A 94,183-nucleotide genomic window follows, 5' to 3' on the forward strand; every position below is an offset into this window, starting at 1 on the left:
ATTTCTTTACAATCCAGTCCTCTTTAACTTCCTGATTGAATGTAATATGTCGCAAGTCAATATGAGGATAAATTTCGTTGTATTGTACTTTATTTTCCTCGAAAGTTGTCTTACTTAAAAGATTTGGTTTGATATTTTCTCCATTTTGAATAGCATTTGTTAATTCGAATACTACTTCATGATTATCTTTCTTATAAGTAATATTTTGATCATTTTTGATTTTCTCAGGAAAATCTACTTGTAAATCCGTATTTTCTGTTGAAAATGTGGATTCAGCATCTAACGATAATGTATCGTCGATTTCTTCATATGTCTTTCCTTGTTTAGAATGGACCGGCTCTGCATAAATTTCTTTGTAATAATCACCCTCCGTTCCTTTAAATGTTTTTGTGTACTTTGTTCGCTTACTTTTTATCTCTTCTAAGTTCTCTGTTGATACATTAGAAGAATCTTCTGTTTGTTTTACAAGAGACTCTTTTTTCTGTTCTGAATATGCAAGTGCCACATACTCAGGAATAGAGCTAATAATTAAGATAATTACTAAAAAAAGACTCAAATACTTACGGAAATACATTGCTACTCCTCTTTCTATTATAAAGTATGTAACATTTTTAATAAAAATGAAGTTTTTTTGTTAAAAATGTTACATAAATTAAGATACCATATTATTTAATTGCTTTAAATAAATTTTTTATTTACAAAAAAACAAAATTATATTAAAAATTATAAATCCCATGAATTTCACGACTATACTATTCAGTGTTTATTCATTGACAAAACAGCCATCAACACGTACTATTACACGTATAAAAAATTAATAAGGGAGTGTATATGTTGAAATCCTTTTCTTCTAGAGAGCTCATCAAAATTTTAAAAGCTGATGGGTGGTATTTAGTACATAGTGTTGGGAGCCATCATCAATACAAACACCCAATAAAAGTGGGAAAAGTCACTATTCCTCACCCTAAAGGTGACATAACCATTAAAACGGTACAATGTATTGCTAGGCAAGCAGGGATTATAATTAAGTAATCTCTGCGCTCCTTGCGCTATATAAATATAGATAGAAGAAGAGATATTACTAATGATTCTTATGAAAAGATGGAGAATTTATAGAAGAAAGGAGAATTTAATAGAATGTCACGTAAAATAGGTGAAAAAAGTTTTCAAGAACAACCTAATAAATATTTAAAACGTTCATATTCATTTCCAGCAATCTTTGATTACGATGAAGATGGGATTTCAGTCTCTTTTCCAGATTTACCTGGGATATTCACTTGTGGAAAAGATGAAGAAGAGGCATATGATTATGCTAAAGAAGCTTTGGGTTTACACTTATTTGGAATGGAAATAGATGGCGATATAATACCTAGCCCATCTAAAATTAATCAATTAGATTTAGATTCTGATAAAGCTGTAGTAATTGTTAATATATTTATGCCTTTAGTTCGTGATCGCGTTCAAAGAGCTACTTTAAAAAAAACATTAACAATTCCCAAATGGATTAATGATTTAGCAGAAGAAAATCATATAAATTTCTCTCAAGTTTTACAGGAAGCCCTGAAAGAACGTTTAGATATAAAAGACCCAAACGAAAAAAATAACCTATACTAACGTTTATAGAATTAATACATTATGATTGAGTGAGTTATTTCTTTATAGAAAGGACTTTAAACTTCTTTAACTTTATAAGAAATCAGCAAAAGTAGTTAATTTAAAAATTCTTATATGAAAATCTAATTAAAAGAACTAAAAGCTTCGACATTTTTAAATGTCGAAGCTTTTTATTAATGCTGACTTAAAATAAAGTATTTATAAGAATGGTCTAATTAAATTTAAAAACACACTCATTTTTTCATTAATTCTTTCTAATTCTTTTCCTGAAGCATATACATAATCTAGCCCTGCTACTAGATAATCATTTTTCCAATGTAAAATTTGCAGTTTTGTTTGTACATAAGATTCAAAACTGCGTGCTAGTAATTCTACATCTGAAGACCAATACTTACCGATACGCCCCTTGTCTGTTTTAACCGAATTCAAATAAACTTTCGTATATTGTGTTGGATAAGCTAACGTATCTATAATTTCTCCAGTCATTGCAAAATGATAGCTTTGTAATAGTTCAGCTTCTACAGCTAACTTTTTCTTTCGATCTAATATATGTTTTTTTCGTAGCTTTTCTCTAGCTGGCTCATATGTGATGTTGGATAAACGTCTTGTAAACGTTTTATCAAATAATTCACACCATAATGTCATGTATATTGTAAGATCTCCTTTAGCCTGTTCATATAGATTTTTAACCCTCTCAGGATATATTTTTCTACTTATTGGTTCTGGCTTTAAAATAATATGATCTATACTTGAACCTACTTTAATGGCATTTAATAAATCTACTAAAGCCTCTTTAATAACTTCATCTGTTATTAAATCAATGTTCTCACTTAGCATACTATCAGAATTTTTTTTCTCACTTAATAAAAAGCGACCTAAAAAGTTGTCGTAGCTATGGAACCACTCATGCGCTAAAACACCAAGCCCACCTTTTTTCTTCGTAAGATTTATAATATGATAACCACGTTCATAATGAGCAAGTGCGTTTCCACTACCTCGCGAACCAAATCCTAAAGATAGTGAGCCTTTTTGACTCAAATCCACGTTTTCAACTTCTAAAATATAAGCTAAATCTTGTAGAGCAGCAGCAGCATTAACTAAATGTAGTTTCGCGTCAATATCATTGACATAATTGCCAAATTCAATTGACTTAAAATTAAACAATGATTGTACATCTTCAGGCTTTTCAATATTAACCAAATCAAAAGTCGAAATTCTTTGAGGATTCTCAGGTAATATTCTTCGCCAAGTAGTTGTGCTACTCCGTCTAATCGCTTTTTTCTCTAATAAATCTTTCCATTCTACTTCTTCACAATCTTTAAAGAATTTAGAAACTTTATTTAAACCAAAGAATTTCTTTTGGAAATTAATTAATATACCGAAGTGTAGTTTTTCAGCAACATCGATACATAAATATAAAGTTTTTATTTTAGCTTTTTCATTTTGAAACCTTACAGGATTCTGTTTCATGCCAAATTCTATTCTCTTGTGATCAAATTCAATTCTTTGTTTATGCATTTCAACTCTGACTAATAATTCTGTGCGTATAATAAAATGTTTTAATTCCTGTACAGTATTTATTTTTTGCAATTCATTACTCAAATGATTCATCAGCTTAAAATATGTTATTACATCTGTATCCATGCTATCTTTGGGAAAAGTCCTAATAACTAACTTTAACAATCGGGCCATTTTGGCATCATAACCTAACTGTTGCATATTTTCATATGTTGCCCATGAAAATAATGTATTTTTAGTTAATAGCTTTTTCGCAAGTATAGGATCTAATTCATTTATACGTTCTATTGTAGAAAGTGTTGGTTCTAAGAGATACTGTTTTCTTAAAGCAGCTAACTCTTTTTTTGAACCACCGACAGTTTCTCCAACATCATATGAAAATGAATTCTTTTTTTGTTTCTGATCTTGTAATAAATGCATAGGAATGATTTCTTCTATCGACTTCTCTAAGATATTTACTTTCTCATCTTTTAAAACGTTTATAATACTTTCTTGTTCAATCTCTTGTAATTTGATTTCAAATAAATTAAATAAATTCATAGTTATTCCTCCAAATAAAAAACTTCGATTACAAATAGTAATCAAAGTTTTATTTTTCATTGTAATTTCCTAACAAATTCTGATGTGATAATTTTCACAGACACTTCACGTTTAGTACGCTCGACTGTTTTTATCGACTCATCTTCTAGCCTTTCTTTTGTAACATGCTTACTGACAATTTCTAAGCCTTGAACGATATGATGATTCTTACCATCTTTCTCCTCTAATACACCATTAATAGCTCCAGAAGCCAATAATAAACCCATTTGACCTTGAGATACATTAATAATAGGTTGAGAGTCCAAAGTAAGTACCCGCGGCGCTAAAGCTTGTTTAATTGATTCAAAAGCAGAATGCTGTTTTATCAATTTAATATTTTCTTCTTTAGATCCAATTCGAGAAGTAAATAACTTGATATTCGGATTTGTTCCAGGAATATCATAGGTCACTTCTCCAACAATACTCGATAACGTTTTTATTTTTTCAAATACAAAATTTTCATTTTTAAAAAGCTCAAAAACTTCCATAAAATTAGAATTCGTACTTTTTTTAGAAGCAGTTTTTTTTCTACCAATAAAAATACACTGCTTGTAATCTTCAAATAGATCGTTATCAAATCTTACAATTTGAACTTCACTAAAATAAGTAGCTAAAATTTTTGCAGCTGCTGCCACAATATGATAAGGAACTACATAACAGAGTACACCGTTTGGAGCTAAATATTTTAGACTCCGTTCTAATTCTATAACCTCTTTTCTATCGCTACTCTTACCGGCATCGCTAATTTCATAGTCATACGGTGGATTTAAATAAATGAATGAGAAACTCTCATTTGATATTCTCATTGATTCAATCGGGGCATTGATAACATGATTTAAAACTTGTTTAGCTTCGTCAGCTCGCCCTTTTTCTATTTCAACACCATACGTTTCGATAAAATCATAATCACCGCATAAGGTATTTAATATACTTCCTTTGCCACATGTTGGGTCAAATACTGCACCTGGATTCGTAAATTGAAAAATTTGCTTTAATTGTGCTCCTACTTGATTAGGTGTAGCGTAAAACCCTGCCATTAGTTCCGATAGGTAAGTCTTTGAAGTAATCTCCAACTTTTCCCCCGGTTAACACCGTACGTGAGACTTTCACCTCATACGGCGCCCACTCTAACTTAATTCACAGTTTACTAGTTCTTAATAGGTAGAAGTTTACACGCTTTACGGAGCTTGTTTAACTTCTTTAGTTGATGTTCATTTATATTCAACAACCTCATATATTTATTTATGGTTTCTTCTTTAGTAGCATGAACCAAGATATGAGCAAGTTTATGAAGTACAGCTAAGTTGTCGTATTCGTCCGTACCACCTAGATATATAGGTTTGATATGGTGACAATGATAATTATGAATTTCCTTAGTTAAATCTATGCCAGTAACAAAGCATTTTCCTTTGTTGGCACTAAATTTTGAAATTCGGTTGTCATTGTATTGAATACTTCTTTTCTCGATATACGTTTTTGCGAGACGTTGTACGGCTTTTTGAATGTTGTATATGAGATTGCTCTTGCTGTTCAATGCTCTACCTTCTTCAGTATAATCGTTAATTTCCTGTGCGAATTGTTTAACAATGATAGATTTCACCGCTGGAACAGGAATTAATGGAACATCTCTTATGGAGAAGGTAGTGTAATTGTAATTTTCATATCCTTTAACTTCATATTTATTTGGTTCGCTAATTTTTGAAAGATGAATCCATAAAGTACGGTAAGTTTTGTAGGCAATTTCTTTCATGTCCACTGCAACGTGAGAGGCAGCCGAAAAGTAATTGTGTACACCTCTAATGTAAGAGTTATATTCATATGCTGCTTTTCTCGTATTAGAACGATATACTGTTCTAGCCTTATCACGTAAAGTTTGAATGATTTCCTCTTTCTTTTTATCGATGATGAAACTATGTGCAACGATTCTTTTTCCTTTCTTAACACCTCTGATTTTGAAACCAAGAAATTCCGAATATCTCTTACGGATATTGCTTATCTTTGATTTCTCATCCGAGACATCTAAACCTAATCGCTTTTTAAGAAAGTTTTTGACTGCATGATACCATCTTTGAGCTTCATTGAATGAAGTTGTCATGATTTTAAAATCATCTGCATACCTAACTATAAATCCTTGTTTCATAGTAGTTTTGGTTTGCAGAAAGCGATATTTACGCGTATCTTTACTTCCTACTTTGCTAATATCGAAAGTTTCAAATTGGTCGCTTACCCATTGGTCAAGTTCGTTTAAAACGACATTTGAGAGCAATGGAGAAAGTATGCCGCCTTGTGGGACACCTTTAGCTGGTATTCCTTCACCTTCAATATTGGCTTTTAACATCTTTTTAATAATTGCCAAGAGTTTTTTATCTTTTATGCCTAGTGAGAATAAATGTTTAATCAATTTGTTATGATTGACATTATCGAAGAATCCTTTAATGTCAATATCCACAATATAATGATTCTTTCCCACATTGATAAGGTTTAGAACTCTTGCAATAGCATGATGTGTTGAGCGATTGGGTCTGAATCCATAAGAATGTTTAAAGAATTTAGCTTCACATATTGGTTCAAGTATCTGTTTTATAGCTTGTTGGATAAGCCTATCTTCCATCGTTGGTATCCCAAGTGGTCTTTCCTTTCCATTAGTCTTGGGAATGAATACTCGACGTATACTATTTGGGTGGAAGTTGACTAATCTCTCTCGGATTTTACTGACGAAAGTTTCTTCATCTAGTATTTTGTAATCCTTAATACTTAAACCATCTGTTCCAACAGTTTTACTACCCGTATTGGATTTGATGTTTCTATATGCTAATAGAAGATTATCTCTACAAATAATCAAATCATAGAGATTAGAAAATGAATCATTTTCTTTCGATTTAGCATATAGGCTATCGAAAATTGGTTGCATTAAATAGTATTCTGAATATCTGACACTATCACTCATTGGTAAGTTCGCTACTCTCCTTTTGTAAGGATTTTGCCTACTTGTCTTAACCGATTGCTTACCCTAGTAATATTTTCTGTTTATATCGTTAGACTAGTGGCCTTCCCTCGACAGTTTATTATCACTGCTTCATCGGTACCATGCCACCACCTTCACGAGTATTAACATACGTTATAGAATACTCTTTTCCGTATGAACGCTTCATAGGTCTCCGAACCTCCACGTTACTCGCTTTCCACGTTCCAATCATTCCTATCTGCACATATATACTTAGGTGCTTTCTTTACAACTACTTGCTTGAGCAACCCTTATTTGTTGCTAAGGACTTTCATAACAAACATTCTTACTCATCCTCACAAGTACCGCTTTATACGGTGATGGTCATTCCTAACCACCTCGGATATAGTCGTGTACATTCGAAAGTTCGTCAGTCACAAGGACATTCTCACCATATATATTTTATAGACACCCGGTTTATCGTTGCTCCATTACTTGTTATAGTATTGGGACCAACTTCAACCGACTTCACCTAGCTTCGCACCTCAATTTCTTCGGAGGAAATTGACGCACGTAGGAGTATCAGTGACTATGCTTCAGGGTGGTTAATTCCCTCATTTCATAGCTTGGAATGACAGTTAGATAAGAAAATTTGTACTCTTTCTTATCCGAGCCTTTCATGACATTGAGACGTCATTTATAGCTCAACATGTCGCACGTCTGTATCCCATGTGCAGCGATCTTCTAGCATTTGTTCACGTACTGTACGTGTCGTTGTTAATGGGCCTGGTGTTACCTTCTGTTGGATCAATATATTAAATTGGTTTTCCTTCTGCTTAACTTTGATCAATTAACGATTCATAAAGCCTTCATCTGTGCGAGTGGCGTCTCACTAGAAAAAGGTGTTTCCGATTATAGTTTAGAAGAAGCAACTACGCGTAAAAAGATGATTGAGATTGCGACGCACACGTATTTAATGGTTGATCATTCCAAATTTGAGCGTGATGTATTCGTTCATATCGCACCGCTTAGTGCTTTTGATACGATTATTACAGACGAGCAATTAGAAGATGCTACTTACGAAACATATGTAGATGCAGGAGTTTCTTTACATCGTGCAACCTAAACAAAAAGAAGTCATCACAATGAAGCGATGCCTTCTTTTATTTGTATAAATGAATTATTCTTTTAGCGGTACTTGTACTTCTCCTTTTAAATAAGCAGGGTACATGACGAAATTGCCTGTTAGTGGTTGTTTATATTCTTTTGGATTCACAGGAATAATATTCACCCCATTTTCTCGGTAAGAAGTATCATCTACTTCTTTTCCATTTGCATCATATAACTGAATTTGCGGTGTATGTTGCTCGTTTTTTGGGATGATGCGTAACTCATCTTCTTTCAATACATACGTAACAAGTGTATTATTTGGCTTTTTAATGACTTGTTTTTTCTTTAAATTCACGATGAGTTTTTCTTCGCCCTTTTCAAGCGCTTGAATAGATGAAAGGACCAGTCGCGGTTCTTTCAGCGATTTGAAGTAATCACCTTGTAAATAGTACGTGCTGCCTTCTTTGTCTTGTAAACTGCCTGTCGAACGCAATCCTTCATGTAATGTTGCGACTTTTTTCTTCCCGTCATATAGCACCATTTCTTCAATCATTAGAATGTTTTTCGTATTGGAAGCAGCTGCTCTTATAGTTACGAGTGTTGTGAGTGGATAACGACTCACTTGAAGCAACTCCATCTTCTGTCCATCCAGTTCAATCATTTGTTGTTTTGCGAGTATTTTCGGCTCCAATAGCTTTTTTGTTAGATGAATAGGAAAACGGAACTTTTCGTCTTTTCCGTCAATCTCCACTGTTAAATCAAGTGTAAAATCTCGTTTTAATTTTGCACCGTATAGTTGAATGACACCATCTAATCTTTTGACAGGAGATGGTTTTTCTACTGTTGGTGACATAGAAGATTCACTTGTATATTCTTCTTCGTCAATTGCAGTATCGACCCACTGATTAATGAGATGTTTGTTAGGGTTTGTCAGTCGATAGCTAATGACCATTTTCGCACCATCAAAACTAATTTGCTGAATCGTCATCTTTACATCTTTTTTAGTGATGGTATGATCAATCTTTTCGACATATTCATGTTCGAGTGCTGTGCGCAAACTTTCGTCGTGTTTAATCAATTCAACAAAACCTGCGAATACAGGGATTTTCGATAGTGCATCTGCCACACTGGGATTAAAACGAATGAGGGCTAGAAAAAGGAGGACTACAACGGCTACGCCGCCACTCCACTTCATTCGCTTTCTTCGTTTTTGCTGTTTTTGATATTGTTTTTTTCCTTGTTCAATCTGTTTATTCACTTGGTCTTTTGGGACAGCAATCTCATCTAATTTTTTAAAGATATATCGTTTTTTCAATTTCTAGACACCTCCTAATCGCTTGCGCATCTTTTTTAAAATTGTATGTAACCTCGATTTAACTGTACCTTCTGGTAATTGCAGTTGTTCTGCAATTTGTTTATTTTGATAGTCCTCAAAATATTTTAAATAAATCAGTTCACGCTGCTCCACTTCTAATTCATCTAATGCACGATATAAATCAATATGCAGTTCTTCCTCATATCCTTTTTCTTGTAAAACAGGCAATGTTCTCTGTTTTTTTCTGTTTAAATCAGCACACACATTGAGCAAGATTCGAATAAGCCACGTTTTAAAATAGGTCGGTTCTTTCAATGTATGTATGCGGGTTAAACAACGAATCGTCACTTCTTGTATGGCATCGAGTGTATCGGGTTCATTTCGTAAATAACTATAGGCAATACGATAAAGTACATCCTGATGGTGTTGTAATAATAAAACACAAGCATCTTGATTTCCTTTGATTGCTTGTTGAATGAGTTTAACGTCCATTTCACCCCTCCTTTTCTATTAGACTGTTCACGTTCGTATTTCGTTCAACTTTTTTTCCTTTTATTAAAAGGGACTATTCAGGGTATAGGTAATTAGATATTACTACGATTGAATTTTCAGATAATAAAAATAATCTTGATGATGACAATATTCCTTCTATGTTTAAACAAGTTGGTGTAAGTAAAAAGCGTACCATTTCTGATTAACATAAAAAATCCCTAACGCTCATCATGCGCTACGGATTTTTTATTATTTTGATACTGTATTTTTCTCTGCGGCTTCAACCATTGCTTCTTTCATATACTTTAGTCCGAATAGTGCGCCTAAAAATAATACGACACTTGCATAGAATGTCCACGGACCAAATGTATGCGTATAAAATGAAATTAAAATGACAATCCCAATTAAATAACTGAAAATGGGTGTAATCATTGACTTTAATCCACTTAACCCCTTTTGTTTACGCTTCGCAATTAATGCCAGTAAAGATAATACCAATACCACAATCATCACTAAATACATGGAATCATTACTCATATAGAAAACCCCTTTTCCACATCCCTCTTGGAAAAGTATAACATATGAAAACGTATTTTTACATAAAATACATTATTTTTTCTCTATATCACTTCTTTTTTCTCTTTCAAACCTTTTTTTAATAAGGTTTTTGCATCGCTAATGTCTTGATAGCATGTAAGAAAGATACATTGTGATAACTGATTCGCTCGATTTCTCTCGCATCAAATGTCGATAATAATTGTCGACTCAATTGTTGCACTTCCATACTGTAGTCTGCTGTTCCTAACATTAAAAAAGGAATGGTCCAATCATATAGTGCATCCATTTTTTGTAACTGTCTTAGCGCATCAATTCGCACTTTCCATTGAAAATGACGACTAAACAGACAATAGTATTGCTGCTTTTCAATATGCCCACACATCTCAATATACTTTTGTGGTAATCGTTCATTATAAATGATTTCTGGTACATGAATCGTTGCATAACCAAGCGATACTTCATGCCAAATCGCAGCTTCAACCGATGCATTCATTTTCAATAAGAGTTGTTCTGCTTGGCGTTGAACAACGGGTGGGAAAAATGTGATGTGATCTAATGTAATGGATTGTAGATTATTCACACGAGTAGCCTCCTTCTTTTCTAAACTAAGTATAGAAAAGAAGCTTTAAGCTACTATGAATACTTTGTAAATTTTTACATGCGAATAATGGTGCGTCCAAGATGTCGTCCTTCTTGCAGTGCTTGTAAAGTTTCCTTTGCTTCATGTAGCGTAATTTCTTCTACATGCGCTTGTGACATAATTGACCATTCATTTGAAAAGCGATGCCAAATCGGTAAACGCGCATCATGTGGCATTTGTACAGAATCAATGCCGAGTAAACGAACACCGCGTAAGATGAATGGTAGAACCGTTGTTGTCAGTCCGATACCGCCCGCATTGCCACACATTGTCATACTGCCACCATAGCAGAGTTTTGCGATACACTGTGCGGCAATTTCGCCACCTACTGTATCAATCACATAATCATACGTCTCTTTTTCGAGAACTTTTCCCTTTGTTGCTTCGAATTCTTCTAGTGTCACAACATGATCTGCACCAAGTGCTGTCACAACATCACGTTGGTAGTCTTTGCGAATAAGTGCAGAGACATTGTCATAGCCTGTTGCTTTTAATAATTGAATGGCAATACTTCCTACACCACCTGAAGCACCTGTTACGAGAATGGAGGGTTGATGTTCTGCTTTCATGCCATCTTTTTCAAGTGCATCTACTGATAGTCCAGCTGTGAAACCTGCTGTACCAATCACCATGGCATCACGTAAAGATACGTTTTGTGGGAGTGGTACAATCCATTCAGCTGGCACTTGCGCATATTCTGCAAAGCCACCTGTATGCGACATACCCATTGTGTAACCTGTTACGAGCACTTCTTGTCCTACTTGAAGATGTGGTGCAGTTGTTTCGACAATCACACCACTCAAATCAATCCCAGGAATCATCGGGTAATTTCGAATGACCCCACCTCTTGTTTTTACAGCCAAACTATCTTTATAATTAATAGATGAGTACGCAACTTGAATTAGTACTTCACCGTCTGATAACATATCGTTTGTAACGTGTTCAATTTCATAGTTCACTTCTCCATCGACTTCACGTACAACCATCGCTTGAAATTGTTCCATCTTCACACACACCTTCCTATTTTCAAATAGTTCTATTATAGAAGTATTCTATAATAGAAAAGTAACATATTTTAGTTATTTATTCAATAATTTCGAATACATAGAAGAAATGAGGTTTTCCAATTGGAATTACATCAATGTTTAAATTTTTTATTAAGTGTCTCACAACATCAAGTCCATCAACATTTAGCAGACGAATTAACACCTTATGAATTAACACCGACACAGTATGGTATTTTAAATACGTTATGGACACATGGTGAGCTAACACCAAAAGAAATTGGAAGTTTTCTTCATTTAAAAGCTTCCTCTATCTCAACAGTTTTAGATAAAATGCAAAAGCAACAGTTAATTGAAAGACAAGTTGACCCTAGTAACCGTCGAACGATTTTAGTGACAGCTACAGAGAAAGCAAAAGCATTACAATCGGATGTAGAACAAGTTATTCAGAAGATGAATCACCACTTCCTTAATAAATTAGAAGCAGATGAAGCAGAAAAGCTGATTGCGACATTACAAAAATTGATTCAATAAATAGAAATAGAAACCACGTTGCTGTGTGGTTTCTATTTTTTATGGCCAATTAGACTTCTAACTGTAGCCAGCCTTCTGGTTGTTCGATTCTCTCCCAGTCACTTATCATTTCGTCTTCAGTTAATAAGCATGTATCCAGCGCTTGTATAATCTCCTCTTTTTCTAATTGGATACCGATGAGTACGAGTTGTGTTTGGCGATCTCCATATTGGTCATCCCATTCATCACGCAGCTCAGGTTCTTCTTGTAAATAAGCTTCTTGTTCTTCCTTAGATAAAGAACCAATCCAATAACTAAGTGGCGATAGTTGAACAGATGCACCTGCTTGTGAAAATAGTAAGGCGATATGGTTCGGTTTAGCACACCATACAAAACCTTTGGCACGTACAATAGATAACGGCATATCTTCTACAAATTGCTGGAAACGAACAGGGTGAAACGGTCTTTTACGTCGATAGACGAAGGAGCCTATACCATATTCCTCCGTTTCAGGTGTATGATGTGGCGTATTCAACTCCTGTAGCCAACCTGCCGAAGCCGCTGCTTTTTCAAAGTCAAATCGTTCTGTATGCAAAATATCAGCTGGTGCAACGCGCCCATATGAACTATGAATGATTTTAGCTTCGGGTTGAATGACACGTAATACACGCTCTAGTTGTTCTAATTGCTCAGCTGTAATTAAGTCCGTTTTGTTTAAAATGAGCACATCACAAAACTCAACTTGATCAATCAGTAAGTCAGCTACATCGCGGTCGTCTTGCTCATCATTTCCTTCATGACGTTCACGCAATGTTTCACCTGATTGAAAATCGGTCCAAAAGCGATAGACATCGACAACAGTCACCATCGTATCTAATGTACAATATTTGGCTAAATCAATCCCCAATTCCTCATCAATATATGTAAAAGTTTGTGCTACAGGTATAGGCTCACTAATTCCTGTTGATTCAATCAATATATAATCAATATTGCCTTTTTGAACAAGTCGTTCTACCTCAATTAACAAGTCCTCTCTTAATGTGCAGCAAATACAACCATTCGATAACTCAACAAACTTTTCATCTGTTCGAGATAGACCACTCTCATGTGATACAAGTGAAGCATCAATATTAATTTCACTCATATCGTTCACGATGACTGCAATACGCATACCTTGTTCATTTTGTAATACATGATTTAATAGTGTTGTTTTGCCAGCACCTAAATAGCCACTTAATACTGTAACGGGAATCTTTTTCATCTTAATAGCTCCTTTTCTTAAAACGTAATGATTACGCTTTATAAAACCGTAAAATTTTTTCATCACAAATAGTAATGATTACGATTTAAAATATTACACTGCTTCTTTTTACATGTCAAACCATTTTTAAGTACCTCTATAAAAAAAGAGGAATCTCATCGTAATGAAATACCTCTTTTTCTCTATTTCGGACGTTGTTCAAGCGCATGCACAAATTGTTGTAAGATTGTATGAAGTGATTGAGCCTGTGTCACGTCCATACCAGAAGCAGCAAATACATCTTCAGATACGCATTGTAGTTGCTCTCTCAATTGAAGTCCTGCAGCAGTAAGTGTCACGCATAGTACACGCTCGTCTTCTTGTGAGCGCTCACGATTTACATAGCCTTGTGTTTCAAGTTTTTTCGTGAGTGGCGTTAATGTACCTGAATCTAAAAATAACTTTTTTCCTAAATCTTTGATTGAGATGGACTCATCTAAGGGTATAGCAAGTAATGTGATGTAACCTGTATAGGTTAGGTCGTATGCTTTTAATCGTGATGTATATTCTTTAATGACTTCTTTTGAAGAAACATAGAGTAGAAAACACAATTGATCATCTAATGTTGTCATGGTCAATCCTCCGTTCATATCTTCTCTATTTTAAAAAGAATCATTATACTTGTCAAACGCAATTTAATTGTGTACAATTAAATTGTTCAAAACTTAATTGAAAGGTGTGTTTTATAATGAAAGAAATTTACACAACAAAAATGGTGAATACAGGCGGACGTAATGGAGAATCTGTAGCAGATGACCGTTCATTCCAAGTGAAAATCGCGCCTCCAGGTTCAAATGTAGCAGACGCAACAAATCCAGAGCAGTTATTTGCGGCAGGTTATAGCGCTTGCTTCAATAGCGCACTTGACTTAGTGAAGCGTCAAAAAGGCATTAAAGGTAAATCAACGATTAGCGTAACGGTTCGTCTATTTGAAAAAGCAGCTGCTGATTTTATTTTAGCAGTGGAAATTGTTGGTCATATTGATGACGTATCACGTGAGGAAGCACTTGAACTACTGCATATAACACATCAAGTATGCCCTTACTCAAAAGCAACAGCTGGCAATATTGATGTTGAAATTAAAGCAGTATAAAAATACTAAACAAAAGGCTTCGACATCATTTATCATGTCGAAGCCTTTTGGCTGTTTAACTTACTTTTCGTAATGGTTCTACGCTAGGTTTTCCAAATAGGTAGCCTTGAAACAATTCATAACCACATGCTTTTAACCATTCAAAATCTGCTTCACTCTCTATTCCTTCAGCAAGTGGGGTAGCACCAATCTCAATAGCTTTTTCTAAAAAGGCGCGCGCGATTTGTTGTTTCTCTTCATTTTCGCTAACGCCTTGTACATATTTAATGTCTAGTTTCATATAATGTGGTTGAATTTGATCAAGCATCTCCATCGTACTAAAACCTTCCCCTACATCATCTAGTGCGTATTTAAAACCACGCTCATTATAATAAGTTAAAATATTCTTCAAATGTTTCGTCCACTTGTTCTGTTTCAACTACTTCAAAAACGAATTGACTTGGATTAATATTTAGTTGATTTGCTCGATGAATCGTTGATTTTAAACAAAATTCAGGTGAATAAATAGATGTTGGAATAAAGTTGATAAACGTTTTCTTTTGAAGAATTGCTGAATAACTAACTGCTGTCATACGACATAGACGATCTAATGCATAAAGACGACCTCGTGCACGTGCAGCTGAAAAGATTTCATTCGGATAAATCATCGAGCCATCTTCACGTGTAAAACGTGATAACACCTCATATGCATAAATTTCTTTATCGCGCGTAACAATCGGTTGGGAATAACTGATTATACGTTTTTCACGAATGACCTCATCTAACCATTTTGTTTCTAAAATACTTTCTAACTCCATCATCGGTTTCCAATCTTGATTTTCTACTCGGAATTGCATCTCTGCTAAATCCATATGTCCTGTACTGAAGTCTAAAAACTCTTTTGCTCCTTGCTCATTCATATAGAGACTATTTTTTTCTACTGTTAGTTCTAATTGACGACGTTTAAAAAACTGTTGAATGGATGGTATGACTGTTTAGTTTTCTTTACTCATTAATTGAATTTCAAATTCTAACTCTAAAACTAAACAACTTCTGCAAGGCATATCATATTCCCCTTTTTCCTTTTATTTTACGAATAACTTCTTGTTTGATTACGACCGTCTTCCTTTGCTTTATATAACGCACGATCCGCTCGTTCAAGTAATACCCCAATCGTTAGTTGTTGTTCGTGTTGCATGAGTGTATAAATACCTAAACTAACTGTGATATAGGGTGATACTTGTGATAAGGTATGTGGAATATTTAGACTTTCAACTGTTTGGCGAATGCGATTAGCAATCACTGCTGCTTCTTGCTCCGTTGTATTTGGTAGTAACACACAAAATTCCTCACCACCAACTCGAAAAATAAAATCTTGATGACCTAAATCATTTTTGATACTCATTGCTACACGTCTTAAACAGCGATCACCTGCAACATGCCCATATGTATCATTAAACTGTTTAAAATAGTCGATATCTAGCATAAGAAGTGAAAATGGTTGGTGATGTAAATGAAATTCTTGTATATGTTTTTCAACAATTAAATTAAGTAAGCGACGATTATAGACACCTGTTAATTCATCCGTATATATCTTTTGTTTAAGTGCTTTTGTTTCAGCTTGGAGTTCCAACATCTTATTTTTTTGTTCTGTAATATCACGTGAAATAAAGATAAATTTATCTCGTTGATATTCTGTTGTGAATAGACACTTTAACTTTGTTTCAAACCAAACATATGAACCATCCTTACGATAAATACGGTATGTGATTGTTTGGATTTCAGTTTGAAACTGTGCTACTTTTAAAAAGCCTTGTAATTTTGCTTGGTCTTCTGGATGCAAAAAAATATAAATTGAATGATCTAGTAGTTCTTCTACTTCATACCCCAATATATTCTTACAGATTGGTGATGCAAATGTAAAACGCCCATCACGTGTATGTAGCGAAATAAAATCAGTTGAATGTTCTGTTATGAGTCGATAATGTTCTTCTTTACGTGTAAGTGATAATTCCGCTAATTTACGATCCGTTATATTAATGTGCGAGATTACCGCACCACATAATTCTTCCCCCTCTACTACTAGTGGTGTTACTCTTAATAAAAACCATCTCAAATGTTTCTGACTATGACATGGATACTCAAACGTATAAATAGAACATTTACCTTCGAGTACGCTCACAATACTTGCTTTTACGTTCTCTTGACACACGTGTAAATAATTCAGTCCTATATAATTACTGCATACATCTTGAAAGTTCTCATCTGAAAAACGAATCCATGCTTTATTCACAAAAAGTATAGTTCCTTTATGATCAATAAGTGCTACTTGATCCGTTAGTGAATCTAAAATAGCTTGACTCATATCTACCATGATATACTTCCTTCCGATTGAATTCTAAGCCTTTCTAATTATCTAGTAGAAAAACAATACAATGAAAATCTTTTTTGTATTTCTTTCTTCATTTTACAATTTTTTCAATAAAAATGAAAAGTAGAACGATTCGACTACATTCGGAATATTCTTATTGTACTGAAAGTCACAAGAAATAAATTAAAAACAATTTTTACTATAGAATTCGTTGTAGTTGCATTACATAATTTGAGAAAAAGAAAAAAATCGCGCAATTGCACGATTTTTTCTTTGAAGTTAAGAACCTTTATGGAACATCCCCACAACTTCTGTTGTTTCTGTAATATTTACAAATGCATGTTGATCCGTTTGTTGGATTAAATCTTTTAACTCGGCTAATTGATATTTTGTAATAACCGTCATTAAAACTTTACGGTGTTCTCCAGAATATGCCCCTACACCATCTGAAATAGTTACACCGCGATATAAGTTTTGAAGCAACATTTGCTTCATCTCTTCGCCTTTTGCTGTAATAATTGTTAATGTTAATTTCACATGGTTTGTATGAATTGTGTCGATGACTTTACCTGTTGCATAAATCGTTACTAATGTCATTAGTGCTGCGTCCCATCCAAAAATAAAGCCTGAAGCAATAACAATCACAGCGTTCATAGCCGATAGTAAAGCGCCGATTGGAAAATCCGTCTTTTTCGCAAGCAACATCGCTAAAATATCGAAACCACCAGATGAACCTGATGCGCGGAACACAATGCCGATTCCGACACCCGTTATAATCCCGCCGAATAAAGCAGCGAGTAATGGTTCATGTGTTAATTCCATTTGTGGAATAATATATAGACTAGCGGATACAACGACCACCGAAAGAATCGTATAACCAATAAATCGTTTACCTAATTTCCATACACCAAGTACGAGTAATGGTAAATTTAAAATTAAGTTCAATACCCCTGTATCAATTGGATATAATAATCCAAGCATAATGGCGATACCACTTAGACCACTACTTAAAATATGATGTGGAATAAGTAGCCAGTTGTACGCAAAACCGACAAGTGATGAACCAATGATAATCATACATATGTTTTTCATATTTTTCATGTTTCTTTTCCCCTTACATCCCTTTATGTTGATTCCCTTTCCATCTATTATAAACAACAAAACTCGTTTTATTATTTAATAGTTTTTTCTGAAAATCACATAAATTAAGTCTTGGTAAGGGTCTAAATTAATCCATGTATTTATAAGATTGCTTAAATTCTAATGTATAGTGGCCATTCGCTGCTTGATTCAATTGTTTTGCCAATTCTTGTCCTCTCTGATGATACTGTTTTTCGAGATGTTCTCCTCCATGTATCATGGTTCCTGTTTTAGAATCAAGCCAATTTTCATGATCTCTTTTCCAAAAGAGCCATTTTTGTTGTAATTCAGGTGTAAGTTGCAATGTTTCAATTGGCATACTCTCATTACACTTTGCGCAGAGTAAAAATGCTGGTTTTCCATTTGGCTGTATATAAAATGATGTCGTATTGTGACACATAAAATATCCATCCTTTCTTTTTTGTACTCGTTTTTTTATCCCCTTTTTATAAAAAAAGCACGAACCTTTAAAAGATTCATGCCCGATTGACATTCGTAGTCTATGTATAAGCAAATGTTATTGATTTTTATTTGTACGCTTCATCACGACTAAGATTACAATTGCTAATACAATAAGTCCCATAGCAGCTACTGAAAAAAGCCATATATCTTGTTGCTTGATTTGAAGTAAATTCAAAAAAGATGAAGTTGTTTCTTCATTGTCTGTAAGTGATGCAACATGGTCTACAGATGAACCGACAATTGTATTGATTTTTAAAAAGCTCATAAACAACCTCCTTACTCTATTGTATTAACAATTACAACGCAAATCAAACATAAATTTTACATTTTTTTCATATTAACTTCAAAATCATTCGATACAATCAAAATATAAAAAGGAGGCTAAATTATGTATGCCTATATTTTTGATGACGAACAAACTTTTGAATCTGTAACTTCTCAAACGATTGAATTTATTGAATCGTTTTTCTCAATTGAATTACCAAATAGTTATAAAAAACTGATGATGATGCACAATGGGGGCTCGTTAGCCTATTCTACCTTTTCTTCTCGTAAATTACGTGAAGATTCGATTGAAATCGATGTATTTCTGCCTCTTTCTATAGACGAAGGAGTTATTGAATCAAAACAGATTACCACACAGCTTGACATCGATGAACGCTATATCGTATTTGCATGCAGTCATCATATTTTTATTGCTTTTGATTATACAGTGCATAGAAAAGGTAACCCACCTATTGTTTTCATTCACCGTCATACGAAAGAAGTCATAAAAGCCGCACGCCACTTTAAATCATTTATAAAGAAGTTAGATACAGCGTACATGGAAGAGATAAGTGATTTCATTTATACATCTCTTCAATTTGAACGCTATGTAAAAAAAGGAAAATCAGCAACACATATTGCTGCTTGTTTCGAACAATTCTCCTATGAAGCAAATGACTTTGAATGGTATAGTCAATTGGCTATTTATACATTAAAGAGAAAGCAGGATACACAGCTTGCATGGTATATTGGTGCTGGTCTTCTTCAACAAATAAAACTTCATCCACATGAGCGCTGGCCTTTAACTTCACTTCAAGAAGCAATCAACTTGTTACAGGCGTTCCATGATCCCTATGCAAGGAAGCTTGGAAAGCAGTTACAAGCTAAATTGACGAAACCTGAGATGCTAGTATATTAAATATATAAAATCCTGTATATTTGGAATTATATGGGGTTTTTAATTTTTTAAGTGCATATTTATTTTTATAATGGGCTTTTTACTATTTTATATATAGACTAGAGAGGTATATTTATAATTAATTTAAAATGATTATCAAATTTATTTATTACAAATATTATAAAATTATTTCAAAATATGGTATGATGTCCATGTATTTTATTATAAAGGAGTGGTTATTTGAAAAAGCATTTACGTCCGATTGCCGCACTAAGTTTAGGTGCACTATTACTCGCAACACCTATTAGCTCTACACAAGCTGTACAAAAACAACAGAATCTAACACACATGGTTCAAACAACATCTGATGATTCAGCATACGAAAAAAATAAATTGATTATTCGCTCGACAAAAGAATTTACAGCACGCGAATTAAAACAGTTAAATGCAACGAAACAAGAACGTATTTCAGCAATTCAGTATACGGTACTGTCGTTCAAGTCTGAAAAAGCATGGAAAGCTGCAATCCCAAAATTAGCAAAAATGAAACAAGTTGAACGTATATCACTAAGTCCAATTTATAAAAAATTAGGTAATGTCGATCCAAAAGCAACAAAACAAGCTTTACATAAGCTACTGCAATCTCCTGCAGCTCAAAAGTTACAAGGGAAAAATAAAATCAAAGTTGCAGTCATTGATGAAGGTGTCGATGCTACACATCCTGATTTACAAAAAAATATTGTGGCAACAAAGAATACAGTTAATCCTTTACATGTAGCAGAAAAAGGTTCACACGGTACACATGTCGCGGGCATTATTGGCGCAGTAAAAAATAATGGTATTGGCGGATATGGTCTGAATCCGAACGCACAAATTTTAGGATATGATGTGTTCAATGGTTCAGATGGTGCGTACGATTACATCATCTCAAAAGCGATAATTCAAGCGACAAAAGATGGTGCAAAAGTTATCAATATGAGTCTTGGTTCTGCTTCCCCTTCTCCTGTAATGGATGAAGCGATTGCGTATGCACACGAAAAAGGAGTTACAGTCATCGCAGCAGCAGGTAATACAGGCACAGATCAAAAGCAATACCCCGCTAGTTATAAAAATGTCATTAGTGTTGGCTCTGTTGGTAATACGAAAAAGTTAAGTGACTTCTCTTCTTACGGTGTATCGACAGATATTGTAGCACCTGGTGAAGATATTTATTCGACAAGTTATCAAAAACGTGGTGCTTCATTTGAAAAAATGAGCGGTACGTCGATGGCTTCTCCTGTTGTAGCAGGCATTGCATCACTGATTTTATCGAAAAATCCAAACTTAACACCTGATCAAGTAGAATATATTTTAGAACATACAGCGACTGACTTAGGTGAAAAGGGTTTTGATGCAAAGTATGGATTTGGGCTTGTAAATCCCGTAAAAGCGATGCAGTTCAATCCGAAAAATATTCCTGTTCAAACAACAAAACAGTGGAATGATGAGGAAATTAAACATAGTGCGGAAGATGCAACATTGAACAAACCCGTTACAAAATCACTAAAACAACGCTACGAGCAGCAATGGGTTCGTGTCAACGTTACGAAAGGCCAACCTATTCAACTAACAGTAAAAGGTGATAAGTTAGCTGATTTACAACTAGACGTTCGTTTTTATGGTGATGAATCTTCTCAAAAAGCAGTTTATAACAGCGCCCGTGAAAACGAAGTAGAATCTAAATATATCGAAGCACCATTTGACGGGGTTATGACTGTAGGTGTGAGCGACGTGAATGGTCGCATTAGTCAATCACCATATGCACTTGATATACAAACAGGCATGTTCCCTGAAGATGAATCAAGTCGCGAGCAAGTGGCTGAATTAACAGACTTAAACACAACAATTGATAATCAATATTTCCAACCACTTGGTGAGGTAGATGAAGATGTCTTCCATTTTAAAGCTACAAAAGATGAACTTGTATCGCTTACACTGTCAAATATTCCAAATGTAACGACGAGCGTGATTGTATATGACAAACAAGGCTTTAATCCTCCTGAGGATGCAACAGAAGAAGTATCACCGATTGTACAAGGCAATAGTTTAAAAGCAAATACGGAGAATACACTATCATTTGCGACAAAAGCTGGAGAGGATTACTATATTGTTCTTAAAAATACAGCTGATGCTGAGATTAATTTTGAACAACTGCTTCAAATGATGATGTCTGGTCAGGAACCAAATTTTGAAATGAAGCCAGAGAGTGCTCTATTCCCTTATGAAGTAACATTTGCGACAAAAGCGATGCCAGCAGATGAAGATCAACTTCCGTATGTTGGAGAAGAAGAACTGAATTTTGAAAATGAAGTAGAACAGATCAAGGCATTAGGTCGTCCGTTTGATTTATCAAAAGAAGTAACGGGTCATTTACAAGGTTCGAGCGACTACGATGCGTATCATTTTAAAACGAATGCGGACGGTATTTATAAACTACACATTCAAACGAAAAATATGCGTAATTTACCGAACGTAGTATTAGCTGAAGCGATGACGGAAACAGTAGATGGTCAAGAAATGGTGGATTTAGAAGACATTTATGATAATACGAGTGACCATACTGCGGATGGTTCTTTCATGATGATGGGATTAAAAGCGAATACAGAATATGTCCTACGTGTTAATGCAAATTATGACCAAACCATTCCTTTTGATGGCTATACATTAAACGTGGAAACAATTAAAACGAAAGTGGCTGATTCATTTGAAGCAAATAATCAGCCTGAACAAGCTGCATCATTCCCGAAATCAGGTAAATTAATTGCCAATGTTTCAACATTTAATGATGTAGATTTCTACTACTATGAAGCACCAAAAACAGGTATTTATAGTGTGGATTATCAGTTGAAAAATTTAACAAAGAATGATTTACAAACATTGCCTACTTTATTGCGCAATCGTTATATTTCAACAGTTCAATTAGTACTAGACAAAAATCATAATAAACGTTTAGATGCCAATGAAATGGAATCTTCTATTTATTTAGAAGATATGCAAAATGATTTATCCTTACATTCTGGTGTCGAAATGAAAAAAGGTGAACATTACTTTGTCGCAGTTCAACCAACGGCATTTGAAGCATTTATGTTCTCTGCTCGTCCATATGAATTAGCGATTCAAGCAGCTCCTTCAGTCGATGAAGATGCAAAAAGTGTCGTTAAAAATAACAAACCTTCGAAACCAATTGCTTTCAAGAAAAAATCAGCTTCTACGGTTTCAGCTTCTGCTTACATGAATGCGGGCTTTACAAACGGTGATGCCGATTGGTTCGTCTATAAAGCAACGAAAAAAGGCAAATTAACGGTAACGCTTGATGTGCCAACAAGCCTAGACGGTGTACTAGAAGTCTATAAAGATGGTAAACGCCTATCCAAAACGGATCTTTACGGTGACGGCGATGCCGAAAAACTGACATTGAACGCATCAAAAGGAACATACTATTTCAAAGTAACAGACCGTTTAAAACGCGCGTCGATTCAACCTTATACACTAACGGTTAAAAAATAAGAAGTAAAAGAGGGACTTAGACAATTCATATTGTCAAAGCCCCTCTTTTTTTATACGATTTAATTGCTTGATTACTTCTGCTTCTTTTAAAAATCGTCCATGTTTCTTCTCTTTAGGAAAGGCGCTTGCATCAAATAACTCAAAATGACGATTTATCCATTTTTCTCGCCAAATATGATGTGACTTTTCTACAATTTGTCGCTCTGTTAAACCGTCATGTTCAAATGCATCACAATCAAAATCATCTACTCCAAACTCAAAACCACAACAGGCACATATTTCATTACTTCCAGCGAAGTCATCGTAATACGGGGGTTCTGCTAATCCCTCATACCCACAAATGGGGCATGTATATCGCGCACACATATTTTATTCCTCCCTAATTTTTAATTCTTTCACCTTTCAAGCATCCTTTATATCATAACATTCTATAGAAATTGGCTATTTTAGGCATCTTTTTAATACAAATTCACGTCATATAAATCACTGCATAGACAAAAGCTTTGTGTTATGATACAAAAGCAATTTATTTACGGGAGTGATTCTTTGAAACCAACAATTTATAAATGGGTATCGACAGTGGCAGCTTCTGCCCTACTATTAACAGCTGCATTGCCAGCACCAGTTGCACAGGCAACTAATTCTTCAATTCAAAAAAATCTTACAAAAAAATCCTATGCAAAACGTACACTTGTTATTCAGTCTTCAAATGACTATACATACCAAGAGATTCAGCAACTGAAAGGTACGATTATACAACAAATTCCAGATCTGCACACAATGGTTGTTCAGTTTAAAACAGATGAAGCGATGAAAAAAGCGATTGATTGGTTTTCACAAGACGCTCGATTTGAACGCCTCTCTCTAAGTCCATTGTATGAAACTTCTGGACAAACGGATGAAAAAGCATCTTTACAATATACGCATCAATTATTTCAAACAAAAAAGCTAATGCAACAAACGAAAAAGAAAAAAATCAAAGTTGCTGTCATTGATACTGGTGTCGATGCGAATCATGTTGAATTAAAAGGCCAAGTAAAAAAGGCACTAAATATCGCGAATCCAATGAAAGCACAAGTCAAAAAATCACATGGTACACATGTTGCAGGAATTATAGCAGCGAAAATGAATAATGGTATTGGTGGATATGGTGTTAATCCAAATGCTGAAATTCTATCTTACGATGTTTTCGATGGCTCTGAATATGCTGCTGACTATGATGTAGCAAAAGCGATTCTACAGGCAATAAAAGATGGCGCAAAAGTGATTAATTTGAGTTTAGGTAATGAATTATATTCACCTCTTGTCGACCAAGCTGTGCAAAAAGCACATGCAAAAGGAGTCGCAGTATTTGCAGCTTCTGGTAATGACGATACAGATCGCCCGGATTATCCTGCTTCTTTAGAGAATGTCATCAGTATTGGCTCAGTGAATGCGGAGAAAAAACGCAGTGATTTTTCAAATTATGGAGCTTCACTCGATTTAATGGCTCCTGGTGAGGATATTTATTCCACTTCTTATGACGCAACACGTGGCTCAACTTTTGAAACGATGAGTGGCACATCGATGGCTTCACCTGCTGCTGCAGGTATCGCTTCTTCCCTACTTATCAATCACGCTTATTCACCAGAGCAACTTGCCTATGTACTTGAAAAAACAGCAAAAGACCTTGGAACAAAAGGTTATGACTTAAAATATGGTTATGGTTTCATTCAACCACTGGCAGCTCAAAATTTTAAAGGGAACATCCCGACATTTACATCAAAAAAATGGACGAACGCAACCATTTTAAAAGATGCTACGGTTATAAAGGGAACACAAACGAAAAAAGGGACACTTAAACAACCGAATGAAACAAAATGGTATCAAATACCTGTAAAAAAAGGTGAACTAATCCAAGCTACTGCCTCATCTAACAACGTAACGGATTTAAAACTTACTTTAAAAACATTCGGTACAAAAGTTCAAACAAAAACGATTCAAGATACGGGCGTTAGTGAAAAAGAAGCCGGGTTTGTACAGGCAAAAGAAGACGGCAAAGTCGCAATTGGTATTAAAAATGTCTATGGACACGCTAATACACCTTATACACTAGATATTTTAAAACAGTCTAGTAAACCAAAAGATGAAGCTTCGATTAAAAAACCGATGGTATTAAAAAGTACAAATACAAAAGTATATGGACTATATATGAACGAAACAGCTGATGGGGTGGACCAAGACGTCTTTCATGTAAAAGCAACAAAAGATGAATTAGTTCAAGTTCAAACATCTGCTCTCCCTGGTGTTGACCTTTCGATTGAAGTCTACAAAAAACAAGATTTATTAAATAAAGAAAGCAGTGCACCACTTGTTTCGATTAATAAAAATGGTATTGGAAAAGCTGAATATGCTTCGTTCCCTGCCACAACAGGTGAAGAATATGAAGTTATCGTATCGAACAGTAGCAATAGTGAAGCAATGCCTGAAGAAGATGTCCTTAATCAATTAAAAGAAGGTGTTGTCTCACCAAAAGCATCTTTACTGCCTTATCAACTGACATTATCAAGTCGTACGATGCCAGCCGATGAAGACTCAATCATATTTAATCCAGAAACAAGTCAAAAAATAGATCGTACAAACCCGACTAAAGTGTACACACTCGAACAATTATTTAAGAAAAAAGGCCGACCATTTGATGTAGTGAATGGTGTAGAAGGCTTTTTACAAGGTTCAACTGACTTAGATGGTTATTACTTCAAAACCACTACTTCTGGTTTTTATGAATTTAATACTGCTGTCGCACACGCTGCTGAACAACCTTCTGTCACAATTTATGAAGTACAAAATGATCCAAAAACAGGTATGCGTTCAGAAGAATTTTTAGCTTCCAATAGTACAGAAGACGGTATTATGAAGAAAAAAGCCATTGCGAGTTTACAAGCAAATACGACGTATCTAGTAGAAGTTGGTGTTGGCTCAGTTGGCTCGATTCCGAAAAATGGCTATCGTGTCACAGCGAAAAAATTACAATCAAATATAGTAGACAAATACGAGCAAAACAATGTACCTGAACAAGCAAAAACGATTCGTGTAAATCAAAAAGTAACAGCGAATTTTGCACGTCCAAACGATGTAGACTTCTATTACTTTAAAGCACCAAAAGATGGTATCTATCAAATGAAGATGGATTTAAGTCCATTTGATGATACGAAATATTCACAAGAATGGCATAACCTGTACACGAAGTCTATTACAGTTTATGAAGATATCAACCATAATCGTAAAATGGATGGACATGATCTATCTACATTTAAGCCTGTTAGAAATGACTTAAATGATGAGCCAATTAGCGGTTCAATTGAAGCGAAAAAAGGCGATACATTCTTCGTATTAGCTCAACCCACTGCTTTTTTAACAACGGATTTATTCTCGATTTATCCTTATGAGTTAAAAATTCAACAAGTTGTAACAAAAGATGAAGATGCAAAAAATAAAGTAAAAAATAATCGCCCTTCTCACCCTATTTCATTAACGAAGAAAAGTGCCTCGGTTTATGAAAAAACAGGTTATCTAAATCCTGGCCATCTACAAGGTGATGAAGACTGGTATGCATTCAAAAATAAAACAACGAAAAAAGTGCGTTTAGTGTTAAGCGGCGCGGCAGATTTTGACCCTGTCATTACGTTATATGCAAATGGTAAAAAACTTAAAACATTCGATGCATACGGTGTAGGTGATGAAGAAATCGGCTCTTACACGTTCAAGAAAAATACGACCTATGCGATTAAAGTAAAAGACCGTCAAGGAAATGCATTTGTAGATCCTTATAAATTGCGTCTAACATTACAAAAATAACTATTAAAACAGGGGAAACGAATACCGTTTCCCCTGTTTTTTTAATGGGATGGTCTACTAGTTAAAAATACGGGAACGGTTATATGAATGAAGTGACTAGGAGGCGAAGTATATGGAAAATCGTTCAAAACTATTTTTATTAATTGGGATGATTGCATTTATTATCATTGGTGCTACCTTTTATATTGCGATTAAACCAAAGGATAAAGACGATGTTCTCTCTGCCTATAATAAAAACTATACACTAAAGTGAGGCTAGTACTATTTTAAAGCCTCTCTTTTTTATGAAGCTGTTTTTTGTTTTTTTATTTTTTATATAGACTAGAGAGGTTTATTTTAAAAAATAACTTGCAGGTCTTTTACGACCTACAAGTTATTTTTAATTATACGAGTTGTTCAAGTGCTTGCATCGCTTCTAGTACGCGTTCACTCGTTATTTCACCAATTGGCATTAAATGAATTGACTCTGTTGGAATCGTTGTTTTTTTAGCTACTTCTTGCAATCGTTGAGCTGTTACTTCGGTTAAACCTAGCTCTTTTAATGTTTGAGGAAGATGTAATTCCTCATAAAATGTGCGCAACGCTTGTACTTCTTCTGGACGATTTTCAAGCATGAGTTGAACACAGATGCCATAAGCCACTTTTACACCATGTAACAACGCATGACTCTCCTCTAAAGCCGTTAATCCATTATGAACTGCATGTGCACCTGCTGTACGCCCATAATGATCACCATAACCTCCAACCATACCTGCATACATGAACATCACTTCTACCACTTGAATAAAGGCATCATTTAGTACTCTATCATCCATCGCACGTAAAGCCTCTTTTGAATCGCGTAATAATAACTCTTTACACTGTTTCGCTGCTTCATACGAAATCATGAGCGGTACAGGTAAATGCTCGATTGTACGTAATTGTACATCGGCTTCATACCACTTCGCTAACGTATCACCAATACCCGCAACGAATAAATCACGCGGCGCATGAAGTAGTAACTTCGGCTCAATCAATAATAAACTCGTCGCAATTGGATAGATGTCGTAATGATGGAATGCCCCTTCATTATCATAAATAACACTTAGCGGTGTCCACGGTGCGCAGTTAGATGCTAGTGTCGGTAAAACAATTACTTGCTTATGTAATTCATTCGCTGCTGCTTTCGCTAAATCAATTACCTTTCCCCCGCCTAAAGCAACAATCGCATCGACTTTTTTCGCTTTTGTTACCACTTTATCAATCTCAGCGAAAGAACATTCACCTTGATATGTATAAAAAGTTTCTGTCATACTCGGCATCTCTGGCCAATACGCTTTTGCAGCTTCATATGACTTCGTGCCTGTCACAACAAGGATACTTTGGATGCCACGTTGTTGTAATTTTTCTTCTAATAATTCAAAAGCACCTTCTTTTAAAATATATTCACTTGGCGCTGCATGTACTTCAATTGTCTTCATGATGATTACCTTCTTTCTTTATATGCTATTTACTATGATAAACGATTTTCAGAATATTTTATACTTTAAAAATAACATGAATTCACAAAAAAGATGCTTTTTTCACTTTAATTGACAAGTACATGCTTTTCTTCTATCGTTAGTTTATTCATGTTGGAATATCTAAACGATTCCAACAAAGTAAATGACTTGGAGTGAATTGAACATGAATTGGGCTTTATTAAAAAAGACAGTTTTGGCGAGTGTACTTGGCATCTCGTTAGTTGGCGGATCGATGTTAAACCCAATCGACGCAACACCGAAAACCGTTACAGCGGCTTCTCTTAAAACCGTATCACTTGTGCGTGCGACAGATGGTGATACAGCAACATTTAAGTATAAGGGAAAGAATATGAAAGTGCGCTTCCTACTTGTTGATACACCTGAAACGGTCCACCCTTCTAAGGGAGTTCAACCTTATGGTAAAGAAGCTAGTAACTATACGAAGAATCGCTTAAAAAAAGCAAAAAAAATTCAACTGGATTTTGACCGTACAGGCTATAAAGGTGATAAATACGGACGTAAATTAGCGTATGTGTATGTTGACGGTAAAGACTTGAATTTAGAGCTTGTACGTAAAGGCTATGCTCGCGTTGCATATGTTTACGCACCGAACACGAAATATAAAACGAAATATTTCGTTGCACAGTCTAAAGCAAAAAAAGAAAAGTTACGTATTTGGTCTAAGAAAGGTTATGTAACGAACAGCGGTTTCGCTTCTAAAAAACCTTCTTCTACTGTGACGGTCAACACATCAAAAACATTTAAAAACTGCACTGAATTACGCAAAGTCTATCCAAATGGTGTACCGAAAAGTCACCCTGCTTACCAAGCAAAGATGGACCGCGACCACGATAACTGGGCGTGTGAACGCTAATGAATAAAGGAAGTAAGACATCTATGAAAACACTGATTAAATTAGGTTTACTAGCATCCATTAGTTTTGCACTTGTTGGATGCTCGGAAGAAAAAACTGCACCGGTTGAACAACAAACAACCGAGTCAACACAACAAGCAAATGACAATCAAAGTAACACACAAGAAAAACAACCTACTCAAAAAGAAGAAAACACAACATCTTCAAAAGATGAATTCAAAGGCTACAAATTAATCAAAGCGAATGCTTGTAATTTATCTGGGAGTCGTGAAGCAAATGTTGTAGTAGACATCGGCTTTGGAAATCGTGAGTATTGGGCATTTACAAACGAATATGGCCAATTAATTCGCGTCACTGCTAAAAAGATCACCTTACAAAATGATCGTACTGAACAAGTTACATCATCAGGAAGATACTGTAGAGACGAAGCGAAAGTTCCAGGTGTCGAACGTAAAGATTTAGACGAAGGACATGTCATTGCCGATTCACTTGGTGGTGTATCAAATGCTTATAACATTACACCACAAGATAGTACGCTAAACCGTCATGGTGACCAAGCCTATATGGAAGACGCGATTCGTAAAGCAGGTGGCGCAACAGATTTTGAAGCGATTATCACGTATCCAAATACGAAAACACAAATTCCTTCCCGTTATAAATACACATACACAATTAAAGGTAATCGCGTTGTAGATGAATATGCAAACGGTAATCCAGATCAGCGAAATGAAGAACTCGGTTTAACTAAAAAGCAACCGACAACTTCTTCAAAACCACAAACAAAAGGTGACGTATCAGCTGTAGATACAGATGGTAACGGACAAGTCACCATTAAAGAAGCAAAAGCAGCTGGATTCAAAATGCCAATTACAAAAGATCACTGGTTATATCCTTATATGGATGACCGCGACGGTGACGGACTTGTAGGCGAATAAACTTCACAATAAATAAAATACGCTAGGTAATCAATCGATTATCCAGCGTATTTTTTATGCTTGGTTCACATTTGTATAACCAATCATTTATTTTAGTTATCTTCTATTAAGCAAATCCTAAAACATTATTTGGAACTTCTTCCTTCTATTTTCGTTCTTAATCAAAATAGAAAGGAGTGAGAACATATGGGGTTTTGGTATTTTCTGATTTTATTGATGGGTATTGTATTACTGATTACGGCTTTTCGAAAACAATGGATGCCTTCAAAGAAGTGGTTCGCTTCTTTAACAGGTGTCTGTATGATTGCTTTTTCCATTTTTATGTTTCAAGATGGTAGCGCTGAAATCATGCAACAACTACTGAACCGCATGAACATTTCTTTCTAACTATAAAAAACTTCTACAAATGATGTGGAAGTTTTTTATTTTACAAATTATGTTACAATCGAAGCAATCTATGAAAAAGGAGCGAATGAATATGACAGTCATTACTTGCATTGCATCACCTAAAACGGAGGGTATGCACATTTAAGGAATGACGTATTCTCCGTATTGAAATGAATTTCATTCGGAGGTTACACATGACAACACCATCTATTTATTATGCTTTTACAAGTTCACGCGCATTTTGTTTACAAATTGTTTTCACTTTAAATATCATTTACTACGTTTCAGATGCACAACTGAATCCATTAGAGCTTGTTTTAATCGGGACAATTATGGAATTAGCCGTTTTACTATGTGAGATTCCTACGGGGTTAGTCGCTGATTTGTTTGGTCGTAAAAAATCCATTATTATCGGGACAATCATTATTGGAGGTGCGCATCTTTTAGAAGGCAGCATCCCCTCTTTTACAGCGATTGCGATTGCGGCTGCATTATGGGGAATTGGTTGGACATTTATTAGCGGTGCTGAAACTGCATGGATTGCAGATGAAATCACACCAGAACAGCTGGATCACACACTTTTAAATGGTGCAAAATTTAGTTCGATTGGTAGTTTTATCGGTATTCTAACAAGTGTAGCGATTGGCAGTCTATTTACAGTACAAATCGCCATCCTATTCGCTGGTGCTGCATTATTACTCATCGCTTTGCTCTCTATTTTTTGGATTCCTGAAACAAAGTTTGTCCCTATCACACAAGGAAAGCCATCACACCTACATCACATGAAAATAGCACTACAATCGAGTTGGAATGTGATTCAATCTGACCGAACGCTCCTCTCTTTAGCAAGCATTACATTATTTATGGGTCTCGCTAGTGAAGGATTTGATCGTTTATGGGGCGCTCACTTTATTGAAAACTTCCAATTGAATGAGCATTACACCGTCTATTGGTTCGGCTTATTCTATGCGCTCACATTCTTGCTCAATATTGGTTTACTCAAGTGGATGGAACAAATAGCTACTTCGCATTTTGCGCGTCTACTCATGTGGTTGAATACTGTGCTCATACTATTCATGATTTATTTCGCTTTTACAACACATTTTATAGTAGCTGTTGTACTTTATTTATGTGTTGCTTCACTACGAAATGTGAACCACCCTCTCATGAATAAACAACTAGAATCAAAAGGGCGCGCAACAACACTCTCCTTCTATGGACAAGTTGATGCTTTTGGTCAAGTAGCAGGTGGACCACTTGTTGGACTTATCGCACTTTATACGTCTATTGAAGGTGGACTGTTCGCATCTGCACTACTCATCTTACCTACCATTTATTTTTTACGAATCATGCGAAAAAGCGCATAATATGTAAGAGAGCTTCAGCGTATTTCCGCTGAAGCTCTTTTTAAATTATTTAGATTGTTTATTTGAAAAGCCTCTATTTTGTACTAACCAAATCATACATAAGAAAAAGCAAGCAAATAACATTCTCAAAAGAAGATTGAAAATATATGAAATTGCTTAAAAAATGAATCTTGCAATAAAAAAGTCAACGAAAAACCAATCATCAAAATAAGTCTATATCGGATCATCTTACACAACCTTATACATTTTCACTGTTTTCAGTAAGTGACCATCAAAGTCTTCTTCATATATTTCACGTACTTGAAAACCCTTCGCTTCGTAAAAACGCATGCCAATTTGATTGTCTTGTTCTACTTCTACCTCAATCATTTCTACACCAGCTACATCTTCATGAAGCTTTTGTAAAAAAGCTGTCCCTACTCCTTTTCCTTGTAGCGCCGGATGAATGTAAATTGCGTATAGCGTAACCATACCATTTACTACAGGTGAGAAATGGGCAAAACCTCTTACTGCTTCCTCTGTTTCAACTACATAGAAAAAGCCATGCTGTAAACGTTGGAATAAGCGAGATTCTTCATAGGCTTGTTGTAAAAAAGCATCTTGAATAGGACGTGGAATGATGCCCTCATATGTTGTGTGCCATGTCTCCGTCGCCACTTGTTGCACAGCTAAAACATCTTGTTCTGTCATATTTCGAATACTATACATTGTTTACGCCCCTATCTCACTACAAATCTCAATATAATGTCCGTCTGGGTCTGCTATATAGGCAACTGTTTGTCCCCATGGTTTCGTTACAGGTTCTTTTATAATCTGTACGCCTTTTGAACGTAAGACATCGATTGTCTGTGCAACATCTTCCACTGTAAATGCAACTTCAAATGTTGCTGTTTTTTCCGTTTTGTATGGAACGATTAAGCCGATTTCTTCTCTTACAGCGTCTCGTGTATTGATCGCGAATGTCGTCTGTCCTGTATCAAACTCCACATATGTACCCTGCTGCATCTTAACAGATAATTGCAGCACATCTTTGTAAAACGTATAGGCTTGGTCAAAATCAGAGACGTATAAAATAATATAGCGTAATGTACAATTCAACATCATCATTCCTTTCTATTCATTTTATGGAATTATACGGATTTTTAAGTGGGATGTAAAGAGAAAAGAGGATGGGACATAAGTGTAAAAACACCATCCTACATCATGAGCATAAGAAAAACTGGAATCGCGCTATTGTGCGGTTCCAGTTTTTCGTTGTGAACTCTAAAAAAGGAAAATGAGATGTTCTGTCCCATCCTCACTTTTACTTTATTTGATTTTGCCACCGAAAACAGGATAGATGCTATCTTTTCCGTAGCTTTCGATTTTTTCGATTTATTTTAAAGCTTCCATATCAGCTTCATTAATTTCAAAATCGAGTGCTGTATTTCCTTCTATATGTGTACGATCAGTTGATTTTGGAATAACCGATAAACCTAGTTGTAAATCATAGCATAAACAAAGCTGTGCTACAGATACACCGTAATGTTCTGCCATTACTTGAAGACGAGGGTGTTGTAACACTTCCCCATGTCCAATTGGCGAATATGCTTCCACGAGAATAGCGTGTTTTTGGCAAAACTCGATTAATTCGAATGGTGTATTGGAAATATGCGCTAAAATTTGATTGACCATCGGCTTAATTTCACAACTCTCTAGCAAGTTTTCAATATCATCTTGCAGGAAGTTACATAAGCCAATCGCTTTCACTTTTCCTTCTTTATAAGCATCTTCCATCGCACGCCATACTTCTTTATTTTCTTCAAAATAGCGATTTTCTTCGCGGAACTCTTTCCATGGTTGTGGGCTATGAACCAGTAGTAAATCGATATAATCGAGATTCATCTTTTTCAGCGAGCGATCAATCGAACGGACAACACCGTCATATTTGAAGGTAATACCTATAGCTTATTATACGATAAGTCTTTATTTTCTGAAAATATAATGGCTTTTACAAAAAATCTTTATTTATGTGAAATATAACGCTCTCACATCTGTATTTCCAAGTGACTGCCACTTAATTTGTTGGAAGGCATATTGGAAGCCAGCAGGCAAGTAATTCTTCTGTTCGACTTGTTGCATACTTTCAGGTGTTTGATTGTATTGTTCATATAGTGCATGCTCTGAACCATCGCCTAATACACGCGCAGCATATAACTTGGCAATCGGCTGTAGCTCTGGCTTCTCCTGCCATGTAGCAGGACGATCTAGTAAACTATGTGCGATATGATTGATTGCATTTAGATGTACATAAAGCATACCTGCAACATCATGTGGCAACGTTTTACGAACTTCACTTGGTAAACGTTTTAATACTTGTAGCGCTTGTTCATTTTCATTTTGTAATAAGATTTGATCCATATGTAGCGTTAAGTGTGTCGCTGCAAGATGAAAACGAAGTGCAATCTCTCCGTCACCTTTTAAATAATAAATTTTCGCAATCGAATGTAATAGCCCTGCACTAATGCCCTGTTCTCGCTGATGGAGTTGATAATACTGTAATGCCTCATCAAATTGCTTTTTCTTTTTCGCTTGCATCGCTTGCTCTATTCTATTCATAAACTCCACTCCTCTATTTGTTCAGTATACTACGCTTTTAAATGAACGACTTACTTCTTCACATAATCGACAAAAAGGAACCGTAATTTATTCTACGGTTCCTTTTGATTTCTATTCTGCTTCTTCAGGTGGTTGTACTGTAATACGCACAATCGCACCGTCTGTTGCGGTATTCACTGCGGGTGAACCGTTTGATAGACGATCCGCATGGCGATATTGATCGGTTGAGATGACTTCGACAATCTCTTTTTCTGTCGCAATTTCTACCGTTGTACCACGTGCGACACGTAGCACGGCTTCAATACGATGTGGATTTGTTTTTAGTTCTCGTAGTGTTTGAAGACCGCGTTTTGCACGTCCTGTCGGTTCGTATTCCTTAATCGACATCTTCTTCACTGAACCACGTGTTGTAATGATGAGAACATCACCTGCATCTTCTGGCGATACAATCGTTGTTGCGGCAATATAATCATCGTCTTTTAGATTAATTGCTTTAATACCTGCTGTTCGTACACTTGTTGGTGGTACTTCCTCCAGTGGGAAGCGTACGGCAAAACTCATATACGTTGTTAAGATGACATCTTGGTCCTCTGCTACGATATCTGCAAATTGTAATTCATCATCTTTTTTCAGATTTACTGCTTTGAATGGCTTATTATAACGTGTGACAAAGTACTCTTTTAAAAGTGTTCGCTTAATTTGACCATATTTTGAAACCGTCACAACATATAATGGTGCTTCGAAATCTTCGACACCCACTACTCGGATAATACGTTCTTCTGCATCTGTCACATTGACCAAGCTTGAAATATGTTGCCCTAAGTCTTTCCAACGAATATCTGGTAACTCGTGAATCGGTTGGAAAATATAATGTCCTTTGTTTGTGAAAAGAAGCACATGTTGTTGCGTATTCAATTGTTGTTTAAAGACAATTTCATCCGATTCCTTCATCGCAAAACCTTCGCCATTTGAAGATTTATATGAACGTAGACTCGTACGCTTCACATAGCCATCTTTCGTCACCGAAACGATGACATCTTCTGATGGAATTAATACATCCATGTTCAGTTTAATCTCTGCAATTTCTTCTTGAATAAGTGAACGACGATCTTCTTTAAAACGTTTACGAATATCAAGTAATTCTTTTTTCAAGACAGCCACAAGTATTTTTTCATCTTGTAAAATGCCTTCTAATTCCGCAATGGTCGCATTCAATGTCGCTTCTTCTTCACGTAATTCCGTAATATCGGTATTCGTTAAACGATACAGTTGCAGCGATACAATCGCTTCTGCTTGTACTTCTGTAAAGTCGAATTTCGTCTCTAAATTATTTTTTGCATCTTTTTTATCTTTTGATGCACGAATCGCTTGAATAACTTCGTCTAAAATCGATAGTGCCTTCATCAGACCTTCTACGATATGTAGACGCGCATGTGCTTTTCGTAAATCAAATTGGCTACGTTTCGTAATAATCTCTTTTTGGTGCTTGATATACGCATCTAACATCATCGGTAATGTCATCATCGTTGGACGACGGTCATGAATTGCAATCATGTTAAAGTTATAGGCTACTTGTAAATCCGTATTTTTAAAGAGATATTGTAAAATCGGTTCTGCTGGAATGTCACGACGCATCTCGATAACGATTCGCAAACCTTGACGATCCGATTCATCACGTACTTCTGCAATACCTTCTAAGCGCTTATCGACACGTAACTCATCTATTTTTTTCACAAGATTGGCTTTATTTACGTCGTATGGAATTTCATCAACGACAATTTGCTCTTTTGAACCTTTTAATGTTTCAATGCGTGTTTTGGCACGTACAACAATTTTACCGCGACCCGTTTCATACGCTTTTTTAATTCCTGCCACACCTTGAATAATCCCACCTGTTGGGAAGTCAGGACCTGAAATGACTTTCATCAGTTCATCCACTGTGGCATTTTGATTTTTCAATCGCATGAGTACTGCATCGATGACTTCATGCAGTGCGTGCGGTGGAATATCTGTCGCATAACCTGCAGAAATTCCTGTCGAACCGTTTACTAATAAGTTTGGGAAGCGTGCAGGTAATACAGTTGGCTCCATATCCTGGTCATCAAAGTTTGGAATGAAATCAACCGTCTCTTTTTGAAGATCGCGTAACATTTCACCTGCAATACTTGATAAACGTGCTTCTGTATAACGCATCGCAGCAGGTGAGTCACCGTCTAACGAACCGTTATTCCCGTGCATCTCAACGAGTGGATGACGTGATTTCCAATCTTGTGATAGACGAACCATCGCTTCATACACTGAACTATCGCCATGTGGGTGATAATTCGCAATTACATTCCCTACTGTTTTAGCAGATTTACGGAATGGCTTATCATGCGTATTATGATCCATAAACATCGCATATAAAATACGACGTTGTACAGGCTTCAATCCGTCACGAGCATCTGGTAATGCACGATCTTGAATAATATATTTACTATAACGACCAAATCGGTCACCAATAACCTCTTCTAAAGGCAGATCTTGAAATTGCTCTTTCTCTGTCATTTACAGATCCCCCTGCTCTTCATTTTTCTCGATAAATTCACTTTCTAAAATGTTGTCATCTTCTTCTAATCCGAAGTCAACATGTGTTTCAATCCAATTACGACGTGGCTCTACTTTATCGCCCATTAATGTCGCAACACCGCGCTCTGCACGTTCTAAATCGTTAATTTTCACACGAATTAATGTACGTGTTTCAGGATTCATCGTCGTATCCCATAACTGGTCAGCATTCATCTCACCAAGACCTTTATAGCGTTGTAAAACATAGCCTTTTCCGACTTTTTGAATTGCCTGATTTAATTCACGTTCTGTCCATGCATATTCAATGACTTCTTTACGTCCTGTACCTTTAGATACTTTATAAAGCGGTGGTAGAGCAATATAGACCTTCCCTGCTTCCACAAGTGGTCGCATGTAACGGAAGAAGAATGTTAATAATAATACTTGAATGTGCGCACCATCTGTATCGGCATCGGTCATAATGATCACTTTATCATACGCTGCATCTTCTACATTAAAGTCTGCACCGACACCCGCACCAACAGCATGAATGATTGTCGCAATTTCTTCGTTTTTCATAATGTCTTGTAATTTTGCTTTTTCAGTATTAATGACTTTACCGCGAAGTGGCAAAATCGCTTGGAATGAACGGTCACGACCTTGTTTTGCTGAGCCACCTGCTGAATCTCCTTCGACTAAATACAGTTCATTTTTCGCCGCATTTTTTGATTGTGCTGGCGTTAACTTACCTGATAATAGCGTCGATTGCTTTTTATTCTTTTTACCATTACGTGCATCTTCTCTCGCCTTACGTGCTGCTTCACGTACTTGTTGTGCGCGAATCGCTTTACGCACAAGCGATGTACTAAGCTCTGCATTTTCTTCTAGCATGTACATTAATTGTGTCGAGACGACTTGGTCAACTGCACTACGCGCTTCGCTTGTACCTAGTTTTCCTTTTGTTTGTCCTTCAAACTGTAGTAAGCCTTCTGGGATTCGAACCGAAACAATCGCAGCCAATCCTTCACGAATATCTGAGCCCTCTAAGTTTTTATCTTTTTCTTTTAATAAGCCTACTTTACGTGCATATTCGTTAAAAGCGCGCGTTAAAGCAGCTTTCGCACCTGTTTCGTGTGTACCACCATCACGTGTACGCACATTATTTACGAAAGATAGAATGGTTTCTGAATAACCGTCATTGTATTGGAACGCAAACTCCACTTCAATTTGGTCTTGTGTACCTTCTACATATTTGACTGGGTGTAGCACATCTTTTTCATCATTTAAATAGGCTACGAATGCTTCAATCCCGTTCTCATAATGATACACCTCATGTTTTTCTGTATTTTCATCAATTAACTCGATTTTTAACCCTTTTAATAAGAAAGCCGATTCACGTAATCGTTCTGCTAATGTATCGAAATTATATTTTGTAACGGAGAAAATCGTTGGATCTGGTTTAAAATGAACCAGTGTTCCTGTCTCTTTCGTTTTACCTAGCTGTTCTAGCGTCGTTACAGGCGTTCCACCGTTTTCAAAACGCATTTGATACTTAGTACCTTCTCGGTAAATTGTTACTTCTAAAAACGACGACAGCGCGTTTACAACGGATGAACCTACACCATGTAGTCCTCCTGAAGTTTTGTAGCCACCTTGACCGAATTTACCACCTGCATGAAGTACAGTAAAGATAACCTCTGGTGTAGGCTTCCCTGTTTTGTGCATACCTGTAGGCATACCTCGACCGAAGTCGCGTACGCTAATGGATTGATCTTCATGTAATGTGACGATAATGTGGTTACCGAAGCCTGCTAGCGCTTCATCAACTGCGTTATCGACGATTTCGTAAACGAGATGATGTAAACCTCTACTATCCGTCGACCCTATGTACATCCCTGGTCTTTTTCTTACTGCTTCAAGACCTTCAAGTACTTGAATATCATCTTCATTATAAGACGATAGTGTATTATTTTTCGTCAAAAAAATCCTCTCCTAACACGAACATCTGTTTCGCTTTATTTAAGTCTAGTATGAACTTAGCGTTTCTGTCAACAGCATACAGGCTATATATAAGGCTTGATTATACACTAAATCATTGAATTTACAAATATAGCTAGCTACTGTTCAACGTTTTTTACATAGCCTTCTTATTATAAGAGTAAATTTTACTTTGTGGCAAACAGTTACTGTATTTTTATTGCGAAATAGACGATTTCAGCATAAACTGAAAACACCTACATTGTCTTATTGTTCCAAAAGCGTAAGCATGATAAAATATTATGACAATATATTAGTACCTGTAACTAAGAGAAAAAGAAGGAGCATTCATATATGAATACCGCAATCGTCATTATTCTAGCCTATTTAATTGGCTCCATCCCATCTGGTCTATGGATTGGTCAACTGTTCTATAAAACAGACATTCGAAAGCATGGTAGTGGGAATCTAGGTGCTACAAACACATTTCGCGTACTTGGTAAAAAAGCCGGTGCTGTTGTCACAGTGATGGATATCTTAAAAGGAACGCTCGCTACGTTATTACCCACGTTTGCGATTCTTTCAAACAGTCATGTTCATCCGCTTGTAGCTGGTGTCATCGCTGTTGTCGGGCATATGTTCCCAATCTTCGCGAAATTCCGTGGAGGTAAAGCTGTCGCAACATCTGCGGGTGTGCTATTTGGTTATCACTGGCCCATCTTCGTCATTTTATTAATTGCTTTCTTACTTTGTTTAAAAGCATTTAAAATGGTGAGTCTTGCTTCGATGTTCGCCGCAGTCGTTGCATTCATTTATGGATTAACGTATGCTGTACTTGACCAAGAATATTTACTATTCGCTGTTGTCACAGCTCTTGCAACATTCGTTATTTATCGCCACCGCGCAAACATAAAACGAATCAAAGAGGGTACAGAACCTAAAGTAACGTGGATTTAAAATCAAAAGGAGTGTGCATGTATATGGAAATTTTGATTACAGATGAAGCAATCAAGTGGTTTCAAAAAGAGATGGACTTAGAGCCTGGCGCACATATTCGCTTCTTTGCTCGCTATGGTGGCTCAAATCCCTTCCACGAAGGTTATTCCATCGGCATGAATACAGATACACCGATTGACGCTGCTGTTGTCACTGAACAAGGCGGTTACCGCTTCTTCATCGAAACAGACGATCTCTGGTTCTTTGACGGACATGATTTTAAAGTAAAAGTCGACAATGACTTAGACGAACTTTTATACGAATATGTTGACTAGAAGAATGGGTGCATGCCCATTCTTTTTTATTTGGAGTGGGATGTGTGGAAGGTGGGTTTGGGACATTCGACCGTCCAAACGAGACATTCGAGGGCGAAAATGGGGCACTCGGGCGGTGGATTGGGACATTCGGGGGTTGATTTGGGGCACTCGAGGACGAAAATGGGACATTCACTCGTCTAAACGGGGCATTCGAGAGCGAAAATGGGTCACTCGCCCAAACAACCTAAATTGCCCCCTTTTTGTGTTGAACGAGCAAAGCGATGGATCATCGAACAGCAAGCAAACAACCTAAATTGCCCCCTTTTTGTACTTTCTTCAAGGCTTTTGAGTAATTCAAAAAGACTTCAGTTGACTAGAATGGTGTGAATTCGAACATTCGACCCGCGTTTTGGGACATTCGTCGAAGTGTTTGGGGCACTCGCAACTTGATTCGGGACATTCGAGGGCGAAAATGGGTCATTCACACCTAAAATCGGGTCACTCGCCTACTACACGTACTTCATAAAAAAAACCAGAATGCGCTCATTCTGGTTTTTCTTCTGCAATTTCTAAATAGCGTTCGTACCATGCTGGGTCGATTTTCATCATAGAAACTGGGCGGAAAGAGTCTTTTTTAACAACGATATGTTCAGTTGTTGCTGTTGCAGCAACTGTTCCGTCTTCATGGAGTATCTCGTAACCGTAGACTGTACGTAAACGGTCCTGTGTTTTTACCCATGTGCGAATTTTAGCAGGCTTACCATAGCGCAGTGCAGCCTTGTAGGAAATGTTTACGTTCATAACAGGTGAAACATAGCCCGCATCCTCTAACTCTGTTACAGAGAAGCCTAGGTCTTTAATCAGCTGTGTTCTACCTATCTCTAGCCAAATGACATAGTTTGCGTGGTAGACAACACCCATTTGATCCGTTTCTGCGTAACGAATTTCAATCTCTTTTTCACTTATATACATGCTTTCTTCACCTCATGTAATAGTATATCAAAAAAATGGTTACGTTGTCGGCATAAAAAAAGACCTACCGGTTAAGGTAGGTCTTTTCTCGGTTACGCAACATTATTTTGCAAGTTTGTTACGTAATACCATTTGTAGGATACCACCGTTACGGTAGTAATCTACTTCAACTTCTGAATCGAAGCGAGCTAGAGCTTGGAATTCTTTCACAGTACCGTCAGCTGCAGTAGCAGTTACAGTTAACATATCTTTTGGTTTTACACCTTCAGCGATGTTTACTGAGAAGATTTCTTCACCAGTTAAGCCAAGTGTTTCAGCTGATTCGCCTGGAGCGAATTGAAGCGGAAGAACACCCATCATAACTAGGTTAGAACGGTGAATACGTTCATATGATTCAGCGATAACTGTTTTAACACCTAAAAGGTTTGTACCTTTAGCTGCCCAGTCACGTGAAGAACCCATACCGTAATCTTTACCAGCTAATACTACTAAGCCAGTGTTGTTTTCAGCATATTTCATTGCTGCATCGTAAATGTACTCAACTTCACCTGTTGGCCAGTAAGTAGTGAAACCACCTTCTGTACCTGGAGCGATTTGGTTACGGATACGGATGTTAGCGAATGTACCACGCATCATTACTTCGTGGTTACCACGACGAGAACCGTAAGAGTTGAAGTTACGAGGTTCTACACCATTTGCACGTAAGTATTGACCTGCTGGTGTTTCTTTACCAATTGCACCTGCTGGTGAAATGTGGTCAGTTGTAATTGAGTCACCAAACTTAGCTAAAACGCGTAAGCCTTCAAGAGCAGAGATATCCTCTGGAGAAGCTGATAAGTTTTGGAAGAATGGTGGGTTTTGGATGTAAGTTGATTTCTCATCAAATGTGTAAAGAGTTGATGTAGAAGTTTCAATTGCATTCCAAGTTTCGTTTGCATTGAATACAGTTTCATATTCTTTTTGGAATAATTCACGTGTAACAACTTTAGATAATACATCGTTGATTTCATCAGTTGATGGCCAGATGTCATCGAAGAATACGTCGTTGCCATCTTTATCTTTACCGAATGAATCTTTACGAAGGTCAACATCTACAGTACCTGCTAATGCGTAAGCAACAACAAGTGGTGGTGATGCTAAGTAGTTCGCTTTTACAAGCGGGTGAACACGGCCTTCGAAGTTACGGTTACCAGAAAGTACAGAAGTTACGAATAAATCGTTTGATTGGATTGCTTCTTCGATTTCTGGAAGTAAAGGACCTGAGTTACCGATACATGTTGTACAACCGTAACCTACAGTGTTGAAACCGATTTGGTCAAGATATGATTGTAAACCTGAATCTTCTAAGTAACCAGTTACAACTTTTGAACCTGGTGCTAAAGAAGTTTTAACCCATTTAGGAACAGTTAAGCCTTTTTCAACCGCTTTTTTCGCAACAAGACCTGCAGCGATTAAAACGTATGGGTTAGATGTATTTGTACATGAAGTGATTGCAGCGATTCCTACAGCGCCTGCTGGAATTTCTACATCGCCTTCAGCAAATTTAGCTGTTGCTGTTTTAGAGAACTCATCTTCAGTTAAACCGAAGCCTTGTACGCCAGATGGAGCAACTACTGCTTCACGGTAACGAGATTTCATTTCAGTTAATGGAATTAAATCTTGTGGACGTTTTGGACCAGCAAGGTTTGGTTCAATTTGTGCAAGATCGATTTCCACTACGTCAGTGTAATCTGGCTCTAAGTTTGCATCGAAGAACATATCGTTCGCTTTTAAGTAAGCTTCAACTACTGAAATGTGCTCTTCTTCACGGCCTGTTAAGCGCATGTAGTTAAGAGATTCTTCATCAATTGCGAAGAAACCACAAGTAGCACCGTATTCAGGAGCCATGTTTGAAATTGTAGCACGGTCAGCTAATGGAAGTGCTGGTACGCCAGGTCCGAAGAACTCAACGAATTTACCAACAACGCCTTTTTTACGTAACTCTTGCGTTACTTTAAGCGCTAAGTCTGTAGCTGTTGTACCCGATGGAAGTGTACCAGTAAGTTTTACACCGATAACTTCAGGAATTGGGAAGTAAGAAGGTTGTCCAAGCATACCTGCTTCTGCTTCGATACCACCAACGCCCCACCCAAGTACGCCGATACCGTTGATCATTGTAGTATGAGAGTCAGTACCTACTACTGAATCTGGGAATGCTTCGAATGTACCGTCTTCGTTCTTGTTCACGTGTACAATTGGTGCTAAGTACTCTAAGTTAACTTGGTGTACGATACCTGTTGCTGGTGGTACAGCACGGAAGTTATCGTATGCAGTTTGAGCCCATTTTAGGAAGTTGTAACGTTCTGCGTTACGTTCGAATTCTAGTTCCATGTTCGCTTGTAATGCTTGCGCATTACCGTATTTGTCTACTTGTACTGAGTGGTCAATTACAAGGTCAACTGGGATTTCTGGGTTGATTTCGTTACCGTCGCCACCCATGTCGTTCATTGCTGTACGTAAAGAAGTTAAGTCAACTACTACTGGTACACCAGTGAAATCTTGTAATACTACGCGAGATGGTTTGAAAGGTACTTCAGCGTTTGCATCTGATCCTTTACCCCATTTTGCTAAGTTATCTACGTGATCTTCTTTGATTACGTATCCGTCATATTGACGTAAAACTGATTCTAATAAAATTCTGATTGAATAAGGAAGGCGTTTGATGTTTGCTACGCCAGCTTCTTCAATTGCACCTAAACGGTAGAAGTTGTAAGTCTTGCCGTTTACCTCGAATGAAGAGCGACTGTTATGCAAGTTAGTGTTTGCCATTTGTTCGGTTCCCCCTCTAATTTAACTAATATAAAAAGGCTTTTCATGAGCCACTTTTCTCCAACACCAATGATATAAGATGCCTGCACATAAGTAAATAACATTAAAATTATACTTTATGATAAGCAAAAGTTATGACCTTGTTATTCAATAAAGCGCATTCGTTCCTCTTTTGTTAGGATTCGACATTTTTTGCTTACTGGTGATAATTTTTGTCTATTTTGTGCAACAAGTTGATAAAGTGTATTGCGGACACTTTTCGGTATAAATTGCCCTATTTTCGCCAAAGAATAAGGAAAAGAAAGTGTTGACGCTACTTTAATCACAGCATCTGATTGTGTAAAAATGCGTTGATTGTCTAAAACAACCACTGAATTTAAATCTTTTGTCAGCGCTTCTGGCAAATGTTTTTTAGCGAAATCGCTTTGCAAGGAAGCAAAATAAAAGGTAGGTAGTTTTTCATGTTCTAAAACGAGCTGTACCGACCACTGACAAAAACCACAGGTTCCGTCGTAAAAAAGAATGGGTTGATTCATTATATCAAAGCCTCTTTTCTGGTTGGAGACAGATTTGCCTCACTATTCTTATTATGGAATTCTTTATATGCTGTTGTCAATTTTTATCCATATAAAAAAGAAACCTCATCGCTGAGATTTCATTTTCTTCTATTTTAAGTATTATGAGCGCAAGAACGTCTCGCTCGATATGTTTGCTGTTGAATGATTTACGCATGTAGCAATCGTATGCAATGTAATCTTTTCAAAAGCTGTTAAACTCTCTTCTAAAGCTGTCGCTGTAAATGGAATCAGTTGTCCTTGTATATAAACTTGAATTAATGCACGTGGTGTTTCAAATAAAATCGTATCTCTATGAACATGAATGATTTTAAACCCATAGTGATGCATGCCATCGCCATCAACTAAAATGCTACGACGAAAATCTTCTTTCTCTTCTTGGTCATCTGCTACGATTTTTTCCACCATATAATTCGGTTCTGTTTCACTACCACCATTACGTAAAAACCAAATTTCTGCATTAATAATATTATCACCTAGCATGTATTGGCGGTTAATATAATCTAAAAAGTCAGCTAATTTAACGTTCGGAGCTAAATTTTTCATGCGATAACCATTTCCAAGCTCAAGTATGTTATCTGCTTCATTTAATAATAACTTATCCGCATTATAGCGTGTTTTGCCAAAAGTAATTTTCAACATCTTCTATTACATCCTCCATTAACTTACGAATCACACTATATTATACACCGTTTGGAAATTAAAAGTGGCTTATTTTTTTAAAACTTCTTCCATATAATCATGCAATTTCGTCAAATCTGTTAGATGTGCATTACATACTTCACTATCTTTACAGATTAAGTGACTAATCGTTTTATAATAGTCAGGGTTTTTCGGATCGCGTGCGTGCGTCTTCGCTGTGAAATAGACCACCTCATTCGTACATCCACAAAACGCACAAATATTCTTTTGATGCTTATCGATAAAATGTCCTGCAATCGCACATAATTCACCCGCTATTTCTGCCACAATAACTTTTTGATGTGAACGTACATCATCAAAACCTAAATAACTACGCTTTGTATTCGCAGCTAGTTCTTCTGGCACTTTTAACTTCTTATACTTTGGTAATAATTTTTTTAGTTCAGCAAGTGTCACAACCGGAAAATCAAGTTCACACGCTTTGATTTGTTCGAGGTACATCTCTTTATTTTCATAACGTGTAAAATCAATTAGTTGGCGCTGTTCTTCTGTTAATTGTATAAATTGTGCTTCAATTTTAAAGTGAGCTTCTTCCGTCAATGCACGCATTACACTTTTCGGTAAATGTTTTTGCTGACCGTCTATAATCTGTTTCATCTGTTTTTCAATGAAGATCACTTGATCATGTCGAATAAATGGTTCCATTTTGACTCCCTCATTTCTATAGTCAAAGTATAAAACGTAACCAACGTAATGACGAGTGGGTAAAATCATTTGAATGATTTTTTCCCTTTTTGATAAATAATTTTTCGAATTGTTTCAACCGATAGATAGTACTGTTGCGCCAATTGTTCCTTTGTAGCACCTTGCGCATACGCTTTACAAATGGCTTCATTTCGCTCATATAACGCTTTTCGGCTACCACTCTTTTCTCCCCAGCGCTTTGGCTCATCTTTTCTCGGAATATAGAGTGTTTGCCCTTGTACATATTGTTGAATTTCTTTTATTAATTTCTCTGGTAAAATTTCTTTTGCGTTTTGATAACTCATGCTTTTTGCTCCTTATATTGTCATCTCTAAGGGCAAAACCATTCATTAAAAACACAAAGCTTGCGATGTGGAATTATTCACCCCATGCAAAGAATCGCACTTTTAAGAAAGGCTTTGCATGAGTTTTTGAAATAACCGATGAAGAAATCATCTAACAAGCACCTCCTTTTCGTCTTTATTATCGTAACGCAAAAAGAAAAATCCCTCCATTATAAATAGAGAGATTTTTTAATTTTTACTGATCTGATACGACAATGTACGTTGCGTAAATCGGACCATGTACACCTACGACTAAGTCCATTTCGATATCAGCTGAGTTACTTGGACCTGATACGAAATCAACAGCTGCAGGTAATGTTTTGCCCGCTTCCACGAATTCACGTTCCATTTCCTTTACAGCTTGTGTAATACGAGGACGAAGTGTACTCTTTTTAACAATCGCAATAAAAGCGTTCGGTAATAACCCAACTGCCTTTCCTTGTCCTTCTGCTGAATATAAAACAACCGTTCCTGATTCGGCAAGTGCATATTCAGCGAACACAATCCCAATATTCGAATCGTTTGTGCGTTCGAAGTTTTCTGTACGGCTAAGATTTGAATCCCAGACGTGAACACGCAATCCTTCGTCCGCCCACTCATTTTCGTATAACTCATCTAAACCAAGTGCTCGGAAGCGTTCATCATTCCATAGAGCAACGGATTCGCCACCATGTTGTTTAACCGCTTCATCCACTGCTTTCTTCACATCACCTGATGACACTTCTACAACATTTGTATTATTTAAACGACCACATTGTTCCACAAATGCCGACATCAGCTCATCAATTGATAAATGCGACAGCTTTTTTTCTTCTGGCTTATGTTGCCAGTTACGCACAGGCTTTTGTGTAGGCGAAAAAGGTCGGTTTAAGGATGTAGCAATCTTTTCTAAAAATTTCTCACGATTTTGAATCATTTATTTTCCGCCTTTCTTTTCACGCTTATCAAACCAATCACGTAACTTTTCACGTTCCACAATAGGGAAATCCCGAATATCCGTCCAATCTTTCAGTGGACCGACACCTTTTGAAATCATTTGATCTTTTGATAATGGTTTCATCACTGCTGCTGCGATTTTCGTACCTACATTAAATAATGTGCTGTTTGAAGCACCCACACTAAAGCCTTTCATCATAAGACCTTCTGAAACAGGGGCGCGTCCTTCTTTTTCGACGATGACTTGACGATGTTTTAGTAATAATTCATGTAGTGGGATTTTCACAGGACAAGCATCTGTACATGCACCGCATAGAGATGAGGCATATGGTAATTCTTTAAAGTCATCATATCCCGCAAGAAGTGGCGTTAACACTGCTCCAATTGGACCTGAATAAATCGAGTTATACGAGTGACCTCCAATATGACGATACACAGGACAAACATTGACACAAGCTGCACAGCGAATACATTGTAAAACCGACTTGAATTCGCCAGCTAAAATATCTGAACGCCCATTATCTAAAATGACTAAATGGAATTCTTCTGGACCGTCAACATCCTCTGCACGTTTTGGACCTGTAATAACATTCACATAGGATGTTAATTTTTGCCCTACTGCGCTACGTGTCAGCATATTAACGAGTACTTCCATCTCCTCTAAACTCGGTACAATACGCTCCATACCCATCACAGCAATTTGCGTTTTTGGAATGGTTGTCACAAGTCCCGCATTCCCTTCATTTGTAACGAGTGAGATAGAACCAGAATCAGCAATCGCAAAGTTACAGCCTGTAATACCGACTTCTGCTTGCATATAATCATCACGTAAAATCGTACGTACAAATCGCGCTAAATCTTTGGCATCAGCTGAACCGTCTTCTGGATAACCGAGCTTTTTAACGAATACTTCTTTAATTTGGAAACGATTTTTATGAACAGATGGCGCGACAATATGAGATGGCTTGTCGTGATCGTCTAATTGTAAGATATATTCCCCTAAATCTGTTTCGAGTACGGTACATCCGATTTCTTCTAACGCTTCATTTAAGCTAATCTCTTCTGTTACCATCGACTTTGATTTTAAAACGCGTGTTGCTTGTTGTTTTTGAACAACCGATTGGATGTAAGCATTCGCTTCTTCTGGTGTTTGCGCAAAGAAGACATGACCTCCTGCTTTTTCAACATTTTCAGAGAGTTCATATAAGTAGTAGTCGAGATTGTCGAGAACGTGTTGACGTATTTCTTCGCCATGTTTACGCCACTCTTCCCAGTCGCCTAGCTCGTCTACTGCTTTTAAACGTCCACCATGTAGACGGTTTTGTGCCGATGTAACTGCACCGCGCATGAAGTCACGTTCTAAATTTGTATTCACATTATCTTTGAATGCGTTATCATTATATTTAATTGCCATGAAAATCCCCCCTTATGCTTGTTGATTTAAGATTTCAGCAATGTGAATCGTCTTAATTTTTTCGCCGCGGCGATGCATACGTCCGCCAATATTCATTAAACAACCGCCATCTGCGCCAACTAAATATTCTGCTTCTGTTTCAATCGCTGAGTCGACTTTTTCATCTACCATTTGCTCTGAAATATTCCCCATTTTCACTGAGAATGTTCCGCCAAATCCACAGCAATTATAGCTATATGGTAGTGGAATGAATTCTAACCCCTTCACATTATTTAATAATGTAAACGGTGCATCTTTCACACCAAGTAAACGTGTCATATGACATGATGGATGGTATGTGATTTTATGGTTGAATGTTGCGCCAACGTCTTCTACTTTTAAAACATTCACAATAAAATCGGTTAATTCATATGTTTTATCTGCTACAATTTGTGCTTTTTCAGCATAAGCTGGATCGTCTTTAAAAACATGTGGATATTCTTTAAACATCGTAGCACATGAACCAGATGGTGTAACAATCACTTCTGCATCTAAAAATGTATCAATCATTTTACGCATCGGTTCTTTTGCTTTTTCAACATAACCTGAGTTATAAGCCGGTTGACCGCAACACACTTGCGAACGCGGAAACTCAATCTCACACCCGAGTCTTTCTAATAATTCGACAGTTGCCTTCCCTACATTGGTTTGAAATGTATCGACAAGACATGTCGCGAACAATGATACTTTCATTGGTCATCCCCCTCAATTGAATCCAAAGAAATTAGAAAATTTAAAAACTTATTTTATTTATTATACTACCCTTCTAGACGGAATAATCACTATAACTAAATGGAATAAAGATTATATGTTTCAACCTTTTAAAGAATAAAGAAAAAGGCATCACTTTATAAAGTGATGCCTCCTGCTTATGACAATGCTTTTTTCTGTTTCCAAAATAGTGCCAGGATAAAACTAATTAATAGTAGAATCGTTGCAAAATAATATGGATAGTTCATATTTTGATCGAATAGCATACCACCAATAATCGGACCCATCACATTCGCTAATGATGTGAACATCGAGTTCATGCCACCAACAAAACCTTGTTCATCTCCTGCAATCTTTGATAAATACGTCGTTAATGCTGGACGAATTAAATCAAAACCAACAAATACAAGGAAGCAGACGATCATAACTGTCCAATAATTCGGTGCTAGTGCAATCGCTAAAACGAACACGACCGAATAGATTAAACTAAGACGAATGACATTAATTTCCCCTAGTTGCTTCACCATACGATCAAAAATCAATAACTGGAAGATTGCCCCTAAAATTCCACCACCCATAATCGCAATCGCGACATCTTTTGGTGTGAAATTAAATTTATGGTCAACGAACAGGCTGAAGAATGATTCAACGGCCGCTAAACCAAATGACGATGTAAAAATCAAGACAAATGGTAACAAGTAGAGCGGTGTCAATAGACGACCAAGTCCTGCCTTCTTCTTCGGTGTCGTATGCTCTCCAGCATCTGCGATGGCTGCTTTCTTTTCAGGCTCTTTTAATAAAATTTGTGATAAAATCGCCGCGACTGTGCCGAGTATGGCTGCCGCAAAGAAAGGCACGCGTGTACCGATTTCCGCTAAGAACCCTCCTATCCCAGGTCCAATAATAAATCCTAAATTAATAGCTGCCGACATAAAACCAAGTGCTTTAGGTCGTTCTTCATTTGATGTAATATCAGCAATAAAAGCTGTTACAGCAGGCATGATGAATGCACCACTGACGCCGCCTAAAATACGCGAAATAAATAGAACTTCCACACTTTTTCCTAATCCAAATAATAATTCAGAAAAGGCAAAAATGAAAAGTCCAAGGACAATCATAATTTTTCTACCAAATCGGTCCGTTGCTTTCCCCGCAAAAGGTGACACGATTAACTGCGATAAAGCAAACGCGGCGGTTAAATAACCGACCGTTGTTCCACTAATACCAAACTCATTCATAATCGTTGGCAAAATCGGAATAACCAAACCGATGCCTAAGAAAGCAATGAACAGATTTCCAAGTAAAATAAATAATGTTAACTTATTTTTCATGTTAAATAACCTCGATTCTGTTCAATTTCTACTACTAAACTTAAACCTTACAGTAACTATAATGTCAAGCGATTAATCTAGCAGTCGCACTTTTAACTCTACTAAAATTTTTTCTTCTACATTTGTTGAAAAACTCATCGGCATTATAGATTCCCAAACGACCTCTTCTACGTGCAAGTCATTTATTTGAATATATTGCCATAATTTTTCATACATTTGAATATATTGTGCCGACGTATAAATAAAGGCAATTTCAATATATTTGCCTTCTGGCATCGTCACAATATTCATCGCCTCATTTTGCACATGGAATAATTTTGATGTCAAAATCGGAATGAAAATTTGGGTGTATTGAATATCTTCTATTTGTTTGTATCGTTTGAGTGGATAATAACTACCATAACGAATGGTCTGTACGCTTCCCTCATTTTCAATTGTCTCTGTTAACTTACGCATTTCATCATTTGAGACATGTTCGGGCGTTGCATTTGGTGCTGTTAAACAAAGAAGGCGAGCGGATTCTTCGTGCTTTGTAAACACTTCATTTAAAACGGGAATCGCAAGTTGTTCTTCCATTTGTTTACGCGTTTTTCGAAGTGTGTATTGTGTTTCTTGTAGCTGCGCTAATTTATTAGCTAATGTTTCTTCTTGTTTATTTAAGTAATCAATCATCTCTTCTATTGAGAAATGCTGAATTTCTTTAATTTTCTCAAGAGGTGTACCGACGAAACGCAAGCTTTTAATCAAATCGATTAAATATAGTTGTGATTCCGCATAGTAGCGGTAATTTGTGGCTGGATCTGTATAAATGGGCTTAAATAAATCAATTTGATCGTAATATCGTAATGTTTGGCTTGGTAAATTCGTTAGTTTCGCCATTTGTCCAATCGTATAATGCCTATTATCCATGTTTTTTCCTCATTTCCATGCAGTCTAACCCTACTTTTTTCAAAGCAAGAAAGAAAAGGAGGAACGACGGATATTTCACGTCATTTCTCCTCTTACTCATGCATCGCATGATCAATCGCTTGGTGTAGTAAATCAATGACATGTTCGTCGTCATGTGAATAGTACATCGTCGTGCCTTCTCGTCTAAACTTCACGAGACGTAAATTTTTTAAAAAACGAAGTTGGTGTGATACCGTAGATTGTCCAAGATTGAGTGCTTCTGCGATATCATTCACTGAACGTTCTGTACCACATAAATAATTTAAAATACGAATACGAGTTGGATCACTCAATGCTTTAAATGTTTGCGATACAACGAATAATGTTTCTTCATCTAATTGTCGTTCACATATATGTTTCATACATATCACTCCTAATGATTATGCCCTGCATGTGGATCTAGCTCTACTTTCATCGTACAGAATAAATCAGGTTGATGTGCAAGTGAGGCTGCTTCTAATTGAATTGTTACATGTTGAATATTCTCATGGGCTAGTTGATGTTCTAAATCTGCGAGTAATTGTGAACTTTCAATTACGGTTAAATTATCTGGAACTACTAAGTGACATGTTAACGCATTTAAACGAGATGTAATTGTCCATACATGTAAATCGTGAATACCTTGTACTTCTTTTTTAGATTTTAGAATATCTACTAAGTGGTCAATCTCGATATCTTTTGGTGTTCCTTCCATTAACACATGAACTGAATCCATCGTCACTTTAAAACCACTTCGTAAAATTAATATTGCGACAATAATACTTGCGATTGGATCAGCTATTCGCCAGTCAAAGAATAAAATACAAAGACCTGCAACAATTGCACCGATTGAACCAAGCATATCTGAAATAACATGTAAATACGCACCACGCATATTTAAGTTCTCTTTCGTATCGGCACCGCGCATCATAATATATGCAACTAAGATGTTTACAAGTAATCCAATCGTACTGATAATTAACATACCTGTCGTTGAAACTTCAGGCGGATTTTTAAAGCGATCAAATGCTTCATAAAAAATGTATAAAGCTACTAACATAAGTGTAACACCATTCACAACAGCCGCTAAAATTTCAAAACGTTTATAGCCATATGTTTTACCGTTATTCGAAACTTTTTGTGCAATTGTAAAAGCGATAAGCGCTATGGCTAATGATATCGAATCACTTAACATATGCCCTGCGTCGGATAGTAATGCTAAACTATTGGTTAAAAAACCACCAACCATCTCAATAATCATGTACACTGTAATAATAATGAGTGAATACCATAGTATTTTCCGATTATTATTTTGCTCTTCCATTTTCAACACCCCTTTATATGAACATATAATCATATACACATATTATAAGTAAATGGAAGCAAAGTCAAGCTTCCATCTCATCTTTACTCGCTATACTTTTTTTATAAGCAAGCGGGGTTTGTCCCATACGTTCTTTAAACTTCTCAATATAATAGCTTGTACTATTAAATCCCACTTCATAAGCTACTTCTGTAACATTATATTGTTGCAGATAAGTAAGGCTTTTTCGAATTCTATAGTCCATCACATATTGTAATGGTGTTGTATGTAAAATTCGTTTGAAATAACGACAACATTCCGAGCGGCTTAGCTGCCCTGCTTGTGCAATATTTTCTAAAATAATCGTTTCAGCATAATGTGTGTGAATCCATTGGAGCATCTGCTTCATACGCTCATTTTGAATAGGCTGTCTAAGTACAATACCTTGTTGAAATCCTATAATCATCTCTTTCCAAAGCTGTGTTAGATGAATGGTTAAATCAAATTCAAATAACGGATGTTTCGTTTCAAGTAATGTATAGATTGCTTGTAAATGCGCCAACACTTGATTCGACCAACTTGTTGACTTCGTTAATCGCATGTAACTATTGGCTTGCAAATAAGGTTGAACATATGCTGCGTACAATTCATTCGACATTATAAATAGCGGCGAAACATTCAAACAGCGGTAAATACATGGATTTTTTGCATCATCTTTTGCACCATGTAGTTGTGCTTGATTAATAAAAAGCCCTTCTCCTTTTGAAACCGTCATATATTCTTCATTCACTTGAAATTGAGCTTCTCCTTGCAACACGACAATCCATTGCAATTCTTCATGCCAGTGAAGTGGAATATAACCATGTACATTCGCTTGAATCGTTGTTTCATAACAAGCAACAGGTAATGTTACCGTATGATGCTTGGTTAGTTCTTGTAGTTGTGCATTGAGTTGAAAATCGGTAATTTGCACTGTCTCACCTCAATCTTGTTATACTTTTTTCATTAAATTCAGTATTTTCTAAGTAGATTATCCATTATTATAACATGAAGAACGTATAAAAAAGGAGAATCGAGATGAAACGAACTGCTCGAAAAATCGGCCTCATCCTCGTAACAGTGGGCGCTCTCTTTTGGGGTGTCGGAGGAACAGTTGCACAAAAACTATTTCAAAACTATGCAGTTGACGTCAACTGGCTTGTTACAACAAGATTGCTCATCGCTGGTATTTTATTGTTAACTGTACAATTTTTCTTAAAAGACCGAAAACAAATCTTTCAAATATGGCAACATAAACATACAGCATTACAACTCATTATTTTCGGCATCATTGGTATGCTTGCTGTACAGTACACGTATATGATATCCATCAATTATGGGAATGCGGCAGTTGCGACATTATTACAATATTTAGCGCCTGTCATGATTATTCTCTATCTTGTCTTACGTCGACAATCCGTCTTAACAAAAAAAGACGTGATTACCGTAACGCTTGCTCTGCTCGGTTGCTTTTTCCTCTTAACGAACGGTTCCATTTCGAATCTATCCGTCCCAACACCTGCTATTATTTGGGGAATTTTATCGGGCGTCGCACTTGCCTTTTATACATTGTATGCCGTTCGTCTACTCGCTCATTTCGATTCACTCGTCGTTGTTGGTTGGGCAATGGTCATCGGTGGCTTCATGCTTAGTTTCATTCATCCACCATGGGCAGTTGATTTATCACAATTCGATGTAGATGGTTATATCTATCTTATTTTCGTCATCATTTTCGGTACGATGTTAGCATTTTGGTTTTATATCGAGAGCTTACACAGTTTATCACCGAAAGAGACGAGTTTATTAAGTAGTCTAGAACCGCTTGCTGCTGTTTTAACCACCGTGTTCTGGCTACAAGAACATTTCGGTTTTTGGCAATGGATTGGAACAGCTTGTATTCTATTCATGATTTTACTGCTGGCACTCGGTACAAAAACACCTGAACTTTCTGATGATTAAAAAAAGGAACTTCCACACAATCTATACTGTGTAGAAGTTCCTTTTTCATTATAATTCCGCTGGTGTCTGTACTACTTCTGTTTCAGCGTACCACGGATTAAGGTGGACTAACACTTCTGTTACTTCTTCATCGCGCGCCATAATTTGTTTTTTAATTTCACGACAGACATCATGTCCTTGTTGAATCGTTAAGTCTGCTTGAATGCCCACACGTACATCGACTAGTACATAATGTCCATGATTACGCGCACGAATACTATCAATTCGTTTGACATACGTAATTTGCTTTATTGTTTCAAAATATTGATGACTTCTCTCTAACGGAATACTTGCTTCCATTAAAATATCAATCGATTCTTTCATCATACCAATCGCTAATTTTAAAATCAGTAGTGCGACAATGATACCTGCAACAGGATCACCATATGCAGCGTAGGGAATTGCGATAATGTATTGATTAATGAGCGCGATGCCGATACCGACAACTGCTGCTAATGAGGCATAGACATCGGCTAAATGGTCATAAGCTGTCGCAATTAATCCCTTGCTACGTTCTTTTCGTCCAATGCGAATCGTATAGACATAGAGCCATGCTTTCCATAAAAGTGAAATAACGGCTGCAACAAAGGCAAGAATATGTGCTTCTGTCGCTGGTTCAAATAAAGCAAGAATGGATTCATACCCAATATAAACTGCTGCCATCATTAAAATAATGGACACAAAGGCGGAAGATACAACTTCTGCTTTTCCATGTCCATAAGGATGGTCTTCATCTGCTGGTTGATTTGAGATTTTCATGGAGCCTAATGATACCGCAGAAGCAACAACGTCTGCTGCGTTATGTATTCCATCAGCGAGGAGAACTTGGCTCTTGAATACGACGCCTGAAATGATTTTTAAAATCGTTAAACAAATATTGCTAATGACACTCACCCAAGCGGCGAATAATGATTGTTGTTTGTCCAAAAGAACCCCTCCAAATAATGACATCTGATGTCGAAAGTGCTTTCGTATCATATCAAACAAAATCGCTCTTAGTCTATACAAAAATTTTTTCCGTTATTACGTATTTTTTAAATAAAGAAAAAAAGTTTCTTATCGGCAAAAAAGAAGCTTTTATAAAAAAACTAAGCTAAACACTTCATATAAAAGCGTTTAGCTTACTCATTCTTTCCTTTTGGAAAAATTCTTTTCTTTTTCATCTTTTCCTATTACAGAAAAAATAATTCTTTTGGACTAGACGTCTTTCCCCATCATATACAGGTCAAAGTATTGGTCATTCCAATACGTTTCATTCTTCAATGTACCTTCAATAACAAAGCCAAGCTTAATGTAAAGTGCTACAGCCTTTAAATTATCTGCACGCGTATCTAAACGAATCTTCGTAATGAATGGCTGCTCTCTCGCCCATTGAACGAGCTTCTTCATAAGAATTGTACCAATTCCCTTACTGTGTTGTGCTTTTTCAACGACAATACCAAGTTCTGTTACATGACGTGCTTTTATTTTGTGGGATGTTGTCATCGTACCAATCGCAATAATACGTCCTTCATCTTTCACAAGTAGCATATACTGACTATCATCTTGTGCGTCATGTTCAATCGCTTCACGCTGTTCTTCCACTGTTAATGGATATTCATCTTGTTCAAAACTTAAATATGATGTTTCACCACCAACACGATTATAAAATGCAACAATCTCTGCCGCATCTTCTACTGTTGGTTTTATATATTCAACCATGTTCTTCACCCCATACTTATTATACCCAAGCTAAAGTATTCTGGTTAAAAATATTTGTAATATAATTTTTTTGCAGTGAGAACATCTTTTGTGCCATGAACAAACACACGTCCGTCTTGAAATACGACGAGTGTATAAGGCTTTGCATCAATGCGAATGAGATAGTCGTTTTGTGTATAATTTTGCCCTTGTAATGTTTCTGCAAACTGAGCTAAAGACCAATTTTCTCGTTGATTCATACGCAGTTGAACCGTATCACGTCCACACAATATCGCTGTTTTCAGTTGATTGTCTGCTTGTAAATAGGGATGTGTTGCATGAGATGAGCAACAAGGACAAGCTGGGTCTTTTAAGCTTTGTACACGCACTTCGGCTATTTCATTCTTCCATAAATCTGTTGAAATAAGTGTACCGCGTAGTGCATCATATTGTTTTGCTAGAATTTTTAATAGTTCCGTCATTTGCCAGACGACAACTTGTGATACAGCAGGTGCGATAATTCCCGCTGTGTCACACGTCGCACTGCCAAGTGGAATCTTTTGCATTAAACAATGCAAACAGGGTGTCTCATTCGGTAAAAAAGTATAGGAAAGACCGTATGAACCGACACATGCACCGTAAATCCATGGAATCTGTTGCTGATAGGCGAAGTCATTGACTATAAAACGAATATCAAAATTATCTGTCGCATCAATGATGACGTCGACTTGTTTAAATTGTGTTAAAAAAGCAGGACTGACATCTTCTATGTACGCATCAATTTGAACGGATTGATTGATGGCGCGTAGATGTTGATGTGCGGCAACCGCCTTTGGCAAACCTTGTTCAGCATCTTGTTCATGATAGAGTGTTTGACGTTGTAAATTAGAGTAGTCGACATAATCTCGGTCAACAATCGACAGATGTCCAACACCTGCTCGCACACATTGTTCTGTTATTTGACTGCCTAATGCACCAAGACCTATCACAAGGATATGTGCATCTTGTAATGCTTGCTGCCCTGTTGTGCCAATCGGTTCAAACAGAATTTGACGTGAATAACGTACACTATCCAATCGGACTCATTCCTTTTTGCGGACTACTCGCAATACCATATTCTTTTTTCGGAATGGCTCCTGCTTCATAGCCCATGCGCCCTGCTTCAATCGCATACTTCATTGCGCGTGCCATTTGAATTGGATTTTGTGCGCCACTTACTGCTGTATTTAATAAGACACCGTCTGCACCTAACTGCATCGCATAAGCCGCATCTGCTGGTGTGCCAATCCCTGCATCGACAATGACAGGCACTGTTGATTGTTCCATAATGAATTGTAAGTTCAGCGGATTAATAACACCTTGACCTGAACCGATTGGTGAAGCACCTGGCATGATGGCATGTGCACCAAGCTCTTGTAAATGGCGTGCGAGTACCACGTCATCTGACGTATAAGGTAATACGATAAAGCCAAGTTCTAATAATTTCTCTGTTGCCTTCAATGTTTCAATTGGATCTGGTAATAAACTACGGTCACAACCAATCACTTCGACTTTAATCATGTCACATAACCCAGATGCTTTTGCGAGTTGTGCAATTCGAACAGCTTCTTCTGCCGTTTTTGCACCTGCTGTATTCGGTAATAGTGTATATTTTGATACATCAATTTTTTCTAATAAATTCGGTTGTGTCGGTTCAAAAATATTCATACGACGAACTGCGAATGTAAGGATTTCTGTTTCCGACGCTGCAATCGCCTGTTGTTGTACATCAAAATCTGTAAATTTCCCTGTTCCTAATAATAAACGTGATGTGAATTGTTTTTCTCCAATAGTTAACATATTAACCGCCTCCTACGAATGTTACGATTTCGAATGAATCGCTTGGTTGAATTGCTCGTTCATGCTCATCTGCCTGTAAAATGACACCGTTTTGTTCCACGATGATGACTTTCGATTGAAGTGCTAAAAAATCGACAAGTGCTGCGACTGTCTGTACTTCCTCTGGTACATCGATAAAATGACCGTTTACACGTAATTGCACGTATTTGTCACCTCCTCTAATTGATTTGCCATATATTCACCTGTAATGGCACTGAGTAAAATACCATTTCTGTAATGTCCAACCGCACACCATAATCCTTTTGTTGTCGCATGTTGTGCCATAAGTGGTCGTTCTAAAGAACAGTCTGGACGCAAACCTGCCCAGCTCGTTTTAAAGGTCGCCTGTTGAAGTGCTGGTACAAGTTCAAAAGCTTGATTTAATAGATGTTGCACACTCGCTGCTTCCACGTGCTTTGTTACGTCACCTCGCTTCATCGTTGCTCCAATGACGTAATGACCGCCTCGTTTTGGTGCAATATAAAATCGTTCTCGAAATAGTGGCACTTGTAAAATCGGTTCATAACTATGCAAGCAAACGACTTCCCCCTTCACAGGAATCGCTTCAATTTCAAAATGTTGTTGCAGCGGCTGGTTTGATGCGCCCGTTGCTAGTATGATTTGTTTCGTTTCCAACATGCCTGCTGTTGTTTGCACACCACATACTTCTCCTTGCTGTTCTATAATCTGGGTCACTTCCGTATGTTCGTAAATGGCACAACCAAGTGCTGCGGCACTCGCGGCATAGCCTTTTGTTAAGTCCTTTGCAAGTACATGCCCATCATCTCGGCAAAATACACCACCATATAATTTAGATGACACTGCTGGTTCTATCTGCTGTACTTGTGCCATCGTCATCGCTTCACACACTTCACCACACGCACTTTGCCAGTTCATAATGTCATGAATGCGCGCGAGTTCTTGTTCTGTATGAGCGATGCGCAAGATCCCTTTTTGCTCATAACCAATATCAATGCCTGAGAGTGTACGAATTTCTTCTTGAAGTTTCGGAAATAAGCGGCGGCTTTTTTGCGCGAGATGAAAGAGTGGATCTTCCGCATCCCACTCTGCTTGTACACCGAGTAAACCAGCAGCCGCAGATGAAGCACCACTGCCAATCATCTGTTTTTCGATGATGGCTACTCGCTTGTTTCGTTTAGAAAGCGAATAGGCGATTGAACTGCCGATTGCACCGCCGCCAATGATGATGACATCATAATTCTTCATAGTTCTCCCTCATTTCACGATAAATTTTTAATATGTCACAACCATTTTCTGCCTCCCAAAAACCCGAGCGAATCGCTATTCTTTCACTTTTCACAAGATGTACGTTGTGGGGCGTAATCCCTCCTAATGCAATATACGGACGCTTCGCTGTTTGGAGAATATCTGCTGCTAAAGGAATCGCATCTTTTTTACAACTTGTATGAAAAATCGGTGATAACATACATTGATCCGCCTCACTCTTATGTAATTCTTCAATAGAATGAACTGATTCGATAATTGAAAATTCTGAAAAGCGCACGCGAATTACGGGAATAGGTAGACTTCTGTAACCAACTTGAACGGTTTGAATTTGATGTGCATGGGCAACATCTAACCGATCATGGACGACCATTTTATGAAGGGGAAAACCAGCTTGTAGACACTGATCTATAAGCTGGTATAACTCCTTTGCTGTGCGCTCATATTCACGAAAATGTAGCGCGTCTATTTCGGTTTCTGCCTGCATGACACGTTTTACAAACTGTTCATTCGTCTGCTTGCCATCTGAAAGAACATGAATCTTCATCTACTTCACCAGTTCTTTATATAGCTCGTCTGTTGGCACCATTTTGTCGGCAATTTTTTGTTGAACGAGCCACTCATTTTGCTTTTCCCAGCTGGCTGGATTATCCGATAAGAACGGCTCTTCCTTCGTCTCCATCTTATCTGTTACAATCTTCAAGCTTTTTTCCTCGATACTTTTCGTCAGTGGGAATTGGTCTTTCTCTTGATGATCTAATAGAATAGCAAGCGATTCATCTGGATTCTTCTTCGTATAATCAAATCCTTGTTTCGCTGCTTCTAAAAATGCTTTTAATGTTGCTTCGTCTTTCGCAATCGTACGGTCACTTGCTACGAAGACGATTTCATGACTCTTTGGTACACCGAATTCCGATGGGTCCATTGTTGAAATCGGATAGCCCTTTTCCTCCATGACAGGTAGCTCATGGTTAATTAGACCACCTGCTAAAACATCCACTTTTTTCGTAATGAGTGCGGATACTAATTCAAAGCCGACGTCGACTAACTTCACTTGATTCGGGTCGCCCCCATCTTCTTTTACCATCGCTTTAATTGTCGCTTCACTTAATGGTGTACCGCCATAACCAACTGTTTTTCCTTCTAAATCGCGTGGGCGCTGAATATTCGATTCTTTTAGTGACATCAATTGACTAAGTGGTGATTGGACAATCGTACCAATCGACTGAATCGGAACTCCTTCATTCGCACGTGCCATAATGACATCTTGCTGATAGTAAATACCAATGGTTGATTTTCCAGCAGCTGTTAAAGTCAGTGGGTCCGTTGGATTCGATGGATATTGTAGTTTGACATCTAACCCTTTTTCTTTAAAATAACCTTTTTCCATCGCTACATAGAGAAAGCTATGAATCGCATTCGGATACCAATCGAGCATAACCGTCACTTCTTTTAATTCTTTACCATCTTTTGCTTTACTTGAACAACCTGCTAATACGACAACTAACAAACTACATAGTACGAAAAATTTCATCAAACGCATTAATCTTTCCTCCAAACGATATATTTTTTTCAATGATTCGAATGATGAAGACAGCGATGATCGCCATCGTAGATAATAGAACGATGGGCGCAAATACACCTGCTCCGTCTAACTGTGTCATCATTCGTTTACTGAAGTAACCGAGACCTGCCTGTGCTCCGAGCCACTCCCCAACAGCTGCGCCGATAATACTGAGCGGTACAGCGATTTTAAAAGCAGAGAATAGCTGTGGTAGCGCTGACGGAAGTTGTAGCTTCCAAAAAATTTGCCATTTTGTCGCCCCGTACGTTCGCATGAGTTCTTCTAGTTCACGCTTTGTGCTACGCAGTCCATCAAACATACTCATCGCAATCGGGAAAAACGCAATGAGGACGGTCACAAGCACCTTACTCCAAATCGTGTAACCGAACCATAAAACAAAAATGGGCGCGAGTGCTGTAATGGGAATCGTCTGTGACGCGACGAGTAGCGGATAGAATGCGCGCTCCGACCAATGACTGAGGTGCATCATAATCGCGAGACCAATGCCTAAAATAATTGAAATTAGTAAACCAATCCAAAGTACTTGTAGTGTTGCAGGTAAATGGACGGTAAATAGAGCTTCTCTAAAATCCCACATCTTTTGTAAGATGGCCGTTGGAGACGGTAAGATGTACATCTCATTTAGCCAGCGCGCAAATACTTCCCAAATGAGTAGCAGTCCAACACTCACATAAATCGCAGGTGCATTTTTTCTCATAATTGCTGACGTCCTTGTTGCAACATTTGAATCAGTTGTTGCTTCACGTCTTGCACCTCCTTACTTGCTAAATCTGAACGCTGTCTTTTATGTTCCATTGGGACAATCGTTTCGTGTAGCGTATGAATTGGTGTCTGCTGTACAGTTAGAATACGATCTGATAAATAGAGCGCTTCATCCACATCATGCGTAATAAATAAAATGGTTTTACGCCATTTCTTCGCTTGTATGTATAACCAATCTTGTAACTCCATCTTCGTCAGTGCATCGAGCGCACTAAATGGTTCATCGAGTAACAGTACATCTTGTGAAGCATTCAATGCACGAATGAATGCAACACGTTGACGCATGCCACCCGATAAGTCTTTTGGTTTTTTATGCATGTAAGCTCCTAGACCAAATTCCTCGAGTAACGCCTTACTCTGTTCTTCTGCTCTCTTTTTCGGTATTCGCTGACATTCTAATGGCAACAATGTATTTTGTAATACGGTTCGCCAAGGGAGCAGTAAATCTTGCTGTGGCATATAGCCTACAGGTTGTTTCGCTACGGTCACTTGTCCCGACTGTGCCTGAGATAGACCTGTAATGAGACGAAAAATCGTACTTTTTCCGCAACCACTCGGACCAATTAACGAAACGAATTCACCTTCTTGAATGGAAAAATGAACATGGTCTAAAATGGGTTGTTCTTCGTAACGAAAACAGACATCTTGTAAAGCTAAACTCTCCAATGATCTTCCTCCTCTATAAAAAAAGCCATCTCGACAAAGAATCGAAATGGCTGCAAATGACAGAATCATCGCATGCCACTTCCCTACGCTAGTCCGAACTAGATCAGGTAATAAGGGTTAAGGTGTCGAAACCTCTCTCAGCACGTAAAAACGGCACCCCTAGTGGTGAAGCATTATGAAATTAGAAAAAGCCCCTGTCTCCATACACGTATCGAAACAGGGACCTGAAATTGTTTTTTCGGTCGAAACGGCTTCCCTACGCTAGTATGAACTAGATCAGGTTGAAAGAATCCAGAGCTTACGGCTCCATCTCAGCTGGCAACACCAGCACTCCTAGCACACTATGATTTTGTTAAGGTGAGTATAGCACTCCCTAGTAATTTATGCAATAGTTGGTTTTATTTTCATTACCAAAGTGGTTTGTCCTCTTTGTCGACACGAATAAAGAGCGGTGAAAATAAAATAAAGTAAATCATATAAACGATGATGACACCAATAATATACGCTATGTGAATTCCGTATAGATTCGCTCCGATTGACAATGCGCCTAACACAAGACTTAGCAGGAAGCTTTGTAGATCAATGCGCCTTTTATTTAAATAAATCGGTTGTGCACAATATTCACATGTTTGATATTTCTTCATACCCCACTGAAGTTTCCACGCCGTCCGATAGTCGAGCACTTCGTCGCAATGTGGACAAGTTACCTCCTCACGATTTTTCATGACAAGCCATAAAATAAAGCTTAAAACAATAAAAGCAATTCCTACGTATAGAGCGTTTTGATTACGGTACAGTATAAAAATAAATATTGTAAAGGCATATGTGTACCCCAGTATATCTTTCGTTCCTTCTAATAACTTCATGGCATTTGGACGGCTCATTCGAATATGGTTTTTATTGAATGTACCAATAATTGATACAAATATACCGATTAATACACAATAAAAAATATTTTGGGTTTTCAAATAGATATACCCTGCTAATAACAAGTTCAAAAAGAGGATTATTTTCCCGAAGATATTTTTCACTTTATTTTGATATTCATAGGATTCTTTCTTCTCTTTTTCAATGAATAATGTTGAAAATAAAGTGGTCATACAGAAAATAAATGCGATGAGTGCTATCTCCATAACACTTGGTTTTAATTTGAAAAAGAGTTCCGTTTCCTCTACACTGTCAGCCCATTTATAAATCTTATCTGTATCAAGTTCTTTTACATAATACTGTGTATCCTCGTCATTCGAAAATAGTAAAAAGGTTTCGACTTCGTTGTTCTCTTTCGTTACTTCGACAACATAGTATAAAGAAGGTGGTTCTATTTCTTTTTTTATAACAGGACTCGCCTTTAATTTTTTTTGAAATGCTTCAAATTTAGAAGAAGATAGTTCCCGCTCGCTTGAAAACCATCGATTCGTTAATGTTGTTCCGTCTTCTTCATAACGTGCTTCTGTATCAATTCGAATCGACTGAATTCCATCTTCAGCTTGTCCAACACGTGTCGTTTGTTGTTGGAAAATCATAAGAAGAATGCCAGCGAATACGACCATCATACAAGCAGTTAATAGGAGTGGTTTATAGATGACTTTTCTTCTCTCTTTTTTTCCTTTTTGAATCATTCGCTCTTTTGCCTGTTCTGACATTTTATATTGATTCATCTCTCGTTGAAATGATTGTTTAAAATTCTTCATCAAAATAAACCTCCTTTAACGATTGTTTGAGTTGCTGTTTCGCACGCTGGTGACGCGTTTTTACAGTGTTCAGTGGAATCGATAAAATCTCACTAATTTCTGCAAGCGTATATTCCTCAAAATAATGAAATAAAATAATGGCACGATACTTTTCATCTAGTTGTAAAACAGCATCTACTACTTCTCCATTTCTTTCTTTTCTTCCATAAAGATTCGCTGGGTTAATCGTCGAATCGCCTATGTCGACTTCCTTCTCTTTTGTAAAAAAGATGCGCCACTTCCCTTTCTTTTTTCGTAAATAATCTTGACTTTTATGTACCGTTATTTTGGCTAAATAGGTCTTTAAAGAGGCGCGTTGTTCAAAAGCATGTTCATTTCGATAATGTGCGAGTAGAACATCTTGTACAATTTCTTCTGCTGCTCCGCAGTCTTTTACATAAATAAAAGCGACACGATAACAATAATCTGCATATGCCTCAATCAGTTCTTCCATCGTCATATTTTCACCCCTTCACCTCTATCGTCGCATACTTTTTATAAAAGGTTTCATTTTTTTGAAAATATTTTTAAAAATAAAAAAGCTATCTATTGAATGATTGGGAATCCCTAACGTCCATAGATAGCTTATCGTAATTTATACAGTTTGTGCTTTACGTTGCTCGAATTTTGAAATGTATTCTTCGTATTGGAACGTCAACGAAATTTCATCCCAACCGTTGATTAACATTTTTTTATAGTAAGGATCGATGTCAAAACGATAAACATCTTCACCCGCTGTTACGGTTTGCTCCTCTAAATTTACAACGGCTTGTAAATCTTCTGCCTCTGCTTTTGCTAAAATCACCTCTACTTGTTCAACAGGTAACTCAATCGGCAAAATTCCATTCTTGAAGCAGTTATTATGGAAAATATCTGCAAAACTTGGTGCAATAACAACGCGGAAACCGTAGTCTAAAATCGCCCATGGTGCGTGTTCACGCGATGAACCACACCCGAAGTTATCATGTGCTACTAAAATAGATGAGCCATCATATTTTGGCTGATTTAATACGAAGTCTTGGATTGGCTGATCATTTGCATCAAAACGCCAATGATAGAATACATATTGGCCAAAACCTGTACGTTCAATACGTTTTAAAAACTCTTTTGAAATAATCTGATCTGTATCGACATTTTTACGATTTAACGGTGTCACAATACTTTTTACGATATTAATTGGTTCCATACAATTCCCCTCCTATACAGGTACGTTCATTACTTTTCGTACATCAACAAAATGGCCTGCGATTGCGGCTGCGGCTGCCATTGGTGGACTTACAAGGTGTGTACGTGATCCTGCACCTTGACGACCTTCAAAGTTACGATTCGATGTAGAAGCACAACGCTCACCTGCAGGTACAACGTCTTCATTCATTGCTAAGCACATCGAACAACCTGATTCACGCCACTCAAATCCTGCATCTAAGAAGATTTTGTCTAAACCTTCTGCTTCTGCTAATTGCTTCACAGAATAAGAACCTGGTACGACAATGGCACGTACACCATCTGCTACTTTTTTACCTTGAATAACTTCTGCAGCGGCACGTAAATCGTGTAGACGAGAGTTTGTACAAGAACCGATGAATACATGTTGAATTGCGATGTCTTCGATTGGTGTTCCTTGTTCTAAATCCATATATGTTAGTGCTTTTTCAAGCGCTTGACGGTCTGATTCATCTGCTAAATCTTTTGCAAATGGAACTGTTTTTGAAATCCCTGTACCCATTGAAGGGTTTGTTCCCCATGTAACGAATGGCTCAATTTCAGAACCATCAATAACGACTGTACGATCATACGTTGCATCTGCGTCTGTTGCAAGTGCTAACCATTCTTTTGCAGCCTGTTCAAATGCTTCGCCCTGTGGTGCGTATTTACGTCCGCGTAAATATTCAACCGTTGTTTCATCTGGACTAATTAACCCTGCTTTTGCACCTGCTTCAATCGACATATTACAAATCGTCATACGTTCTTCCATTGATAATTGATGGATGGCATCACCTGTAAATTCTGCAATGTATCCTGTACCAACATCAATGCCGAATTTTGCGATGATTGCTAAAATGACATCTTTTGCTGTTACACCGAAACCAAGTTCGCCTGTTACACGAATTTCTAATGTTTTTGGCTTTGCTTGCCATAGTGTTTGTGTGGACATGACATGTTCTACTTCTGATGTACCAATCCCGAATGCAATCGCACCGAATGCACCATGTGTCGATGTATGTGAATCACCACATACGATTGTTTTACCTGGTTGTGTTAAACCAAGTTGTGGTCCAATAACGTGAACAATCCCTTGATCTGGATGCCCCATATCAGCTAATTCCACACCGAATTCTTTACAGTTATCTGCAAGTGTTGTAATTTGCTTTTTTGCAATTGGGTCATTGATCGTTGGTAAATTCTTCGTCGGTACGTTGTGATCCATTGTCGCAAATGTTAAATCGGGACGACGTAATACACGATTATGTAAACGAAGTCCTTCAAATGCTTGTGGTGACGTTACTTCATGTACTAAATGTAAATCAATATATAATAAATCCGGCTTTCCGTCCTCTTGATAGACAATATGTTGATCCCATACTTTTTCAATAATATTTTTTCCCATGTTCTTCACCTCATCATCATTAAATAAATGTTTGTTCTTTTACATAAGCTGGTTCGATTTCATGTAATACTTTTTCTGTCCAGTCATTTGTAGAGAGTGTTTCTACACCTTTTGGCGCCATATCACCTGTAAAGAATCCTTTTTCGTAAACAGCTGCTACTGCGTCTTCAATTGCTTTTGCTTCTTCTAATAAGCCAAATGAATATTGTAACATCATCGCTGCCGAAAGAATTGTTGCTGCTGGGTTTGCAATCCCTTTACCAGCAATTTCAGGTGCTGAACCATGTACTGGCTCGTATAAACCGAAGTTATCTGCACGCATACTTGCAGAAGGTAATACACCTAATGAACCTGTAATAACCGATGCTTCGTCACTTAAGATGTCACCAAACATATTCTCTGTCACAATGACATCATATTCTGCAGGTGCTGTAATTAGCTTCATCGCTGTTGAATCAACTAAACTATGCTCTACCTCTACATCTGGATATTGTGCTTTTTTCTCATCTACGATATCACGCCATAAACGTGATGTATCAAGTACATTGGCTTTATCAACCGATGTTAGTTTTTTACGACGTAATCGTGCTAATGTAAAAGCATTATCGACGATTCGTTCGATTTCTTCTCTTGTATAAGTTAATGAATCAAGTGCTTCGTTCTCGGTACGATGACGTTCTCCAAAATATAAACCGCCTGTTAATTCTCGAACGATTAGAAGATCAACATCTTTCACAATATCTTCTTTTAAAGGAGATGATTTGAGCATCGACGGAATCGCTTGCACAGGTCGTAAATTAGAAAATAAGTCGAAGTGTTTACGGATGCGGAGTAGTCCTTTTTCTGGGCGTAAATCTGATGGGTTATGATCCCATTTCGGTCCACCAACTGCGCCTAATAAAATAGCGTCGCTTTCTTCACATAGTGAAATCGTATTTTGTGGTAGTGGATCTTGATATTGGTCAATGGCTACACCGCCAATTGCACCATATGCAAAATGAAATTGATGATCATACTTTTGCGCGATTGCACCTAATACTTCAACAGCCGCAGTTACTACTTCTGGGCCAATACCGTCTCCTGGTAACACTGTAATTTTCTTTTCCATTATAATTTCCCCCTTAAATCAAATCGTGCGAAAATAACAAGTATGGAGTGCTATGTGGGAAGCATATACTTCCCACACCCCATATTTTATTATTTTGTTACAACTTCTTTGTTTACTTTTTGTCCAACGAATGGCATCATTTCACGTAATTTAGCGCCTACTTCTTCGATTTGGTGATTGCGTACTGCTTGTTTTTTCACTGAGTACTGTGGACGATCATTTTCGTTTTCAGCAATCCATTCTTTCGCAAATTTACCTGTTTGGATATCTGTTAATACGTCTTTCATTGCTGCTTTAGAAGCTGCTGTTACAACGCGTGGACCTGAAACATACTCGCCCCACTCTGCTGTATCAGAGATTGAATAATTCATGTTGTCGATTCCACCTTCGTACATTAAATCAACGATTAATTTTAATTCGTGGAAACATTCGAAGTAAGCGATTTCTGGTTGGTAACCTGCTTCAACTAATGTTTCGAAACCAGCTTTTACTAATTCAACTGCGCCACCGCAAAGTACAGCTTGCTCACCGAATAAGTCTGTTTCTGTTTCTTCTTTGAATGTTGTTTCAAGAACGCCTGCGCGAGCTGAACCAATTCCTTTAGCCCAAGCTAGAGCTAAATCTTTCGCTGTACCTGTTGCATCTTGGTAAATACCGATTAATGCTGGTACACCTGCACCGTTTTGGTACGTACGACGAACTAAGTGTCCTGGACCTTTTGGTGCGATTAAGAATACATCCACGTCTGCTGGTGGTACGATTTGTTGATAATGAACGTTGAAACCATGTGCGAATACAAGTGCGTTACCTGCTTCTAAACCGTCTTTGATTTCTGCTTCATATACTTCTTTTTGACGCTCATCTGGAAGTAAGATCATGATTACGTCTGCTTCTTTCGCTGCTTCTGCAACTGTTTTTACAACTAAACCATCATTTTTAGCGCGCTCTGCTGATCCACCTGGGCGAATACCTACGCGTACGTCGAAACCTGATTCTTTAAGGTTTAATGCATGTGCATGACCTTGTGAACCGTATCCGATTACTGCGATTTTTTTGTCCTTTAAGATTGCCTCGTTGATATCTTGGTTATAATACATTTTTACCATTGTAAATTCCCCCTAATATTGTTTGTTTTATTATAAAATCGAAAGATGCGGTGCAGGTTTTACTTGAGCCTCTCGAACAAATGCTGTAACACCCGTTCTTGTTAACTCTTTAATACCATATGTTTTCATAAGTTCAATAAATGCATCGATTTTTTCAGGATTACCGACAATTTGATACGTAACAACACTTTTACCTATATCGATAATCGTTCCTCTAAACGGTTCGACAATTGCATTAATTTCTGCGCGCAAATTCGGTGGAGCAACAACTTTAACGACTGCTAGTTCCCGCATAACAATTGATTTATCCGTAATATCATTCACTTTTAGGACATCAATTTGTTTTGAAACTTGTTTGACAAGCTGTTCAATTTTCTGCTCATCATCTACATTGACGATGAATGTCATTTTCGAAATGCCCTCTTGTTCGGTGTGGCCCACCGTAATGCTCTCAATGTTGAATTGACGTTTCATCAAGAGACCTGTCACTCGATTGAGTACACCACTTTGATTGATTACTGTCACGGTAATTACTCTTTTCATCCCTTTGTCACTCCAATCATTTCTGAAATTCCTTTTCCAGGAGCAACCATTGGTGTTACTAGCTCTAACTGCTTCACTCGGATATCAATTAACATGGCTTCATCAGATAAAATTGCTGCTGATAATTGCGATTCTAATTGTTCTGGGTCATCAATTAGACAACCTTTAATACCATATGCTTCCGCTAATCTCACGAAATCAGGTTGAACTGGAATTAATGAAGAAGAATAACGCTCTTCATAAAATGTTTCTTGCCATTGTCGAACCATCCCTAAACATGAATTGTTCAAAATAACAATTTTCACTGGTAAATCAAATTCTTTTAATAATGCAAGTTCTTGTAAAGTCATTTGGAAACCAGCATCTCCTACAACTGAAACTACTTTCTTTTCAGGGAAAGCAAATTGTGCTCCGATGGCAGCTGGGAAACCAAATCCCATCGTACCAAGTCCACCGGATGTTACCCATTGCTGATCTTGCTTGAATTTATAGTATTGCGCTGTCCACATTTGATGTTGACCAACATCAGTCGTAATAATCGCCTTACCTTCTGTTACTCGACTGATGATTTCTAGTGGTTGCTGTGGCAGGATTTCTCCGTTTGCAGCTTCCTTGTCATACCAAAGTGGATATTGTTCCACACATTGCGCTAAGTATTCCTGCCATTTTGAAGTATCTTGGACATGAATTTCTTTTGATAGTAACGCCTGAAGTGCTAGTTTCGCATCGGCCACGATCGGTACATCCGTCGGAACATTTTTGCCGATTTCAGCAGGATCGATGTCGATATGAACAATTTTGGCATTTTGAGCAAATTTATCTAACTCCCCTGTTAAGCGGTCATCGAATCTTGCGCCGATATTGATGAGTAAATCACTTTCCGTAATCGCCATATTTGCAGCAAAAGTGCCATGCATTCCTGCCATTCCTAAAAATTGAGGATGTTCTCCATCAATTGAACCTAATCCTAAAAGTGTATTTACTACAGGAAGATTGTATTTTTCTATAAATTCAGTTAATTCAGAAGAAGCATCAGCAGCTAAAACACCTGCACCTGCTAATACTAAAGGCTGTTCTGCTTCTTCTAATAGCGCAATCGCCTTTTTAATTTGTAAGAAGTTCGGTTGTGTGGTCGGCTGATAGCCTGGTAAATGAATCGGTGCATCGTCATCAAATTGTTCTGCATCGAATACTGTATTCGCGATATCTTTTGGAATATCTACTAATACTGGACCTTTACGACCTGTATTGGCGATATGGAATGCTTCTTTAATAATTCGCGGTAAATCTTGAACATCTTTCACTTGATAATTATGCTTTGTAATCGGTTGCGTAATCCCTACAATATCTGCCTCTTGGAAAGCGTCAGTTCCGACAACTGTCGTAGCAACTTGCCCGGTAAAAACGACAAGAGGTAGTGAATCCATCATCGCATCTGTAATACCTGTTACGAGATTTGTAGCACCTGGTCCAGAGGTCGCAATAACTACTCCTGGTTTACCAGTAACTCGTGCATAACCTTCAGCAGAGTGAATCGCACCTTGCTCATGTCGCGCTAAAATATGTTTTAATGGGTTACGATATAATGCGTCGTAAAGCGGTAATACTGCACCACCTGGATAACCGAAGATAATTTCAACTTGTTGCTTATGCAGCGCATCAATAAATACATCTGCACCTGTCATTTTAGTTCGAGGTGTGACTTCTTTCGAAACACCCGTATCGATTTGATTTGTTGTTTCAACTTGAGTTTGAGCATTCATTTATGGATCCTCCCTTGTTATTATCACATGTATAAAGAAAAAAGCTTTTTCATCCACGCAAAAGAAAACCTTCACGTAGGGATGAAAAAAGCTTTTCATGGTACCACCCTTATTTGCAGAAAAATCTGCCTCTTGAGATTGAATGAACAATCTCTTTACTTAACGAGCACAAAAGTATGCGCCCGAGGTTATCTAATAACTAATGTAGCGTTTAATAACCCACTCCGAGGGGATGTCAGTTTTGGCTATACTACCGGCTCACAGCAACCCGGCTCTCTGAAAATATAGATGGTCAAAACCTTTAACCTCATCAACGTTTTATATTATTTAATTATTTTGAATTTTTAGAATTTCATAACGCCACCTGTAGAAGCAGATGTGACAAGATGTGAATAACGTGCTAACCAACCTTTTTTAATCTTTGGTTCAAATGTAGGTAAGTTTTGACGACGCTCTTCCATTTCTTCTTCTGATAGTTCCACATTCATCGTACGGTTTGGTAAATCAATTGAGATGATATCACCGTTTTGTACAAGAGCTAGTGGACCACCTTCAGCAGCTTCTGGCGAAATATGTCCGATTGAAATACCGCGTGATGCGCCTGAAAAACGTCCGTCTGTAATAAGTGCGACGTCTTTTCCAAGTCCGCGACCTTGAATCGCAGATGTTGGAGCTAACATTTCCGGCATACCTGGACCGCCTTTTGGACCTTCATATCGAATGACGACAACATGTCCTTTTTGAACTGTACCATCATCAATTTTTTCTTGTGCTTCTTCTTGTGAGTTGAACACAATCGCTTCTCCACGGAATGTTGTAATCGATGGATCAACAGCTCCTACTTTGATTACAGCTCCATTCGGTGCAATGTTACCGAATAAAATCGATAAGCCACCAACTTTACTGTACGGATTGTCTTTTGTGCGAATCACTTGAGTGTTTGTAATGTTAGCATCTTTTACATTGTCGCGCAATGTTTTTCCTGTAACCGTTATACGGTCGGCTGTAATCGCTCCTGGAATGGATACTAATTCGTTAATAATAGCAGAAATACCACCTGCTAAATGGACATCGTGCATGGATACGTCTGAAGCTGGCATAATTTTAGCTAAATAAGGAATTCGCTTCGCTACTTCATTAATATCTTCAATGTTGTAGTCAATTCCTGCTTCATGCGCAATCGCAAGCGTATGTAAAACGGTATTCGTTGAACCGCCCATTGCCATATCTAATGCAAACGCATCATCAATCGCTTCTTTTGTCACAATGTCGCGTGGTTTAATGTCTTTTTTAACCATCTCGACTAAATGAATCGCGGCTTGCTTAATTAGCTCATAACGTTCTTCAGAAGTTGCGACAATCGTTGCATTTCCTGGAACAGTCATTCCTAGCATCTCCATCAACGAGTTCATCGAGTTTGCAGTAAACATACCCGAGCACGAACCACATGTTGGACAAGCATTTTCCTCAATATCTAGTAATTGTTCTGCTGACATTTTGCCTGATTTGTATGCGCCAACACCCTCAAATACAGATGTAAGTGACAGTGCTTCACCATCAGCTGATACGCCCGCTTCCATTGGACCGCCTGTAACAAAAATCGACGGTACATTCGTACGAACAGCTGCCATAAGCATACCTGGCGTGATTTTATCGCAGTTTGGAATATAGAATACACCGTCAAACCAGTGTGCATTAATTACGGTTTCTGCTGAATCTGCAATTAACTCACGACTTGGTAATGAATAACGCATACCGATATGTCCCATCGCAATTCCATCATCTACACCGATTGTATTGAATTCGAATGGTACACCACCAGCTTCAATAATCGCCTTTTTCACCATCGCACCGAACTCTTGTAAGTGCTTGTGTCCTGGAATGATGTCGATATATGAGTTACATACACCGATAAATGGCTTTTCTAAATCTTTTGTCTTAATCCCTGTAGCATAAAGTAAGCTACGATGTGGCGCTCTGTCCACACCTAATTTGATCATATCACTACGCATGCTGACACCGCCTATTTTTCTTAAGTTGTTAGTTTATACTTTTGTACCGTCTTGCTCGACGATTTTTCGGAACGTCTTGAGTAGGTCGTTTGTGACTTTTCCAGGCTTTCCTGTACCAATGACACGTCCGTCCACTTCAATAACAGCGATAACTTCCGCTGCTGTTCCTGTTAAAAACACTTCGTCAGCCACGTATACATCATGTCGAGTAAAGATTTCTTCCTTCGCCTCATAACCTTGCTCACGTGCAATTTCAAGAATCGCATTACGTGTAATTCCCTCTAAGGCACCTACATAGCCAGGAGGTGTAATCAGCTCTTTGCCTCGCACGATGAAAATATTATCTGCTGAGCCTTCTGCTACATATCCTTCTGAATTCATCATGAGCGCTTCTGGAACGCCTGCTAAATTCGCTTCAATCTTGACGAGTACATTATTTAAGTAGTTGAGTGACTTTGTTTTTGGACTCAATACATCTGAACGATTACGACGACTTGATGCTGACACAATCTTAATGCCCGTCTCATATAATTCTTCTTTAAATAGAGCGAGTGGTTCTACAATAACAATGACACTCGCTTTTTTACAACTTGATGGATCAATCCCTAAGTTGCCGACGCCTCTCGTAACAACTAAACGGATATACGCACTTTTCAATTCATTTACGCGAACAGATTCAACTACAATCTCTGTCATTTCTTCAATTGTGTAAGGGATTGTGAGTAGAATCGATTTTGCTGATTCATATAAACGAACTAAATGCTGTTTTAAACGAAAGATATTTCCGTTGTAAACGCGAATGCCTTCAAAAATACCATCTCCATATAGAAGACCATGATCATAGACTGAAATTTTTGCATCTTCTTTTGCAACAAACTCTCCATCTAAAAATATCTTTTGTTCTGTCATTTCGTTCACATCGCTTTCCCTTTGAAAATTTTATTTGGTCGTTTCAAATACGTTTTTTAAATTGTTATTATCATAGTGCGTTTTTCCAGTTACGTCAATACTATATTTTAAATTATTAAACAATTCTAAAAAATGAATCTTCATTGAATACGTTTTCATCCTTATATCTGCTCGAAATTGTCATAATTCCTTAAAAAACAATATTTTTTAGAAAACTTTAATAATTCTAAATCAAAAGACAAATAAGACGCATCTACTACGTAAGCTGGAATAATCCCTTGAAATATGGCGTTAAAAAAACACCTTGTGGTTCTACTTTTTGACGTTCTTCTAAAAAGAGTAGAAGTTGTGGATAGGCTTGTTGTAACTGCTCATAATCTAGTTCATTCATCTTACCAAAATGCGGGCGCCCTTTATATTTTTTCATGAGTGTATGCACCCACTTAAAGTAAGGTTCTTCGTCCATACCTTGATACATATGAAATGCAAAATAGGCTGTATCTTGTTCTTGCGTTGGACTAAGAAAGCCACGTTCTCCTTTTGCAACACGAATCTCAATCGGAAAATGAACAGTAAACGGATGCGATTTAAGTACAAAATGTATTTCTTCTAAAACAGCTGTCATTTGTTCAATGGTAACTGCATATTCCATCTCGACGAATCGTACTTGACGTTTAGACGGAAAAATTTCATAACTAAGTCCTCTTTTCCAACCATTTGGAAAAGCATTCGCTGCCAGTTCACTAACCCATTTCGTCGCTTTCGGATACCACTTACAAGTCGTAGAGAGCGCTTGAAATAATGTATTTTCGATAAATTTGATCAATTTGGTGCTGAATATAGGGTTTGCTTTGATTGGATGGCTCGACTTGTCGCATCGTCTTCAACTGCATTTTCATTTGTCCGGGAAAGTAGAACCATTCCGCATGACGATGTGCCTGCGTAATTAAATGGGCGTTTTTTAAAGTATCTGCTACATCGACATGACGTGAAACGTATTGCAGTGCATAGAGTGGAACAGCTTGGAATGTCACGTAGACAATCACGCCAAGTAGACCGAGCGAAAGATGGAGGGATTGTGAGAGTGCATCTGAACTGCGCGTCACTTCCTGTAGCTTCCCTGTCCATCTATAAATCCCCATTTCACTACTTGATTAGAAAGCGAGGTGAGCTTTAAACCTGTACCATGTGTACCTGTTGAGATGGCTCCGGCAATCGTTTGCTCTGCAATGTCGCCCATATTCTCAAGTGCCAAATTATAACGTGCTAAAATCGGTCCTACTTCATGTAAGTAAGTGCCACCCCAAAAAGTCGCTTGTTGTGTTACCGCATCTACATCTAATAAACCACGCATATGATGAAGTGATACTAGATGTTGCTCTGGTTTTGCTACCGGACTGAAAGAATGTGCCGCGCCAACCGAGCGAACCACCCCCTTTTTTTCATACACCTGTGAAACGAATGTACATATTTCTTCAATCGTCTGTGGTTCATGTGGTGTGCAGCCTTCTTTTTTTACACTCCCTGCCCAGTTTTCAAAACGTCCTTGTCACATCTTTTTTATAGAAAGCATTGTCCATCCCCCCTGTATGTGTTAAACGCTCCTTTATATTTTTCACTGCGTACGAGGTGAAGTGCTTTAAAATGTTCGCATAATTCACCAGCCTTTGCATGTCGAAAATAAACTGTATCTCCAATTTCATAATGCTCTTTCGTACTCACTTTTAAAGGTGTTTGTACTTCCCCAGCCCCTTCAGTTGGATAATAAGTGAGACCTGCACTTAAAATTGTCGGCTCTCTTTGTTCTGAAATACCTGAAGCGATATAACCCCCACCATGACAAACAATCGTATCTGATGTCGGCTTTCGCGTAACACGTAATGCGAAGCCAGCAGCCAATTCCAACTTTACTGATTTATGAAAATCAAAAATAGACGGTGCATAGAATCCAGAACCAATTGTTACTTCCGTTACTTCTTTACTATTCGCTGTGAACGCCAAACTACCTGTGCCACCACCATTTACAAATTGTAAATCTCCTACTTTTTGCTTTACGAGTGCCACCATTTGTTGCCTTAACTTCGTTACCTTCTCTTTTGTTTGTTGCTGTAATTGTTGGATCATTAAGCCTTTCGCTTTATTTTTCAGCTGATTTTGAACACCAGCTAATTGCGCTTCGTACCCCATAACCCCAACAATTTCAAGTGAGGACATCGCTTGAAGTTGATCGATTAATAACGAAGCATCATCAACTGTCGTAATCGATGAACGACGCGTGCCAAAATAAACAATAGGTGTTTTAATCGATAGATTTAAATCAATACACACATTCACTTTGACTTCTTGTTCTTTTGCAATTTGGTGGAGCCAGCCTGCTTGCGCAAGTGCATCAATCATAAAGGTGATATCCTTCCCTTTTTTAATCCATTTGCATAAATTTCGAACAGCTTCTGTTTCATAAACAGGATAGCCAATTAAAAAATGATTGAGTCCCTGTTGTGCTAAATAGTCTGTTTCTGCTGCTGAATATGTCATATATCCACACATATACGGTACATGTTCTTCTAAATAACGAAGTACTTCCACTGACCGTACACTTTTAGTCGCAATACGGACGTGCTTTTCTTTTGCTTGGAGAGAGAGAGTTGTAATATTTGCATCCAGTGCATCTAAATCGAGCCACGCAAATGGGCGCTCAAGTGTTTCAAAAACTTTTTTATATTTCTTCAATGTAAAAAACACCTCCATTTCATTAAATACCCATTCAAGAAAAAAAAATACTCCTTTATTTGAGAATCAAACGAATTCGTTCAGATTTCAAATAAAGGAGTAAATTATGTGTATGTGTATGTTCATATTATACATCAATGAAATTCATAGAAATCAATCGCAAAGTTGAGAATCACTAATGTATTGATTGCTAAGAAAAGTAAAGCCTGACGATTTAATTTTTTTGTTTCTAAAAATTCCATTGTAAAAACCTCCCTTGTTTTTGAATTGTTCTTATTATAAATCTTGAAAAATAAAAAGTAAAACATTTTGTCTATTTTGTGACAACTTTTTTTCAATCTTTTGTCTTCGTTTGTCTACTCCCTTATAATGATTGAAAAGGAGTGGATTAATTTTATGAAAAAAGCATTACTTGTTATTGATTACACACGTGACTTTGTCGCGACAGATGGCGCTTTAACGTGTGGGATTCCTGGTCAATTGATTGAACAATGTATTTCGAGCTTGATTCAAACTTTTCATACGCAAGGAGAATGTATTTTTTTCTTGAATGATTTACATCAAGAGCAGGATCCACATCATCCAGAATCTTCTCTATTCCCACCACATAATATAGAAGGAACAGATGGACGACTCTTGTATGGCTCCATTCAAACAATTTACGAAAAAATAAAAAGTCAACCGAATGTTTTTTCGATTGATAAAACGCGTTATAGTGCTTTTGCAGGTACTCCACTTGCTCTTTTATTAAATGAAAGAGGTATTCGCGAACTAACGCTTGTTGGAGTTTGCACGGATATTTGCATTTTGCATACAGCAGTCGACGCTTATAATCTCGGCTACGATTGCACTATTTATACAAAGGGTGTCGCAAGTTTTAATAAGACAGGACATGAATGGGCATTGCAACATTTTCAATCGAGTCTTGGTTTCACGATTGAACATGATTAATTTTAAAATAAAAAATACAGAAGATGACATGAAAAATTATGTCGTCTCCTGTATTTATTTTAATTGATGATTTGTATTATTGTCGTGTGCATGGTATCACTGTTGAATAATTTAGTCGTGCAGTTGTCTTGGTCTCTCTAAATAAACCCAATAAAATGCATATATCTTTTGAAGTTTATGTTGTCTCATTTGTTTTTTCAATCGCTGATACCATAAAAACAATCCAAAATAAATAAACAACCCAGCTAACCCACATTCAATTAAGAAAAGGGGCATCTTTTCAAAAAACACATGAAATCCAACAATAAAAAAGAGTGCTATCATGAATAAACCAGCAGCTATACAGGCTATAATCGGTACCCATGAAATTCGATGCACGCTATGTTTGAAGCTCATACTTTCCATCTCTCTCCATATCTACTTTGTCGCAACAAAAAAAGGAACAACGAAATGTAGCTCCTTTTTTTGATTCTATACTTGTTGATTCTTAGAAGTCTAACGGTAGATGAACCGCTTTACGCGAATCCATCGTTGTTAAAAAGTTTACGATTGGGCGTAATTGTTGTTTTAATACATACCAACCGTCTTCATACATCTTTTGTGAAGCAGCTTCCATATCAATTTGACCTTCCATGTCAATTGTGAAATAACCACTAATCGTTGCTTCGATATGACGACGGAATTGTAAATCGATTAAATCAATTTGACCAATAATTTGTGCGCCTTCTAAGTCTTCTGAGAAACCCACTTTAACGTCTTTTACAAGATGATACTCATCATCATCGTCAACGTCCACTTGTTTTTCTTCTAATAACTCAAGTAATTCTTTTTCTTCTAATAAATCGAATTTAATATTGAATATATCAAAGTCGTGAAATTCTACTATTCTCAAGAACCTTCACCCTTCCGCCTGTGATTAATCTTATTATACCAAAAAACACCGTTCTACTAAATAAAAACCATTAATGGCGAACTTTATTTTTTTGTAACATTGTCGCTAGTAGAAAAGCGATTAGTGCAAAGACAGTTGCACCGATATAAACCACTTGTACACCGCTCGTAATAATATGAAGTAAGTCATTCATTTCAGCTTTTGTAAATAATTGATGATCGAACGAGCCATTCAATTGAATCTCACCTTTATCTAAATCGCGTAAAGGCTGGCTTGTCATGATGTTAAATAACACACCGAAAAAGGCTGCGCCAAGTGATTGACTAAAGGTATTCGTAAATGAATTTAAACCAATTGAAATGCCTACTTCATCTGGTTTTGCTGCTGCTTGAACCGTTAAAATAATCAGTGGCGCAATTAACCCCATTCCTGCACCGAGTACTGCTGTACTTATACCCACATATACATACGATGAATCAGTTGTTAAAAAGGCTAACATTGTTGTACCTATGACAAGTAACAGTGTACCAGTTTGAATAATCACTTTGTTTGGGAAACGTCCGACTAATGTACCAACTAATACAGAGCTGACTGTCCACATAACGGTAAGCGGCGCAATAAGTAAACCTGCTTGTGTAGCGCTATTGCCTAAAATGGATTGACCATAGATAGGAATGTAGACAGAAACACTAATTGTAATCGACATCATCATAAATGTCAGCCCATTTACAGTCATTAAACGACGGTTTTTAAAAAGTGTTAATGGAATAATCGGTTCTTTTGCGCGTAACTCGACACGAATGAATAGGAATAGTCCAATCAGTGAAATGGCATAATACGTAATTTGTTCGTTTGAACCCCAAATGCCTGTGTTACTTCCTTTAATAATGGATAGTAAGAAGGTGACAACAGTAATTGAAAAGATAACTGCTCCTAAGTAGTCAATATGGTGTTTCTTTTTATGCACTTTTTCATCGTAGTAACGTGCAATTAAGAATAATGCACTTAAACCGAATGGTACATTTAATAGGAAGATATAGTGCCAAGATAGTTGATCGACTAAATAGCCACCTAATAATGGACCTATAACACCTGCGACACCCCAAATCATCGAAATATATCCTTGACCTTTTGCTCGTGCTTTTTCTGTTGGGAATAGTTCACCAACAATTGTTAATGTAATCGGAAGAATTGAACCCGCACCAATCCCTTGAATTGCTCGGAAAATAATGAGCTGTACCATCGATTGTGATACTCCTGCTAGTAAGGAACCTGTAACGAAGATGCCAATACCGATAATAATCATCTTTTTACGTCCAAAAATATCGGCTAATTTACCGAATAGAATCGTGGCAATGGCAGATGCTAATAAGTAAGCTGAATAAATCCAACTAATCAGCTCAACACCCGATAAATCTGCTGTGATACTCGGGATTGCAGTTGCAACAATCGTTCCTTCAATCGCTGCGAGTGCTGTAGCGAGTAATACTGCTAAAAATACTTTATTCATTTTTTAAATCCTTTCATGTTCCAGCTTATATATAAATATATATTATAGCACGATATTTTCTATTCTTAATACAAATCCCGTTCAAAAATCCCTATTTTTGTTAGATTATCTATTTTATTTTTAATTTTTTCTTGAATACAATCGTACAGTTACGGTATCGTTAAGAAGATTATTTTATAAAAGGTGGTTTTATCCTATGTGGAACGAATTTAAACAGTTTGCCTTCAAAGGTAACGTAATCGATTTAGCAATCGGGGTTGTCATTGGGGGTGCTTTCGGTAAAATTGTTAGTTCGCTTGTAAACAATATTATTATGCCCTTACTCGCTAAGATTTTGGGTTCAGAAAAACAATTTGAAGACTTAACTGCTTTTGGCATTCAATACGGTGCATTTATACAAAGTGTATTTGACTTCTTTATTATCGCTGCTGCAATCTTCTTCTTTGTACGTACGTTAAATAAACTACAATTTGCTAAAAAGAAGGAAGAAGAAGTCGAAGAAGCTCCAAAAGAAACAACAGATGATGTATTAAAGGAAATTCGCGACTTGCTACGCGCACAAGCTGAAAAAGATAAGACTGAATAAAATAAACAGGCTAGAGTTTGACGTTTTTTATACGTAAACCCTAGCCTGTTTTTTTCTTCTATTATAGATTGAAATTATTTCGCTAATGTTAAAAGCATTTCTCGAATTGTTTTACATGCGACTGCTGTTGAACCACCCGAAACGTCATATTGTGGTGATAATTCCACAATATCTGCTGCCACAATGTGATTGAGTGATTGGAATGATTGAATCGCTTCCATTAATTCACGATATGTCCAGCCACCCGGTTCTGGTGTACCTGTTCCAGGAAAGATACTTGGATCTAATACATCTAAATCAATTGTAATATAAACGGGTACATCACGTAACTTTTCAATTGTCTCTTGTAAAGTTGTAGCTGTGAAAGGTTCTAAATGTGTGTGTTCTTTCGCCCAGTCAAACTCTTCTTTCGTACCAGAACGAATGCCAAATTGGAAGATTCGTCCATCACCTAAAAAATCATGACAGCGACGAATCACTGTCGCATGTGATAATTCTTCACCTAAAAATTCTTGGCGTAAATCTGTATGTGCATCCAAATGAATCACATGTAAATTCGGATATTTTTCATAGGCTGCTTGAATCGTTGGCAAACTAACTAAATGTTCTCCTCCAACCATCATAAACTTTTTACCATCTGCTACTACTTGACGCGTATAGTCTAAAATCTCTCGCATCGCTTTTTCTGTATTACCAAATGGAAGTTCTACTTCACCACCATCAAATACACGCGTATCTTCTAAATCACGTTGTAAATAAGGAGAATATGTTTCTAAACCATATGAATCAGGACGAATCGCTTGCATCGCAAATCGTGTACCCGGACGGAAGCTTGTTGTACCATCAAAAGGAATACCGAATAACACGATATCGGCTTCATCGTATGCAGCTTCACATGCAATAAAAGTACTAATATTTTTATTCTTCACGTGCTAACTTCTCCTTCACAAATGTTGGCAGCATGAATGCTCCTACATGCAAATCTGTATTGTAATATTTTGTGTGTAAACCGAAATTTGACCATGCTTCTGCTTGTACATCTTGAATTGGATCAAATTTTTTCGAAGCGAATCCGAATAACCAATGTCCTGATGGATACGTCGGCATATGGAATTGATATACTTTTGCAATATCAAAAATCTTCTTAATTTTCGTATGTGCTTTACGCATATTTTCTGCGTATTCCGCAAAATATGGTGACTCATGTTGATTAATTAGAATACCTTCTGCTGAAAGAACGCGGTGACATTCTTGGTAGAAAGCAGTAGTGAATAGCCCTTCCCCTACTGAAATCGGGTCTGTTGAGTCCACTAAAATTAAATCAAAAGATGCGTCAGGTGCGTTTTGAACATATGCTAAACCATCGTCAAAAATCATTTCCATACGTGAATCTTCTTCTACACCAGCTGCTGTAATCGGTAAATATTTTTGGCTTAGTCGGAAAACAAGCTCATCAATTTCTACCATTACGACTTTTTCAACGGATTTATAGCGTAGTACTTCACGTGCTGTACCGCCATCGCCTCCACCAATAATTAATACTTTTTTGATATTCGGATTTGTCGCAAAAGCGGGATGTGTAATCATATCATGATAGACAAATTCGTCTTTTTCGTTGACCATCATTAAGCCATCAAGCGTAAAGAATGTACCAAATTCTTCGCCTTTATAAAAATCAATTTGTTGGAATGGAGAGGCTTCACTATGCAGCTTTTCTTCGTAAGCGATTGAAAATTGGCAATCTTCGCTCCATTGTTCTGTATAGTATTTCTTCATTATACTGTCGCCTCCACATACTGCTCTTGTTTCACTGTAATCTCTGCAATCTCTTGTTGGGCGAACTGACGAATTTTATCCGCCATACCACGTGGTACTTCGAATGATTCTGTCTTTTTCGCTTGCAGCTTTTGCTCTAAATATTCTGCTGCTTTCCAAGGGCTAACAGAGTCACCACATGTGTAGACATCCACTGATGCAAAACCATATTCTGGCCACGTATGGATTGTTAAGTGCGATTCTGCAATGATTACAGCACCTGATACGCCATATGGATTAAAGTGGTGGAAACAAGATTCTACGATTGTAGCGCCTGAGTAGTCGGCTGCTTCATTCATAAATTGCTCAATTAATTTATTTTGCTCAATAATTTCTGCTGGACAACCATAAAATTCGATTAATACATGTCTACCTAATGTTGATAATTCAATACTCATTGATCCTCATCCTTTACGACCGTTATTTTTTCCGGAAATTCATTTTCTGAAAGAATATTACCAATTTTCCGATTATAATAGTTATATAATGTCACGACTTTTTGTGTAATTTTTTCTCCTGGAATAATTAAAGGGATACCTGGTGGATAAATCATAATCGTCTCTGCACTCGTGCGACCAATTGATTGCTCAATCGGTATAATTTCCTGTGCTGCATAATTTGCCTGTTGCGGTGTCATAATGATGGGATTAATCTCATCATTCACAACCATTTCGAGTTGAAGCGACTGCGTTTTTGCATAGCGCATCTCCAAATCTTGTAAGGCATAAACTAGGCGATTAAGCGACTCCGCCGTATCAGCGTACGTGATGACGAACATCACGACATATCCTTCTGCTAATTCCGCTTGAATACCATATTCTTTTTTCAATAGGCTATACACTTCAAAACCTGTTAATCCTAAATCATTTACACGAACAACTAATTTCGTCCAATCATATGCTTGTCCAAACTGCTTGTGCATATAAGACTCCTTTAAAACTTCATAATGAGTCATAGCATCAATTCGTTGGATTGCTGTCATGAAGAGTGGCTTCAATTTTTCAAGCTGCTCCGCTCCGTAAAGCGCAAAATCACGTCTTGCTACATCAAGTGAGCTCATTAATAAATAACTTGCACTTGTTGTTTGTAGCATATTCAATACTTTTTGCACCTTCCCTTGTGAAAGGCGTGTTGTATTTTGTAATAAAATTGAACTTTGTGTCAAACTCCCACCTGTTTTATGCATGCTAATTGTGGCTAAATCTGCACCAGCTTGCATCGCATCAACTTGTTGAATTGCTGAAAGATGCGCCCCGTGTGCACTGTCAACAAGAACGAGCATGCCTCTTTCATGCGCCCATGTGCAAATTGCTTCGAGTTCATTCATCGCACCGAAATATGTTGGATACGTAATCAGTAAGACTTTTGCTTCTGGATGTTCATCCAGCGCTTTTTTTACTTGTTCCAATGTAATATTATGTGCGATACCAAAATGTTGATCGACAGTTGGCTGTATAAAGACGGGCATTGCCCCGCTTAGCATAATGCCATTCATCACAGATTTATGGCAATTACGCGGTACAAGTATCGCATCATTCGGTTTACAAGTAGCTAAAATCATCGCTAAAATCCCGACAGTTGTGCCATTTACTAAAAAGTATGCTGCATCTGCATGAAAAGCTTCAGCTGCTAGTTGTTGCGCCTCTTTAATCACTGATACAGGATGGCTTAATAAATCGAGTTCTTGCATCGAGTTTGCATCCATCTTCAGTGTCATCTCACCTAATGTCGCTGTCATCGGGTGTAATACACCTCGTTTATGACCTGGCACATCAAATGGCGTGACATCACTTTTCGCATAATTGACAAGCGCATCATACAGTGGTGTTTGGGCTTGAGCCTGTGCGAAACGTGTTTGTTCCGCACTTGCTACAATGACCATTATTGCTCCGCAGCAACTGCTAAAAGTTGCTGTAAGGCATCAACTTTATTTAATCGCTCCCATGGTAAATCAAGTTCTTGACGACCAAAATGTCCATAAGCTGCAACTTGATTGTATTGTGGTTTGCGTAAATCAAGCATGTCGATAATGCCATTCGGTGTTAAGTCGAATGTTTGACGAATCGCGTGAATGATATCTTGTTGTGCTACACGTTCTGTTCCAAATGTCTCGACTGCAATACTGATGGGTTCACTTACACCAATTGCATACGATAACTGAATTTCACAGCGTTCTGCTAATTCAGCTGCTACGATATTTTTAGCGACATAACGTGCTGCATATGCTGCTGAGCGGTCTACTTTTGTACAGTCTTTTCCTGAAAAAGCACCGCCACCGTGACGCGCTGCACCGCCATATGTATCGACGATAATTTTACGACCTGTCAGTCCAGCATCTCCATGTGGCCCACCTACAACAAAGCGACCTGTTGGATTAATTAAAATACGGAAGTTCATGTTCATATTGAATTTTGCTGCTACATAACCAATGATTTGCTCTTTAACATAGTTTTTAAACGCTTGTTCATCATATTCTTCGTCGTGTTGAATTGACATTAATACGGTATCCACTTGAGGATGCTCGCGGTTTGAATAATCAATTGTTACTTGTGACTTCATATCAGGACGAGCCCATTTGAAGTCGCCATTTTTACGTAACATCGAAGCACGTTTTACTAATTCATGTGCCATTTCAATGGCAAGTGGCATATAGTTCTCTGTTTCAGAAGTCGCATAACCAAACATAATTCCTTGGTCTCCTGCGCCAACATCTTGTGTATCGCTTGAGGCATCTACGCCCATCGCAATATCAGGTGATTGTGTGTGCACTAGCACTTGAACATCACATGTATGTCCATCAATGCCCCATGCATCATCTGTGTAACCAATGTTCACCAATGTATCACGCGCAATTTTTTCATAATCAAGTACAGCTGTTGTCGTAATTTCTCCGCCAACAATGACCGTATTCGTCGTAGTGAAAACTTCACATGCTACACGTGCAAACGGATCCTCTCTTAGTGCTGCATCAAGTACAGCGTCTGAAATTTGATCGGCAATCTTGTCTGGATGTCCCTCTGAAACGGACTCTGATGTAAATAATACTTTTTCCAATTTCTTGTTAATTCTCCTAACTTTTGCAAATTTAGGCACAAAAAAAAGCTCACCCAATGTTAAGGAAAGCTTCGAAAAGTATCATCTGCTGTTCCTCTTATTGTTCACAAATGTCCATTTGTGCTCAGGTTCGGCCCACAGGATTTTACCCTGCATGAATAAAATTGTTTGGCCACCGTATCTTTGACCCCTCGTCTCAACGGTTATTAATAAGAGCTATATTCTTTATGCTGAGTTCAATACTAAAAGAATTATTTTTACAAGTCAATAAAAAATCCAAAAAGTTTTTTGATATGCTTTTTCGCATGTATACATTCCTTTCGTCCATCGTATGTATAAATATTCACTTTAAACATTTTTTATACAACTCTATCTTTTTTATATTTATATTAGAAAAAAACACTGTATTTTTTTCACTTTTTTTGTATCTTTTTTACTCGTTTTCTGATGTCTTTCACATTAAAAAACAGCGCATTTTTCATCGAACATTTAAAAAGTTCTAAAATTCAGAATATAATTTCACTTCTTTTTTCGGTCTTATATGTCGTTTTTTTACTACAAACAGAGTAATTTAATTCAATAAAAAAAGAGACTGGCAATCATGCCAATCTCTAAATTGAAAAATCAAATTCAATTTTTTCTTGTGTTAATTTTAGTCGTGCTGAAAAACTCGAACCTTTTTTTGATTTAAAACCTTTAATTGGTTTCGTTAATCCTTTTTCACACAAATCACGTACTTGGCTTGCTGTAATTTTTTTACTCGCAATACGTTTTGAAATTGTAAATTTACAACCTTCTTGATAGCGAGAACAGCCATAAAAACTTTTTTTCTCTAATAACTCTCCTTGATGACAAGACGGACACTTCGCAATTGGCCCTTTCACTGCTGGTTCTGCTAGTTCTGCGGCAGCTGTAATATCTGTTGTTTGAACGATTTGCGGTGCTGTCTCAATTAAGTGACGCAAAAACTTTTCAATATTTTGAAGGAAAGCTTGTTGTGTGCCTGTGCCTGCAGATATTTTTCTTAAATAACTTTCCCACTTCGCTGTCATAATTGGACTAGCCAATAGCGATCCTGCAATCGCTTGGCATAATACCTTTCCTTTTTCAGTAATGGAAACGATATTTTTTTGTACATCAATATACCCATGGCGCTTAATTGTTTCGATAATACTTGCGCGCGTGGCTTCCGTACCAATTCCTTCAACTTCCTTCAAAATATCGCTCTCTGCATCGTCTTCAATAAGCCTTCCACATGTTTTCATCATCTGTACAAGTTGCCCTTCTGTAAAAGGTTTAGGCGGTTGCGTCGTACCTTGATGAATTTGCACCATCGCATCTACATCTTCTCCCTTTTCCACAAGCGGTAGTGGAGGTGCTTCTTTTTTTTGTTCTTTTGGTGCAGGCCATAACTCTTGAAAACCGCGATCTAATTCCACTTTTCCAACTGTTTTGAATAACAGTCCTTGAACGTCTGTCACAATTTTTGTTTCCTCGTACATATAGTCTCGGTGGAACATTGCTAGCGCTGAACGTACGATTTCCGCATAAATACTTTTTTCCATGAGCGAAAGACCTGCTAGTTTATCGGCAGATGGAATCGATTTTGTTGGGATAATCGCATAGTGTTCTTCCACTTTTGAGCCGTCTACATATCTTTTTGAGGCAGATAGGCGCGCTGGTTCAAATGGTTTTTTCATCATTTCTTGGTACTGTGGTAGTTTCTGTTTTAAGTAAGCAAACTCAGCGTCCGTAATAAACTGACAATCACTTCTTGGGTATGAAATGAGCTTTTTCTCATATAGAGATTGTGCTACTTCCAACACTTTTGCAGGGCTATACTTCCATATACGATTCGCTTTTTGCTGCAATGTTGAGAGTGAATGTAGCTTTGGAGGCAATACCTTTTTCGGCTTTTTTTCAACACTTTGAATTGTCGCAGGGAGACGTTTTTTCTCTTGAATATGCGCTTTTTCTAATGCAGCTAAAGCTTCTTCATATTTCTTCGACTTAAAATCTGCCTTCCCCGTATAAGAACCCATGCGCGAATGAAATTCACCTTTTAATTCATAAAAATTTTCTGGTTGAAACTGCTCAATTTCAACATGACGTTCGTAAATCATGTAGACTGTTGGGGATTGTACACGACCAACCGAAATCGTTTCATTCAAACCTTTTTCTTTTAACAGCATTGTATATAGACGACTTGCATTCATCCCGACAAGCCAGTCACTAATTTGACGCGTCTGTGCTTCGATATACATTTGATAATCTTGTTGATTATCACGCAATGCTTGAAATCCTTTGCGAATTTCTTCGACTTCAAGTGAATTGATCCAAAGTCTTTGAATTGGTTTTGACTTCACTTTGGTTTGTTTTAAAATTGAATAGAAAATATTCGATCCTTCTCTGTCCACATCACAAGCATTAATTAACATACTTGCCTCTTTAAATAACGCCTTCACTGCTTGGAATTGATCCCACTTCCCCTTCGCTACTTTGAACTCGTAGTTTTCAGGAATCATCGGTAATACTTTTAAACTCCAACGCTTCCATTCTGCATGGTATTCAGCAGGCTGCTTCAGTTCGACAAGATGCCCAACACCCCATGTAATCGTCGCACCATTTGGAAACGTCTCACATGGTTGTAATTCAATAAAATGTTTCGTCTTTCTTGCCACCGGAAAAGCCTCCGCATACGCTTTCGCTTGCGATGGTTTTTCAGCAAAAATAACAACTTGTCCCACGTTCGAGGCTCAACTCCTTTAATCTACTATGTATGCATTCATTATACCATTAAGTCGATTGTCGTCTGTTTATAGAATGTTTTATTTCTTCTTTTTGGGCGTAAAATACACTTCATTTTAAAAGAAACAGGACTTTTTCCTTTCTATTCTAGTAAATGGATAAAATGGTATACTACATACTTGGAGGTGTTCTCACTTTGAAAAAAACATTTTTATGGATTGGACTCATTCTATTCATTCTCTCAATCGGATTAAATGCGACATTACTGTATGATCAAAAGCGTTTAGGCGACCTTGCAGCCCGCGAAGAAATCCTCACTGCCACAGTCTTTGAATTGCAGCGACTAGGTTACGATGAAAAAGAAATTCAGTCCATTACAACTGAACATGATGATTTTTTACTAAAAGGGAAAGCACCCGAACCATACGACTATATCGTCTATGTTGAAACAACAGATGCACCAAATGAAGTGAAAGTCTTTACATGGGCAGATACAAAGCATTCTAAAGTTATTTTAGAAAAATAAAAAAAGGAGTAATTCACGATGTTATATACAACCATTCGTTTCCCCAAACTTTTGATTCACTCATTTCTTGTACTTGTTCTCATGAACTTCCTCGCGTTAGTTGGTCATGACTTAGCAACACTGCTATTCCATCATCGGTTCGAAAAAAGTGATTCACTTATTTTAGTCCTCTTTCTTATTTGGCTCATGTTCGCTTTACACAACCCGCGTTATCAAAAGCACACTTCTTCTTGAAGGTGCTTTTTTAGTATATCTTCGTCCCGAGAAATATTTATTATTAAACATAAATATACAACTTCCCCTTTTTATTCTATAATTTACTCTAACCTATCCCTTCATTGTTTAGTAAATTCATTTTGCGTGAATAATATCTCTATACATAATATAGGATAAGTTGTTTTGGAAAGGATGTTTGTTTATGGATGTTTATCTGTTTTTAATAGCCATATCCCTTGTGCTATTTTTTTGTAGCTTTGTTCTTCACCACGTAAATCCAACGAGCCTTTTTACAGGTTTAGCTATTTTACTATTCATTTTATCAGTTGGACTAATTTTCTTCGCTACTCTATTAAACCATTTTGAACGTTTTACTTTTTGGCTAATTGTTCCTATCGCTATTTTCTTTCTTATAATAGCTGTATTTTGGCTTTTTATTTTAGTTATTATGGTATTTGTGAATACACGTGCTGTTTTAAAAAGAGAACGTTTTTCAATCGGCAATCTACTTCCTTTATTTTCACTCATTGGCTTTGTTGTATTAGAATTTATTTTATTCTTGTTACAACATTATTACGGTGATGTTCGAGTTGTAAAAATGATGCTTGTTTTTATTCATTCAACGATTGGTTATATTATTTTGCTTTTTTCTCTTTATACATTTACAGCTGTTTATTATAAATGGATACCTACTTTTAAAAAAATCGACTATATTCTCATATTAGGTTCAGGTTTAATTAAAGATCAGGTAACGCCTCTACTTGCAGGACGTATTGATGCAGGCATGCAATTTTTTAAAAAGCAAAAAGTAAAACCTACGATTATTGTTTGTGGGGGAAAAGGTGCAGACGAAAACATCTCGGAAGCCGAAGCGATGAAAAAATACATTGTGGAGAATTATGAATCAGATCTACCTATTTATTTAGAAAATCAGTCTACAACGACTGAAGAAAATATTCAATTCGCTGAAAAAGTCGTACAAGAACAAGATCAGCGAGATTTAAAAAAGGCAAATGTTGCTATTGCCACAAGTACGTACCACCTTTTACGTGCTGGAAAATTAGCACAACAACTCGGAATTCGAGCTTTTGGTATTGGCGGTAAAACAAAACTTTATTATATTCCTACTGCTTTTATTCGTGAGTTTATAGGGTATATAGTATTGAAGAAAAGAACAAATATCTTAATTGTGTCGTTTCTTCTATTATTCGCTATTATTAGTAATCTATTTTAAGGGAGGTCTATGAAATGAAAAAAATCACAACATTTACTTTAATTACAGGAATTATTTTTATTGCATTTGGGATTTTCTTTTTAGTAAAACCTGAAATCGCATTGAAGTCTATGGTCCTAATCGCTGCTGCACTTGCAGTTATTAAAGGGATTTTTGATATTTTCAATTATCTATTCTCACGTAAAAAATCAAATAAACCTGAAACCTCTAGTCTAATTTCTGGTTTATTTATTTTAGCTTTAGGTATCTTGCTATTTTTTAATACCGATTTTGGTATTCTATTTACTGGTTTCTTATTTGCACTTTGGTTTGCAATTGAATCAATTATGACATTAATTACGTTAAAATATTTCCGTGTAAAAAGCAGCCCAGCTTTTTATATCATTTTAGCCTTTACAATTATTGCGCTTGCTTTAAGTGTATTAATGTTTATCCGTCCGTTCTACTCGGCAATGAGCTTTACAATTTTAACAGGAGCTTATTTCTTAATTCAGGGAATTGTCTTAACAATTATTTCGATTAATGTTCGATCTTGGTTCTCATTTAAATAAGTGTGGATGTAAACTATAAAATATTCAATCTATCTTTTTAACATTCACAATAAAAATCCGAAATCGTAAGGTTAAACGATTTCGGATTTTTTCTATTTAGATATGCTTTATATATGTTTTTATTCTTATAGACTAGCGAGCTATATTTAAAAATGCATAAAAGTCATCTTTTTCTACAACATTTAAAATACATGGTTGTTGTTCTTTTTCTTCTAAAAATTGGTGTTCCTCTGGATAGTCATGCATAACGTGTTGACGTAGGTACGGAAGTTTTTGCTGTGCTGCTTGTGAACGGCGATTTTGTGTACGTGCCCCTAAAAATACACGTTCTAAACCATATGTATCAAAAGCGAGTTTTAAAATCTCACATTTTGCACGTTCATTATAGCCCCTCCCCCAATATGGTACACCTAACCAACTTCCTAAATGACATGATTTTTTCTGTTGATCGATGTACATTAACGTTGTAACACCAATCATTTGATAATTATGAAATACAAGTCGTGAACAGGTCGTACCTTCCTTTTCACTTTGTTGCATCTTTTGGATAAATTCTAAACGATTTTCTAATGTTTGGTTTACTAAACCAAGCGCATCTGCTACAAGTGGATCGGATGCAAGTTCATGAATTCTAACAGCGTAATTCACGTGATGTGGCTTTAAATTAATCATAAAAACTCCCTCCTTTAATTAATTTGTCATTATATAGAAATACGGTTCTACTGTCTATATGGAATCAAAAATGATGTTTTAAAAGTCGAAAAATACCATCTTTTAAAATAAAAATGGTATTTTTGACGTTATTCATTCTTTTTTTAGATACTATTTACTATCTTGAATGATACTTTCGACATCTACTACAATTTCATCTTTTGGTACATCTGTAAAGCCGCTATATGTTTTAACGACATGACCTTGTTGATTCACAAGGGCAAAGGTTGTACCATGTGTCACTTGATCCTCGCCCGCTGTTTTTTTCACAAGTGTTTGAAAAGACTTCACCGCTAACTTTTCGATATCCTGTTGTGTATAGCCTGTTAGTAAATCCCACTTCGATTCATCTGCTACTTTATAATTTTTTAAATAATTCGCTAGTTTTTTCGGTGTATCGACCTCTGGATCAACACTAAAACCGACAATACGATAATCTTCAATTCCTTTTTCTTTTAAGGCGTCTTGAATATCTGCCATATTCGCCATCATCGGCTGACAAACTGTTGTGCAACTCGTAAAAATAAATAGTGCTAGCCATGGTTTCCCTTGTAAATCATCTAATGTAACCGTCTTATTTTTATGATTTGTGTACTGGAAATTCTGCACTTCAATATCTTTTTCTGCTTTAAAGTTTGTTGTTTTACCACAAGCTGCAAGCAATATACACAAACAACTAATTCCGATTAATATCTTCCATTTTTGCATCATGTCACTCCCTTATCCCTCACTATCTTACAATTTCATACAACAACTGGCAATCATCTTAAGAGGAATGTTTGATTAATTCAACAAGAACATCATGAATCGCTTGTAGACGCGCTTCTACTCGGTGTAAGAGGTAGAAAGCAACAACTGCTGGAAAACCGATACTCTGTATAAATGTCATCCATTCTTGCATATTTTTCACCTCTTTCTATAAAAAAAGAGCCATGTCCAAAAGACACAGCCCTTTTTATTTTATACGATCACTGGTGTAGTTGTTTGCTCCACAATCTCTGCAGATGCAATAGAATCAATTTCACCTGCTTTTGGCTTAAATACACCGCCTGCTTTAATCGACTCCATCACTGTGCGGACTTCTGTCTCTGTTACGTCTGCTTTTACGCCATCTACCGCAACAACGAATGTTCCTTTGGGTAGTAAATTAAACGTCATTTTCAATACTTTACTCATTGTGTTTTCCTCCTTTTAATTAGATTGTTTTAGTTGTGACGATTTCTGCTTGAACTACTGCATACGCTGATAATGATGTAATCGCATTTTTTACAGCTTCAATTTCTGTAGTCGTCGCATTTTCATGAATGTTGCCGAATGTACGGGTTTGTTTTAATTGCTTATCCCCGTCCATTCCTACTGCATACTGAACTTTTAAGCTTGCACTTTTGAATGTTGCGGCCATGTGTACCACCTCCTTTCAATCACTACATAGAACCCGGTTTCATAAAGGAGACAATATTGGGTAGAATATTTCAAAAATGGGGTGTATCACTTGGTTTACCGTGCAAAAAAAGACCGTTTTTTCATCGGTTTTATTAGTATTACATTGATTATTTTATGGCTTTCATTCCTTTTACCAATTCCCTTCGATCATACATTACAACTTCAGGATTTAAATATTTTAGCTGTTGTTTTATTTAGTGTAATCGGTTTATATTTGTCCC

At 37.1% G+C, this 94,183-nt stretch carries 94 protein-coding genes, 2 pseudogenes, 2 riboswitches and 1 other annotated feature; of the genes and pseudogenes, 21 read left to right on the plus strand and 75 right to left on the minus strand.

What is annotated here, in order from left to right:
• A partial coding sequence (locus KGI01_RS03850; RefSeq protein WP_141273440.1) for a hypothetical protein occupies positions 1–574 on the minus strand: 574 nt, incomplete at its 3' end.
• A 257-nt stretch (positions 575–831) separates the two neighbouring features.
• On the opposite strand from KGI01_RS03850, the gene KGI01_RS03855 reads away from it, so the two are divergent.
• Both KGI01_RS03855 and KGI01_RS03860 read left to right on the plus strand, forming a co-directional pair.
• Positions 832–1,032 carry a type II toxin-antitoxin system HicA family toxin gene (locus KGI01_RS03855; RefSeq protein ID WP_373863115.1) on the plus strand — a complete coding sequence of 67 codons (201 nt, stop codon included), beginning with the start codon at positions 832–834 and terminating at the stop codon, positions 1,030–1,032.
• Between the two features lie 105 nt (positions 1,033–1,137).
• Positions 1,138–1,614, plus strand: coding sequence for a type II toxin-antitoxin system HicB family antitoxin (locus tag KGI01_RS03860; protein ID WP_141273444.1), 477 nt, complete (start codon positions 1,138–1,140; stop codon positions 1,612–1,614).
• Positions 1,615–1,812: 198 nt separating this feature from the next.
• On the opposite strand, the gene KGI01_RS03865 is transcribed toward KGI01_RS03860, so the two are convergent.
• The 3 genes from KGI01_RS03865 to ltrA form a co-directional block, all read right to left on the minus strand.
• Positions 1,813–3,672 carry an LPD1 domain-containing protein gene (locus KGI01_RS03865; RefSeq protein WP_141273446.1) on the minus strand — a complete coding sequence of 620 codons (1,860 nt, stop codon included), beginning with the start codon at positions 3,670–3,672 and terminating at the stop codon, positions 1,813–1,815.
• Between the two features lie 56 nt (positions 3,673–3,728).
• Positions 3,729–4,784 carry a DUF6094 domain-containing protein gene (locus tag KGI01_RS03870; RefSeq protein WP_170214718.1) on the minus strand — a complete coding sequence of 352 codons (1,056 nt, stop codon included), beginning with the start codon at positions 4,782–4,784 and terminating at the stop codon, positions 3,729–3,731.
• Between the two features lie 74 nt (positions 4,785–4,858).
• Positions 4,859–6,658: a group II intron reverse transcriptase/maturase gene (gene ltrA, locus KGI01_RS03875; RefSeq protein ID WP_141273450.1), complete on the minus strand. Its 1,800-nt coding sequence runs from the start codon at positions 6,656–6,658 to the stop codon at positions 4,859–4,861.
• Between the two features lie 799 nt (positions 6,659–7,457).
• Here ltrA and KGI01_RS03880 point away from each other — a divergent pair.
• Positions 7,458–7,781 carry a DeoR/GlpR family DNA-binding transcription regulator gene (locus KGI01_RS03880; RefSeq protein ID WP_218026237.1) on the plus strand — a complete coding sequence of 108 codons (324 nt, stop codon included), beginning with the start codon at positions 7,458–7,460 and terminating at the stop codon, positions 7,779–7,781.
• A 54-nt stretch (positions 7,782–7,835) separates the two neighbouring features.
• Here the strand turns inward: KGI01_RS03880 and KGI01_RS03885 are convergent, their stop codons facing one another.
• The 5 genes from KGI01_RS03885 to KGI01_RS03905 all read right to left on the minus strand — a co-directional run bounded on the left by KGI01_RS03885 (position 7,836) and on the right by KGI01_RS03905 (position 11,774).
• Entirely contained in the window at positions 7,836–9,080 is a 1,245-nt protein-coding gene (locus KGI01_RS03885) for a DUF4179 domain-containing protein (protein ID WP_141273454.1), read from the minus strand.
• Positions 9,081–9,083: 3 nt separating this feature from the next.
• Complete coding sequence (locus KGI01_RS03890; RefSeq protein WP_141273456.1) at positions 9,084–9,572, minus strand: sigma-70 family RNA polymerase sigma factor; 489 nt, start codon at positions 9,570–9,572, stop codon at positions 9,084–9,086.
• Between the two features lie 249 nt (positions 9,573–9,821).
• On the minus strand, positions 9,822–10,109 hold the full coding sequence (locus tag KGI01_RS03895) for a hypothetical protein (RefSeq protein ID WP_087680717.1): 288 nt from the start codon (positions 10,107–10,109) through the stop codon (positions 9,822–9,824).
• A gap of 118 nt (positions 10,110–10,227) precedes the next feature.
• Positions 10,228–10,710 (minus strand): hypothetical protein, encoded by a 483-nt coding sequence (locus tag KGI01_RS03900; RefSeq protein ID WP_087680716.1) that lies wholly within the window; start codon positions 10,708–10,710, stop codon positions 10,228–10,230.
• 74 nt (positions 10,711–10,784) lie between these two features.
• Positions 10,785–11,774, minus strand: a complete 990-nt coding sequence (locus KGI01_RS03905) for a YhdH/YhfP family quinone oxidoreductase (RefSeq protein ID WP_141273458.1) — start codon at positions 11,772–11,774, stop codon at positions 10,785–10,787.
• Positions 11,775–11,897: 123 nt separating this feature from the next.
• On the opposite strand from KGI01_RS03905, the gene KGI01_RS03910 reads away from it, so the two are divergent.
• On the plus strand, positions 11,898–12,308 hold the full coding sequence (locus tag KGI01_RS03910) for a MarR family winged helix-turn-helix transcriptional regulator (protein ID WP_141273460.1): 411 nt from the start codon (positions 11,898–11,900) through the stop codon (positions 12,306–12,308).
• 49 nt (positions 12,309–12,357) lie between these two features.
• Here KGI01_RS03910 and KGI01_RS03915 read toward each other — a convergent pair whose 3' ends face one another.
• Together KGI01_RS03915 and KGI01_RS03920 are read right to left on the minus strand one after the other, a co-directional pair.
• Entirely contained in the window at positions 12,358–13,548 is a 1,191-nt protein-coding gene (locus KGI01_RS03915) for a GTP-binding protein (protein WP_141273462.1), read from the minus strand.
• A gap of 182 nt (positions 13,549–13,730) precedes the next feature.
• Positions 13,731–14,159 (minus strand): MarR family winged helix-turn-helix transcriptional regulator, encoded by a 429-nt coding sequence (locus KGI01_RS03920; protein ID WP_141273464.1) that lies wholly within the window; start codon positions 14,157–14,159, stop codon positions 13,731–13,733.
• A 116-nt stretch (positions 14,160–14,275) separates the two neighbouring features.
• On the opposite strand from KGI01_RS03920, the gene KGI01_RS03925 reads away from it, so the two are divergent.
• Positions 14,276–14,680: an organic hydroperoxide resistance protein gene (locus tag KGI01_RS03925; protein WP_141273466.1), complete on the plus strand. Its 405-nt coding sequence runs from the start codon at positions 14,276–14,278 to the stop codon at positions 14,678–14,680.
• A gap of 55 nt (positions 14,681–14,735) precedes the next feature.
• Here the strand turns inward: KGI01_RS03925 and KGI01_RS14195 are convergent.
• The 5 genes and pseudogenes from KGI01_RS14195 to KGI01_RS03950 form a co-directional block, all read right to left on the minus strand.
• Positions 14,736–15,579 (minus strand): annotated as a pseudogene (locus tag KGI01_RS14195) (EAL domain-containing protein).
• Positions 15,580–15,749: 170 nt separating this feature from the next.
• Complete coding sequence (locus KGI01_RS03935; RefSeq protein WP_141273468.1) at positions 15,750–17,033, minus strand: sensor domain-containing diguanylate cyclase; 1,284 nt, start codon at positions 17,031–17,033, stop codon at positions 15,750–15,752.
• 276 nt (positions 17,034–17,309) lie between these two features.
• Entirely contained in the window at positions 17,310–18,122 is an 813-nt protein-coding gene (locus KGI01_RS03940) for a YitT family protein (protein ID WP_068457380.1), read from the minus strand.
• A gap of 136 nt (positions 18,123–18,258) precedes the next feature.
• The gene (locus tag KGI01_RS03945; protein WP_141273470.1) at positions 18,259–18,570 is read right to left on the minus strand and encodes an immunity protein CdiI family protein; all 312 of its coding nucleotides are present in this window, start codon (positions 18,568–18,570) and stop codon (positions 18,259–18,261) included.
• A 117-nt stretch (positions 18,571–18,687) separates the two neighbouring features.
• Positions 18,688–18,897, minus strand: a complete 210-nt coding sequence (locus KGI01_RS03950; RefSeq protein ID WP_068453508.1) for a hypothetical protein — start codon at positions 18,895–18,897, stop codon at positions 18,688–18,690.
• A 123-nt stretch (positions 18,898–19,020) separates the two neighbouring features.
• Here KGI01_RS03950 and KGI01_RS03955 point away from each other — a divergent pair, with 123 nt between their 5' ends.
• Positions 19,021–19,815 (plus strand): SMI1/KNR4 family protein, encoded by a 795-nt coding sequence (locus KGI01_RS03955; protein WP_141273472.1) that lies wholly within the window; start codon positions 19,021–19,023, stop codon positions 19,813–19,815.
• A gap of 219 nt (positions 19,816–20,034) precedes the next feature.
• Positions 20,035–23,340, plus strand: a complete 3,306-nt coding sequence (locus KGI01_RS03960; RefSeq protein WP_141273474.1) for a S8 family peptidase — start codon at positions 20,035–20,037, stop codon at positions 23,338–23,340.
• A 33-nt stretch (positions 23,341–23,373) separates the two neighbouring features.
• Here KGI01_RS03960 and KGI01_RS03965 read toward each other — a convergent pair whose 3' ends face one another.
• A complete protein-coding gene (locus KGI01_RS03965; protein WP_141273476.1) occupies positions 23,374–23,706 on the minus strand; it encodes a hypothetical protein in 333 nt (110 codons plus the stop codon).
• 180 nt (positions 23,707–23,886) lie between these two features.
• Here KGI01_RS03965 and KGI01_RS03970 point away from each other — a divergent pair, with 180 nt between their 5' ends.
• Together KGI01_RS03970 and KGI01_RS13790 are read left to right on the plus strand one after the other, a co-directional pair.
• Positions 23,887–27,177: a S8 family peptidase gene (locus KGI01_RS03970; RefSeq protein WP_170214720.1), complete on the plus strand. Its 3,291-nt coding sequence runs from the start codon at positions 23,887–23,889 to the stop codon at positions 27,175–27,177.
• Between the two features lie 112 nt (positions 27,178–27,289).
• On the plus strand, positions 27,290–27,430 hold the full coding sequence (locus KGI01_RS13790) for a hypothetical protein (RefSeq protein ID WP_170214721.1): 141 nt from the start codon (positions 27,290–27,292) through the stop codon (positions 27,428–27,430).
• A gap of 130 nt (positions 27,431–27,560) precedes the next feature.
• On the opposite strand, the gene KGI01_RS03975 is transcribed toward KGI01_RS13790, so the two are convergent.
• The gene (locus tag KGI01_RS03975; protein ID WP_141273480.1) at positions 27,561–28,637 is read right to left on the minus strand and encodes an iron-containing alcohol dehydrogenase family protein; all 1,077 of its coding nucleotides are present in this window, start codon (positions 28,635–28,637) and stop codon (positions 27,561–27,563) included.
• 205 nt (positions 28,638–28,842) lie between these two features.
• Between KGI01_RS03975 and KGI01_RS03980 the strand changes: the two genes are divergently transcribed.
• The 4 genes from KGI01_RS03980 to KGI01_RS03995 all read left to right on the plus strand — a co-directional run bounded on the left by KGI01_RS03980 (position 28,843) and on the right by KGI01_RS03995 (position 32,242).
• Positions 28,843–29,553, plus strand: a complete 711-nt coding sequence (locus KGI01_RS03980; protein ID WP_141273482.1) for a thermonuclease family protein — start codon at positions 28,843–28,845, stop codon at positions 29,551–29,553.
• Between the two features lie 23 nt (positions 29,554–29,576).
• Entirely contained in the window at positions 29,577–30,488 is a 912-nt protein-coding gene (locus tag KGI01_RS03985) for a DNA/RNA non-specific endonuclease (RefSeq protein WP_141273484.1), read from the plus strand.
• A 186-nt stretch (positions 30,489–30,674) separates the two neighbouring features.
• A complete protein-coding gene (locus KGI01_RS03990; RefSeq protein ID WP_141273486.1) occupies positions 30,675–30,875 on the plus strand; it encodes a hypothetical protein in 201 nt (66 codons plus the stop codon).
• A gap of 194 nt (positions 30,876–31,069) precedes the next feature.
• Complete coding sequence (locus KGI01_RS03995) at positions 31,070–32,242, plus strand: MFS transporter (protein WP_141273488.1); 1,173 nt, start codon at positions 31,070–31,072, stop codon at positions 32,240–32,242.
• 228 nt (positions 32,243–32,470) lie between these two features.
• On the opposite strand, the gene KGI01_RS04000 is transcribed toward KGI01_RS03995, so the two are convergent.
• The 6 genes from KGI01_RS04000 to parE all read right to left on the minus strand — a co-directional run bounded on the left by KGI01_RS04000 (position 32,471) and on the right by parE (position 39,367).
• On the minus strand, positions 32,471–32,950 hold the full coding sequence (locus tag KGI01_RS04000) for a GNAT family N-acetyltransferase (RefSeq protein ID WP_141273490.1): 480 nt from the start codon (positions 32,948–32,950) through the stop codon (positions 32,471–32,473).
• A 3-nt stretch (positions 32,951–32,953) separates the two neighbouring features.
• Positions 32,954–33,340 (minus strand): VOC family protein, encoded by a 387-nt coding sequence (locus tag KGI01_RS04005; protein WP_141273492.1) that lies wholly within the window; start codon positions 33,338–33,340, stop codon positions 32,954–32,956.
• A 276-nt stretch (positions 33,341–33,616) separates the two neighbouring features.
• Positions 33,617–34,186, minus strand: a complete 570-nt coding sequence (locus KGI01_RS04010) for an aldo/keto reductase (RefSeq protein WP_307723175.1) — start codon at positions 34,184–34,186, stop codon at positions 33,617–33,619.
• Between the two features lie 63 nt (positions 34,187–34,249).
• Complete coding sequence (locus KGI01_RS04015) at positions 34,250–34,840, minus strand: hypothetical protein (protein ID WP_141273494.1); 591 nt, start codon at positions 34,838–34,840, stop codon at positions 34,250–34,252.
• Between the two features lie 111 nt (positions 34,841–34,951).
• Complete coding sequence (gene parC, locus KGI01_RS04020; RefSeq protein ID WP_141273496.1) at positions 34,952–37,387, minus strand: DNA topoisomerase IV subunit A; 2,436 nt, start codon at positions 37,385–37,387, stop codon at positions 34,952–34,954.
• The gene (gene parE, locus KGI01_RS04025; protein ID WP_068453543.1) at positions 37,388–39,367 is read right to left on the minus strand and encodes a DNA topoisomerase IV subunit B; all 1,980 of its coding nucleotides are present in this window, start codon (positions 39,365–39,367) and stop codon (positions 37,388–37,390) included. It abuts the gene before it with no gap.
• Positions 39,368–39,718: 351 nt separating this feature from the next.
• Here parE and plsY point away from each other — a divergent pair, with 351 nt between their 5' ends.
• Complete coding sequence (plsY, locus tag KGI01_RS04030) at positions 39,719–40,321, plus strand: glycerol-3-phosphate 1-O-acyltransferase PlsY (protein WP_141273498.1); 603 nt, start codon at positions 39,719–39,721, stop codon at positions 40,319–40,321.
• Between the two features lie 23 nt (positions 40,322–40,344).
• Positions 40,345–40,635, plus strand: a complete 291-nt coding sequence (locus KGI01_RS04035; protein WP_068453547.1) for a HesB/YadR/YfhF family protein — start codon at positions 40,345–40,347, stop codon at positions 40,633–40,635.
• Positions 40,636–41,160: 525 nt separating this feature from the next.
• Here KGI01_RS04035 and KGI01_RS04040 read toward each other — a convergent pair.
• From KGI01_RS04040 to KGI01_RS04105, 14 genes are all read right to left on the minus strand, one after another.
• Complete coding sequence (locus KGI01_RS04040) at positions 41,161–41,589, minus strand: acyl-CoA thioesterase (protein WP_141273500.1); 429 nt, start codon at positions 41,587–41,589, stop codon at positions 41,161–41,163.
• Between the two features lie 102 nt (positions 41,590–41,691).
• Positions 41,692–44,397 (minus strand): aconitate hydratase AcnA, encoded by a 2,706-nt coding sequence (gene acnA / locus KGI01_RS04045; protein WP_141273502.1) that lies wholly within the window; start codon positions 44,395–44,397, stop codon positions 41,692–41,694.
• 143 nt (positions 44,398–44,540) lie between these two features.
• Positions 44,541–44,933 (minus strand): thiol-disulfide oxidoreductase DCC family protein, encoded by a 393-nt coding sequence (locus tag KGI01_RS04050; protein ID WP_068453553.1) that lies wholly within the window; start codon positions 44,931–44,933, stop codon positions 44,541–44,543.
• A 141-nt stretch (positions 44,934–45,074) separates the two neighbouring features.
• Positions 45,075–45,614: a hypothetical protein gene (locus KGI01_RS04055; protein WP_141273504.1), complete on the minus strand. Its 540-nt coding sequence runs from the start codon at positions 45,612–45,614 to the stop codon at positions 45,075–45,077.
• A 69-nt stretch (positions 45,615–45,683) separates the two neighbouring features.
• Positions 45,684–46,319 (minus strand): FBP domain-containing protein, encoded by a 636-nt coding sequence (locus KGI01_RS04060; RefSeq protein WP_170214722.1) that lies wholly within the window; start codon positions 46,317–46,319, stop codon positions 45,684–45,686.
• Between the two features lie 65 nt (positions 46,320–46,384).
• Positions 46,385–46,663 (minus strand): CD3324 family protein, encoded by a 279-nt coding sequence (locus KGI01_RS04065; RefSeq protein WP_141273508.1) that lies wholly within the window; start codon positions 46,661–46,663, stop codon positions 46,385–46,387.
• A 235-nt stretch (positions 46,664–46,898) separates the two neighbouring features.
• Positions 46,899–47,618 carry a LutC/YkgG family protein gene (locus tag KGI01_RS04070; RefSeq protein WP_141273510.1) on the minus strand — a complete coding sequence of 240 codons (720 nt, stop codon included), beginning with the start codon at positions 47,616–47,618 and terminating at the stop codon, positions 46,899–46,901.
• On the minus strand, positions 47,619–49,052 hold the full coding sequence (locus KGI01_RS04075; protein ID WP_141273512.1) for a LutB/LldF family L-lactate oxidation iron-sulfur protein: 1,434 nt from the start codon (positions 49,050–49,052) through the stop codon (positions 47,619–47,621). It lies immediately after the preceding gene.
• 12 nt (positions 49,053–49,064) lie between these two features.
• Positions 49,065–49,784, minus strand: a complete 720-nt coding sequence (locus KGI01_RS04080; protein WP_087680668.1) for a (Fe-S)-binding protein — start codon at positions 49,782–49,784, stop codon at positions 49,065–49,067.
• A gap of 176 nt (positions 49,785–49,960) precedes the next feature.
• A complete protein-coding gene (norA, locus tag KGI01_RS04085) occupies positions 49,961–51,133 on the minus strand; it encodes a multidrug efflux MFS transporter NorA (protein ID WP_141273514.1) in 1,173 nt (390 codons plus the stop codon).
• 72 nt (positions 51,134–51,205) lie between these two features.
• The gene (locus tag KGI01_RS04090) at positions 51,206–52,042 is read right to left on the minus strand and encodes a MerR family transcriptional regulator (RefSeq protein WP_141273516.1); all 837 of its coding nucleotides are present in this window, start codon (positions 52,040–52,042) and stop codon (positions 51,206–51,208) included.
• A 92-nt stretch (positions 52,043–52,134) separates the two neighbouring features.
• Positions 52,135–52,443 carry an ArsR/SmtB family transcription factor gene (locus KGI01_RS04095; RefSeq protein ID WP_141273518.1) on the minus strand — a complete coding sequence of 103 codons (309 nt, stop codon included), beginning with the start codon at positions 52,441–52,443 and terminating at the stop codon, positions 52,135–52,137.
• A gap of 11 nt (positions 52,444–52,454) precedes the next feature.
• A complete protein-coding gene (locus KGI01_RS04100) occupies positions 52,455–53,384 on the minus strand; it encodes a cation diffusion facilitator family transporter (protein WP_141273520.1) in 930 nt (309 codons plus the stop codon).
• A 64-nt stretch (positions 53,385–53,448) separates the two neighbouring features.
• Positions 53,449–54,330, minus strand: coding sequence for a helix-turn-helix transcriptional regulator (locus KGI01_RS04105; protein WP_255314732.1), 882 nt, complete (start codon positions 54,328–54,330; stop codon positions 53,449–53,451).
• Between the two features lie 110 nt (positions 54,331–54,440).
• On the opposite strand from KGI01_RS04105, the gene KGI01_RS04110 reads away from it, so the two are divergent.
• Entirely contained in the window at positions 54,441–55,361 is a 921-nt protein-coding gene (locus KGI01_RS04110; protein WP_141273524.1) for an EamA family transporter, read from the plus strand.
• 48 nt (positions 55,362–55,409) lie between these two features.
• Here the strand turns inward: KGI01_RS04110 and KGI01_RS04115 are convergent, their stop codons facing one another.
• From KGI01_RS04115 to KGI01_RS04230, 24 genes and pseudogenes are all read right to left on the minus strand, one after another.
• Complete coding sequence (locus tag KGI01_RS04115; protein WP_373863116.1) at positions 55,410–56,327, minus strand: cation diffusion facilitator family transporter; 918 nt, start codon at positions 56,325–56,327, stop codon at positions 55,410–55,412.
• A 270-nt stretch (positions 56,328–56,597) separates the two neighbouring features.
• The gene (locus KGI01_RS04120) at positions 56,598–57,101 is read right to left on the minus strand and encodes a GNAT family N-acetyltransferase (RefSeq protein ID WP_141273528.1); all 504 of its coding nucleotides are present in this window, start codon (positions 57,099–57,101) and stop codon (positions 56,598–56,600) included.
• A gap of 44 nt (positions 57,102–57,145) precedes the next feature.
• A complete protein-coding gene (locus tag KGI01_RS04125; protein WP_141273530.1) occupies positions 57,146–58,156 on the minus strand; it encodes a ThiF family adenylyltransferase in 1,011 nt (336 codons plus the stop codon).
• Positions 58,149–58,919 (minus strand): thiazole synthase, encoded by a 771-nt coding sequence (locus KGI01_RS04130; RefSeq protein ID WP_068453581.1) that lies wholly within the window; start codon positions 58,917–58,919, stop codon positions 58,149–58,151. The genes KGI01_RS04125 and KGI01_RS04130 overlap by 8 nt, the downstream gene beginning before the upstream one ends.
• A gap of 1 nt (position 58,920) precedes the next feature.
• Complete coding sequence (gene thiS, locus KGI01_RS04135; protein WP_141273533.1) at positions 58,921–59,121, minus strand: sulfur carrier protein ThiS; 201 nt, start codon at positions 59,119–59,121, stop codon at positions 58,921–58,923.
• Positions 59,106–60,185: a glycine oxidase ThiO gene (thiO, locus tag KGI01_RS04140; protein ID WP_141273535.1), complete on the minus strand. Its 1,080-nt coding sequence runs from the start codon at positions 60,183–60,185 to the stop codon at positions 59,106–59,108. The genes thiS and thiO overlap by 16 nt, the downstream gene beginning before the upstream one ends.
• The gene (locus KGI01_RS04145) at positions 60,172–60,750 is read right to left on the minus strand and encodes a thiamine phosphate synthase (RefSeq protein ID WP_141273537.1); all 579 of its coding nucleotides are present in this window, start codon (positions 60,748–60,750) and stop codon (positions 60,172–60,174) included. Before KGI01_RS04145 ends, thiO begins: the two co-directional genes overlap by 14 nt.
• On the minus strand, positions 60,751–61,746 hold the full coding sequence (locus KGI01_RS04150) for an ABC transporter substrate-binding protein (protein WP_068453588.1): 996 nt from the start codon (positions 61,744–61,746) through the stop codon (positions 60,751–60,753). It lies immediately after the preceding gene.
• A pseudogene (locus KGI01_RS04155) lies at positions 61,746–62,485 on the minus strand (ABC transporter permease). The gene KGI01_RS04150 and the pseudogene KGI01_RS04155 overlap by 1 nt, the downstream one beginning before the upstream one ends.
• A complete protein-coding gene (locus KGI01_RS04160; protein ID WP_373863117.1) occupies positions 62,482–63,258 on the minus strand; it encodes an ABC transporter ATP-binding protein in 777 nt (258 codons plus the stop codon). Before KGI01_RS04160 ends, KGI01_RS04155 begins: the two are co-directional and overlap by 4 nt.
• Before the next feature lie 21 nt (positions 63,259–63,279).
• Positions 63,280–63,387: riboswitch (TPP riboswitch) on the minus strand.
• Between the two features lie 65 nt (positions 63,388–63,452).
• Positions 63,453–63,561, minus strand: a riboswitch (TPP riboswitch).
• Between the two features lie 62 nt (positions 63,562–63,623).
• The gene (locus KGI01_RS04165) at positions 63,624–64,907 is read right to left on the minus strand and encodes a hypothetical protein (RefSeq protein ID WP_141273543.1); all 1,284 of its coding nucleotides are present in this window, start codon (positions 64,905–64,907) and stop codon (positions 63,624–63,626) included.
• Positions 64,894–65,406 (minus strand): RNA polymerase sigma factor, encoded by a 513-nt coding sequence (locus tag KGI01_RS04170; RefSeq protein WP_141273545.1) that lies wholly within the window; start codon positions 65,404–65,406, stop codon positions 64,894–64,896. The genes KGI01_RS04165 and KGI01_RS04170 overlap by 14 nt, the downstream gene beginning before the upstream one ends.
• A gap of 135 nt (positions 65,407–65,541) precedes the next feature.
• Positions 65,542–66,132: a 3-isopropylmalate dehydratase small subunit gene (leuD, locus tag KGI01_RS04175; protein WP_141273547.1), complete on the minus strand. Its 591-nt coding sequence runs from the start codon at positions 66,130–66,132 to the stop codon at positions 65,542–65,544.
• A 12-nt stretch (positions 66,133–66,144) separates the two neighbouring features.
• A complete protein-coding gene (leuC, locus tag KGI01_RS04180) occupies positions 66,145–67,554 on the minus strand; it encodes a 3-isopropylmalate dehydratase large subunit (RefSeq protein WP_141273549.1) in 1,410 nt (469 codons plus the stop codon).
• Positions 67,555–67,573: 19 nt separating this feature from the next.
• Positions 67,574–68,662: a 3-isopropylmalate dehydrogenase gene (gene leuB / locus KGI01_RS04185; RefSeq protein WP_141273551.1), complete on the minus strand. Its 1,089-nt coding sequence runs from the start codon at positions 68,660–68,662 to the stop codon at positions 67,574–67,576.
• A gap of 89 nt (positions 68,663–68,751) precedes the next feature.
• Positions 68,752–69,768, minus strand: coding sequence for a ketol-acid reductoisomerase (ilvC, locus tag KGI01_RS04190; RefSeq protein WP_141273553.1), 1,017 nt, complete (start codon positions 69,766–69,768; stop codon positions 68,752–68,754).
• 30 nt (positions 69,769–69,798) lie between these two features.
• Positions 69,799–70,311, minus strand: coding sequence for an acetolactate synthase small subunit (gene ilvN / locus KGI01_RS04195; RefSeq protein ID WP_141273556.1), 513 nt, complete (start codon positions 70,309–70,311; stop codon positions 69,799–69,801).
• Entirely contained in the window at positions 70,308–71,996 is a 1,689-nt protein-coding gene (gene ilvB / locus KGI01_RS04200) for a biosynthetic-type acetolactate synthase large subunit (RefSeq protein ID WP_255314733.1), read from the minus strand. The genes ilvN and ilvB overlap by 4 nt, the downstream gene beginning before the upstream one ends.
• Before the next feature lie 152 nt (positions 71,997–72,148).
• Positions 72,149–72,397 (minus strand) — a binding site (T-box leader).
• 21 nt (positions 72,398–72,418) lie between these two features.
• Positions 72,419–74,086: a dihydroxy-acid dehydratase gene (ilvD, locus tag KGI01_RS04205; RefSeq protein ID WP_141273559.1), complete on the minus strand. Its 1,668-nt coding sequence runs from the start codon at positions 74,084–74,086 to the stop codon at positions 72,419–72,421.
• Between the two features lie 33 nt (positions 74,087–74,119).
• Entirely contained in the window at positions 74,120–74,995 is an 876-nt protein-coding gene (ilvE, locus tag KGI01_RS04210; RefSeq protein ID WP_141273595.1) for a branched-chain-amino-acid transaminase, read from the minus strand.
• Between the two features lie 256 nt (positions 74,996–75,251).
• Complete coding sequence (locus KGI01_RS04215; RefSeq protein WP_170214723.1) at positions 75,252–75,821, minus strand: D-arabinono-1,4-lactone oxidase; 570 nt, start codon at positions 75,819–75,821, stop codon at positions 75,252–75,254.
• Positions 75,769–76,101 (minus strand): D-arabinono-1,4-lactone oxidase, encoded by a 333-nt coding sequence (locus tag KGI01_RS04220; RefSeq protein WP_170214724.1) that lies wholly within the window; start codon positions 76,099–76,101, stop codon positions 75,769–75,771. The genes KGI01_RS04215 and KGI01_RS04220 overlap by 53 nt, the downstream gene beginning before the upstream one ends.
• Positions 76,098–76,475, minus strand: a complete 378-nt coding sequence (locus KGI01_RS04225; protein WP_141273565.1) for an FAD-binding protein — start codon at positions 76,473–76,475, stop codon at positions 76,098–76,100. Before KGI01_RS04225 ends, KGI01_RS04220 begins: the two co-directional genes overlap by 4 nt.
• Positions 76,476–76,555: 80 nt before the next feature.
• Positions 76,556–77,725, minus strand: a complete 1,170-nt coding sequence (locus tag KGI01_RS04230; RefSeq protein ID WP_255314730.1) for an alanine racemase — start codon at positions 77,723–77,725, stop codon at positions 76,556–76,558.
• A gap of 396 nt (positions 77,726–78,121) precedes the next feature.
• Between KGI01_RS04230 and KGI01_RS04235 the strand changes: the two genes are divergently transcribed.
• Complete coding sequence (locus KGI01_RS04235; protein WP_141273569.1) at positions 78,122–78,676, plus strand: cysteine hydrolase family protein; 555 nt, start codon at positions 78,122–78,124, stop codon at positions 78,674–78,676.
• Between the two features lie 487 nt (positions 78,677–79,163).
• Here the strand turns inward: KGI01_RS04235 and KGI01_RS04240 are convergent, their stop codons facing one another.
• Together KGI01_RS04240 and KGI01_RS04245 are read right to left on the minus strand one after the other, a co-directional pair.
• A complete protein-coding gene (locus KGI01_RS04240; protein ID WP_141273571.1) occupies positions 79,164–79,568 on the minus strand; it encodes a hypothetical protein in 405 nt (134 codons plus the stop codon).
• Between the two features lie 70 nt (positions 79,569–79,638).
• The gene (locus KGI01_RS04245; protein ID WP_141273573.1) at positions 79,639–81,078 is read right to left on the minus strand and encodes a DHA2 family efflux MFS transporter permease subunit; all 1,440 of its coding nucleotides are present in this window, start codon (positions 81,076–81,078) and stop codon (positions 79,639–79,641) included.
• A gap of 196 nt (positions 81,079–81,274) precedes the next feature.
• Here KGI01_RS04245 and mscL point away from each other — a divergent pair, with 196 nt between their 5' ends.
• Positions 81,275–81,664, plus strand: a complete 390-nt coding sequence (gene mscL, locus KGI01_RS04250; protein ID WP_068453620.1) for a large conductance mechanosensitive channel protein MscL — start codon at positions 81,275–81,277, stop codon at positions 81,662–81,664.
• A 74-nt stretch (positions 81,665–81,738) separates the two neighbouring features.
• On the opposite strand, the gene speB is transcribed toward mscL, so the two are convergent.
• The 6 genes from speB to KGI01_RS04280 all read right to left on the minus strand — a co-directional run bounded on the left by speB (position 81,739) and on the right by KGI01_RS04280 (position 89,280).
• A complete protein-coding gene (speB, locus tag KGI01_RS04255; RefSeq protein WP_141273575.1) occupies positions 81,739–82,593 on the minus strand; it encodes an agmatinase in 855 nt (284 codons plus the stop codon).
• Entirely contained in the window at positions 82,583–83,440 is an 858-nt protein-coding gene (gene speE / locus KGI01_RS04260; RefSeq protein ID WP_141273577.1) for a polyamine aminopropyltransferase, read from the minus strand. The genes speB and speE overlap by 11 nt, the downstream gene beginning before the upstream one ends.
• Entirely contained in the window at positions 83,440–83,877 is a 438-nt protein-coding gene (gene speD / locus KGI01_RS04265; RefSeq protein ID WP_087680631.1) for an adenosylmethionine decarboxylase, read from the minus strand. Before speD ends, speE begins: the two co-directional genes overlap by 1 nt.
• On the minus strand, positions 83,874–85,361 hold the full coding sequence (locus tag KGI01_RS04270) for an aminotransferase class I/II-fold pyridoxal phosphate-dependent enzyme (protein WP_087680630.1): 1,488 nt from the start codon (positions 85,359–85,361) through the stop codon (positions 83,874–83,876). The genes speD and KGI01_RS04270 overlap by 4 nt, the downstream gene beginning before the upstream one ends.
• Positions 85,361–86,533, minus strand: a complete 1,173-nt coding sequence (gene metK, locus KGI01_RS04275; RefSeq protein WP_218026238.1) for a methionine adenosyltransferase — start codon at positions 86,531–86,533, stop codon at positions 85,361–85,363. Before metK ends, KGI01_RS04270 begins: the two co-directional genes overlap by 1 nt.
• Positions 86,534–87,144: 611 nt before the next feature.
• Positions 87,145–89,280 (minus strand): type IA DNA topoisomerase, encoded by a 2,136-nt coding sequence (locus tag KGI01_RS04280; protein WP_141273579.1) that lies wholly within the window; start codon positions 89,278–89,280, stop codon positions 87,145–87,147.
• 197 nt (positions 89,281–89,477) lie between these two features.
• Between KGI01_RS04280 and KGI01_RS04285 the strand changes: the two genes are divergently transcribed.
• The 3 genes from KGI01_RS04285 (at position 89,478) to KGI01_RS04295 (ending at position 91,808) form a co-directional block, all read left to right on the plus strand.
• The gene (locus KGI01_RS04285; RefSeq protein ID WP_068453630.1) at positions 89,478–89,807 is read left to right on the plus strand and encodes a hypothetical protein; all 330 of its coding nucleotides are present in this window, start codon (positions 89,478–89,480) and stop codon (positions 89,805–89,807) included.
• 418 nt (positions 89,808–90,225) lie between these two features.
• On the plus strand, positions 90,226–91,257 hold the full coding sequence (locus KGI01_RS04290; RefSeq protein ID WP_141273581.1) for a YdcF family protein: 1,032 nt from the start codon (positions 90,226–90,228) through the stop codon (positions 91,255–91,257).
• A gap of 14 nt (positions 91,258–91,271) precedes the next feature.
• The gene (locus KGI01_RS04295) at positions 91,272–91,808 is read left to right on the plus strand and encodes an HdeD family acid-resistance protein (RefSeq protein ID WP_141273583.1); all 537 of its coding nucleotides are present in this window, start codon (positions 91,272–91,274) and stop codon (positions 91,806–91,808) included.
• A gap of 132 nt (positions 91,809–91,940) precedes the next feature.
• Here KGI01_RS04295 and KGI01_RS04300 read toward each other — a convergent pair whose 3' ends face one another.
• The 5 genes from KGI01_RS04300 to KGI01_RS04320 form a co-directional block, all read right to left on the minus strand.
• Positions 91,941–92,480 (minus strand): GNAT family N-acetyltransferase, encoded by a 540-nt coding sequence (locus tag KGI01_RS04300; protein ID WP_141273585.1) that lies wholly within the window; start codon positions 92,478–92,480, stop codon positions 91,941–91,943.
• 150 nt (positions 92,481–92,630) lie between these two features.
• Positions 92,631–93,227 carry an SCO family protein gene (locus KGI01_RS04305; protein ID WP_307723174.1) on the minus strand — a complete coding sequence of 199 codons (597 nt, stop codon included), beginning with the start codon at positions 93,225–93,227 and terminating at the stop codon, positions 92,631–92,633.
• 58 nt (positions 93,228–93,285) lie between these two features.
• Positions 93,286–93,420, minus strand: a complete 135-nt coding sequence (locus KGI01_RS04310) for a YvrJ family protein (RefSeq protein WP_141273589.1) — start codon at positions 93,418–93,420, stop codon at positions 93,286–93,288.
• 59 nt (positions 93,421–93,479) lie between these two features.
• Complete coding sequence (locus KGI01_RS04315) at positions 93,480–93,695, minus strand: DUF2922 domain-containing protein (protein WP_141273591.1); 216 nt, start codon at positions 93,693–93,695, stop codon at positions 93,480–93,482.
• A gap of 19 nt (positions 93,696–93,714) precedes the next feature.
• Positions 93,715–93,921, minus strand: a complete 207-nt coding sequence (locus tag KGI01_RS04320; protein ID WP_141273593.1) for a DUF1659 domain-containing protein — start codon at positions 93,919–93,921, stop codon at positions 93,715–93,717.
• Between the last annotated feature and the right edge of the window lie 262 nt (positions 93,922–94,183).

The sequence above is a fragment of the Kurthia gibsonii genome, assembly GCF_006539985.1.
GTDB lineage: Bacteria > Bacillota > Bacilli > Bacillales_A > Planococcaceae > Kurthia > Kurthia gibsonii.

What these genes read in the sequence shown, in the direction of transcription:
- KGI01_RS04035 (WP_068453547.1), top strand. Translation starts at nt 40,345, where the DNA reads ATGGAAATTTTGATTACAGATGAAGCAATCAAGTGGTTTCAAAAAGAG.
- KGI01_RS04315 (WP_141273591.1), bottom strand. Translation starts at nt 93,695, where the DNA reads ATGAGTAAAGTATTGAAAATGACGTTTAATTTACTACCCAAAGGAACA.
- KGI01_RS04290 (WP_141273581.1), top strand. Translation starts at nt 90,226, where the DNA reads ATGGATGTTTATCTGTTTTTAATAGCCATATCCCTTGTGCTATTTTTT.
- speE (WP_141273577.1), bottom strand. Translation starts at nt 83,440, where the DNA reads ATGAAGAAATACTATACAGAACAATGGAGCGAAGATTGCCAATTTTCA.
- KGI01_RS03925 (WP_141273466.1), top strand. Translation starts at nt 14,276, where the DNA reads ATGAAAGAAATTTACACAACAAAAATGGTGAATACAGGCGGACGTAAT.
- KGI01_RS03920 (WP_141273464.1), bottom strand. Translation starts at nt 14,159, where the DNA reads ATGACAACATTAGATGATCAATTGTGTTTTCTACTCTATGTTTCTTCA.
- KGI01_RS04235 (WP_141273569.1), top strand. Translation starts at nt 78,122, where the DNA reads ATGAAAAAAGCATTACTTGTTATTGATTACACACGTGACTTTGTCGCG.
- KGI01_RS04095 (WP_141273518.1), bottom strand. Translation starts at nt 52,443, where the DNA reads ATGAAACATATATGTGAACGACAATTAGATGAAGAAACATTATTCGTT.
- KGI01_RS04065 (WP_141273508.1), bottom strand. Translation starts at nt 46,663, where the DNA reads ATGAGTTATCAAAACGCAAAAGAAATTTTACCAGAGAAATTAATAAAA.
- KGI01_RS04305 (WP_307723174.1), bottom strand. Translation starts at nt 93,227, where the DNA reads ATGCAAAAATGGAAGATATTAATCGGAATTAGTTGTTTGTGTATATTG.
- KGI01_RS03905 (WP_141273458.1), bottom strand. Translation starts at nt 11,774, where the DNA reads ATGGAACAATTTCAAGCGATGGTTGTACGTGAAGTCGATGGAGAAGTG.
- KGI01_RS04130 (WP_068453581.1), bottom strand. Translation starts at nt 58,919, where the DNA reads ATGTTAACTATTGGAGAAAAACAATTCACATCACGTTTATTATTAGGA.
- leuB (WP_141273551.1), bottom strand. Translation starts at nt 68,662, where the DNA reads ATGGAAAAGAAAATTACAGTGTTACCAGGAGACGGTATTGGCCCAGAA.
- ltrA (WP_141273450.1), bottom strand. Translation starts at nt 6,658, where the DNA reads ATGAGTGATAGTGTCAGATATTCAGAATACTATTTAATGCAACCAATT.
- leuD (WP_141273547.1), bottom strand. Translation starts at nt 66,132, where the DNA reads ATGGAACCAATTAATATCGTAAAAAGTATTGTGACACCGTTAAATCGT.
- leuC (WP_141273549.1), bottom strand. Translation starts at nt 67,554, where the DNA reads ATGGGAAAAAATATTATTGAAAAAGTATGGGATCAACATATTGTCTAT.
- KGI01_RS03980 (WP_141273482.1), top strand. Translation starts at nt 28,843, where the DNA reads ATGAATTGGGCTTTATTAAAAAAGACAGTTTTGGCGAGTGTACTTGGC.
- KGI01_RS03950 (WP_068453508.1), bottom strand. Translation starts at nt 18,897, where the DNA reads ATGAGCTTTTTAAAAATCAATACAATTGTCGGTTCATCTGTAGACCAT.
- KGI01_RS03895 (WP_087680717.1), bottom strand. Translation starts at nt 10,109, where the DNA reads ATGAGTAATGATTCCATGTATTTAGTGATGATTGTGGTATTGGTATTA.
- KGI01_RS04040 (WP_141273500.1), bottom strand. Translation starts at nt 41,589, where the DNA reads ATGTATATAAGTGAAAAAGAGATTGAAATTCGTTACGCAGAAACGGAT.
- KGI01_RS03945 (WP_141273470.1), bottom strand. Translation starts at nt 18,570, where the DNA reads ATGTGTCACAATACGACATCATTTTATATACAGCCAAATGGAAAACCA.
- KGI01_RS03860 (WP_141273444.1), top strand. Translation starts at nt 1,138, where the DNA reads ATGTCACGTAAAATAGGTGAAAAAAGTTTTCAAGAACAACCTAATAAA.
- KGI01_RS04270 (WP_087680630.1), bottom strand. Translation starts at nt 85,361, where the DNA reads ATGGTCATTGTAGCAAGTGCGGAACAAACACGTTTCGCACAGGCTCAA.
- KGI01_RS03915 (WP_141273462.1), bottom strand. Translation starts at nt 13,548, where the DNA reads ATGAAAAAGATTCCCGTTACAGTATTAAGTGGCTATTTAGGTGCTGGC.
- ilvN (WP_141273556.1), bottom strand. Translation starts at nt 70,311, where the DNA reads ATGAAAAGAGTAATTACCGTGACAGTAATCAATCAAAGTGGTGTACTC.
- parC (WP_141273496.1), bottom strand. Translation starts at nt 37,387, where the DNA reads ATGACAGAGAAAGAGCAATTTCAAGATCTGCCTTTAGAAGAGGTTATT.
- KGI01_RS04100 (WP_141273520.1), bottom strand. Translation starts at nt 53,384, where the DNA reads ATGGAAGAGCAAAATAATAATCGGAAAATACTATGGTATTCACTCATT.
- KGI01_RS04150 (WP_068453588.1), bottom strand. Translation starts at nt 61,746, where the DNA reads ATGCGTTTGATGAAATTTTTCGTACTATGTAGTTTGTTAGTTGTCGTA.
- KGI01_RS04000 (WP_141273490.1), bottom strand. Translation starts at nt 32,950, where the DNA reads ATGTATAGTATTCGAAATATGACAGAACAAGATGTTTTAGCTGTGCAA.
- KGI01_RS04300 (WP_141273585.1), bottom strand. Translation starts at nt 92,480, where the DNA reads ATGATTAATTTAAAGCCACATCACGTGAATTACGCTGTTAGAATTCAT.
- KGI01_RS03975 (WP_141273480.1), bottom strand. Translation starts at nt 28,637, where the DNA reads ATGAAGACAATTGAAGTACATGCAGCGCCAAGTGAATATATTTTAAAA.
- KGI01_RS03995 (WP_141273488.1), top strand. Translation starts at nt 31,070, where the DNA reads ATGACAACACCATCTATTTATTATGCTTTTACAAGTTCACGCGCATTT.
- KGI01_RS04055 (WP_141273504.1), bottom strand. Translation starts at nt 45,614, where the DNA reads ATGTTGAAAATTACTTTTGGCAAAACACGCTATAATGCGGATAAGTTA.
- KGI01_RS04295 (WP_141273583.1), top strand. Translation starts at nt 91,272, where the DNA reads ATGAAAAAAATCACAACATTTACTTTAATTACAGGAATTATTTTTATT.
- acnA (WP_141273502.1), bottom strand. Translation starts at nt 44,397, where the DNA reads ATGGCAAACACTAACTTGCATAACAGTCGCTCTTCATTCGAGGTAAAC.
- KGI01_RS13790 (WP_170214721.1), top strand. Translation starts at nt 27,290, where the DNA reads ATGGAAAATCGTTCAAAACTATTTTTATTAATTGGGATGATTGCATTT.
- speD (WP_087680631.1), bottom strand. Translation starts at nt 83,877, where the DNA reads ATGAGTATTGAATTATCAACATTAGGTAGACATGTATTAATCGAATTT.
- KGI01_RS04015 (WP_141273494.1), bottom strand. Translation starts at nt 34,840, where the DNA reads ATGAATAGAATAGAGCAAGCGATGCAAGCGAAAAAGAAAAAGCAATTT.
- KGI01_RS04050 (WP_068453553.1), bottom strand. Translation starts at nt 44,933, where the DNA reads ATGAATCAACCCATTCTTTTTTACGACGGAACCTGTGGTTTTTGTCAG.
- KGI01_RS04110 (WP_141273524.1), top strand. Translation starts at nt 54,441, where the DNA reads ATGAAACGAACTGCTCGAAAAATCGGCCTCATCCTCGTAACAGTGGGC.
- KGI01_RS04070 (WP_141273510.1), bottom strand. Translation starts at nt 47,618, where the DNA reads ATGATTCAAAATCGTGAGAAATTTTTAGAAAAGATTGCTACATCCTTA.
- KGI01_RS03890 (WP_141273456.1), bottom strand. Translation starts at nt 9,572, where the DNA reads ATGGACGTTAAACTCATTCAACAAGCAATCAAAGGAAATCAAGATGCT.
- KGI01_RS04120 (WP_141273528.1), bottom strand. Translation starts at nt 57,101, where the DNA reads ATGGTTGAATATATAAAACCAACAGTAGAAGATGCGGCAGAGATTGTT.
- ilvB (WP_255314733.1), bottom strand. Translation starts at nt 71,996, where the DNA reads ATGACAGGTGCAGATGTATTTATTGATGCGCTGCATAAGCAACAAGTT.
- KGI01_RS03935 (WP_141273468.1), bottom strand. Translation starts at nt 17,033, where the DNA reads ATGGTAGATATGAGTCAAGCTATTTTAGATTCACTAACGGATCAAGTA.
- KGI01_RS03990 (WP_141273486.1), top strand. Translation starts at nt 30,675, where the DNA reads ATGGGGTTTTGGTATTTTCTGATTTTATTGATGGGTATTGTATTACTG.
- thiO (WP_141273535.1), bottom strand. Translation starts at nt 60,185, where the DNA reads ATGAAGAATTATGATGTCATCATCATTGGCGGCGGTGCAATCGGCAGT.
- KGI01_RS04165 (WP_141273543.1), bottom strand. Translation starts at nt 64,907, where the DNA reads ATGAAGAATTTTAAACAATCATTTCAACGAGAGATGAATCAATATAAA.
- ilvD (WP_141273559.1), bottom strand. Translation starts at nt 74,086, where the DNA reads ATGCGTAGTGATATGATCAAATTAGGTGTGGACAGAGCGCCACATCGT.
- KGI01_RS03955 (WP_141273472.1), top strand. Translation starts at nt 19,021, where the DNA reads ATGTATGCCTATATTTTTGATGACGAACAAACTTTTGAATCTGTAACT.
- KGI01_RS04060 (WP_170214722.1), bottom strand. Translation starts at nt 46,319, where the DNA reads ATGGAACCATTTATTCGACATGATCAAGTGATCTTCATTGAAAAACAG.
- norA (WP_141273514.1), bottom strand. Translation starts at nt 51,133, where the DNA reads ATGAAAAATAAGTTAACATTATTTATTTTACTTGGAAATCTGTTCATT.
- KGI01_RS04080 (WP_087680668.1), bottom strand. Translation starts at nt 49,784, where the DNA reads ATGAAAGTATCATTGTTCGCGACATGTCTTGTCGATACATTTCAAACC.
- KGI01_RS03985 (WP_141273484.1), top strand. Translation starts at nt 29,577, where the DNA reads ATGAAAACACTGATTAAATTAGGTTTACTAGCATCCATTAGTTTTGCA.
- KGI01_RS03855 (WP_373863115.1), top strand. Translation starts at nt 832, where the DNA reads ATGTTGAAATCCTTTTCTTCTAGAGAGCTCATCAAAATTTTAAAAGCT.
- plsY (WP_141273498.1), top strand. Translation starts at nt 39,719, where the DNA reads ATGAATACCGCAATCGTCATTATTCTAGCCTATTTAATTGGCTCCATC.
- KGI01_RS04245 (WP_141273573.1), bottom strand. Translation starts at nt 81,078, where the DNA reads ATGAATAAAGTATTTTTAGCAGTATTACTCGCTACAGCACTCGCAGCG.
- KGI01_RS03865 (WP_141273446.1), bottom strand. Translation starts at nt 3,672, where the DNA reads ATGAATTTATTTAATTTATTTGAAATCAAATTACAAGAGATTGAACAA.
- KGI01_RS04170 (WP_141273545.1), bottom strand. Translation starts at nt 65,406, where the DNA reads ATGACGATGGAAGAACTGATTGAGGCATATGCAGATTATTGTTATCGT.
- KGI01_RS03940 (WP_068457380.1), bottom strand. Translation starts at nt 18,122, where the DNA reads ATGAAAAACATATGTATGATTATCATTGGTTCATCACTTGTCGGTTTT.
- ilvE (WP_141273595.1), bottom strand. Translation starts at nt 74,995, where the DNA reads ATGACAGAACAAAAGATATTTTTAGATGGAGAGTTTGTTGCAAAAGAA.
- KGI01_RS04145 (WP_141273537.1), bottom strand. Translation starts at nt 60,750, where the DNA reads ATGAAGATTCATGTTCTTTCAGATGGCAAGCAGACGAATGAACAGTTT.
- KGI01_RS04090 (WP_141273516.1), bottom strand. Translation starts at nt 52,042, where the DNA reads ATGGATAATAGGCATTATACGATTGGACAAATGGCGAAACTAACGAAT.
- KGI01_RS04320 (WP_141273593.1), bottom strand. Translation starts at nt 93,921, where the DNA reads ATGGCCGCAACATTCAAAAGTGCAAGCTTAAAAGTTCAGTATGCAGTA.
- ilvC (WP_141273553.1), bottom strand. Translation starts at nt 69,768, where the DNA reads ATGGTAAAAATGTATTATAACCAAGATATCAACGAGGCAATCTTAAAG.
- KGI01_RS04075 (WP_141273512.1), bottom strand. Translation starts at nt 49,052, where the DNA reads ATGGCAATTAAATATAATGATAACGCATTCAAAGATAATGTGAATACA.
- KGI01_RS04310 (WP_141273589.1), bottom strand. Translation starts at nt 93,420, where the DNA reads ATGCAAGAATGGATGACATTTATACAGAGTATCGGTTTTCCAGCAGTT.
- mscL (WP_068453620.1), top strand. Translation starts at nt 81,275, where the DNA reads ATGTGGAACGAATTTAAACAGTTTGCCTTCAAAGGTAACGTAATCGAT.
- KGI01_RS03965 (WP_141273476.1), bottom strand. Translation starts at nt 23,706, where the DNA reads ATGTGTGCGCGATATACATGCCCCATTTGTGGGTATGAGGGATTAGCA.